This window comes from Porphyrobacter sp. THAI-01a (genome assembly GCF_056868655.1).
The window spans coordinates 3,042,432-3,152,983 of the sequence record NZ_CP180579.1 but is presented as its reverse complement, the minus strand read 5'-3'; the positions used below and the strand labels follow the sequence as shown (position 1 = coordinate 3,152,983).

Below are 110,552 nucleotides of genomic sequence, written 5' to 3'. Positions count from 1 at the left end.
CCAGGCGAAGTTCGGCAAGTACCGGGTCGAGGGCGTCAACTTCACCGCCCAGTCGAAGGAGGCGCTCGCCTACCCGGTGCGCGGCACGATGGAAGACCGGCGCCTGCGGATCCCCTACGATCCGAAGATCCGCGCGGATCTGCGCAGCGTGACCAAGCAGGTGACCGGCGCCGGCAACATCCGCTTCACCGCCGAGCGCACGCCCGACGGGCACGCCGACCGCTTCTGGGCGCTGGCGCTGGCGATCCACGCCGGCAGCGACGGCAAGACCGCGCCCTGGCGGCCGCTCGCCGGGATCACCCCCAAGAGCGACGTGCTCGACCTCGATGCGAACTGGATCCCGGCATGAAGATCGGCACCCATAACCTCGGGCACAACGCCTTTTCTCAGATGACGATGGTCAAGCTCGAGGCCGGCGCGATGATCATCCGGCAGGTCGTGCCGGGGATAAAGGGCGGTGCGGCTGCCACCAGAGAGATCACTCTTTCCGCCAACCAGATCGCGCTGCTGAAGGACGTCCTGGCATGAACCTCCCCGCAACCACCACCAGCAGCTCGGGCGGCAACTTCCTGACCAAGGCGCTCGCCCGCGTCACCACCTCGCTGACCCAGATGCGCCATGCCGCGCAGTCGCTGTTCTTCGGCGGGCTGCTGAAGCGGACCCGGTTCGACTATGCGCGCGAGGTCGGCGACATGCTCGACGCCTCCGTCGTCATGGCCCCGGTGATGTGGCTCCAGCGCGCGCTGCCGGAGGCGACCCTCGCCATGCGCGAGCGGCTCCAGGGCGGCAAGGTCCAGCCGGTGGAGGAGCATCCGCTGCTCGAGCTGATCCGCCACCCCAACCCGCATTATGGTGACATCGCGCTGTGGAACGGGGTGATCGCCGATTTCTGCCTATGGGGCGATGCCTACCTGCTCAAGGTCCGCGACCTTTCCGGCACCGTGCGCGAGCTGTGGTATGTCCCGCAGTTCATGATGGAGCCGAAGGCGGGCCTCGACGGCACCGAGTTCCTGTCGCACTACTGGTACACGCCCGGCACCGGCTATGGCCGCATCCCGATCGACCCGGCCGACGTCATCCACTTCCGCAACGGTCTCAACCCGCGCGATCTGCGCCGCGGCTATGCGTGGTTCGGGGTGGCCATGTCGAACTTCGTTGGCGGCCTGTCCTACTCGTCCGTCATCGACGTGCGGATCATGCGCGGTGTCACCGGCAGCTTCAACGACCAGAGGCTCAACGGTTATTGCATCGTTGGCTGCGACATTGCAGCCGGCCGGATCGAGTTCGCCTTCGCTGAGCGTGGCGCGCTCATTTACAGCAACACGCTGACGAACCCGCCCGGAGGAACCTTGGCGACGATTGGTGTCATTTGCTCGGCAAATGGCCTCAATTATGGCGGGGTTGCGGTCGTCCAGAACCTTGCCGTCAGGGTTAACACCGGCGGCGATCCCAACATCCGCGTAGCCGGTGACAGCGACCCGGGCAATCTCACGCACTTCGTCTGCCATCACAACACGACCCCCGGCGTGGCGGGCTTCGGGCGCTGGAATGTCGTTTACGATGAAACGGGGTCAACCGCACGCACGCACATCTTGGTGAGTTTCAAGGGCAACCTCGGCCCGCAGCTCAACACCAAGGGCGACGTGTTCATGACCAACGGGGCGCGGATCGGCAACTTCCCGTTTCATCATGGCGTCGGCTGCGCGGGGGTCTTCGCAGAAGGTCTGGACAGCGCGGGCGGTGGGCTGTCGTTCGGCCAAGCCTATGCGGGGGTTAACAGCGTCATCAATGGCGGCGCTGCGCTGTATGTCGATAACCGCGCAGTGACGGCGGGCCCTGTCGCGGGCACCACTGGCGGCAACTATCGCCTGCAATCCGGCTCACCCGCGAAGAACCTCTTTAGCGAGTATCTTCTCGGCTTTGACATCGCCGGCAACCCGCGCCCGACAAGCGGCATGGTTGATGCGGGGTGCTACGCATGATCAGTGTAGTGTCGCCGGCGACCTCACCACTGTCTGTCGTCGAAGCACCGGTCGCAAGGATAAGCCGGAGTGCAGCCGTCCTGCCCATGAGGGCAACGATGCGCGAACAGGCGGCGCAGCCAGCGCAGGATGGTGCGGAAGCGACCCACCCCGCCGAGGCTACTGGCGTTTCGGCTGAAAAGCAACCGGTTGGCTTGCCTGTGACCGCCTGCCTTGGCGCGCTGCTCGCCGTGCCAAGACCTATCAATCTCGCCTAATCGACTTGAAGGAGACCCCCTGATGTCCCGTCGCAAGGATAAAGCCGTCCCCGCGCCCACCAGCACGGCCGAGGCAACCCTGATGATCGGCGAGTTCGTCGCGATCGAGCGCGAGAAGGCGCTCGAGCGGCTCGCGGCCGAGGCGGCGATCGACCGCGTCAAGGCCCAGCGCGACCAACGGCTGCGCGAGCTCGAGGTGCAGGCCCAGCCGCTGTTCGCCGGGCTGAAGGCCTGGTGGGAAGCCGGCGGAAAGGACGAGCTGGCCAAGGGCAGGCGCTCGGCCGAGATCGCCGGCGCCAAGATCGGCATCCGCCTCACGCCGCCGGCGGTGAAGCTGAAGCGCGGGGTCAAACTTGGGGACGTGGTCGCGTGGCTGGGCGGTCTGCGCTGGGTTCGCGCCCGCGACTTCCTGCGCACCAAGGTCGAGCTGGACCGACAGGCTGTGATCAAGGCGGTGCAGGCAGAGCAGGACATCGCCGAGATCTTCGCCGAGCGCCTTACGGTGGAGCAGGCCGACGAGTTCTTCATCGACACCGGCCTCGACGAGGACGAGTTGAGGAAGGAACTGGTGGCATGAGCCGCGCAGTCTTCAGGGTCGGCGAGGACATCAGCGTCGGCATCATTGTCGATCCTGCCGCCGTCGCCTCGATCCAGTCCGTGCGCGCGTGGATGGTGCGCAGCGACAACCTCGCGCGGTTCGTGCCCTTCCCGGGTGCAACACCGATCGAGATGGTTGCCGCCCCGCGATCGGCCACCGGCGAGATCGGCCCTGGCTGGAACTTCACCCTGCCGGCGGCGCAATCCGGCGAGCTCGCACCCGGCACATACGGGATCGACGCCCAGGTGATCTTCACCGGCGGCGCCGAGGAGCTGAGCGAGGAGACGCTCCTGATCGACCTGACCCGGGCAGCAGTGCCGTGAGCCCCTTCCTGATCCGCTGGCTGGTGCCCGCGCGGCGTGCCAAGATCCGCTGGATCACCCCTGCCGGCGTGCTAGCGGCGTTAGTGCGTGAACCGATGACGCCGCTCGCGGGTTTCGTCGTGCCGGCCAGCCCGGCCGGTCCTGCCGGGGCGACCGGACCGCAGGGCCCCGCCGGACCGAAGGGAGACAAGGGCGATCCGGGTGACACGGGCCCGGCCGGGGCGACCGGCGCGCAGGGTCCCGCCGGGCCTGCCGGTCCGAAAGGCGACAAGGGCGACCCGGGCGACACCGGCCCCGAAGGCCCGCAAGGTCCTGCCGGCCCCGCCGGGGAGACCGGTCCTGCCGGTCCCAAGGGCGACACCGGCGACACCGGCCCCGCCGGGGCGACCGGGGCGCAGGGGCCCGCCGGTCCCAAGGGCGACAAGGGCGATCCGGGCGACACCGGCCCGGCCGGGGCAACCGGGGCAACCGGACCGCAGGGCCCTGCCGGTCCGACCGGCCCCCAGGGCCCGCAAGGCGAGCCGGGCGCCAGCCTGTCCCCGCTCGGCCTGTGGGATTACTGGGTCGAGTGGCGGCCGCTCAACCAGCAGACCACCGGCTTTGGCTGGCAGGGCACCGCCGTCGCCTCGGGCACCAGCAACTCCGGGATACCTTCGGGCAGTCTCCAGGGCTTCAACCGCTACGGCGCCTTCATCCGCTCGAGCACCTCGGCGAACGGGGGCTGGCGCTATTCGACCACCAGCCTCGTCGCCGACCAGTTCGGCACGATCAGCCACAAGTTCCGCGCGCAGTTCCTCTGGCGGACCGATTTCACCGGGCGCACCGTCCGCCTCGGCTACTTCGACACCACCGATCACACCGACGCGACCGACGGCGCCTATTTCGAGATCGTCGGCTCGACCATGAGCGCGAAGACCGCGAACAACTCGGCGCGCACGCCGCACCCGACGACGCTGACGCTCTCGCTCGACGTGGCCTACACCTTCGACATCGAGGTGAACGCCGCCGGCACCGAGGTGCGCTTCCGCGTCTTCGCGGGCACCAACACGATGCCGGTCTACGACCAGACCGTCACGGCCACCATCCCGACCGGCTCCGCCCGCACCTTCGGCTGCGGCCTCATCGCGACCGAATCGAGCACCAGCGCCAGCGACATCGGGATCGTCTACATGCTCGGCGAGGGGACCGTCGCCGGCTTCGAACGGGCGAGGGGCGCATAGTGGCGTGCTGCTTCGTGCTGACACGCTGAAGAACGAGTTGGCCGCCGCCTGAAACGGGGGTGGCCGGGGCGCTGCAACGCCCCGAGCCGCGAGGCTGAAGCTCGCACCTGGGGCCGTCATGACCGGCCCGTCTGGCTCCCCCGGCCGCAAGCGGCGGAGCCTGCTATAGGTGTAACCCATGAACGAAGAATTGATTGCCGTGCGCCCGGTCCAGCCGATCGCGCCCTGGCTGGGCGGCAAGCGCGCCCTCTCCCGGCGGATCGGGGAGCGCATCGCTGCGACCCCGCATACCCGCTATGTCGAGCCATTCGTCGGCATGGGCGGGGTGTTCTTCCGCCGCCCGGCCCGGCCGAAGCTCGAAGTGATCAACGACGTGAATCGCGATGTCGTGACGCTCTTCCGGATCCTGCAGCGCCACTACCAGCAGCTGCTCGATGTGCTGAAGTTCCAGCTTTACTCGCGGGCCGATTTCGAGCGGCTGCGCGCCACCCCGGCCGACCAGCTGACAGACCTCGAGCGGGCTGCCCGCTTCCTCTACCTGCAGAAGACCGGCTTCGGCGGAATGGGGCGGACGTTCGGGATCGACTATTCCCGGCCGCGCTGGAGCCTCAGCAAGCTGGAGCCGATGCTCGAGGCGGTCCATGAGCGGCTCGAGGACGTGCTGATCGAGTGCCTCGACTTCGGCACCTGCATCGAGCGGTATGACAGCCGGCCGGGAACGCTGTTCTACTGCGATCCGCCCTACTGGGGGCACACGGACGACTATGGGAAGGACATCTTCTCAGAGGCAGATTTCCAGCGTCTGAGGGACCTCTTAGGCGGGCTTCAGGGGCGCTTCATTCTGTCGCTGAATGACCGGCCCGAGGTGCGCGAGATGTTCGCCGGCTTCGAGATGGAGGAGGTCGAGCTCAACTACCGAGCCAGCGGGAAGGTCACACCAGCCCGCGAGCTGATCATAAGCTGCTGAATCGCGCAGGGCTCGGCTACGGGAGGGGCTGGAGTGCGCTGCGAAGTGCTCCAGCTTCTCTTGTCAGAGACTCCAGAAGCTTGTGTCCCGCTACAGGGCGAAAAGATTTGACCCGCCGCGCCGCAGGATTCATGATGTGTTCCGCTCAGGAGACACCCCATGGCCAGCCGCGCGGTCGCACCCGTCAAACCCGGTCGCCAGACCCCCGCTCGCCAGACCGACGCCGAATGGCGCGCCGGCCTGCGCCGGTCGCTGCGCCGCATCGCGCAGATGGCGGGCGCGGGGCTGCTGCTCGGCGCGGCGGTGTTCCTCGCGCTCGCGCTCGCAAGCTACACCCAGACCGACCCGAGCCCCTCGACCGCCGCCGATCCGACCGAGGTCGCCAACTGGATGGGCCGCCCCGGGGCCTGGGTGGCGGACCGCGTGCTGCTGGTTTTCGGCCTGCCCGGGATGCTTCTGCTGCCGCTGCTCTATGTTTCCGCGCGCAAGTTGTGGCGCGATGTCGAGAACGGCGAGGCGCCGGAGACCACCGCCTGGTGGACGCCGACCGCGCTGCTGCTGATCGCCATGACTCTCGTCGCCACGGTGCTGAGCCTCGTCTTCCAGGGCCCCGGCGGCACCCTGCCCGCGCAGGCGGGGGGGCTGGCCGGGCTGCTCGGCGCAGGCGCGATTCAAGCGGTGGCGGCCCGCTTTGGCGAGGGCGCGCAGGGCTGGGTGATCCTCGGCCTCGCGCTCGCCTGCCTTGCGACGGGGGTGGCGCTGCTCACCCGCATCTTCGCGATCGACTGGCGCGTGCTGATGAGCCTGCCCGAATTCCTCGGCGGCGGGTCGCTGGCGGGGCTCATGCGGCGCCTGCCCCTGCCGGGCCGCGCGCGGCAGGAGGCGCTGGCCTTCGCCGGCGATCTGGACGACGACGAGGACGAGGCACCCGCCCGCCCGCGCCCCCGGCCGAAGGGCGAGGCCCTGCCCGACCGTGACGACAAGCCGCGCCGTCCTCCGGAAATCTCCGATCCCTCCGCGCCGCCCAAGCGCGCGCCCTCGGGCAAGACCGCGCAGCGCGACATGTTCGCCCCCTACAACCTGCCGAGCCTCGACCTCCTGGCCGAGCCGCCGGCGGACAAGGGCCCCAAGCTCGACAAGCTGGCGCTGGAGCGCAACGCGCGCCTGCTCGAGAACGTGCTCGACGATTTCAACGTCAAGGGCGAGATCACCGCGGTGCGCACCGGCCCCGTGGTCACCATGTACGAACTCGAGCCCGCGCCCGGCATAAAGGCGAGCCGCGTGGTCGGCCTCGCCGAGGACATCGCCCGCAACATGAGCGCGATCTCCGCGCGCGTCTCGCCGATCCCCGGGCGCACGGTGATGGGCATCGAACTGCCGAACCAGGACCGCCAGACGGTGATGCTGAAAGAGCTCGCCGCCGCGGCCGCTTTCGCCGATGCCAAGGGCAACCTGCCGATCATCCTCGGCAAGGACATCGCGGGCGAGCCGGTGATCGCCGATCTTGCCGCCATGCCGCACCTGCTGGTCGCAGGGACCACCGGTTCGGGCAAGTCGGTCGGGCTCAACGTGATCCTGCTCTCGCTGCTCTACCGCTTCACGCCGGCCGAGCTGCGGATGATCCTGATCGATCCCAAGGTGCTCGAACTCAGCGTCTACGACGACATCCCGCACCTGCTCTCGCCGGTGGTGACCGAGGCGTCGAAGTCGGTGCGCGCGCTGAAGTGGGCGGTCGAGGAGATGGAGCGGCGCTACCGGATGATGAGCGCGATCTCCTCGCGCAACATCAACTCCTTCAACGAGAAGGTCTCCGCCGCGATCGCGAAGGGCAAGCCGCTCGGGCGGCGGGTGCAGACTGGCTTCGACCCGGAGACCGGCGAGCAGTTGTTCGAGGAGGAACAGCTCGATTACCAGCCGCTGCCGCAGATCGTGCTGATCGTCGACGAGCTTGCCGACCTGATGGTGACGGTCGGCAAGGAGATCGAGGTGCTGATCCAGCGCCTCTCCCAGAAGAGCCGCGCGGCGGGCATCCACCTCATCATGGCGACCCAGCGCCCCTCGGTCGATGTCATCACCGGGGTGATCAAGGCGAACCTCCCCACCCGCATCAGCTTCAAGGTGACGAGCCGGATCGACAGCCGCACGATTCTCGGCGAACAGGGCGCCGAGCAGCTGCTGGGCCGGGGCGACATGCTCTACAAGCCCAACACCGGCGCGATGGTGCGCGTGCACGGCCCCTTCGTCTCGGACGAGGAGGTCGAGGCGGTCGCCAAGCACTGGCGCGCGCAGGGCGCGCCCGAATATGTCGACGCGGTCACCGAGGAGCCGGAAGAGGGCTTCGGTTTCGGCTTCGACGACGACCTCACCGCCTCGGACAATCCCGAGGAGCGCAAGTATCGCCAGGCCTGCCAGATCGTCTTCGAGAATCAGAAGGCATCCGGCAGCTGGCTCCAGCGCCAGATGGGGGTGGGCTACAACACCGCCGCCAAGTGGATCGAGCGGATGGAGGAGGACGGCTTCGTCGGCCCCGCCAACCACGTCGGCCGCCGCGAGATCTTCCGCGACAAGGACGGGAATCCCTTGTGAAGTAGGCCGCCTTCGGCGGGGTGGGAGGTCTGCATCGCGCGCCAGCGCGATCTCATCGACGATGCATTTCGGCAACGTCCCGGAATTGTAAACACGCCGTAATCCGCGCTTCATCGCGCGGTCGCGCAGGCGTCACCATCGGGTGCCACGGGCAGGGCCTCTCTCACGCAACAGGGAAGCCATGACATGACCCGCACCCTCTCCCCCCGCGCGTCGCTGATCGCGCTCGCCACGCTTCTTGCCGCCGCGCCGCAGGCCGCCTTCGCGCAGGACAGCGAAACCGCCGCCGCCGAGGACCAGAAGAACTCGGGCAACGAGATCATCGTCACCACCCAGAAGATCGAGCAGCGCGCATTGGACGTGCCTATCACCATCTCGGCGCTGGGCGGCCAGCGCATCCGCGAACTGGGCGTCACCGATCTCGACGAGCTGTCCTACTACACCCCCGGCCTGCTCATCCAGGAGCAGAGCGCCAACAACCCCGGCGTGGTGATCCGCGGCATTACCTCCGACAGCGGCTCGGCGCAGGAAGGCCCGCGCGTCACGCTCTACTATAACGGCATCGACATCTCGCGCTCGCGCGGGTCGTACCAGGCCATCTACGATCTGGAACGCGTCGAGGTGATCAAGGGCCCGCAGGCGACCCTGTTCGGCACGGCCAGCGCGGTCGGCGCGATCAGCCTCGTCTCGGCCCGCCCGCGCGAGGGCTTCTCGGCGGAAGTCCGCGGCGGCTACGGCAATTTCAACCAGACCCTGCTCGGCGGCTTCGTGAATGTCGGCTCGGACACGCTCGCCTTCCGCCTCGCGGGCGAGTGGCGCACCCGTGACGGCTATGTCGAGAACCTCAGCCCGAACCAGGAGAAGGATCTCTACGCGCAGGACCAGCTCGGCCTGCGCGCCTCGCTGCGCTGGACCCCGACCACCGACCTGACCGTCGACCTCGTCGGCACCTACGACCAGCAGCGCAACGGCGGCACGCCCTTCATCTCGGCGCGCTTCCCCGGCTCGACCGCCTCGCCCGGCGGCGCGGCCAACGCCTTCGTCCCCGCCAATCTCGGCGGCAACCCGGCGGGGGCTGCGGTGCTGGGCGACGACCAGCTCGGCCTCAACCGCGAGGTATACGACCTCAACCTGACGCTCGACTACCAGTTCGAGGACGACTGGTCCTTCACCACCGTCAACGGCTACCGCGAGTTCGACAGCCGCGAGGTGTTCGACGCCGACGGTACCGCCGCGCCCTTCCTGGAATTCTCGGAAATCGCCGACGGCTGGCAGTTCAGCCACGAAGGCCGCTTCACCTATTCGGGCGACAGGCTGCGCGCCAGCTTCGGATGGAACGCCTTCATCGAAGACGGCCGCCAGAACGTGCCCTTCGCCAGCGAGGAAGGCCTGTTCCTCCAGTGCCTGACCACCCTGTTCGGCGTGCCCCCCGCAGGCCGCCCCTTCGGCACCACCCCCTGCGTCGCGGCCGATGGCAGCGTTCCCGCGCAGGGCATCACCAACTTCCAGTACAGCTCGGTGTTCGAGAACCAGGGCCGCAACGAGGCCTATTCGGTCTTCGCCGACGCCACCTGGATCCCCTTCGATGCGCTCGAGCTGACCGCGGGCGTGCGCTTCCTCGATGAATACCGCCGCTCGGGCTTCTTCGCGCGGGTGCCCAACGCGCGGCTGACCGGCGGTCCGCTGATCCCCGGGCAGATCGACACCCGCGGCCAGACCTTCGTCGCCGACGAGCGGTTCGGGGCGGTGCTGCCGCGCTTCAACGCGCTCTACCGCGTGAGCGACGACGTGAACGTCTTCGCCACCGTCTCCAAGGGCCGCCGCTCGCCGGTGGTGCAGGTGAACGCGCGGCGTCAGGGCAACGACGTGCTCGCCAACCGCACCGACGTGCTGGAAGAGATCGTGTGGAACTACGAGGGAGGGATTAAGCTCGCCACCGGCGGTGTCTCGGGCTCGCTCGGGGTCTATTACCAGATCTACGACAACTTCCAGGTCTCGGTCCCGGTGCTCGATGCCAACGGCAACCCGACCGGCGCCTTCCAGACCCGCAGCGCCGGCTCGGCGAGCAACCTCGGGGTCGAGGGCGAGCTGGCGGTCGACGTGACCAGCTGGCTCAACGTCTTCGGCAACTTCGGCTATATCGACGGCGGGATCGACGATGATCCGGCCAACGGCACCTTCGCCGGATCGCGCTTCCGCCTCCAGCCGGAATGGCAGGCCTCGGGCGGCTTCACGGTCGATTACGACTTCGGCGGTGCGCGGTTCTTCGCCACGCCCAGCATCACCCACCGCAGCACGATCTTCTTCCAGGTGCCCAACACCGCGCTGATCTCGCAAGGCCCGGTGACGCTGGTCAACGCCCGCGCGGGCCTGAGCTTCGCCGATGCGCGCTACGAGATCGCGGGGTTCATCAGGAACGCCTTCAACGAGGACTTCCTGCTCGATGCGGGCAACACCGGCGGGGCCTTCACGATCCCGACCTTCATCCCGGGCGAGCCGCGCTTCTACGGGGTGGAAGTCACCGCGCGGTTCTGATCGCGCATTACTGCGACATGATGGCGGGCGGGGGACGCGTGTCCTCCGCCCGTTCGCTTTGCGCGTCGCGCTCGGCGATCTCGGCGGGGGTGAGCGGGCGGAAACGGATCGCGACGGGCGTGAAGCTGCCGTTCTCGCGCTGGCGGATCGTCACGATCCCGCGCTGGTCGCGGTTGCGCAGTTCCTGCTCGAGCTGCGCGGCGCGGTCCTGCCCGATGTAGAGCCGGCCGCGCGCCAGGCTCTCCCAGCCGTAGACGCCGCTGCCGTCGGCCCGGACCCGCGCACCGCGGCAAGGTGCATCGGCAGAGATGGGCCTGACCCGCGCCAGCGAGGGTGCCGCGCCTTCGAGGCACAGGGCCTCGAGCGGCAGGTTGCTGAATTCGTCGATCCCCGGCCAATCGTAGCCGAACTCGACATAGTGCCCGCGCAGGTAATCGCGCGGATCGTATCCCTGGATCGGCACCTCCCACTCGGTGCCCTGATTGTAGGCCCTGTCGCTCATCGCCCAGAGACCCGCGAGACCCGCGACGGGGAGGATCGCGGCGAGGAGGCGCGCGCCTGCGTGCTTCGGGCGGCTCATGCGGCACTTCCCTTGCGGGGCGCGAAGCGCCTCGAGATGCGCACCGCGCCCCACGCAACCGCGAGGATCATCACCCCGGCGAGGATCAGTCCGAAGCCGCTCATCAGCAGGTCCGCGGCGAGCTCGAAGCTGAGGATGATCAGCCGCACCGCGATCAGCCCGACCGCGATCTGGAACAGCACCCGCCACGATGCTGCCAGCGCGGCAGCGGCAATCCCGGTCCACAGCGCGAAGAACGCGAGCGCGGCCGGGACGGTCTCTCCGCTCAGCAGGTAGGCAAGGGGCACCGTCGCTCCGGCAGCGATGATCACGATCCCCGTCATCCGTCCCGACATCCCGGAGCGCGCCGCGATCACCCCGATCCCGGCCAGCGCGCCCAGCGCGCCTGCCAGGAGCACGCTCGCCCATTCGCCGGCGACGTTCCGGTCACCGAACCCGTCCCACGCCGCGATGGCGGTCGCGAGGGAGGCAGAGCCGACGGCATAGGTGAAGGCGAGCTCCTCGAGGTCGCACCAGAAATCCTCGCGCGCGCTGCGGCTCTGCAGCCATGCGCCGAGCGGAGCGAAGAACACCGGCGCGGTCAGCACCGTGGCGAGCCATAGCTGGCGCGCTAGGTCGGGGTTGCCGTTCCGCGAGGTCGCATAGTCCCACGCGCACCACACGGCCCCGCCCATCAGCGCCGCAGCCGTCGGCCAGCCCCGCCCCGTCAGCAGCAGCAGCGGCGCGAAGAGGACAATCCATACGCCAAGCGGCTGCCACAGCGGCGAGGAGGTCTGGTAGACCTGCCCGAGATGCCCGAAGAAGGTGAGCCCGAGCGCAGCGGCAACGAACGCCAGAGTCTCCACGGCCCACGGCGATTGCGCCGCCAGCCGGTCCTCGCGCGCGAACAGCAGGCTCAGCAAGCCGGCGATCAGCGCGAGGTGCACCGACAGGCGCACAAGCCCCGGGATGTCCTCCCAGTTCGCCGCCACCACGGACACAAGGCCGAGCCCGATGGCGAGCGCGCCGATGCCCCACACCGCCCACAGCAGGAGCGGGCGGGCGTGGTCGGCCTCGTAAGCCGTGAGGCGATCGCGCGTCGCAGCGTCGATCAGGCCGGCATCATGCCACTGGGCGATCTTGCGCGCGCTCATGCGGGCAGCCTAGCGCCCCGCCATCAGCGGCGCAATCATGGCAAGGCGCCCTCAAGCAGCGTGGCGGTAGGGCAACAAAAACCCGCTTAGTCGGATTCGAGCTCCGCCTTGGTCAGCACGGTCATGCCCTGCACCTTGGCGGCGTTGGCCTGCATCGTCTCGGGCGGCATGGCGACCATCCCGATCCGCGCCAGCGGGCCTTCCCGGCCCCAGCTCTTGACCCATTCCTTCATGAAGTCCTCGAGCCCGGGGATCGCGCGCATGTGCGATTTCTTGACGTAGACGAACAGCGGCCGCGCGCCCGGATAGGCGAAGCTGGCGATGTTCTCGTAGGTCGGGGGCACGCTGTTCATCGGCAGGCCCTGCACCCGGTCGGCGTTCTCCTCCATGTAGGAGAAGCCGAAGACGCCCACTGCGCGCGGGTTGCCGACGATCTTCTGGACGATCAGGTTGTCCTGCTCGCCCTGGTCGACATAGCCGCCGTCGTCGCGCACTTCGGTGCAGATCTGGTTGAACTTGTCCTCGTCGCTCTCCTTGAGCGCCTTCATCTCGGGATTGGTCTTGCACCCGGCCAGCAGCACCAGCTCCTTGAGCGCGTCGCGCGTGCCCGAGGTGCTCGGCGGGCCGTAGACGAGGATCGGATCGGCGGGCAGCGCCGGGTCGACATCCTTCCAGGTCTTCGCCGTCTGCGGACGGCCATAGGGCTGCGCGGCGAGCGCCTCGTAGACCGTCTTGGGCGAGAGGTTGAGCATGATGCCGCCCTTGGCCGAGGCGAACACGATGCCGTCGAGCCCGACCTGCAGCTCGATCACCTCGTCGACCTTGTTCGACACGCAGCTATCGAATTCCGAAGGCTTCATCCGGCGCGAGGCGTTGACCATGTCGGGGGTGTTGGGGCCAAGGCCCGAACAGAACAGCTGGATGCCGTTGCCGGTGCCGGTGGATTCGATCAGCGGCGAGCGCATGTCGGGATAGGTGCGCGAGAAGTTCTCGGCCACGAGCTTGGCGAAGGGATAGACCGTCGAGGAGCCGACGGCGTGGACCGACTGCGCCCCCGACCCGCCGTCGTCGCAGGCGGCAAGGGTGGTCGCGGCAAGCGCCAGAGCGGCGCCGGTCTTGAGAAACGCAGGGGTTCGGTGTGTCATGAGTGATCCTGATGGGCGAGGGCAGAGGCCGTCGCGCGGCGCGCTCTACGACGCTTTCGTGACAACGCGGTTACGGTCGCACCGTCATGGCTGGCAACAATCCGGGCGGGCGGACGAGCGGCACTTGCATGGAACGCAATCAGTTGGAATCGGATGGGAAATTGCTCCGGTGCAGAGCGATCCCGTTTAACAGCATCGTAAGGGCTTGCATGCTACGCGGGCGGACATGGCTTTCGTCCGCCTCATTTTCCGGCTCGGCATGGTCGCTGCTCTGCTGGCGCTCTTCGCTGCGCGCCCGGCGGCGGCGGACGATCATGTGGTGCCGACCTTCGCTCCGGCCTGCCATGCGACGTCCGGGGCCGAGGCCGGCGTGGCGATGCTGCGCGCCCGCGAGGCGTGGATCTGCGACAACTCCCGCTGGCGTTCCGACGTGCCGGCGGCGTGGCTCAGGTTCGAGGCGGAAAGCTGGCAAGGCCAGAAGACCCCGCGCTATTTCTTCACCCGCATCGCGCGCTTCGAGGCGATCACCTTCCACGCCGTCGATGCCGACGGCACGGTGCGGTCGCGCCGCCTGACCGAGTCCGACGGCAGGCCCTTTGCCGCCGGTCCGGTGTTCCAGATGCCCCTGCCGGAGATCACCCCCGACACCGCGCTGCTGCTCGTCCGGATCGAGGGGCCGCATTCGATCCCGCTGCTCACCGAGGCGCGCATCACCCATGATCCGGGCAAGGCGGAATGGTCGCAGATCGACATGATGCTGCTCGCCTTCGTGACGGGGATGCTGGTGCTGCCGCTGCTGTTCGACATCAGCTTCTTCGTGGTGCTGCGCGAGCGTTTCGTGGTGCTGCACGCCGCGATGGTGAGCGCGATGATGGTCTACGTGCTGACCGCCGGCGGGCTGGCCTCGGCCTTCGTCACCCTGCCGGTGACGCTGATGGGGGTGCTGGCGCCGCTCTCATGGGCGGTCGGGGCGGGAATCTCGGCGCTGTTCCTCGCCGCCTTCCTCGAACGCGGGGCGCAGTCGCGCCTGATGCGCCGGGTCACGGTCGCGACCGGCTGGTTCACGATGATCGTGCCCGGCTTCTTCGCGCTCCAGCTCGATGCCACCCAGCCCTTCGACGATGTCGCCTATTTCGTCACCTTCCTGCCCGCCATCGCCGTCATCAGCGCGGCCGTGATCGAGGCGGTGCTGCGCGGCAGCCGCTCGGCGCGCTTCATCGCGCTGGCGTGGCTGCCGATCATCACCGCCTCCATCGAACGGCTGCTGCGCGGGCTCGGCTGGCACGTCGGCCCCTCCAGCCTCGACCAGATGCTCTATGTCGCGGTCGGGATCGAGGTGGTGGTGATCTCGCTCGCCATCGCCGACCGCTTCCTCGCGCTGCGCCGCGAGCGCGACGCCGCGCTGACCGAGGCGAAGATGCTGGAACAGATCTCGACCCGCGATTCGCTCACCGGCCTGATGAACCGCCGCGCGATCGAGGCGCGCTTCGACGAGCTGTTGGCGCAGGGCTTCGACACCTTCGCGCTGGTCGATCTCGACCGCTTCAAGGCGATCAACGACCTGCACGGCCACCAGGTCGGCGATGCCGCGCTGGTCGCCTGCGCCAGCGCGATCCGTTCCAGCGGAGACCGGGATGCGGTCGCGGTCAGGCTGGGCGGCGAGGAATTCGTGGTGCTGCTGCGCGGGCCCCGCCCGCTCGAACGCGCCGAGGCGCTGCGCCAGGCGATCCCGATGCGCATCGCCAAGGAGGTGCCCGGGCTCGACCTGCCGGTCACCGCCAGCATGGGCGTGGTGGTGATGGGCGATGCGGGCCGGCACAAGATGGCCTTCGCCGAGTTCTACGCCCGCGCCGACGCCCTGATGTACGAAGCCAAGGCGAGCGGCCGCAACCGGCTCGCCTACGAGCGCCTGACGGTGTTCAACGAGCCCCCCGCCGCGCGCGCCCGGCGCGAGGAAGCGGCTTGAGGAGTAAACTCCGTTCGCCCTCAGCTTGTCGAAGGGCAGCACTTCTCTTTCCATCCTGCGCTTGACGCGAAGAAGGACAGTGCTTCGACAAGCTCAGCACGAACGGAACTTCGGTTGGCCTTACAGGAAAGCCGCCAGCACCTCGGGCCGCACCCGCGCCAGCCTGCCGGTCGCGCGGTCGAGCATCGCCCAGGTCGTCGCCGCGCTGACGAGGCGCTTGCCGGCGGCGTCGGTGAACTCGACCCGCCGCAGCGACTTCGCGCCCTGCGCCGGGCCCTCGATCCATGTCGTCGCGGTGACCTCCGCGCCCTCGGACACGTTGCCGCGGTAGTCGATCTCGTGTCGCACCACGACCCAGAAGAAGGCCGCCCTGTCCTCGGGGCGCGCGACCGCGTCCCAGTGGGCGGTTGCCATGTCCTGGATCCACTGCACCCACACCGTGTTGTTGACGTGGCCGAGCTCGTCGATGTGTTCGGGTGCGGCCACGAAGGTGCGGGTGAAGGTCGAGGGCATGGCCGCAGGGCCTAGCCGCGCGGGGCTGACGGGGCAAGGAGGGGCGCCGAAGGCAAGGGCTTGTTAGCCTGCCCGTGCTAGGGTGCCCGTCATGAGCGAAGACCCGCCCGATCCCGCCCCCAAGCCCGACCGCGGCATTCGTCCGCCCGTCGATTTCAGCGGCAAGCGCGCGGGCGCGCGCAGCCTCTACATCGGCCCGGAAGGCATCTTCGCCCACCAGGATGGCAAGCTCGAGACGATCGCCGATGCGGTCGACATCTTCTGGGATCAGGTCGCGCGCGATCCGCGCGGGTGGAACCGGGCGCTGCGCGGCTACGACCATCTCGTCGCCCATGCCGACGATGCCACGCGCGAGGACGTGCGCCGCACGCTCGGCTGGCTCGAGGGCGCGCTGGGCCTGCGCGACCGCGCGGCGGCGGTGGCGGCGTGCCGCTACCTCGCGGCGATGCCCTCGATCCTGCTCGCGGCCGACTATGGCCGGCTGATGGCGATCTTCAACAGCCGCAAGGTCGGGATGGTGTGGCAGCTCACCCCCGATCTCGACAAGCGTCCGTTGCCCGCCGGCCCGATCCCGGTGTTCGGCAAGGAAGCGGGCTTCGGCCTGATCCGCGCCGTGCCCGAACTCTACGTGAAGCTCGCGCTGTTCGGCCCCGAGATGGAGAGCATCGTCATCCTGCTGGCGGAGGAAGCGCTCGACTACGGCGTGTCGCTTCCCCCGGAGCTGGTCAGTCTTGCGACGGGCTCGGGGCCATCCCCATCTGCCACAGGATGAAGGCGAATTCCTCCGCCGTCTCCCTGAGGCTGTTCCAGCGCCCCGATTGCCCGCCGTGGCCTGCCCCCATGTTGGTCTTCAGGAGCAGCAGGTTGTCGTCGGTTTTCAGCTCGCGCAGCCTGGCGACCCACTTGGCCGGCTCCCAATAGGTCACGCGCGGGTCGTTGAGGCCCGCGGTCACGAGCATCGGCGGATAGGCCTGGGCCGACACCTGATCGTAGGGCGAATAGGAACGGATATATTCGAAAGCCTCGCGGCTCTCGATCGGGTTGCCCCATTCCTGCCATTCGCCCGGGGTGAGCGGCAGCTTTTCGTTGAGCATCGTGTTGAGCACGTCGACGAAGGGCACATGGGCGACGATCGCGCCGTATTGCGCCGGGTCCTGGTTGACGATCGCCCCCATCAGCTCGCCGCCCGCCGAGCCGCCGCTGGCGGTGACCATCCCTTCCGCGGTGTAGCCCTTCGCGATCAACCCGCGCCCGGCGTCGACGAAATCGTTGAAGGTGTTGGTCCGCTCGAACAGCTTGCCCTGAAGATACCAGCGCCGCCCGAGGTCGTCCCCGCCACGGATATGCGCGATGGCATAGGCGAAGCCGCGATCGACGAGGCTGAAGCGCGTGGTCGAGAAGCCCGGCGGGATGGCATAGCCATAGGCGCCATAGGCATAGAGATGGAGCGGCCCCGGCCCCTCGATCCCGGCCTTCCTGAGGATCTCGGCGCGGTCGCGGCGCATCAGCACGCTCACCGGCACCTGCGTCCCGTCGCGCGCGGTGATGGTCAGGCGCTCGGAGACGTAGAGCGAGGGGTCGTAGCCGCTCGGGATTTCCTGCGTCTTGAGCGTCGTCAGCTTGGCCGTGGCCACGTCGTAGTCATAGACCGTCCCCGGCGTCACCATCGACTGGTAGGACAGCCGCAGCTTCGTCATGTCGTATTCGGGGTTGTTGCCGAGCCCGGCGGTGTAGCTCGGCTCGGGGAAGGTGATCGGGGTGATCTTTGCCGGATCGGCGTAGGATCGCAGCTGGATCTGGTCGAGCCCGTTCAGGCGTCCTTCCGTGACGAAGAAGTCCTTGAAGAGGTCGAAATCGGTCAGGTAGAAATCGTCCGACCCGGGGATGACGGTCTGCCACTCCCCCGGCGTCTCCAGCTTCGCCTTGGCGAGGCGGAAGTTGATGTGATCGTCGTTGGTCCACACCCACAATTCGCCGTCGCGCACATCGACGCTGTATTCCACGCCCTTCTTCCGCGGCTTCACGAGGATCGGGGCGGCGGTGGGATCGGCGGCGGGGACGAGGCGCACCTCGCTCGTCTCGTTGTCGCCGGTGGCGATGATCAGCCAGTCCTCCTGCGCGCTGAGGCCGGTGCCGACGCCGAAGGACTGGTCCTCCTCCTTGTAGAGCGTGACGTCGCTCTCCACCGGGGTGCCGATCACGTGGAGCTTGGCCTCCAGCGTGCGCCATTCCTCGGTCGAGGGGCCGTAGACCAGCGCGGTGTCGTTCTTCACCCAGGTGAGGCCGCCGCGCAGGTTCTCGAGCACGTCGGGCAGGTGCTCGCCGGTCGTGAGGTCCTTGATCCGCGCCGTATAGCGTTCCGAGCCGGTGGTGTCGGTCGAATAGGCCAGGAAGCGCCCGTTCTGGCTGACCGAGGCCGCGCCGAGGCTGAAATATTCGTGGCCTTCGGCAAGCGCGTTCTCGTCGATCAGCAGCTCGGCCTCGCCCCCGGCGACAGGCTTGCGATAGTGCTTGCGATACTGCGCGCCTTCCTCGAACTCGGACCAGTAGAGCCAGTCGCCGTCCTTCTGGGGCACGGTCGAATCGTCCTCCTTGATGCGCGCGCGCATCTCGGTGAACAGCGCCTCGGTGAGCGCCTTCTGGCCCTCCATCTTCGCCTCGAAATAGGCGTTCTCGGCCTTGACGTGGGCGAGCACCTCCTCGTCGTCCACCACCGGATAGGACTTGTCGTAGAGCCAGTCGTAGGGGTCCTCGACGGTGATCCCGTGATGCGTGAAGGTGTGCGGACGCTTGGCGGCGACGGGGGGCTTGATCTCGGCAGCGGCGGCGGGAGCGGTGGTCACGCGGGCGGAATCCTCGTTGTTGGCGGCCTCTGCGGCCGGGGCAAAGGTGGTGGCGGCTAGCGCGCAGGCAAGAGCGACAAGGCTGGTCCGGCGATGCATCGGGTTGCAGGCTCCCGTGTGTCGGTGCGGGTGGAAACACAAGCCCATCGGGCCTATGATGCGGTTGTAATGCGACAATGATGCGCGGCAAGTGCCCGCGCTTTCGCCAGAGGATCGACGACATGCTGATGCAGACCCATGAAGCGCGCCTTGCCGCCCTGCGCGAGGAATTGAAGCGGCGCGGGCTCGACGGTTTCGTCGTCCCCATCAGCGATGAACACATGAGCGAATATGTCGGCGACTATGCCCAGCGGCTGAAGTGGCTGACGGGCTTCGGCGGCTCGGCCGGCTTCGCCTGCGTCACGCTCACCCATGCCGCGATTTTCGTCGACGGGCGCTACACCGTGCAGGTGCGCGAGCAGGTCGACGGCAACCTGTTCGAATACCGCTCGGTCCCGAAGGACACCCTGGGCGGCTGGCTGGCCGAGGTGTGCGAGAGCGGGGCGAAGATCGCCTATGATCCCTGGCTCCACACCTGGGCCTGGGTCGAGGCGCTGGAGAAGCGCGTGGAGCCCAAGGGCATCACGATGGTCCCTGCGCAGGGCAACCCGGTCGATGCCGTCTGGACCGATCGTCCCGCCGCCTCGCCCGCCGTCGCCGTCCCCCACGACGAGGCCCGCGCGGGCCGTTCCTCGGCGGAGAAGCGTGCTGCCGTCGCCGACTGGCTGACCAAGGAGGGCCACGACGCGGTGGTCATCCCGGCGCTCGATTCGGTCGCGTGGCTGCTCAACATCCGCGGCGCCGACGTGCCGCACACCCCCGTCGCCCTGTCCTACGTGATCGCCCATAGGGACGGCAGCGCCGAGCTGTTCATCGCGCCCGAGAAGGTGACGCCCGAACTCGCCCGCCACCTCGGCAACGCGGTGACGATCCGCGAGCGCGCGGCGTTCGAGGGAGCGCTGGCGAGCGAATTCGCCGGGAAAAGCGTCGCGCTCGATCCCGATTTCGCGGTGGTCGGCATCGCGCAGGGCTTGCGGGCAGGCGGCGCGAGCTTCGCATTCAAGCAGGACCCGACGATCCTCGCGAAAGCGATCAAGAACCCTGCCGAACAGGACGGCCAGCGCGATGCGCAGGCGCGCGACGGGGCGGCTGTCTCGAAGTTCCTGCGCTGGCTGGAGATCGAGGCGCCCAAGGGCGGGGTCGACGAACTTTCGGCCGCCGCACGGCTCCAGGCCTTCCGCGAGGAGGACCCGGGCCTCTCCGATCTCAGCTTCGACACCATCTCGGCCGCCGCGGGCCATGCCGCCCTGCCGCACTACAAGGTCGACGAGGACAGCAATATCCCCATACCGCCCTCCTCGATCTACCTCGTCGATTCGGGCGGGCAGTATCCCGGCGGCACCACCGACATCACGCGCACCGTGTGGGTTGGTCCCGGAGAGCCGACGCAGGAAATGCGCGATCGCAACACCCGCGTGCTGAAGGGCCATATCCAGCTCGCCCGCGCGGTGTTTCCGCAGGGGACCAGCGGCGGGCAGCTCGACGTGCTGGCGCGGCAGTATCTCTGGGAAGCGGGCGTCGATTACGCCCACGGCACCGGCCACGGGGTGGGCAGCGTGCTCGCCGTGCACGAGGGCCCGCAGCGCATCGCCAAGCCCAATGGCGGACAGGCGGGCACCGGGCAGGAGCTGTTCGCAGGGATGATCCTCTCCAATGAGCCCGGCTACTACAAGCCCGGCGCCTTCGGCATCCGCATCGAGAACCTCGTGCTGGTCGAGGAGCGGGAGATTGCCGGGATGGAAGGGCGCTGGCTCGGCTTCGAGACCCTGACCTTCGTGCCGCTGGACCGCAGGCTGATCGACAAGGCCCTGCTGACGGCGGAGGAGATCGCCTGGGTGGATGAGTACCACGCCCGGGTGCGCGCGATTCTCTCCCCCCGCCTGTCCGGCGAGGACCTGGCTTGGGTGGAGCGGGAAACGGCGCCGCTCTGAAAATGCCCGTTCGTCCTGAGCTTGTCGAAGGACCGTACTTCTTCCTTTTGCGCTGTTTTCAAAGGGAAAGGACAGGGCTTCGACAAGCTCGGCCCGAACGGAGACGGGGTGGCCAGGCACCGCTTGTGACGCCCCCAATGTTCCTGTAATGTTCTTCCATCGATTCGCATGGGAGGAACACAGAATGATCGGCTACGTCACCCTCGGAACCAACGACCTGCCGCGCGCTGCGGCCTTCTATGACGCGCTTGCCGCCCATTTCGGCGTGGGGCGGATGATGGACACGGAAGCCTTCATCGCCTGGGGCGAATGGGGCGGCGCGCCCGGGATCGCGGCGACCTTGCCGTTCGACGGTCAGGCGGCCACGGTCGGCAACGGGGTGATGGTCGCGCTCGAGGTGAAATCGCCGGAGCAGGTCCACGCGGTCTACGACACGGCGATGGCCCACGGCGGGAGCGACGAGGGCGCACCCGGCCCGCGCGGGGAGGACGGTTTCTACGCCGCCTATTTCCGCGATCCCGATGGCAACAAGCTCAACGCCTTCTGCATGGTCGCCCCCGAAAAGACGGGGGAATGAGCGCGCCCCGGCTGGACGAGCGGTTCGTCCACCTCGGCCTCGGGGCAAGGGCGGTGGCAGAGCCGCCCTTCACCGGCATGGAATGGTACGAGGGCTACGTCGCCCGCCATGCCTCGGACGGGGCGGAAGGGCGGCTGGTCTCGCAATACGCCTTCTCGACCAGCTGGACATCGTGGGAAATGCACCCGGCGGGCGACGAGGTGGTGATCTGCATTTCCGGCGCGATGGTGCTGGTGCAGGAGCATCCCGACGGGCGGATCGAGGAAACCCCGCTCGCGGCGGGCGAATATGCGATCAACCCGGCCGGCGTGTGGCACACCGCCGATGTCGAGGGGAGCGCGGGCACGATCTTCATCACCGCCGGGGAGGGCACGCAGCACCGGCCGCGCTAGGCCTCGGACTGGTGCGGGCGTGGCGCAGTCGTTGCGCGGTCGTCGCGATGTCGTCCCCCTGTCGTCAGGGGGGTGTCAGCGCATCAGCCCGCCGATGATGTTGCGCACGAAGGCGGTCGCCCCGGTGCGCAGCGGATCGGCGCCCGATTTCTTGCCGAGCACCATCGCGACCGCCATCGAGGCGAGCGAACCGCTGGCGGCGGTCACGGCGCTCTTGCCCGCCTTCTCCCACACCGAGGGCGTCCTGCGCTCGCGCTTGGCGACTTCCTCGCGCCCCTTCTCGGCCACCTCCGCGGCGGTGGCGGCGGCATCGGCGGCCTTGGCTGCGAGCACCTCGGCCGCGCTCTCCCGGTCGACGCGGGTGTCGTACTTGCCCTCGAGCGGGCTAATCGATTGAATGATCGCGCGTTCCTTCGGCGTCACTGGCCCGAGTCGCGAGCGCGGCGGCTTGATCAGCGTGCGCTCGACGATGGTCGGCGCCCCGTCCGCATCGAGGGTCGAGACCAGCGCCTCGCCGACCTTGAGCTCGGTGATCGCGGCCTCGACATCGAGCTTGGGATTGACCCGGAAGGTCTCCGCCGCCGCCCTGATCGCGCGCTGGTCGCGCGGGGTGAAGGCGCGCAGGGCGTGCTGCACACGGTTGCCGAGCTGGCCTGCGACTTCCTCGGGGATATCAATGGGATTCTGGGTGACGAAGAACACGCCCACGCCCTTCGAGCGGATCAGGCGGACGACGTTCTCGATCGTGTCCTGCAGCGCCTTCGGGGCATCGTCGAACAGCAGGTGCGCCTCGTCGAAGAAGAACACCAGCTTGGGCTTTTCCGGATCGCCCACCTCGGGCAGCGATTCGAACAGTTCCGCCAGCAGCCACAGCAGGAAGGTGGCGTAGAGCTTGGGACTGCGCATCAGCTTGTCGGCGGCGAGCACGTTCACGTAACCGCGCCCCTGATCGTCCACCTTCAGGAAATCGTCGATTTCCAGCGCCGGCTCGCCGAAGAAATGATCCGCCCCCTGCGCCTCGAACGAGAGCAGCTGGCGCTGGATCGCGCCCACCGAGGGCTTGGAGACATTGCCGTACTTGCCTGACAATTCGGCGGAATTCTCGTTCGCCCAGGCCAGCAGCGCGGCCAGATCGGCAAAGTCGAGCAGCAGCAGCCCGTTCTCGTCGGCGTGGCGGAAGATGATCTGCAGCACGCCTTCCTGCGTCTCGTTGAGGTCGAGCAGCCGCGACAGCAGCAGCGGGCCCATCTCGCTCACCGTGGTGCGGATTGGGTGGCCCTGTTCACCGTAGAGGTCCCAGAAGATCACCGGGTTGTCGGCATAGGCATAGTCGGTGATGCCCAGTTCCTTCGCCCGGGATTCGAGCTTGTCGGCGTGCTTGAAGGTCGGCGAACCCGGCATGGCGATGCCCGACAGGTCGCCCTTCACGTCCGCGACGAAGACCGGCACCCCGGCGCGCGAGAAGCTTTCGGCGATGCCCTGCAGGGTCACGGTCTTGCCGGTCCCGGTCGCGCCGGCGATCAGCCCGTGGCGGTTGGACCGCTCCAGCAGCAGCGTCTGCCGCGACCCGTCCGCACCGAGGCCGAGAAAGATTTCGCCCGCCATTTCCGCCATCTCGCGTCCCCTCTAACCGCTCTCCCGCTGATGTGCAGGGGCATGGCGCGGCGGTCAAGTTCTCGACAGCGGCGCCGCTTTGGGCCAAGGCTGGCGCGTCATGGGTTCGCCAACACCATTTGTCCTGCTCGATGATGCCCGTGCGCAAGACGCCGCCGCCGACGCGCTGCTCTACGAGGCGCCGCGCCAGGTGTTCGCCGCGCGCCGGGCCGAGGAGGTCGAAGCCGTGCTCGCCGCGGCCGAGGCGGCGCGGCTGGCCGGAGGCGGATCGCTGGCGGGCTACCTCGCCTACGAGGCGGGCCTCGCGCTCGAGCCGAAGCTCGCGGGCCTTGCCGCCGCGCGCAGCGGCGGAGCGGGGCCGCTGGTGTGGCTCGGCCTGTTCGATGCCCCGCGCCGGATCGCCGCCGCCGATGTCCCGGCCTGGCTTGCCGAGCGGGCGCAGGGCCCGGGCACGCTTGGCCCGATGGAGCCGCAGCTCTCCCCCGGCGGCTATGCCGCGGCCTTCGCGCGGCTGGCCGAGGCGATCCGCGCTGGCGACATCTATCAGGCGAACCTCACTTATCCCCTCGCCGGGTCCTTTCGCGGCGATCCGACCGGGCTCTATGCCGCCCTGCGCGACGGCAGCCGCGCGGGCTATGGCGGGCTGGTGTTCGACGGCGCGCACTGGCTCCTCAGCTTCTCGCCCGAGCTGTTCGTGGCGCTCTCGGGCGGGGAGGCGAAGGTCAAGCCGATGAAGGGCACCCGCCCGCGCATGGCCGATCCGGTGGCCGACGCGGCGATGGCGGCGGACCTCGGGGCCTCGGTCAAGGACCGCGCCGAGAACCTGATGATCGTCGACCTGATGCGCAACGACCTGTCGCGCGTGGCCGAGGCTGGCAGCGTGCGGGTCGATGCGCCCTTCGCGGTCGAGAGCTATCCGACGGTGCACCAGATGGTCTCCACGGTGCGCGCAAGGCTCAGCCCCGGCAAGGGCGCGATGGACCTCGTGCGGGCGCTGTTCCCCTGCGGCTCGATCACCGGCGCGCCCAAGATCCGGGCGATGGAACTGCTGGGCGAGGTCGAGCGCGATGCGCGCGGGCCCTATTGCGGGGCGATCGGGCGGATCGATGCCGACGGGAACGCGGCTTTCAACGTCGCGATCCGCACCTTGCGGCTGACCCCCATCGAGAACGGGCAGGGCAGCGCGGTGCTCGGCATCGGCTCGGCGATCGTCGCCGACAGCGAGCCGATGGCCGAACGGCGCGAGTGCGAGGTCAAGGCCGGCTTCCTGCGCCGCGCCGCGCCGGGCCTCGCGGCGCCGCAGTGCGACCTGATCGAGACGATGCGCTTCGAGCCCGAGAGCGGCATCGCCCTGCTCGAGGACCATCTCGCGCGGATGAAGGCGAGTGCCGGGGCGCTCGGCTTCGCCTTCGACCGCCATGCCCTGCGGAACCAGATTCAGGCCCTCTGTTTCGAACTCGACGCCCCTGCAAGGGTGCGCCTCCTGGTCGCGCGCAGCGGGGCGAGCGCGCTCGAGACCGCGCCCCTGCCAGCGCCATTGGAAGAGCCGGTGAAGGTCGCCGCGCTCCCCCATCCGCTCGACCCGTCCGACTGGCGGCTTGCGCACAAGACCTCGGATCGCGGCTTCTATGAGGATGCCCTGGCCGCCGCGCGCAGGCTGGGCGCGAACGAGGCCCTGCTGGTGCGCCCCGACGGGCTAGTGACCGAGGGCAGCTGGACCAGCGTCTTCACTGAGGGCCCCGACGGCGTGCTGCTCACCCCGCCCGCCGCCCTCGGCCTGCTGCCCGGCGTGCTGCGCGGACACCTCATCGCCGAGGGCCGCGCGCGCGAGGCCGAAGTGACGCTCGACGATCTGGCCAAGGGCTTCTGGATCGGCAATGCCCTGCGCGGGTTGATGCGCGCGGTGCTGGTGTGACCATCTCCCGTTCGCCCTGAGCTTGTCGGACGCGAAGGTGACACGCAGGGTCAACGGCGGTTTTCCACTTCAGGCACGGGCCTTTCAAAGAGAAGGACAGTGCTTCGACAAGCTCAGCACGAACGGATAAGAAGATTCATGGCCGACATTCGCATCCTCTACGAAGACGGCGAGGCGCTCGTCATCGACAAGCCTTCGGGCATGGCGGTGGATCGCCCGCGCAAGGGCGGCATCTGCCTCGAGGATCATCTCGACCGCCTGAAACTGGGCTTCCAGCGCGCACCCGTGGCGGTGCACCGGCTCGATACCGACACCAGCGGCTGCCTGCTGCTCGCGCGCAATCCCAAGGCGCTGGCGCGGTTCAACCGGGCCTTCGAGGAGCGGCTGGTGGGCAAGACCTATCTTGCCGTTCTGGCTGGCCGTCCGCCGGGCACGCAGGGCACGATCGAGCTCGCGCTCGCCAAGATCAGCTCGGCCGAGAAGGGCTGGCGGATGATCCCGGCCAAGAAGGGCAAGCCGGCGGTCTCGCACTGGGAACTGGTCGGGGAACTCGGCCCCTACAGCCTGATCCGCTTCCGCCCGGAAACCGGCCGCACCCACCAGTTGCGCGTCCACGCGCTCAAGGGCCTCGGCGCGCCGCTGCTGGGCGATCCGGTCTATGGCGCGGGCAATGCGCCCGGGGCGAAGCGCACGATGCTCCATGCCGAGAGCCTGACCGTGACCCGTCCGGGCAAGACGCCGATCGAGGCCCGCGCGCCGCTTCCGGCGGACTTCCTCGCGCTCGGGGCGACAGATGGATGACGAGCCGCTGATCGACCGCGCCCTCAGGCTCGCCAGCGAGAGCTTTCTCGCCGGTTCCGGCCCCGGCGGGCAGAACGCCAACAAGGTCGCCACGGAAGTGGAGCTTCGCGTCAATATCTACGCGCTGCGCCTCAGCCCGCCGGTCTTCGCGCGGCTGAGGAAGCTTGCGGGGGCAAAGCTGGCGGGGAACGGCGATCTCATCGTCACCTCCAAGGCGCACCGCACCCAGGAGGCCAACCGCCAGGACGCCCGCGCCAAGCTCGCCGCGCTGCTTGAGGAAGCCCAGACCGAACCCAAGCGCCGCGCCAGGACGCGGCTCAACCGCGTCGGCAAGACCGAGCGATTGAAGGTCAAGAAGGCGCGGGGTGCGGTGAAGGCAGGGCGGGGGCGGCCCAGCGCATCGGACTGGTGAGGCTCAGGCGGCCGCGGCGTCGATCACCATGAAGGTCGGGTAGGCCATGCCGCGGGCGTATTTGACCGGATCAATCGCTTCCAGTTCGGGCGCGGGGCGGGTTTCGTGCACGCCCCGCAGCGCGAACCCGGCAGCCAGCAGCGGGTTCACCATCTCCTCGAAGGACCGGTAGTAATCGGGCACCACTACCGGATCGGCGGTGAAGCCCTTCCACGTCGCCTCGACATATTGGACGCCGAAGGGGCTCGGCGGGCGATACCAATCGTAGGCGCCCATTGGGTGCTGGACGCTGAACACCAGCCGCCCGCCGGGACGCAGCAGGCGCCGGAACTCGCCGAGCGGCACCGACCAGTCGCGCACGTAATCGATGGCGAGCGAGGAGACGACAAGGTCGAAGCCCGCATCGGGAAGCCCCGCCAGCGGCTGCGCCATGTCGGCGACGAACACCTCGGCGGCGGGCGCGTGGGCCTGCGCCAGCCGGACCATCGCCGGGCTGACATCGAAGGCGGTCACCCGTACCGCGCCCGCGGCCAGAAGGTCGCGCGTCAGGAACCCCGGCCCGCACCCCGCATCGAGCACCGCCAGCCCCTCGACCGCGCCAATCACCCGGCGGATCGCGGGGTGCTCGTTGTAGCCGTTCTCCGCCTTGGTCTCGGCCTTGGCGGCATAGGCGTCGGCCAGCCTCTCGTAGGCGGCGAGCGCGATCGGGCGGTCGGGGTCGGTCATGGCCTCGTCTCTATGCGGCAGGTGGGCGCAGGGCAATCGGCCAGCTGCCTTGACTTTTCCCCGTGAATCGGCGAATGGCGCGCCCGTGTGGCGGTGTGCCGGGCCTTCCGGGCGCGCCGCTATTTGCTTTTTCAAGCCCGGGTGAACGTCCGCCGGGCCGACCCAGTTGACAGGAACCCGCCATGGCGAAGCCCACCACCGTCAAGATCCGCCTCGTCTCGAGCGAGGGCACCGGCTTCTTCTACGTGACCAAGAAGAACCCGCGCAACATCACCGAGAAGATGAGCTTCCGGAAGTATGACCCGGTGGCGCGCAAGCATGTCGAGTTCAAGGAAGCCAAGATCAAGTAAGATCGGGCCTTCCGCCTCCGCCCCGACGGGCGGTTGCGATAATTCATCGACAGTTCAAGCCTGCGGCCCTAGTCGCGTCGGCATGACCAGACAGCTTCCCTTCGCCCGCACGCTGGCGCTCTCCCTGGGTGCCGGCGCGCTCGCATTGGGGCTTGCCCCCGGCCAGCCCACCCTCCTCGCCCCGCCCGCCGCCGCACAGGCCGCCAGCGATCTCGACCGCGTGGTCGGCGCGCTCCGGGCGATCTCGACCATGAAGGCCGATTTCGTCCAGACCGACCGCCAGGGCCAGACCCTGCGCGGGGTGATGACGCTGAAGCGTCCGGGCAAGATCCGCTTCGACTACGGCAAGGACGCCGATTTCCTCGTCGTCTCCAACGGCAAGTCGCTCTACGTGGTCGATTACGAGGTCGCCCAGGTCGAACGCTGGCCGATCGGCAATTCGCCGCTCGGCGCGCTGTTCGATCCCGACAAGGACGTGAAGCGTTACGGCAAGCTGGTGCCGACCGGCAATCCGGAGGTGCTGAGCGTCGAGGTGCGCGATCCGAAGAAGCCGGAATTCGGCATGATCACGCTGATCTTCGTGAAGAACGCCGCCGCGCCGGGCGGGCTGCAGCTGACCCACTGGGTCGCGCTCGATGCGCAGAACAACCGGACGCGGGTGAACCTGTCCAACCAGCGCTATGGCGTGGCGGTGGCCGACAGCGCCTTCACCTTCAAGGACCCGCGCCGAACCGCCCGCCGCCCGGGCTGAAGCGGGGGCCGCTCGACGAACGGTTGTAGGGAGGCGACAAAAATTCGGGCGCGTTCATGTGAGTGAAAGCCTCCAACGGCTAATCATTCTCAACAAGGCAGGCCGAAGGGAGGTTTCCCCCCTGTTGCCCACCCTTCACCAAGGGCCCGCCTTGCACAAGCGTGACGAACGCTCCATGGAACCCCCGACCCATCGCCCCCGGGTCGGGGGTTTTTGTTTGGGTTTTTGGTGTTCCGCACGCCATCCGGCGTGCGAAATCCTCGCTCATGCGACCTGAAGGTCACATCGCTGCGGGCGGCCGTTCGGCCTTGCGGCGGCTGCGCCGCCGGGCTCTATCTCCTACTCCCAGCCAAGTGCCCTGCGGATGATCGCGTAGATCACGTTCTGCTCGATCACCCCGCGCGCGCGTTCGGCGCCCGGGCCGGTGGCGAACAGCGCGACATCCTCGCCGCCGTGCGTTTCCGAGGGGAGCGGCACCAGCGCCTGCTGGCGGGCGGCAAGGCCGGTCTGCGGCACGGGGCGCGCGTGTTCGCCGTCGCCGTCCTCGTCCTTGTGGATCCCGCCCGGGCCATTGGCATAACCGAGCGTGGTATAGGGCTTGCCGTCGATCGCCGGGGCGGGCGAGGTGCCGTCGCCCCCGTCCTCGCCACGCCCGGCGGGCGGCACCACCAGCCCCAGGATGTCGTTGCCGCGCCGGGGATAGCCGGCGATGGTGAAGACGTGGCTGTGATCGGCCGTGACCATGATCAGCGTCTCGGCCGGATCGGTGTTCTCGACCGCATATTGCACCGCCCGCGCGAACTCGACCGCCTCCTCCAGCGCATAGCCCGCCTGCCCGGCGTGGTGCGCGTGATCGATCCGCCCGCCTTCGACCAGCAGGTAGAAGCCGTCCGGGTCTGCCTTCAGCCGCGCGATGGCGGCGGCGGTCATCTCGGTAAGGGTCGGCTCGGGCGAATCCGGCTTGCGGTCGGCCATGAAGGTCAGGTGGCTGGGGTTGAACAGGCCGAGCACCGGCTTGCCTTGCGGCGCGGCGGCAAGCGAGGCGGCGTCCCTGACCACCACGCCGCCGTTCTTCGCCGCCCATTGCGCGGGCAGATCGGCGGCCGCATCGGCGCGCCGGCCGCCCGCGTTCCTGCCGTAGAACATCCCCGACCCGCCGCCGAGCGCCACGTCGAACTGCGCCTCGGCGAGCTGGAGCGCGATGTCCTTGCACCCCTGCCCCTGCTGGTCGGCGGGAATGTCCCTGTCGCTCTCCCAGTCGCGGTCGGCGCTGCGCGAATAGACGCTCGCCGGTGTGGCGTGGGTGAGGCGGGTGGTGGTGACGATCCCGAGCGCAAGACCGCGCCGCTTCGCCTCCTCGCCGAGCAGCGGCAGCGGGTGGGCGAGCGCGTCGCGGCACACGCCCTTCTCCGCCTCCGGCCCGATCCCGAGCACGCCGATGCGGGTCTTCACCCCCGAATGCATCGCCGTGGCCGTGCCCGCGCTGTCGGGGACCTGGGCATTGGTGTTGTAGGTCTTGACCAGCGCCACGTTCGGGAATTTCTCGAAGCTGAGGCTGTTCTCCTCGCCCGTCTCCCCGCGCTTCTGGCCTTCGTAGATGCGCGCGGCGGTGATGGTGGAGATGCCCATGCCGTCGCCGATGAACAGGATGACGTTCTTCGCCTTGCGCGAGGTCGGGGCTGCGGCGCGGGCCTCGCTGTAGCCGGCCGCGCCATTGGTGTTGATGGTGGCGACGCAGCCGCCGAGCGGCAGGGCGGCGGCGAGCAGGGCGGCGAGGGCGCGGGTCTGGATCATGCGGGTCTCCGGGAATGCCGCCCCGCCCTATCGCGCCGCCATGCGACATGAAAGTGAAAGCTGGAAAACCGCGCCGCGCCCCCCTAAGTCCGCCCCCATGCTGTCTGTCGCCACCTGGAACATCAACTCCGCGCGCCTGCGCGTGGGCCTCATCGAGAAGCTGCTCACCGAGGCCGCGCCCGACATCCTGTGCCTGCAGGAGATCAAGTGCGAGAGCCACCTCTTCCCCTCCGAGGCGCTGGCGGCATTGGGCTACACCCATCAGGCGGTGAGCGGGCAGAAGGGCTATCACGGCGTCGCCACGGTCAGCCGCGTCCCGATCCGCGAGGTCACGCGCCACGACTGGCAGGACAATGGCGAGGCGCGGCACATCGGGGTCGAGGTGCTGGGCAAGGACCTGCTCCTCGAGAACGTCTATGTCCCCGCCGGCGGCGACGTGCCCGACCGTGAGGTGAACCCCAAGTTCGGGCAGAAGCTCGATTTCCTCGGGCGGATGACGCGGTGGGCCGACCGGCTCGAGCGGCCAACCCTGATCGTCGGCGATTTCAACATCGCCCCGCTCGAAAGCGACGTGTGGAGCCACAAGCAGCTCCTCAAGGTCGTCAGCCACACCCCCATCGAGGTCGAGACGCTGGGCCGTTTCCGGGATGCCCACGGCTGGGTCGATCTCGGCCGCAAGCACATCCCGGCGCCCGGGCGCTACTATTCGTGGTGGAGCTACCGCAATCCCGGCTGGCAGGAGAACGACAAGGGCCGCCGCCTCGACCACATGTGGGCCTCGCCCGCGGTGGCGCAGCAGGCGCGCGCGCACCGCGTGATCGAGGAGGCGCGGGCGTGGGAGCAGCCGTCCGACCACGTGCCGCTGGTGACGGAGTTCGACATCTGAGCGGGCCTTCGCCAGAGCGCCGCGCCGCGCAGGCGGTGGACGCCCTGCGCCACGGCTGGCCGCTGGCCTTCGCGGGCGGGCCCGTCCTGCTGCCGGTCGAGACCGCCATCGCCCAAGGCGCGCGCGCGCCGCGGATGCTGATCTCGGCCGCCCGCGCGGCCACGCTCAAGCTCGCCAACCAACGCGAAGCCGCGGTGCCGCACGCGCCGGTGCTGATCGCGGGGGGCGAGGACTTCACCCTGCGCGAGGCGCTGCCGATCGCCGACCCGGCGCTCGACCTCGGCAACCCGCTCAAGGGTCCGTTCAAGGCGGTGAGCCTCGACTGGGCCGAGACCGCCGCCGCCGCGCTCGAACTGGCGCGGATCGCCGGAATCCTGCCTGCCTTCCTCGTCGATCCGGCGGAGGCGGGCGAGGCGGTGCCGGTCGCCGTGTCGGACCTTGCCGCCTATGCCGACGCTGGTGCCCTCAGGATCGTCACGCGCGCGCGCCTGCCGGTCTCGGCCTGCGAGGAGGCGGAGATCGTCGCCTTCCGCTCGGCCGCCGACCTGCGCGAGCATGTCGCGCTGATCATCGGCACGCAGAGCGGCGACCGCCTGCCGCTGGTGCGGCTCCATTCGGAGTGCCTCACGGGCGACATCCTCGGCAGCCTCAAGTGCGACTGCGGCCCGCAGCTCGACGCCGCGCTCCATGCGATGGCGCAAGAGGCACGCGATTCGGGCGGGTGGGGCGTGCTGCTCTACATGCGGCAGGAGGGGCGCGGCATCGGCCTCGTCAACAAGCTGCGCGCCTACCGCCTGCAGGACCAGGGCTTCGACACGGTCGAGGCCAACCAGCGCCTCGGCCTGCCCGACGAGGCGCGCGATTTCCCCGTGGCCGCGCGGATGCTGGAGCTGATGGGGGCGACCACGATCCGGCTGCTGACGAACAATCCCGCGAAGGTCCGCGCGCTCGAGGCGGCGGGGATCACGGTCAACGAGCGGGTGCCCCACCAGCTCCCGGAAAATCCCCACAACGCGCGCTATCTGGCGACCAAGCGCGACCGGTCAGGGCATCTGCTGATCTGAGAACGGTCGCAATGTGACGGCACGCCTGCACCGGTTCGACGGTGGCATCGGGTTTTCAAATTATCAGCCCAAAGTCGGACTTTCCAGAGACGCGCCCGAAGCGGACAAAGCGGACACCCTGTCCGCCTCTCCGCTCAGTAATTTCATCAATAATATCAGACGATAAACTCCAATTCCCCAAAGCGGACGGACAGGGAATCCGGGCCTTGTTTCGCGCCGCGCTTATTCAACGGCCTCGCAGGCCGGACACAACAATGGGAAAGAGCAGGGGTGCATCGTAGCGGCTGGCGGGGATGTAGGAAAATCTCCCCTCGTCGCCCCGTGCATGACACGGGGCTTGGCTGACTTACCTTCGGGGGGGCGAGGAAGAAGAGCCTAACCCCGTGTCAAGCACGGGGCGACGACTGATGGGGTGGCGGCTTCAGCCTCGTCTCGGCCAAAAGCTGACATTCCGCTATCGACCCCAAAGTGGTCAGACAGCTTCAGGAAACCAGCACGGCCACATCGACATCGCCTACCCAGTCGGGATCGGCTTTTCGTTCGTTGCGGGCCTCGTCGACCCACGATGCAAAGTCGCTGACAAAGTCGCGAATATCGTCTGAAGGGGCGTTGATGACCACTCGATAAGGGGGCTGCACGCGATTGAGTTCAACGTGATAAATCATCGTTTCCAGAAAGGCGTCAGCGTTTCGTCCGTGCCATTCGACACTGCCCAAAGCATCAGCGAGAGCGTTGTAGAAGTCTTGCTTCGTGCGCCAGTTCTTCCCGCTTAGGTGGATCGTTTGCATCCCAGCATTCTAGGCTCCCTCGATCCAGGCGCAATGGCAAGAATCCACCCAGTTGCGGTCACTAAGGCAACAGCACCGGCTCCCTGAAAGCGGACTTTCGGCGCGCTGTCCTGCAAGCACAAAACCTAGCGGCGCTCGTACTGCTTGATCCCGCTCGCGAGGCGGTTGCCCTGCATCACCACGCGCTCGCCCGTCCAGTCGGCGAGGAAGGCGCTCTGGCGCTGGAGGCCGGGGACGAAGCGGGCCTCGTTGTTCTCGATCCTGAGCCCGTCCGAGGGGTGCAGCACCTCCTCCGCGCCGAGCGCGATGAAGGCGGAGTAGTTCTCCTTGTCGCGGCCCTGGATGAACCAGTTGTCGGTCACGCGCCCGCGCGCGCCGGCGGGCAGGTCGATCATGTAGTTGGTGGTGCGCCCGCCCGAATCGTCGAAGCTGTTGCCCTCGATCGCCACCTCGGCGGCGCGCGCCTTGAGGTAGTGGCCGCCGGTGCCGCGCTCGAACCGGCTCTCGCGCACGGTGAGCGAGCCGATGTCGCCGATATAGACCGAATGGGCGCAGCCCGCGTCGTTCTCGCAGGTGCCGAGGCCGGAGAAGGTCGAGCGGGTGATGAACACGCGGATCGACGGATCGGCGGCGCTGAGGATGCCCTGCTGGCTGTTCTGGAACCGCGCGAAGGCGACATTGAGCGCCCCCGCCTCGAGCCGGATGCCCGCCCCGTTGCCGTCGGCGACGTTGATGCCGCTGAAGGTGAGGCCGCGGATCTCGGCCCCGGTGCCGCGCAGCACCAGCGCGGCCTTGCCCTCGCAGGCGCGACCCTCGAGCGTGACGGCACCGGGGGTGGTGGCCTCGTAGACGATCACGCCAGCCTCCTGCACCGCGCACTGGCGATAGGTGCCGGGCTGGATGCGGATCGTCGCGCGGGTGTTGCCCACGGCGTTGATCGCCTCCTGCAGGCTGGCGAAGCTGCGCCCGGTCTCGGTGACGGTGAAGGGGCCGGACACGGGCTGGGCGACCAGCACCGCCGTCGGCAGCGCGAGGGCAGCGGCGAGCGCATGGAGCGCGAAGGAAGGCTTGCGGGTCATGCGCGCGATCCTAGCGGGCAATGGTTAAGGCACCATTTGCCGCTTGGCGCGGGGGGCAAGGCTTGGCTAAACCGTCCCGCGAACCGGGCCGGGGCCGATGATCCCGCCCGCACCATTCGAGAGGAGAGACCCGAACCATGCGCAAGCTCACCGCCCTTGCCGCCCTCGGCAGCGCCGCCCTGACCCTCGCCGCCTGCGGCAGCGCCGACGACGCCTCGACCGAGGCCAGCGCCGACACGGTCGAGATGCCCGCCGACAGCGCGCTCGCGCCGGTCACCGAGGAACCGGTCGCCGACCCCTCCGCCACCGCCACCGACGCGCCCGAGGCCGACCCGACCGCGGGGGCGACCGCGGCTGCCGATGCCGCCGCCGGTGTCGCCGCCGAGGCCGCCGCTGCCGCTGAAGCGCCGGCCGAATAGGCCGGGCCCCGTGCTGCGCCACCCGATCGCCCTCGCGCTCCTGCTCGCCCCCACGCTACTCGCCCTTTCCGCCTGCGGGGACGAGGGGGCGCGCGAGCCCGGCGGGGTCAGCCCGGGCGAGGCCGAGGCGCTCGAGGATGCCGCCTCGATGCTCGACGAGCGCCAGCTGCCGCCCGAGGCGATCCCCTCCGACACGCCCGCCGAAGCGCCTGCCGAAATGACAGGCGACGCCGCCCCGGCCGCACGCTAGCCGGGGCCGGCGCCGCCGCGCCTCCCTTCAAGGACGAATGCCATCATGAACGCCCCCGCCAACCTCGCCGCCCCGGCCAATCCCGGCATGGACGAGGAGACCTTCGAACAGTTCGCCGAACAGCTCGCCCGCTATGTGCGCGAACGCCTGATCCCGGCCGAACCGCAGGTGATCGCCGAGGACCGCATCCCCGACGCTATCCTGAACGAGATGCGCGAGATGGGGCTATTCGGCCTCTCGGTGCCCGAGGAATATGGCGGCGCGGGGCTCAACATGACGCAGTACGCCCGGGTCGTGAACATCATGGCCTATGCCGCGCCGGCCTATCGCTCGATCTTCTCGATCAATGTCGGGATGTTCGCGAGCGCGCTCAAGAACGGGGCGACCGAGGCCCAGAAGGCCGAGTGGTATCCGCAGATCGCGGCCGGCAAGATCGCCTGCTTCGGCCTGACCGAGCCGGGTTCGGGCAGCGATTCCGCCGCGATGGCGACCACCGCCACCCCCGATCCGGACGGCAACGGCTGGATCCTCAACGGCACCAAGCGCTACATCACCAACGCCCCCCATGCCGATGTCGCCCTCATCATGGCGCGCACCAGCAAGGAGGCGCTGCCGAAGAACGCGCATGTCTCCGCCTTCCTGGTGCCGATGACGACGCCGGGCGTCTCGACCGGATCGCCCGACCGCAAGATGGGCCAGTCGGGCTCGCACATCTCCGACATCATGCTCGACGATGTGCGCGTTCCCGGTGACGCGCTGCTCGGCGGAGAGACCGGCAAGGGCTTCGTCTTCGCGATGAAGAGCCTCGACAACGGGCGCATCAGCGTCGGCGCGGCGGCGACCGGCTATGCCCGCCGCGCGCTCGACAGCGCCCTGCGCTATGCCAACGAGCGCAAGGCCTTCGGCGAGCCGATCGCCAACTTCCAGCTGATCCAGCAGATGCTCGCCGACAGCGAGATCGAGATCTACGCCGCGGAAGCCATGATGAAGGACGTCACCGGCCGCGCCGACCGGGGCGAGAACATCCTCGTCAAGGCCGCCGCCTTCAAGGTCTTCGCCTCCGAGATGTGCGGCCGGGTGGTCGACCGCGTGGTGCAGATCTATGGCGGCGCCGGCTACCTCGCCGAATACGACGCCGAGCGCTTCTTCCGCGATGCGCGCATCTACCGCATCTACGAGGGCACGACGCAGATCCTCCAGCTCCAGATCGCCAAGCACATGCTGCGCGAGTGGGCGGCCAACGCCTGAGATGTACAACCTCCTCGATGACCTGAGCATCGTCGAAGTCTCGAGCTTCGTCGCCTCGCCCACCGCCGGGCTCTACTGCGCGCAGCTGGGGGCGGAGGTGATCCGCGTCGATCACAAGGCGGGCGGGCTGGACTACAACCGCTACATGCTCACCCGCGAGGGCCGCTCGCTCTCGTGGGAGAACCTCAACCGCGCCAAGAAGTCGGTCGCGCTCGACCTTCAATCCGCCGAGGGGAGGGAGCTGCTGGTGGAGCTGGCGAGCGCCGTCGGCCAGTGCATCACCAACCTGCCGGAGCAGAGCTTTCTCAGCCATGCCGCGATGGCGGCCCGCCGCGCGGACATGATCTCGCTCAGGGTCATGGGCTGGCACGACGGGCGGCAGGCGATGGACTTTACCGTGAACGCCGCCGCCGGATACCCGCTGATGTGCGGGCCGGAGGAATGGGACCCGGCGACCGCCCCGCCGGTCAACCAGGTGCTCCCGGCGTGGGACTTCATCACCGGGGCCTATGGCGCCTTCGCCATGCTCGCCGCGCTGCGCCACCGGGACCGGACAGGCGAGGGCAGCGAGGTGCGCCTGCCGCTTGGCGACGTCGCGATCGGGACGATGGCGAATGCGGGGCTGATGGCCGAAGTGCTCTACCGCGGCGGCGACCGCGAGCGGCTCGGCAATGCGATCTGGGGCGCCTTTGGACGGGATTTCCGGGCGCGGGACGGCGTCAGGTTCATGGTTGCCGCGCTCACGCCCAAGCAGTGGAGCGGCCTTGTGAAGGCGTTCGGGGTCGAGCAGGGCATCGCCGCGCTCGAGGCCGAACACGGCGTGCGCTTTGCCGACGGGGACACCCCGCGCTTCAACCACCGCCACGCGCTCTTCGACCTGTTCCAGAGGGCAGCGGACGGGATGGATTATGCGACCCTCGAAGCGCGCATGGCCGCCGAGGCCTGCACCTTCGAACGCTACCGCACCGCCTACGAGGCCGCGAACGACCCCATCCTGATCGCCGACAACCCCCTGTTCGGCCCCTCGCCCGCCAACCCCTCTGGCTTCGCCTACCCCGCCACCCGCAGCTTCGCGAACCTGCCGGGGCGCGCGGCGGGCGATCCGGCCCCCGCCCCCTACCTCGGCGAGCATTCGGAGGAGGTGCTGGCGGAGAAGCTGGGGCTGTCGTCCGGCGCGATCGGCAAGCTGGTCGATGCGGGCACGGTGGCCCTGAGCGACAAGTGACACACCACCCGTTCGTGTCGAGCGAAGTCGAGACACACCTGCGCGAACGGTTCTCGACTTCGCTCGACACGAACGGAGAGTAGTGAGAATGACCAGACGCGCCGCCATCTGCACCCCCCTGCGCACCCCCGTGGGCAAGTTCCTCGGGGGGCTTTCCAGCATGAACGCCGGACAGCTTGGCGCGGTGATCCTCAGGGCGCTGATCGAGCGCTCCGGCATCGACCCCGAGCGCGTCGACGATGTGGTCTTCAGCCAAGGCTACGGCAATGGCGAGGCGCCCGCCATCGGCCACTGGTCGTGGCTCGCGGCGGGCCTGCCCATCGAGGTGCCCGGCTTCCAGCTCGACCGCCGCTGCGGATCGGGCGTGCAGGCGGTGGCGACGGCGGCGATGATGGTCGAGACCGGCATGGCCGACGTCGTCGTCGCGGGCGGCGTGGAAAGCATGTCGAACGTCGAACACTACACCCTCGCCGCGCGCGGGGGCGTGCGGATGGGCGACATGGTGCTCCACGACCGCCTGTCGCGGGGGCGGGTGATGAGCCAGCCGGTCGAACGCTTCGGCGTCATCACCGGGATGATCGAGACCGCCGAGAACCTCGCCAAGGACTACGGCATCACTCGCGAGGAGGCCGACGCCTTCGCGGTCCGCTCGCACCAGAACGCGGCGCGGGCGTGGGCGGAAGGCAAGTTCGCCGAGCAGCTCGTGCCGGTCGCCATCCCGCAGCGGCGCGGCGACCCGGTGATCTTCGACCATGACGAGGGCTACCGCACCGACGCGTCGATGGAGACGCTGGGCAAGCTCGCCCCCATCGACCTGAAGCGCGACCCCGCAGCCATCGTGACCGCGGGCAATGCCAGCCAGCAGAATGACGCCGCCGCCGCGTGTCTCGTGGTCGCGGAGGACAAGCTCGAGGAACTCGGCCTCACGCCCATGCTGTGGTTCGGCGGCTGGGCGGCGGCGGGATGCGATCCCGCGCGCATGGGCATCGGCCCGGTGCCTGCGGTCGAGCGGCTGTTCGAGCGGCGCGGCTACTCGTGGGACGATATCGGCCTCGTGGAACTCAACGAAGCCTTCGCGCCGCAGGTGCTCGCCGTCCTCAAGGGCTGGGGCTGGAGCGCGGACGACTCGCGCCGCGAGATCCTCAACGTCAACGGCTCGGGCATCTCGCTGGGCCACCCCATCGGCGCGACCGGCGGGCGGATCCTAGCCGACATGGCGCACGAGATGCACCGGCGCGGCGTGCGCTACGGCCTCGAGACCATGTGCATCGGCGGCGGGCAGGGCATCGCGGCGGTGTTCGAGCGCGCCGCATGACCGACTTCGGCGCGTGGATCGGGCGCGAGACGCGCGCGAGGGACCGCCTCGACGATGCGCTGGCCGCGCGCTGGCTCGCCACCTTCGACCTGCCGCGCCCGCATCCGCCGATCATGCCGCAGGGCATCCACTTCGCGCTCTGCACCCCGGACGCACCTAGCGCCAAGCTGGGCGCGGACGGGCACCCGGCCCGCGACGACAGCCCCGAGAGCTTCCTCCCGCCGTTCCCCATGCCCCGCCGGATGTGGGCCTCCAGCAAGATCGCCTTCCACGCCCCCGTCGCCATCGGCGCCGAGATCGAGCGGGTGAGCCGCGTTGCCGCGATCAGCGAGAAGGAGGGCGGCTCCGGCCGTCTAGCCTTCGTCGATGTCGAGCACACCACGAAGGCGAACGGCTCCATCGCCGTGATCGAGACACAAACGCTGGTCTATCGGGACGCCGCCGCACCCGAAGCAGCCCTCTCGCCCCCGCCGCCGGGCGAGGGTCGGTTCGACCCCGCAGGCTGGGAGGCGCACCGGGAAATCACCCCCGATGCGCGGCTGCTGTTCCGCTACAGCGCGCTGACCTTCAACACCCACCGCATCCACTACGATGCGCCCTATGCCAGCGAGGTCGAGCGCTATCGCGGCCTTGTCGTCCACGGCCCGCTGACCGCCAGCCTGCTGCTGCAGCTGGCGGCGCAGGAACTGGGCGAGAACCGCCTGCGCAGTTTCAGCTTCCGCGGCCTGTCCCCCGCCATAGCGGGCGAGCCGCTGCATCTGGCGATGCGAAAGGGCGAGGCGGGATACGAGCTGGCGGCCTTCGCAGGTGACGGCCGGCAGGTGACGCAGGCGAGCGCGGCGGTCTAGCTCTCCTCCCAATCGGGAATCGGCTTCAGCACCTTGTATTTCTCCTTCGCCGGCTCCCGGCCCAGATCGGGAAATGCTATCGCCTCGGGCTCCTCATGGGTGTCCGGTATCCGCGAGAGCAGATCGCGCACCAGGGTCAGCCGCCCGCGCCGCTGGTCGTTGAAGTCGACGATGGTCCACGGCGCATGGGGCGTGTGGGTGGCCTTCAGCATCGCCTCGCGCGCCTTGGTGTAATCGTCGTATTTCTCCCGCGCGGCGAGTTCGATCGGGGAGAGCTTCCAGCGTTTCAGGGGATCCTCGAGCCGCTCGCGCAGGCGCTCCTCCTGCTTTTCCTGGTCGGCGGCGAGCCAGTATTTGAACAGCAGGATGCCGTCATCGACGAGCAGCTTCTCGAAGGCGGGCGCGGCCTTCAGGAAGGCGTCGACCTGCTCGGGCGACGCATAGCCCATGACCTTCTCGACCCCGGCACGGTTGTACCACGAGCGGTCGAACAGAACGATCTCGCCCGCGGTCGGCAGGTGGGCGACATAGCGCTGGAAATACCACTGGCCCATTTCCGCCTCGGTCGGCTTGGCCAGGGCCACGGTGCGGCATTGGCGCGGGTTGAGCTGCCCGCGCACCGCGGTGATCGCGCCGCCCTTGCCCGCCGTGTCGCGGCCCTCGAACAGCACCACCACCCGCGCGCCGGTCGCCTTGACCCAGCGCGCCATGCTGACCAGCTCGAGCGTGAGCGGTTCGAGCGCCGCCTCGTATTCCTTGCGCTTCATCGCCATCGCCTGCTCTCCCCGTTTGTCTGCGCGCCGGGAAGGTAGTATCATCTGCAACGATATGGCCACCCTTGCAGACCCCCAGCCCGATTTCGCCACCCTGCCAGAGATGGCGGCGGATGTCTTCACCGCCCCGCTGGCGCGCCCCGCGCATGTGGGCGAGGACTGGCTGGAGCCTGCGCAGACGGCCTACACGCCCGAGGATCACGCCGTCTGGGACGATCTCTTCGCGCGCCAGATGGAGGTACTCCCCGGCCGGGCGTGCAGCGCCTTCATGGCGGGACTCGAGAAGCTCGATCTGGGCAGGGGCGGCATCCCCGAATTCGGGCAGCTCTCCGAGGAACTGGGCGCGCTGACCGGGTGGAGCGTCGTGCCGGTGCCGATGCTGATCCCCGATCACGTGTTCTTCTGGCACCTCGCCAACCGCCGCTTCCCGGCGGGCAACTTCATCCGCACCCGCGAGACCTTCGACTATATCGAGGAGCCCGACGTCTTCCACGACGTGTTCGGCCACGTGCCGATGCTGACCGATCCCGTCTATGCCGACTACATGCAGGAATATGGCCGCGCCGGGTGGAAGGCGATGCGCTACAACCGGCTGAAGGCGCTGGGCGCGCTCTACTGGTACACGGTGGAATTCGGGCTGATCGAGGAACAGGGCAGCGTGCGGGCTTATGGCGCGGGGATCCTGTCAGGCCCGACCGAGGCGAAGTTCGCGGTGGAGGCCGAGAGCCCCAACCGCATCATGCTCAACGTCGACAGGGTGATGCGCACCGATTACGTGATAAGCGACCTGCAACCGACCTATTTCGTGATCGAGAGCTTCCAGGACCTCTACCGTCAGACGGTGGAGCGCGATTTCGACCGCCTCTATCGCAGCCTTCCCGCCGGGTTCACCTATGCGAACAGCGCGGTGATCGATGTCGACAACGTGCTGCACCGGGGCACGCAGGAATACCACCTGCGCGGTGGGCGCGGCAGCGGGGCAACCCCGGTCTAGGTTCTTCACGAAACCCCGATGCCGAAGGCGACGCAACGCCGAATGGCCGCCGCGGCCTATGCGGTGAAAGCCAAGGCGGACGCAGGTCCGCCGCCCCGCGCTTGAGGGCGCAACAAACTACGCGCGTGCCCTGCGACGGATCAGGGCGTGGTAGAGCACCAGCGCCACCCCCGTCGCGGCCAGCGCGACGCCGAGGCTGAGGAAGGACAGGCTGCCGATGATCGTGCCGTCGTTGGCGATCTCGCCCGCGACCACCGCGACCAGCGTGCCCAGCACCACTTGCCGCAGGATGTCGCCCGGCGCCTCGGTCCGCGCGAGGATCGAGGCCAGCCAGCCCAGAGTTGCCCCCAACACGATCAGCACCAGCAACGCCATTTTACCCGAAATCTCCGTCTTCGCCGCCCTGTCGCGGTCCGACTCCCTAACCAGCAGGCGCGCGGACGGTTCCAGAAAATTGCTTCAGACGAGCGTAAGCCAGACGAGGCCGGCTGAACCGATCACGATGCGGTACCAGGCGAACGGCGCGAAACCGATCTTGGTGACGATCGCGATGAACAGCTTGACCACCACCAGCGCGACCACGAAGCCCGCGAGCGAGCCGATCCCGATCAGCTCGATATCGCGCGCGGTGAGGTCCGATCCGTATTTCGCCAGCTGATAGACGGTCGCGCCCGACAGCGTCGGCACGGCGAGGAAGAAGCTGAATTCGGCCGCCGTCTTGCGGTCCACCCCGAAGGCCATCGCGCCGAGAATGGTCGCGCCCGAACGGCTGACACCGGGGATCATGGCGAGGCACTGGACCACGCCGATCAGGATCGAGGTGCGCAAGGGGACGCCCGCCACGCCCGGCCCTTCTGCGGGAGGGTTGGCCCAGCGTTCGATCGCGAGGATCGCCACCCCGCCGAGGATAAGCGTCCAGCACACCAGCACGGCATTGCCGAGGAAGCTCTCGATGATGTCGCCGAAGGCGAGGCCCAGCAGCACCGCCGGGAAGAAGGCGACGAGGAGGTTGCGCACGAAGGCGAGCGCGCCCTTCTCCAGCCCGAACAGCCCCTTGGCCACGTCCCAGAAGGTGCGCCAGTAGAGCACCACGATGGCAAGGATCGCGGCGGGCTGGATCGCGATGTTGAACACCTCCCACTCGCGCTGGTCGAAGCCCAGCAGCTCGGTGGCGAGGATCAGGTGCCCGGTCGAGGACACGGGGAGGAACTCGGTCAGCCCTTCGAGGATGCCGAGCAGGATGGCGGCCAGAGTGTCGGTCATGGGCGCACCGCTTCGACGAGCGGGAGCAGGGTGTCAACGTAAAGTGAAATCGCCTGCCAGCCAAAACCCGTCGCCCCGTGCCTGACACGGGGCTGGGCTTCTTGGGTCGGCGTGCAGCAGAAGAAAGCCGAACCCCGAGTCAGGCACGGGACGACGGAGATGGAATTCTGGAAACTGGAGGGCCCGCGCGGTTCACCCGGCGGGCCCTCGAAACCATTACCAGATCCGGACGCGCTGTTCGGGCGGCAGGTACATCGCATCGCCGGGCTTGACGCCGAAGGCCTCGTACCATTCGTCGAGCTGCCGCACCACGCCGTTGACCCGGTATTCCTCGGGGGAGTGGCTGTCGGTGCGCAGGCGGTTGCGGTAGTTCTCCTCGCGCTGCGTCGAGCGCCACACCTGCGCCCAGGCAAGGAAGAAGCGCTGGTCGCCGGTGAGGCCGTCGATCACCGGCACCTCCTTGCCCTTGGTCGCGATCTTGTAGGCGCGGTAGGCCATCGACAGGCCGCCGACATCGCCGATGTTCTCGCCCAGCGTCAGGCGCCCGTTGACGCAGGTCTTGCCCTCGTCGAGCGGGCAGAAGGCGTCATACTGGGCGACCAGACGGTTGCCGAGCGTGTCGAAGGCGGCGCGGTCGGCATCGGTCCACCAGTTGCGCAGCGCGCCGGTGGCGTCGGACTTCGAGCCCTGGTCGTCGAAGCCGTGGCCCATCTCGTGCCCGATCACCCCGCCGATCGCGCCGTAGTTCACCGCGATGTCGTTGGTGAGCGCGAAGAAGGGCTGCTGGAGGATGCCCGCCGGGAAAACGATCTCGTTCTTCACCGGGCTGTAATAGGCGTTCACCGTCTGCGGCAGCATCGACCATTCGGTGCGGTCGATGGGCTCGCCGAGCTTGGCGGTGTTGTCCGCCCGCCGCCACTTCGCCGCAGCCATGCGGTTGGCGACCGGGTTGCCCGCCGTGATTGCAAGGCCATCATAGGTCTCGAGATTGGGGCGGTAGCCGATCTTGGGATCGAAGCTCGCCAGCTTGGCGCGGGCCTCGGCCTTGGTCGCCTCGCCCATCCAGGTGATCTCGTTGATCGATTCCCCCAGCGCGAGGCGCAGGTTGGCGACCAGCTCGTCCATCGCCGCCTTGTTCTCGGGCGGGAAGTAGCGCGCGACATAGGCCTTGCCGACCAGCTCGCCGATCAGCCCCTCGGTCTCGCCGATGGCGCGCTTCCAGCGCGGGCGCTGTTCGGGCGTGCCGCGCAGGGTCTTGCCGAAGAACTCGAAATTCGCCGCATCGAAGCGCGCCGGCAGGACGGCGGCATGATCGGAGAGGAACTCCTTGATCATCCACGCCTTGAGCGTCTCGACCGGGGTGTCGCCGAGCATCGCGAACATCCCCGGCAGGCCCGATCCGATCTTGGCGCGGGTCGCCTCGTCGAGCTTGTATTGCGCGATCTCCTCGGCCGTCGGCGGCATCAGCGCGACCACGAAGCCGGGGCTCTGCGCGATCCCGATCTGCTCCAGCATCGCCGTGACCGGCACCTTGCCGCCGATCGCGCCGAGCTCGTCGGCGGTCAGGAGGTTGTAGGTGAGGTCGCGGTTGCGGCGCACCGCGCGGTCCCAGGCGACCTCGCGGGCGATGCGGTCCTCGAAGGCATAGACTGCCGCGGCCTGCGCCTCGGGGTCTTCATAGCCCGCCTCGCCGAGCAGGAAGGCGAGATAGGACTTGTACTTGTCCTGGATCGCGCGCCCCTTGTCCGAGGTGTCGAGATAGTAGTCGCGGTCGGGCAGGCCGAGCCCGCCGAAGCCGACCTGCGCGATGTGGCGGTCGGGCTGTTTGGCGTCGATCCCGACCGAGGCGCTGAGCGGACTGGCGAAGCCCGGTTCGGCCCACAGCTTCGCCAGATCATCGAGCGTGGTCGCGGCGGCGATGCGGTCGAGGAACGGCTTGGCCGGGGCGAGGCCCGCCGCCTCGATCGCCGCGGTGTCGAGATAGGTGCGATAGGCATCGAGGATGCGCTTCTCGTCGCCCGAAAGGCTGGCGGGATCGCGCGCGGCGAGATCGTCCATCAGCGCCTTGACGTCGGCGACGCTCTTTTCGCCCAAGAGGACGAAGGCCCCGATGCGGCTGAACTCGGGCGGGAGCGGATTGGCGTCGATCCACTTCTTGTTGGCATAGGCATTGAAATCGTCGCCCGGCTTGATGTCGGTGGCGATGTAGGCCGGATCGAAGCCCCAGGTGCCGAAGCTGATGGTCGGCAGGTCGGAACCGGTGTCGGCGCTCTGGAGCGTCTCGATCTCGCCCGCATGGTCATGCGTATCGGCCAGCGCGGGGGCGGCGAGTGCAAGCAGGCTCGCCCCGATGAGGGCGGCGGTCTTGTGGATCATGGTGTTCTCGAGTCCCTGAGAATTGCGACAGGATGTCGGCGTGACGTCACAGTAACGTCGCACAGGGCGAAGGGTTGCGCTTCGTCGAGACAGGGCGTGGTTCGTCGATTTGTCTGGGGGCCACCTCCGGTGGCGCAGACCGCCCGCCCCGCCTCCCCACCCGGCCACCACAACATAGTGGTACTATTGGTGGCCGGGTGGGGAGGCGGGGCGGGTGGTCTGCATCGCGCGTCAGCGCGACCGCAAACTAAGCCGCGTCGGCGGTGAACTGGAGCCTTGCGAGGCGCGCGTAGAGCCCGCCCGCCTTGGTCAGGGCCTCGTGGGTGCCCTGTTCGACGATCCGGCCCTCGTCGAGCACCACGATCCGGTCGGCTGCGCGCACCGTGGCAAGGCGGTGGGCGATCACCAGCGTGGTGCGGCCCTGCATCAGCCCTTCGAGCGCCTGCTGGACGAGCTGCTCGCTCTCGGCATCCAGTGCGCTGGTCGCCTCGTCGAGCAGCAGGATCGGCGCATCGCGCAAGAGCGCGCGGGCGATGGCGATGCGCTGCTGCTGCCCGCCCGAAAGCTGCGTCCCGCCCTCGCCCAGATGGGTGTCGAGCCCCTGCGGCAGGGCGCGCAGGAAGTTTTCGGCATTGGCGGCCCGGGCGGCCTGCCAGATCTGCTCGTCGGTGGCGTCCCACTTGCCGTAGCGCAGGTTGTCGCGCGCATTGGCGCTGAACAGCACGCCGACCTGCGGGACGAGCGCGATGCGCGAGCGGATGTCGGCCGGATCGGCGCTGGTCAGCGGCACCCCGTCGAGCCGGATGGTGCCGCCCTGCGGATCGTAGAACCGTTCGACCAGCTGGAAGATCGTCGACTTGCCCGCCCCCGAGGGGCCGACGATGGCGATGGTCTCGCCCGGCTCGATCTCGAGCGTGAAGTCCCTGAGCGCCGGACTGTCGGGGCGGGCGGGATAGCGGAAGGTCACGTTGCGGAAGGAAAGGCTGCCGCGCGCCGGCTCGGGCAGGCGCTCGGGCCGGGCGGGGGGCGCGATGTCGGGCTTCGCCTCGAGCAGTTCGGCCAGCCGGCTCGCCGCGCCCGCGCCGCGCAGCAGATCGCCGTAGACTTCCGTGAGCGCGCCGAAGGCCCCCGCGACCAGCCCGCCGACCAGCACGAAGGCGGCGATGGTGCCGCCCGTGATCTCGCCCGCCGCCACCGCCAGCGCGCCGCGCCACATCACCATCGTCACCGCGCCGAACACCAGCAGGATCACCAGCGACGTCATCGCCGCGCGCAGCAGGATGCGCCGCCGGGCGGTCTCGAAGGTGGTCTCGACCACCCTCGCGAACCGCTCGCCCTCGCGGCGCTCCTGCCCGAAGCTCTGGACGATCTTCATCGCCGAGAGCACCTCGGTGACATAGGCGCCGACATCGGCGATCCGATCCTGGCTGGTGCGCGAGACGGTGCGGATGCGGCGGCCGAAGAACACGATCGGCACCACGATCAGCGGGATCGCCAGCAAGAGGCCGAGCGTCAGCGTCGGCGCGAGATAGAACAGCATCACGATCCCGCCGATCGCGGTCAGCGTGTTCCTGAGCGCGATCGACACCGTGCCGCCCACCACGTTCTCGATGATCGTGGTGTCGCTGGTCATCCGGCTGGAGATTTCCTTGGGGCTGTTGACCTCGTAGAAGCCGGGCGAGAGGCGCAGCAGGTTCTGCTGCACCTTCAGGCGCAGGTCGGCCACCACCCGCTCGCCGATCCAGCTGACGAAATAGAAGCGGAAGGCGGTGCCGACGCCGAGGATCACCACGATCATCAGCAGGTACTGGAACGCCCGGGCGATGTCGTCGGTGCTGCTCGCGCCCGAGAAGCCCTCGTCGATGATCACCTTGAAGCGATAGGGGATCGCCAGCGTCGCCGCCGAGGTGATGACCAGTGCGGTGAGCGCGAAGGCGATCTGGCGCGGGTATTGCAGCGCCGCGCCGAAAACCATGCGGAGCGGCGCGAGCGTGCGCGATTTCGGCGGGGGTTCGTCCGTCCCGGGCAGCACGGCCTCGGCGCCTTCCGGCAGCTCGTCGGAGGCGGTCTCGGGGTCGCGCGTGGGGTGTTCGCCGTGCATGATCGCTGGCCTCTAGCCGCAGGGCTCGCGAATTTCACGTGCAAAAATCGGGGGCCCGCACGGCTGCCGGGTTTGCCACCTATGCAATTGTGCGTTGCACAATCGAATGCGAAAGCGCATTTGTGGTCGCAAGGCGCCACGGGGATAAGGCGCCAGACCGTTCGTCGCCGCGAGGAAACCGATGCTTTATCACGCCTACGAGCTCCAGCGCAGCTGGATGAACAGCGCCAGCGCGCTTGCTTCGATCAGCGCAGGGATGCTCTCCAACCCGGCCAATCCCTTCGGATACATGGGCATGGGCCCGCTGGTCGCCAACGCGCTCGATGTCTTCGCCCACGCCACCGCCCATTACGGCAAGCCCGAATTCGGGATCGCCTCGGTCACGATCGATGGCCGGCCGCATGCCGTGACGCAATCGACCGTGCTGAAGCGCCCCTTCGGCGATCTGCTGCGCTTCCGCGTCGAAGGCACCCCTTCGGACCGCCCGCGCCTGCTGATCGTCGCGCCGATGAGCGGCCACTATGCCACCCTGCTGCGCGGCACGGTGGAGCGGATGCTGGAATCGGCCGAGGTCTTCATCACCGACTGGGCCGACGCCAAGATGGTGCCGGCGAGCGCGGGCAAGTTCGATCTCGACGACTACATCGACTACCTGATGGAGTTCGCCGAGCACGTCCACGGCGAGGCGAGCGGAGCGCGCATCCACATGATGGCGGTGTGCCAGCCGTCGGTCCCTGCTTTCGCCGCGACCGCGCTGCTCAATCTCCACAAGTCCCCCGCGACCCCTGCCACCCTCACGATGATGGGCGGCCCGATCGACACGCGCGAGTGCCCCACGGTCGTCAACAACATGGCGATGCAGCGCCCGATCGAATGGTTCCGCCAGTCGGTGATCGCCACGGTGCCGATGAAGTACCCGGGCAGCGGGCGGCGGGTCTATCCGGGCTTCATGCAGCTTTCCGCCTTCATGAGCATGAACCTCTCGAGCCACATGATGAGCCATTACGAGATGTTCAAGCACCTCACCATCGGCGACGAGGAAAGCGCGCAGGCGACCAAGGACTTCTACGACGAATACCGTTCGGTCTGCGACATGACCGCGGAATTCTACCTCCAGACCGTCGAGGAGGTGTTCCAGAAGCACTCGATCCCCAAGGGCGAGTTCCGCCACAAGGGCGAGCTGGTGGACATCACCCGCATCACCGACACCGCGCTGCTCGCCATCGAGGGCGAGCGCGACGATATCTCCGGCCTCGGCCAGACCCGCGCCGCGCTGAAGCTCACCCCGGGCCTGCCCGAGACGATGAAGCGCTACTACATGGCCGAGGGCGCGGGGCATTACGGCATCTTCAACGGCTCGCGCTGGCGCACCAAGGTCGCGCCGGTGGTCGAGGAATGGATCGCCGCCCACGCAGGGTGAAGGGCACGGGAGCAGCCCAAGGCTGCCCCCGTGCGGCAAGTGTCGTCAGAAGCGGTAGGTCAGCACCGCCTTGACCGTCTGGATGTCGAAGGAATCGCCCGCGCGCCGGAAGTCGACGCCGTTCGCCAGCACGAAGGGATTGGTCGCGCCGGCGGTGCCCTGGCCGACGCGGATCAGCGTGTCGTCCGCGCCGTAGCCGGTGTAGAGATACTCGACCCCGAGCGAGACGTTCTTGCCAAGCTTCTGCTCGATCCCGGCGCCCAGCTGGTAGCCCCAGGTCTCGTCGTCCTCGAGCACGGTGAAGGAGTTGGCCGTGTTGCTGGTCTCGAAGGACTGGTCGAGCTTGGCATAGGCCACGCCGCCGGTCGCGTAGATCAGGGTCTTCGCGGCGGGGGTGAAGCCGGCGCGCAGACGCAGCGCGGCGGTGTAATCGATCTCGCGGGTCATGGTGTAGAACGCGGGCGTGGTGCTGAAGGCCGCCACCGAATCCCGCAGGTCGGCGGTGCCGATCTCGGCGACGGCGCCGATCACCAGCTTGCCCATCTGGCTGTCATAGCCGAACCGGCCCGCGAAGCCCACGCCGTCGGAGTCGCTGCGGCAGTTGCTGTTCTGCGTCGAGGTTGCCGCGCCGCCGCAGAAGCCCGGCGAGAAGGCGTTGGCGCCCGCAGCGGTGGTCACGCTTTCGCCGAAGGTGCCGTTGGAGCCGCGGTCGAAGCTGATCGTTTCGCCGCTGTCGCCCGCCTGGAAATCGTAGCCGATCGAGGCGCCGGCGTAGAAGCCGTCGAACTCGTCCTCGGCCTGGACGGGCACGGCAACGAGGACCGCCGAAAGGGCGGCGAGGGAAAGTGCTTTCATCAGGTTCTCCGGAATTGCGTTGCATATCCCAGCTTCGCTGGGGTGACGGAGCGGGGCGCCCGCCCGGGTCGAAAGCGTCGCGGCCCCCTCCGTCACCTCGAATATACGAGAACCTGCAGATACCGGATGCACCCGGGCCGGTCAGATTTTTTCGCGATCACAAGGGATCAGAGCGCGGAGCCCTGCGGGAGGCTCACTGATGCGCCTCAGGTCTGCCCTCGCCCGCGCTCCTGCACGGCGGCGCGTCGGGCCTCGACCTCCTCGGGGGCGACCGCTCTGTTGGCGGCGCTGGAACGCTCCGCCTCGATCGCCAGCCCCTCGCCGAAGCTGGCCGCATAACCGTCGTCGATGAGGCGCTTGTAGAGGCCGAGGAATGCGGGATCGATCCCCGCCATGTCGCCCGCCAGCTTGCGGGCCAGCGGCAGCAGGTCTTCCGGCGCGACCACGTGGTTGACGAGGCCCCAGGCGTGCGCCGTCGCGGCGTCGAGGAAGTTGCCGGTGAAGGCGAGCTCCTTCGCGCGCGAAATCCCGATCATGCGCGAAAGCTTCTGGGACAGCCCCCAGCCCGGCACGATCCCGACCCGCGCGTGGGTATCGGCGAAGCGGGCGTTGGTGCTGGCGACCAGCACGTCGCAGGCGAGCGCGACCTCGAAGCCGCCGGTGATCGCGACCCCGTTGATCGCGCCGATGACGGGCTTGCGGCACAGCTCGATCGCCTTGACCGGATTGTCCGCCGGGTCGGTGGCATTGGCGCTGCCGAGCGCGCCTTCCTCGCTGCCCAGTTCCTTGAGATCGAGCCCGGCGGTGAAGGCACGTGTCCCCGCGCCGGTGAGGATCACCACCCGCACCGCCCCGTCCGCGTCCACGGCGCGCATCACCTCGGCAAGGCGCTTCCTGAGCGCGCGGTTCAGCGCGTTCATCGCCTGGGGGCGGTTGAGGGTGACGGTGGCGATACCCTCGGCCACCTCGCACAGGATCACGTCGTCCATCACAAACTCCAGTCTATGCGCCCGCGCCCCGCGGCTTCCAGAAAGGCGTTGGCCTGGCTGAAGGGGCGCGAGCCGAAAAAGCCGTTGTGGGCGGAGAGCGGGCTGGGGTGGGCCGAAGTCAGCACCAGATGGTGGGAGGACCGGCCCAGCGCGGGAACCCGCGAAGCCTTCTTCCTCGCATGGCTGCCCCACAGGATGAAGACCGTCGGCCGCTCGCTTGCCGCCACGGCCGCGACGCAGGCATCAGTCACCGCGTCCCACCCCCGCCCCGCATGGCTCCCCGCGAGGCCCGCCTCGACCGTCAGCGTGTTGTTGAGCAGCAGCACGCCCTGCTCCGCCCAGCGCGTCAGGTCGCCGCCGGCGGGGCGGGGCAGGCCGAGATCGCTCTCGAGTTCCTTGTAGATGTTGACCAGCGAGGGCGGCGGTCGCACCCCGGCACGCACCGAAAAGGCGAGGCCGTGCGCCTGCCCGGGCCCGTGATAGGGATCCTGCCCCAGGATCACGCAGCGCACCTGGTCGAGCGGGGTCAGCGCCAGCGCCGCGAGGCGTTGCCCGCGCGGGGGATAGACCACCTTGCCCGCCGCCTCCTCGGCCTTCAGCCAGCCGCCGAGCTTGCGTGCTTCGGGGGCGGCGAGCACCGGCTCCAGCACCGGCCGCCAGCTTTCGGGGAGGGTTTCGGACAATTCTGAGCTCCGTTCGCCTCGAGCGCAGTCGAGAGGCCCGTCACAGGTGTCTCGACCGCGCTCGACACGAACGGGTTAGTGCAGGGGGTCGACCCGCGCCACTCGCCCCTTCCCCTCTTTCCCCAATGCGCGTAGGGCGAGGGGCATGGCAGTGCATTTTCACGAAGAGGATCTCCCCGCAGGCGTGCTGGCCGGAAGCGGGGCGCTCGCGGTCGACACCGAGACGATGGGCCTCGTCACCCACCGCGACAGGCTGTGCGTCGTCCAGATCTCCGACGGCAGCGGCGACGAGCATCTCGTGCGCTTCAATCCCGGCAGCCGCTACGACGCGCCCAACCTCAAGGCGCTGCTCGGCGACCCGTCGCGCGAGAAGATCTACCACTTCGCCCGCTTCGATCTCGCCGCGATCCATTACTACCTCGGCGTCATGGCGGGTCCGGTGTTCTGCACCAAGATCGCGAGCAAGCTGACCCGCACCTATACCGACCGCCACGGCCTCAAGAACCTCGTCGAGGAACTGCTGGGGGAGAGCATCTCGAAGCAGCAGCAGTCGAGCGACTGGGGCGGGCCGGTGATCACCGATCCGCAGCGCGATTATGCCGCCTCCGACGTGCGCTATCTCCACCGCCTGCGCGCCGAGCTGGCGACGCGGCTGGAGCGAGAGGGGCGCACGGGAATCGCCCAGGCCTGCTTCGATTTCCTGCCCACCCGCGCGCTGCTCGACATCGCCGGCTGGGCCGAGAACGACATCTTCAGCCACATGTAAGGATCGAGGCGGCAGAGGCGCGAGCATGGCCCCGGAGCAGAGCATCGAGACCAGCGAGGCCCGGCTGTTGCGCAGCCGGCGGCAGGCTTTCGCTGCGCCGGGCGGATCGCATGACCGGCTGGTGCGCATCCTCGCCCGGGCGCTGCCGATGGGCGTGGGGGTGATCGCCGCGCTGATGGTCATCACTCCGCTTTCCCCGCGCGGCGAGGTCAGCTTCCTGCTCGACCGCAACAAGGTCGCGCTGATCGACGAGCGCCTGTCGGTCGACAACGCCATGTATCGCGGGCGCGACAACCAGGGCCGGCCCTTCTCGCTGCTGGCGGGCGAGGCGGTGCAGCGGTCGAGCGTCGAGGGGCTGGTGCGGATGCAGGACCTCGTCGCCCAGCTGCTCCTGACCGAGGGCCCCGCGCGCCTCAGCGCCGACGGCGGCACCTACGACATCGACGCCGAGACCGTCGCGGTCGACGGGCCGGTGCGGCTCACCGCCTCGGACGGCTACGCCATGACCGCGAGGGGCGTTTCGGTCGATCTCAAGTCGCGCACCATGCGCGGCGATTCGGGCGTGTCGGGCGAGGTCCCGGCGGGCACCTTCTCCGCCGACACGCTCAGCGCCGATCTCGGCGCGCGCACCATCACGCTCGAGGGCAATGCCCGCTTCACCATGATTCCCGGCCAGTTGAGGATGCCGTGATGCCCGATCAGACCGCCGCCGTCCGCCGCACGCCCGTCAAGCGCCTCGCCCTCGTCTGGGGGATCGGCGGCTTCGCGCTGACCGCTGCGCTGGCAGGAGGCATGAACCTCGCCGCGCAAGGCATCGCCCGCCACGATTCCAACGCGCCTGTCACCTACGATGCGGGCAAGTTCGTGTTCGACGATCGCGGCAACCAGGCCATCGCCAGCGGCGGGGTGATCCTCACGCAGGCGGGCCTGCGCGTCCAGTCGGACCGGATGCTGGTGAACTTCACCGATGCCGCCGGCCAGCTCGAGATCCAGCGCATCACCGCCACCGGCGGGGTGGTCGTCACCCGCGGCGACGAGCGCGCCAGCGGCGACAATGCGATCTACGACTTCAACCGCCGGATCATCACCATGGCCGGCAATGTCCGTCTGCGCCGCGGGAGCGACACCCTGAACGGCGGGCGGCTGGTGATCGACCTCCAGAGCGGGCTGTCCACCGTCGACGGCTCCGCCGCGGGCACCAGCGCCGCGCCGGGGGCGCCTGCCGGCCGCGGCCGCGTGACCGGCACCTTCAACGTGCCGCAGGACCGCAAGCAGCCGAACTAGGAAGGCTAGTAGGCGTTCTCGTGCCGCAGCACGAGGACGGTGCGCAGCACGATGCCGATATCGTGCGGGAGCGACCAGCTGGCGATATATTCGAGATCGGACTGCAACCGGTCGGTCAGGTCCTTCTCGTGCTCGGTCGCGCCGCGATGGCCGCGCACCTGGGCAAGGCCGGTCAGCCCGGGCTTGAGGCAGTGGCGCTGCCAGTACTTGCGGTCGATATCCCAGAAATACTTGTTGTTCGCCTGCGACCCGAGCGCGTGCGGGCGCGGGCCGACGATCGACATGTCGCCCTTGAGCACGTTGAGCAGCTGCGGCAGCTCGTCGATGCTGGTGCGGCGGATGAAGGCGCCGATGCGGGTGATCCGGTCGTCATCGCGCGAGGCCGAACGGTTGCCGTCGTGGTCGAGCTTCTCCTGACGCATCGAACGGAACTTGAACATGTCGAAGAACTGGTTGCCGCGTCCGAGGCGGCGCTGGATGAACAGCACCGGCCCGCCGTCCTCGAGCTTGATCAGCACCGCCACCGCGATCAGCACGGGCGACAGCACCAGCAGCCCGGCTGCGGCCGCCGTGATGTCGAACAGGCGCTTGATGATCCGCGCGCGCAGGCCGAGCGGACCGGTCGAGACCACCAGCGTCGTGCGGTCGAGATCGTCGTAGCGATGCACCCCGACCGCGCCGAGGCTGTGCGCCGGCTCGCTGACGATCTCGCCATAGACGCCCGCGCACTTGAGCAGGAAGGCCCAGTCCTCGCGGCGCTCGCGCGGGCAGCTCACCACCACCTGGTCCTGGTTGCGCAGGAGCTTGCCGAGGCGGTCGAGCATGAAGGGATCGTGGCTCGTCGGATCGAGGTTGAAATCGGCCGCCGAGATGCGATCCGCCCCCTCGAAGGGGAAGCTCTCGCCGCCATCGTCGATCACCAGCCGGTTCACCACCCGCCCGTTCCACTGGCGCGCGATGAACAGCGCCACCGCCCGGCGCAGCGCCACCAGCAGGAGACCGGTGAAAACGAGGCCGATCGTCACCGAGGCGCGCGAGAAGTCGCTGTTCGACTTGGTGTAGAAGCCGACGAAGTTGATCAGCGCGGCCGAGATCATCAACGCCGTAACCGCCTTGCGCGACGCGAACATCCAGTCGACCAGCGCCTCGAGACCGTAGGTGCGGTTGTAGAGGCCGATGGTGAAGTAGGCGGGCAGCAGCACCTGCGCTGCCAGCATGGCGCGCGGGTCGGCCCAGGTGTTCTCCCAGAGCAGCGAGGCGAGCGCGAAACTGAAGTTGAAAAGGACCGCGTCCGCCGCCAGCATCAGCACATAGGAGCGCAGCCGCCGTCGCTCGAGCGACGGCGCCGCCTTGCTCTCCACGGACTGGAGGCGAACGGATTCCAGCAATTTCGGCGTGACGCGATTCATTTTTCCCCCGAGGCGCGACCCTCGACGCTTAGCTAGGCATTAATACAGAGAAAAGCGCAATTTGTGCGACTGCGAAAGTGAAACTTGTCACATTTTGCTACCGTCTGGCCGCATATCGCGCGATTTCAGTCAGTTCGTTAGCCAGCAGCAGCTCGGCCGCCTGGCTGTTGGCGAGCAGGGTGCGGTGCAAGGCGGTGAGCCGCGGAACGAGCCGGTCGAGTCGGCTCTCGCGGGCCCCGCGGGCAGCCGGCAGGGTCCAGCGCTCGAACTGCTGGGTGATCGCGCGCTCCTCGCGGAAGAAGATGCCGAGCTGCATCTTCTCCCCCTGATTGAGGCTCTGGATGCGGCCGTTGGCGCCGATGCGGGCGGCGATCTGCGCCAGCTGCGCGGCGCGCCGTTCCAGCGCCAGCGCCACGCCCACGGGGTTGAGCCCGAGCTCGCGCATCCGCCGGATCTCGCCCGCGATCCGCCCCAGCTCCCCGCCGAGAACGGCATTGACCAGCGGGGCGAAACCGTCCTCCTCGGTGGCCGCGCCGATCGCGGCGTGATCCTCGGTCGTGGCGGGGCGCGGGGCCTGCGGGTCGGCGCCGACATAGAGGGCAAGCTTGTCGACCTCGGACTGCGCCAGCCGCACGTCGAGGCCGGCGGCCCGCGCGATGCGTTCGGCAAGGTCGCCGCCGAGCCTGAGGCCCGCGGCGTCCGCCATGCCGCGCACCGCCTGCGCCACGTCCTTCAGCTCCGGCTGGTAGAACATGGCGACCAGCGCATCCTTGCGCTTCTCGAGCAGCTTGGCGGTGCGCGACTTGTCGGTGGCGGAAGTGGCGACGATGATCACCGGCGCCGCCTCGCCCGCGCCGGCCTCGGCGGTCTCGATCAGGTATTGCAGCGCGTCATGGGCATCGTCGCCGCTGGCGCGCACCCAGATGTGGCGGCTCCCCCCGAACAGCGAGGTCGAGCGGGCCTCGTCCCCGAGCCGGGCGGGATCGCCCTTGAGCTCGGCGCCGGTCATGTCGATCCGCTCGCCCGGGTCGGGCAGAGCGGCGGCGACACGATTGGCCGCGGCGCTGGCACCGGCTTCGTCCGGGCCGCAGAAGAAGAAGATTCGCGCCTCGCGCACGGCGGGGGGGAGCCCGCGCAGGAAATCGCTGTTCCGGGCCTTCACGGCTGGCCGGCGGGGCGCGCCCGGAGGGTGAGGGCGATCTGCGTCGCCATCCGGTCGGCCACCTCGAGCGCGAGGTTCTCGAGCGCCTTCTGTTCGGCGGCGATGGTGGCGTATTCGCTGGAGACCACGTCGATCCCCGCATCCGAACCCGCGGTCGCATCGAGCAGCACCGCGCCGGTGGCGAGATCGACCAGCTGGTAGCGGGCGCGCAGGATGCGGCGTTCGCGGCTGATGGTGTCGTCGTTGAGCACGCCGAGAGCCTCGAGCGAATCGTCGAGGCGCACGTCGAGCCGGTAGAGCGGCGCGGCCTCGCCCGCGACACCGAGGCGGGCCTCGAGCGCGTTCTTGACCAGCCAGCCGCCGCGTCCCTGGATCGCGGGGATCTCGATCGCGGCAAGCCCCTGCGCGGTCGCGGCGCCGGTCCCGCCGGCATACATCGGCGAAAGGCCGCAACCGGAAAGGGCCAGCGAGGCCGCCAGAGCGAGGAGAATCCGCATCAGGTGACGATATTCACCAATCGGTCCGGCACGACAATCACCTTGCGCACCGCAGCACCGTCGAGCGAGCGTTGCAGGTTGGGCGAGGCGAGCGCGAGCGCCTCGAGCGCCTCTTTCGACGCGCCTTTCGGCGCGGTCACGGTGTCGCGCAACTTGCCCATGTGCTGGATCGCGATGGTCACCTCGTCGTCGACCAGCAGGGCGGGGTCGACTGCGGGCCAAGGGGCGTCGGCTATCAGGGTGTCGTTGGCCATCGCCGCCCAGGCCTCCTCGGCGAGGTGCGGCATCATGGGGGCGGCGAGGTGGACGAGCGCCTTGATCGCCGCAGAGCGGCTGGCCGAGGGCGCGGCCTTCTCGACCGCGCCGGTCAGCTCGTAGATCCGCGCGACGGCCTTGTTGAAGCCCAGCGCCTCGATGTCGGCGGCGACGGCGGCGATGGTCTGGTGGGTCTTGCGGTCGAGCGCCTTGTCCTCGCCCTCGGCCGAAGCGTCATAGGCCGAGAACAGCCGCCACAGCCGCTGCACGAAGCGCGCGCAGCCCTCTATCCCGGCGTCGGACCATGGCAGATCGCGCTCGGGCGGCGAGTCCGAAAGCATGAACCAGCGCACGGCATCCGCGCCGTGGCGGGCGATGATCGCGTCGGGGTCGACGACGTTCTTCTTCGACTTCGACATCTTGATGACGCGACCGACCTCGACCGGCTGGCCGTCGGCCTTCAGGGTCGCCCCTTCCGAGGTGCGCTCGACCTCCTCCGGGCCGAAGTAGACCGGCACGCCGCGCGTCTCGTCGGTGCGGCTGTAGGTCTCGTGCGTCACCATCCCTTGCGTGAACAGGGCTGCAAACGGCTCCTTCACGTCGATCTTGCCGATGTGGGCGAGCGCGCGCGTCCAGAAGCGGGCATAGAGCAGGTGCAAAATCGCGTGCTCGATGCCGCCGATATAGTGCTGCACCGGCATCCACTTGGCGACCTCCTCGGGGTCGAAGGGCTTGTCGGCGGGCTGGCTGGCGAAGCGCAGGAAATACCACGAGCTGTCGACGAAGGTGTCGAGCGTGTCGGTCTCGCGCAGCGCGGGCTTGCCGCACTTCGGGCAATCGACGTGCTTCCACGTCGGGTGGCGCTCCAGGGGGTTGCCGGGGATGTCGAAGCTGACGTCCTCGGGCAGGGTGACGGGCAGCTGGTCCTTGGGCACCGGCATCACGCCGCAGGTGTCGCAGTGGATGAAGGGGATCGGCGTGCCCCAGTAACGCTGGCGGCTGACGCCCCAGTCGCGCAGGCGCCACACGGTGGTCCCCGTGCCCCAGCCCTCGGCCTCGGCGCGGGCGATGACGGCCTGCTTGGCGGCCTCGACGGTCATCCCGTCGAGGAAGCCGGAGTTGACGATCACCCCGTCCCCCGCCTCGGCCTCGCCCTTGAAGGGCTCGTCGGCCTTCGCCGGATCGGACGCGACGACGCGCGCGATCGGCAGTTCATACTTGGTGGCAAATTCGAAGTCGCGCTGGTCATGCCCCGGCACGCCCATGACGGCGCCGGTGCCGTATTCCATCAGCACGAAATTGGCGATGAAGACCGGCAGGGCCTCGCCCGTGAAGGGGTGCCGCGCGGTGATCGCGGTGCGGTAGCCGAGCTTCTCCGCGGTCTCGACCTCCGCGGCCTTGGTCCCGCCGCGCTTGCACTGCTCGATGAAGGCCGCGACCTCCGGGTCGTCCGCCAAGCCTTGCGCAATCGGGTGATCGGCGGCGATGGCGCAGAAGCTCGCGCCGAAGATCGTGTCGGGCCGCGTGGTGTAGACCGGCAGCTTGCCGCCGTCGGAGAGGTCGAAGGCGAACTCCAAGCCCTGCGACTTGCCGATCCAGTTCTCCTGCATCAGGCGGACCTTCTCGGGCCAGTCCTCGAGGCTGCCCAGCCCCTCCAGCAGATCGTCCGCGAAGTCGGTGATCTTGAGGAACCACTGGTTGAGCTTCCTCTTCTCGACCTCCGCGCCGCTGCGCCAGCCCTTGCCGTCGATCACCTGCTCGTTGGCGAGCACGGTCATGTCGACCGGGTCCCAGTTGACGGTCGATTCCTTGCGGTAGACCAGCCCCGCCTCGTAGAGGTCGAGGAACAGCGCCTGTTCGTGGCCGTAATATTCGGGATCGCAGGTGGCGAATTCGCGCGTCCAGTCGAGCGCGAAGCCGATGCGCTGGAGCTGCGCCTTCATCTGCGCGATGTTCGCCCTCGTCCAGCCGCCTGGGTGCACGCCCTTTTCCATCGCGGCGTTCTCGGCCGGCATCCCGAAGGCGTCCCAGCCCATCGGGTGCAGCACCTCGAACCCGCGCATCTTCTGGTAGCGCGCCAGCACGTCGCCCATCGTGTAGTTGCGCACGTGGCCCATGTGGATGCGCCCCGAGGGGTAGGGGAACATCTCTAGGATGTAGCTCTTGGGCTTCTCGCTCGCCGAATCGGCGGTGAAGGTCCCCGCCTCGGCCCATGCGCGCTGCCAGCGTCCGTCGGCGACGGACGGATCGAAACGTGTGTCGCTCATGCGGAAAGGTCCGGTGTGGCGTGTCTTACGAGGCGAGCGCCTGACGGCGCAGATCGCGGGCCTTGGTGAGGATGATGTCCTCGAGCTTCTGCACCGTCGCCGCCTGCACAGGCGCCTCGGTCCAGGTGCCGTTCTCGTTCACCTGCCGGCTCGCCGCGACGCGCAGCGCGTCGGCGCGCAGGTCCTGGTCGAGGATGGTCACGGTCAGCTTCACCCGCTCGCCCGGGTTGGAGGGATTGGCGTACCAGTCGGTCACGATCACCCCGCCGGCGCTGTCGGCCTGGAGCAGCGGGGCGAAGGCCACCGTGTCGAGCGCCGCGCGCCAGAGATAGGCGTTGACCCCGATGGTGTTGAGCTGCGCCGCGGCAAGCTCGGTGCGCGGACGGTCGCCGCCGCCGCACGCCGCGAGTGCCAGCGTGGCAACGCCGAGCAGCGCGGTCCCGCAAAGGCGGGCGGCACGGATAGGGGCGGAAGGGGCGCGTGTCACAGCCGGTTCATCCTCATCATCTGTCGCAGGAAGCCTGTCATGCCCCCTATAGCCGCCAGCAACCCGGCGGCAAGCTTCATCCGCGAGGTTTGCAGACGGGCACCCCCGGGCTTGAGCCTGCCGGGGCTTTACCGGGCCTGAACTGCCCGCGACTCGGGGCTTTATGTGTGCATGGTGCCACAGGTCCCCGGCGAATCCCGCATCCCTGCCGCAAGGCCGTTGCAAGCCCCGTGGGAGAACCTATCACAGACTTTCCACAGGCCCGCGACTCAGGCGCGGTTAAGCTTGTGCATGCTTTGGCAGACGGCCGATACGGCAGGACAGGACGAGAAGACGGCAATGGCACGCAAGACGGACAGGATGGCGAAGGGGCAGCACACGCTGTCGCGCTCTGCCCTGCCCGCGCTGGCCTTCGCCGGGCTGGCCCTTGCCGTGCCGAGCGCGGGTCTGGCGCTGGCGGGTGAAGTCGCCCCGGCGCGCACCGCCGCGCTGACGGACATGGGCCTCGATGCGCTGTCGATGTTCACCCCCGCCTCGGTCGATCCCGCGCTTGCGGCGCGCGTCGCCGGCAAGGCGCGGGCGCGCGGTGTGCCCTTCACCCCGGCGGCGGCCTCGCCCGTCACCGGCAAGCGCACCGTCACCGTCGCGGTGCGAGTCGATGACGACGCCGCGCGCGCGATCTCGGTGCGCAAGGCGATCGAGGCGGCACCCGGCCGCGGGCTCGGCCTTGCCGGGATCGAGGCGAGCAAGTTCCAGCTCGGCGCGGCGCGCGGCTACCAGAGCTTCGCGCGCACGGTCGACCTGTCGTCGAAGGTCAGCGCGATGGCGATGCCCGATCTGGCGCAGTTCAAGCCCTCGACGCCGCAGGACGCCGACAAGCCTTCGCGCCTCCAGCCGCGCATCGAGCTCGAGGATCGCGAGATCGCCGGCCGTTCGCCCAACACGCTGGACTCGGTCGCGCAGCAGACCGTGGGCGTCGGCGGCAGCTATCGCCTCTCGCCGAACCTCAACGTCATGGCCGGCGTGCGCTATTCGCAGGAGCGCGAGCGGCTCGATCCGCTGACCAATTCGGTCAAGGACAGCCAGGCCGTCTACGTCGGCACCCAGATCAAGTTCTGATCTGACGCATCCCTCCAGATCCGGCACTTGCCCTGATCCCGGGCCGCGCCTGCCCGCGCTCCGTGCGGCGCCCCGGCATGGGCCCAAAGCATAGCTATTCGCACCTTCCCCTTCCGCTACGTCACCGCTAGGTTGGCGGCATAAGCGTCACATAATGGGGAGAATTGCCATGGGCCGGGTAGCCATCGTCACCGGAGGAACGCGCGGGATCGGGGAGGCGATCTGCAGGCGCCTCCAGCGCCAGGGCCACACGGTCATCGCCAACTATGCCGGCAACGAGGAGAAGGCGAAGGCCTTCACCGAAGCGACCGGCATCCCCGCCTACAAGTGGGACGTGGGCGACCACGAGGCGACGCTGGCCGGCTGCGCGCAGGTCGAGGCAGATCACGGCCCGATCGACATCGTCGTCAACAATGCCGGCATCACCCGCGACGGCACGCTCCACAAGATGAGCTTCGACGACTGGAACGATGTCATGCGCATCAACCTCGGCGGGTGCTTCAACATGGCCAAGGCGACCTTCCCCGGCATGCGCGAGCGCGGCTGGGGGCGGATCGTCAACATCGGCTCGATCAACGGTCAGGCGGGGCAGTACGGCCAGGTCAACTACGCCGCCGCCAAGAGCGGCATCCACGGCTTCACCAAGGCCCTCGCGCAGGAAGGCGCGAAGTTCGGGGTGACGGTCAACGCGATCGCGCCGGGCTATATCGACACCGACATGGTCGCCGCCGTCCCCGCCCCCGTGCTGGAGAAGATCGTCGCCAAGATCCCCGTCGGCCGCCTCGGCATGGCCGAGGAGATCGCCCGCGGTGTGGCCTTCCTCACCAGCGAGAACGGCGGCTTCATGACCGGCTCGACCATGAGCATCAACGGCGGGCAGCATATGTACTGAGGCGCGCAGCGCCAGCCCGCCGCGCGGCCAGTGGGTCGGCGGCGACAGCCCGCCGAACCCGTCTGACGCCAGCCTGCGGCTTTGCCGCAGGCCCGCCGCCCTGCTATTTCAGGGCCATGCGCCTCGTCCTGACCCTCGTCGCAGCTTTCCTCGCCGTGCCCGCCGCCGCACAGGACTATGTCCTCCAGCTGGAGTACGAGACCGAGACCCGGGGCGACGACGAAGGCTCGCACAGCTCGTCCAGCGGACGCCAGGCGATTGCCGAGAAGGTGATCGCCGCAACCGCCGAGGGCGTGGAGCTCGAATACGCGCTTCCCTACGATCCCGAGGAAATCCGCGGCAACGAGCGGTGGATGTTCCCGGCGCGGGTCCGGGTCGCGCCCGATGGAGCGAAGACCATCCTCAACAGCGAGGAGCTGCTCGCCCGCAACGCGGCGTGGCTGGCCGAGGCGGAGTGGACCCGGGACGTCTGCTCGCGCTGGCTCTTCACCTGGACCGCGGTGCAGGTCCGCTGCGATCCCGAAGCCGCGATCGAGGCGGTCGAGACCTACGGGATGCAGCCCGGCCGGATTGGCGAGGGCCAGCCCTTCGCGCTCGAAGGCGCGCTCGGCCCGGTGGTGCTGGCCCGCGGCGGCGAGCACGACGGGCGGATCGTGCTGACCGGCACCGGCCCGGTCGATCCGGCCTTCGTCCGCGAGCGCGAGGCGCGCGGCGCGCTGGCTGTCGCCGAGATGATGCGCGAAACACTGACCCCGGAGGAGGCCGCCGCGCGGGCCGCCGCGATCACCGCAACCGGCACGCTTTCCGTCACGTTCGAGATCGATGCGGCGGGCCTGGTGTGGCGGCGCGAGGACCTTTCGGACATCACTGTCACCGGCAGCCGAAACAGCGACGGCACCCGCCACGCCCGCCAGACCGTCACCCGCCTCCCGCGCGCCGAGTGGGAGCGGCTGACGGACGTGGCGGACCCGGATCCCGAGGCCGTGGCAGCGGCGCTGCCCTGACCCGGCATCTGCCTCAGTCGAAGGTGATCCCCGCGACCTTCCATGCGCCGCCCTCCCGCGCGAGCGAGAGGCTCTCGGTCTGGCTCGTGCCATTGGCGTAGGTCGAGCGGAACTTGACCAGCCGGTAGCCCGAGGGCGGGGCGGGGACCCACTCGTTGCCGACAAGGTCGCGGGTCAGCACCTTGCCGAGCGGCGGGCGGGCGCGTTCGGAGATGGCGCTCCAGACCTCGAGCGTGTTGAGCCGGCGGAATTCCGCGCCCGTCGCGGCGTAGCTTTCGGCCCAGCGGCCCTCGTCGAGGAGCGCGAGGAAGGCCTCGGCGGCGCGGGCGGCGCCGGCGGCCTCGTCCTCGGCGGCGAGGGTGGCGGCGGTGGTGGTCACGGCAGGGGCAGGGGCCAGCACCGAAAGCGGGGAGGCGGGCAGGAACAGGGCGGCAAGGATCAGCGACATGGCGGTTACTCCGGCAAGTGTGAGAGCAGGGCCGCGCCCGAGGCGAAACCGTGCCCGCCGCCGGGGGGCGGCTGCCGTCGTGTCTGGGGCCGCGACCCCGCCCGGCGCATCCCCCAAAGCCTTGTCCCCGAGGATTTCGGGGGTCTGCTCGCCCTCCTGTGCCAGCAGCAGCCTTGCGGCCTCGCGGCTGCTGGTGGTGCCGAGCTTGCGCCGCGCCTCGCGCAGGCGTTCGTTGACCGTGTGGACCGACAGGCCGAGCGCGCGCGCCGAGGACTTGGCGTCGTGCCCGCCCAGAAGCAGGCGCAGGGTCTGCTTCTCCTTGTCGGTGAGGGCGTCGATGCCGGTGGTCATCGCGCGGGTCTAGGGCGGGGCGGCGGGGCGGGCCACCCCGAATTTTTCGGGGGCATAGGCGGCAGGCCGCGGCAGAATCGACAAGCCAATGTCATCCGCCCCCGCTAGGCTGGCGGGCGAAGGAGACCACCGATGGCCGACCGCATCCTCGTGTTCTACGGGTCCTACCGCAGCGACCGGCAGGGCATCCGGCTGGCCGACTGGTGCGTACGCCAGCTCAAGGCGCGCGGGGCCGATGTCGAGCTGAACGATGCGCAGGCGCTCGGCCTGCCGATGCTCGACCGGATGTACAAGGAATATCCCAAGGGCGAGGCCCCGGAGGCGCTGGAGACGCTCGCGGGCAAGATCCGCGCGGCGGACGCCTTTCTGTTCGTGGTGGGCGAATACAACTGGAGCGTGCAGCCGGGGCTGAAGAACCTCACCGATCACTTCCTCGAGGAATGGTTCTGGCGTCCCGCCGCGATCGCCTCCTATTCCGCCGGGCGCTTCGCCGGGGTGCGCGCGGCGCTGGCGTGGCGGGACATCCTGGGCGAGATGGGAATGGTGGTGGTCTCGAGCACCATCGCGGTCGGCCCGATGAGGGACACGCTGGACCATAACGGGGAGCCGGTGGGCGAGGGCGGCAAGGCACTCGAACGGCAGTTCCCGCGCTTTGCCGATGATCTCGCCTGGTGGACCGCGGCGGCCAAGGCGCAGCGGGAGCGGGCGAAGCCGCCCTACTGACGGTCGCGATCAGACCACCGCCGGTTGCATCATCCGCGCGCGCACCTGCGCGCGCAGCACCCAGATCAGCCCGGCGCAGGCCGTCACCATCGTCCCGATCCCGATCAGCCCGGCATCGAAGCTCCCGGTCGAATCCGCCAGCGCCCCCCAGGCGAAGGGCGAGACGAAGGCGCCGATCTGGGCCATGGTGTTGATCGCCGCGGCCCCCACCGCCAGCTCGCTCTGGGAGAGCGTCTCGGGCCAGGCCGAGGACAGCAGCATCGGCACGCTCGGCGCGGTGGCGGCGAAGGCGAGGAAGGCCAGCGCCACCACCGGCGGCGATCCCGACAGGGCGATCACGAAGAAGGCGGTGGCGATGATCGCCGCGCACCAGAAGGCGAAGAAGAAGCGGTCGCTCCGGCGGTCCGCCACCTGGCCGAGCGCGAGCATCAGGATCACCCCCAGCACCCCGCCCGCGCTCACCATCCACCCCGCCGTCGCCTGCCCCATCCCCGCCGCCTCGGCGAGGATCATCGGCACCGAGAGCGTGAAGGTGATGTTCGCCCCGATCACCAGAAAGCCGATGGTGCCGTTCATCAGCACCCGGGGATGGCGCAGGACGGCAAGGATGCTGTGCCGTGCGGGCGCGCCGATCAGCCGCTGTTCGCGGGCGAGCTCGTCCTCGATCCAGTCGCGTTCGTCCGGGGTCAGCCAGGTGACGCTGGCGGGGCGGTCGGGCAGCCAGACGAACACCGCGATCCCCACCAGCACCGTCGGCAGCCCCTGCGCGAGGAACAGCCATTGCCAGCCCGCCAGCCCCGCCATGCCGTCGAGCGACAGCAGCCAGCCCGACACCGCGCCCATCAGCAGCGAGGCGAGCGGCACGGCGATATAGAAGCGGCTCACCGCGCGGCTGCGGTGGCAGGGGGGAAACCAGCTCGAGAAATAGTAGATGACGCCGGGGTAGAACCCCGCCTCCGCCACCCCCAGCAGGAAGCGCAGGATGTAGAACTGCGAGGGGGTTTCGACGAACATCATGCCCGCCGACAGCAGCCCCCATGTCACCATGATCCGCGCGATCCACTGGCGCGCCCCGAAGCGCACCAGCAGGAGGTTCGAGGGGATCTCGAACAGCGCATAGCCGAGGAAGAACAGTCCGCCGCCGAGGCCGTAGACCGTCGCGCTGAAGCCGAGATCGGCGTTCATGTCGGTCGCCGCGAAGCTGACGTTGACCCGGTCGAGATAGGCGAAGAGGTAGGCGACGAGGATCAGCGGGATGATCCGCCACAAGGCCTTGCGCATCGCCGAAGCGCCGATGGCCGCCCGTTCCTCGTCCCCTGCCGCCATCGCTGTCCCCCGGGCGGGAGACTAACCCATGTTAACCCGGCGCGCAATGAAGGGGAGCGGGCCGGCTGCGGCGGCGGGAAGTGACGAAGGCTTAAGGGCTTGGCCTTAGCTTCGTCTTGTGTGAGCGACAGAGGCCGAGATGTGGAACGAAGACAACGCGATTTATGACGATGGAGATTGGATCACGTGGTCAGAAATCGATTCCCATCTTGCGCGACTGGAGTTTGAAGCTGCTTTTCCGCATCTCGATGTCGATCTCGTCCCAATCTTCCGCCAACTGTTGGAAGCTGCGCAAAATTACTTCCATCTGACGGGGCGTCATCTACAGGTCTATGGCGATTTAGGCGAACTCTATGGAGCGATCGTCCATGGAGTAAAGCTCCACCGCAACTATGCTCAAGGATCCGATGGCAAGATCGGCGATGAATTCGTAGAGATTAAAACGCTTACGCCATTCAAGAGCAACGATATCGTCACATTGAACATGGACCGGAATTTCAGTGCGGTCCTGATCGTAAAAATCGACGAGAATTTCGAAATTTCGAGCAAATTGATCAAACGGAAGGACTTGCCGAAGGGATCAAGAAAGCTCTTGCGCTTGAATTGGGGAGATTTCGCGAACACGCCGGAACCCTCTCACCGGCTTCATTGTCCCGGATGACTTCCGGAGTGACGAAGGGCGGCGCTTCTCAGCCCTTCCCTTTCGCCACAGCCGCGTCCCATTCGTCCCACGCGATGCTGCGGCCCGGCCAGGCGAGGCGCTTTCCTACACCGGCAGCGAAGCGGTAGACCGGGCGCGGTTCTTTCGCATCGTGATCCCCTGCTCTGCCATGCGCACACGGCCACGCGGCCAGAAAACGCCGCGCACAGTGTCAATTTCGCATTTTGCGATCAAAGCTATGAAATAGCAGAGGAAATCCTGTAGGATTGCGAAGTTTACAGTGCCAACTTTGTACACTTCGCTCCCCGTGCCTCACCCCCGATAGAGGCCGTCGATCCGTTCCTGATACCGCTCGCGGATCTTGTGGCGGCGAATCTTCATGCTCGGCGTCATTTCCTCGTTCTCGATGGTGAAGGCCTCGTCGGCGAAGGCGAACTGGCGGACCTTCTCGATCACCGAGAGATCGGCATTGGTCCGGTCGACCGCCGCGCGCACCGCGTTCCTGAAGGCGGGCAGGTCCTGCAGCGCCTTCATGTCGAACTTCTCGCCGTTGGCCCGCGCCCATTCGAGCGCCCATTCGGCATCGGGCACGATCAGCCCTACGACATAGGGCCGCTTGTCCCCGCTCACCATCGCCTGCGCGATCTCGGGCTGGAGCGTCAGCATCCCCTCGACCTTCTGGGGGGCGATGTTGTCGCCCTTGTCGTTGACGATCATGTCCTTCTTGCGGTCGGTGATGACGATTCGGCCCTTGGCGTCGAGGTGCCCGATGTCGCCCGTGTGGAGCCACGGCAGGCCCGTCGGGTCGGCCGGATCGGCCTTCAGCGTGCGCGCGGTCTCGGCCTCGTTGCGCCAGTAGCCGTGCATGACGAGCTCGCCGCGCACGAGGATCTCGCCGTCCTCGGCGATCTTCACCTCGACGCCCCGGAGCGGCGGCCCGACCGTGTCCATCTTGAGCCCGACCTTGGGGCGGTTGCAGCTGATCACCGGCCCGGCCTCGGTCTGGCCGTAGCCCTGGAGCATGGTCAGCCCCATCGCGTCGAAGAAGTTGCCGACCTCGGGATTGAGCGGCGCCCCGCCCGACACCATCGCCTTGATCCGCCCGCCGAACTTCTGCCGGATCTTGGGCCGCAGGGTCTTCTCGACGAGGAAATCGAGCGGCCGGTCGCGCAGGCGCTTTCTGCCCTCCTTGGAATGCTCGGCGATCTTCAGCGCGCTATCCATCATGAAATTGGCGACTTTGCCCTGCTTTTCGACCTGCTTCATGATCCGGGTGCGCAGCACCTCGAACAGGCGCGGGACGACGACCATGATGGTCGGGCGGGTCTCCTCGATATTGCTGGCGAGCTTTTCGAGGCCTTCGGAATAGAAGATCTCCGCCCCGACGCCGATGGGCAGGTATTGCCCGCCCGAATGTTCGTAGGCGTGGGACAGCGGCAGGAAGGAGAGGAAGCGTTCGTCCTTGATGCCGAAATCCTCGATCAGCACCTCGGCCGCACCCGAGACGTTGCACAGGATCGCGCCGTGGTGCTGCATCACGCCGCGCGGGGCGCCGCCGGTGCCGCTGGTGTAGATGAGGCAGGCGGTCTCCGAGCGTTCGATGCGGGCGATGCGCTCGTCCACCGCGGCGCGGGCGGCGGCGGCATCGCCGCTCACGAGCGCGTCCCAGCCGTGATATTCGAAGCTGCCCGATTGCTGGCGCTTGAGGTTCTCGATGCCGATGACGTGCTCGACGAGGCCGGTCTGGCTGATCGCGCCGACCAGCGGGGCGAGCAGCTTCTCGTTGGAGACGAACACCGCCCGCGCGCCAGAATTGTCGAGGATGTGGGCGTGATCGCGGCGGGTGTTGGTGGTGTAGGTCGGCACGGTGATGCAGCCGGCCGCCATGATTGCGAGGTCGGCGATGCACCATTCGGGCCGGTTCTCGCTGACGAGCGCCACGCGGTCGCCGTCCTCCAGCCCCATGCGGCGCAGGCTTTCTGCGAGCAGGCAGACCTGCTCTGCCGCCGAGCGCCAGGACTGGGTCACCCATTGCCCGCCCGCCTTGTGGCCGAGGAAGGGCGCATCGCCCTTTTCATCGGCGCGCTTGAGGAACAGCTCGACGAGGTTCTGGGCGTTGTCGATGTCCTGCAACATCGGGTGATCCGCGGGATTGGCAGTCCTGCGGGCGGCGTGGGGCACGGTGGGGGAATGCACTGGCAAAGGCTCCTGATCCCTTCGAACTTATCCTTCGCAGGTTCAGGTGCGACCCGCGTGTGGCGCGCAGATTAGAAGGTCAAATCCGTAGCGGCAAGCACCGGCGATGCGGCTGCCCACCGCGCCGGAGATCAGGGCGTGACGACGCTCACGAGGCGCGGCTCGGTCGCAACCTCCCAGGTGCCGTCGGCCCGCCGCCCGAGGGCGTTGGCCTTGATCGGTGCGGGGCCGAGGCGGATGCCCGTGTGGCCCAGTGCTTCGAGGTCGCCCTTCATCGCCTCAAGCGCGGTGCCTTCCTCGATCAGCAGCACGTCGCCGAAGGACATGGCGAAGGGCAGGGCCAGCGCCTCCTGCGCGCCCAGCCCGAAATCGAGCACCCCGATGATGCCGCGCGCGACGGTGACGGGGATCGTCGGCCCGCCCGCCGCGCCGATCACCAGCACGACCTGCCCTTGCGCATCGTAGACGATGGTCGGCGCCATCGAGGAGCGCGGGCGCTTGCCGCCCTCGACCCGGTTGGCGACCGGCTTGCCGTCCGCGACCGGCGTCAGGGTGAAGTCGGTCAGCTCGTTGTTGAGATAGAAGCCGCGCCAGTGCAGCCCCGACCCGAAGGCGCCTTCGATGGTCGAGGTGTAGCTGACCGCATTGCCCGCCGCGTCGACGACGGAGAAATGGGTGGTGCCGTTCTCCGGCTCCTCGGGCCCGTCGCCGCGGGCGAGCGGGGCGCCGGGGGGCACGCCGGCCTCGACCTTCGCGCGCCGCATCGCCGGATCGATCAGCGCCGAGCGGGTGGCGAGGTAGCCCTGATCGACCAGCCCGGCGACAGGCACCTCGACGAAATCGGCATCGCCCGAATAGAGCTCGCGGTCGGCATAGGCGAGGCGCTGGCTCTCGATGAAGAGGTGCCAGAACCGCGGGCTGTCGGGCCCCAGCGCGGCAAGGTCGAAGCGTTCGAGCTGGCCGAGCATCTGCGCGACCGCGATCCCGCCCGAGGAGGGCGGCCCCATCCCGCACACCCGGTAGACCCGGTAGCGGGCGCAGACCGGCGGGCGTTCCTTGGCGGTGTAGCCGGTGACGTCGGCAGCGGTCATCCGCCCGTCCTGCGGCGTGGCGGCGGCGACATGGGCGGCGAGCGCGGCGGCCGGCGCGGGGCCGTAGAGCGCCTCGGGGCCCTTGGCGGCGAGGGCGCGGAAGGTCTCGGCCAGCAGCGGCACCTTGACGGTCGCGCCCACCGGGAGCGGCTCCCCGTCGGGGCCGAAGAAAACGGCGCGCGCCTCGTCGGACTTGTCGGCGCGGCCCTTGTTTCCCTTGAGTGATTCGTAAAGCCGCGGGTTCATCACGAACCCCTTCTCGGCGAGCGCGATGGCGGGGGCGAACAGCTTCGCCCAGGGCAGCTTGCCGTGTGCGGCGTGGGCCTTCGCCGCAAGCGCGACATTGCCCGGCACCCCGACGCTGAGGCCCGAGAACACCCGCTGGTCGCGGCCGAGCACCTTTCCGGTCTCGTCGAGGAAGCGGGTGGGTGTAGCGGCGGCAGGGGCGGTCTCGCGCCCGTCATAGGTGACGAGCGCGCCCGTCGCAGCGTCGGCGCGCACGAGGAAGCCGCCGCCGCCGATGCCGGAACTCTGCGGTTCGACCACGGTCAGCGCCAGCATCACCGCGATCGCGGCATCGACCGCCGAGCCGCCCTCGGCAAGGATCGCCTCGCCCGCCGCGGTGGCGCGGGGGTCGGCGCTGCTGACGGCGCCGGTCCGGGCCGGAGCCGCGGCCGTCGCGGGCGTGGCGGTCTGGGTCGCGGCGCAGCCCGAAAGGGCGAGGGCCAGCGGGGCGATCAGTGCGGGGAAGAAGCGCATGGACGAGGGTGCTATTCGCTTCCCACCGCTTCGGCAATGCTGGCGAAGCCATCGCGCCGCATCAGGCCCTCCAGCCCTCGCGCGATCCGTGCGCCGAGGCCGGGGCCATCATAGACCATCGCGGAATAGAGCTGCACGAGGCTCGCCCCGGCGCGGATGCGCTCCCAGGCGTGCTCGGCGGTGGCGATGCCGCCGACGCCGACCAGCGGGATCGCGCCGCCCGTCGCCTTGCGGAAATCGCGCAGCCGCTGGGTGGCAAGCGCGCGCAGCGGCGCGCCCGAGAGGCCGCCGGTCTCCCCCGCATGGGCCGAACGCAGCGCGGGGCGGGAGATCGTGGTGTTCGACACGACCAGCGCGCCCAACCGCTTGTCGATGGCGATGCGGGCGATGGCATCGATATCCGCCGGTTCGAGATCGGGCGCGACCTTGAGGAAGATCGGCGGCGCGCCCCCCGCCTCGTCGCGCGCGGCGATCACGGCATCGAGCAGGCCGGTGAGCGCGCTCTCGTCCTGCAATGCGCGCAGGCCCGGGGTGTTGGGGCTGGAGATATTGACGCACAGATAGCTGGCGACGGGGGTCATGCGGCTGGCCATCACCGCGTAATCGGCGATGCGATCGGCCGAATCCTTGTTCGCGCCGATGTTGACCCCGACGATACCCGGCCGCCCGGCCCGCGCCCTCAGCCTTGCCAGAGCCGCCTCCGCTCCGCCGTTGTTGAACCCCATGCGGTTGATCACGGCCTCGTCCTCGACCAGCCGGAACAGGCGCGGCTTGGGGTTGCCCGCCTGCGGGAGCGGGGTGATCGAGCCGACCTCGGTGAAGCCGAAGCCCAGCCCCAGCAGCGCGTCGGGCACCTCGGCGTCCTTGTCGAACCCGGCCGCGACCCCCACCGGATTGGGGAAGGCGAGCCCCGCCACCTCCACCGCCAGCGGCCCCGCCGTGGCCGGCGCGCGCGGCGGCAGCGCGGCGAGCGCGCGGATCGCCAGCCTGTGTCCGGTTTCGGAATCGAGCGCGAAGATCGCGGGCCTGATCATGCGGAACAGCATCGGTCCTGCGCCTATGCGAGAGCGCCTTCCATGTCGAGCGCCCGTCCCGCATCGGCCCCCGGCGGAGTTGTCGCTTGCATACAATCCTCCCAGCGAATCAACGGCTATTGCCCCCCTGCGACCCGAAGGGCTCGGAGCAGCATTGCAAAGAGTTCCTCAACTTAATGGGCGGCGTCCCCGAGGGGCCGCCGCCCTTTTTTGCGTCTGTCCTGCATGCGGACGCGCAGCACACCCCCCTCGACAAAAGCAGACAGGTTGCGCATTGAGACCGAAACGGCGCGGCAGCGCGCCCTTGGGTCGCACCAAACCAGAACAGGGGGCCCCGGAGATCCGGGGAAAGGTTTGTTGCAATTCGAAACCAGGATGCTGCTACCCTCGGCCGACCGCGCCGGCCTTGTGCACACCTTCTACATCATCGAGACCGGCAGCGACCCGATCACCGAATCGATCCCGGCCTATTCCGCGCAGCTCATCATCATGGTGCGCGGGCGGCTGACCTTCACCTTTGCCGACGGGCACAGCGCGCCGGCCTCCAGCGTCTTCATCAAGGCGCCGCAGCTCAGCGCCGCGCAGTGCCTGCTGGAGGGGCCGGTGCTGGAGATCGGCGCCTCGCTCACCCATGCCGCGTGGCAGCGGCTGGCGAACCTCCCCGCCGACATGGTGCACGACCGGCTGATCCCCGCCGCCGCGATCCTCTCGCCGGACCAGCTCGCCCGCCTCGAGGACGCCGCCGAGGCGTGCCGGGCGGGGCGCGTCACCCCCGAGGATGTCTGCACCGCGATGGGCGACGTTATCGCCGCCGCCCCCTTTGCTCTCAGGGAGGATCACGCTGCCGTGGCCGACGCGATCCAGCGCTGGCTGGCGAGCGGTTTCGACCCCGCGCTCGCCGATCTCTATGCCAGCGTCGACGTCTCCGAGCGGCAGGTGCAGCGCATCTGCCGGCGCTTCTTCGGTGTTCCGCCCGCGCAGGTGCTCAAGCGGTTCCGCGCCTTGCGGGCGGCGATGGTCCTCTCGCAGCCGGGCCTCAGCCAGGAGCTGCACGACGAGCTGATGGCGACCTATTTCGACCAGGCGCACCTCATCCACGACATCCGCCGCTACACCGGCCGCACGCCCACCCAGCTGCGCCAGCGCAGCCTGATGACCGGCCTGCTCCAGCCGGCAGGCCACGGGGCTGCGGGTGCCGTGCTGACCCAGCCGACCGGCTAGGCCGCACGCCGCATCCGGTTTGACGGTTGTAATGCGAGCGGATTGCTCCTAATTGGCAATTCGGACTGATTCCGTCCGAATTGAGAACCGCTCGCAATGCGCCTGTCGAACCTTGCCGATTATGCCGTCATCACGATGTGCCAGGCCGCGCTTCACTGCGGCAACGGTCGGGTGAGCGCGGCGGAGCTTGCCACGGAGACCGGCCTGCCGGTGCCGACGGTGCAGAAGCTGGTGTCCAAGCTGACGGCCGCGGGCCTGCTGCGGAGCGTGCGGGGCGCCCACGGGGGCCTCCAGCTCGGGCGTCCGGCGGCGGCGATCACCGTGGCGGACATCGTCGAGGCGATCGAGGGGCGCATCGCGCTCACCGCCTGCATCGACCACGCGCCGTGCGATTTCGAGAGCGGGTGCAACATGAAGCCGCACTGGCCGATCATCAACAACGCGCTGCGCGGGGCGCTGGCGGGGATCACGCTCGCCCAGCTGCGCGGACCGGTGGCAGCGCCCGCAACCATTTCCGAGGACCTTCCGGCATGAGCGAAGACATCGACATTCAGGACAGGGAAGCCCGTGAGGCCGCCGCCAAGGTCGCCGATTACGAGCACGGCTGGTCGGCCGAGATCGACACCGAATTCGCGCCCAAGGGCCTGAACGAGGACACCGTCCGCTTCATCAGCGCCAAGAAGAACGAGCCCGAGTGGATGCTCGAATGGCGTTTGAAGGCCTTCCGCCTGTGGCAGACCATGGAGGAGCCCGACTGGGCCAAGATCGGCTATCCGCCGATCGACTACCAGGACGCCTATTACTATGCCGCGCCCAAGAAGAAGGCGACCATCGCCAGCCTCGACGAGCTCGATCCCGAGATCAAGGCGGTCTACGACAAGCTCGGCATCCCCGTGGCGGAGCAGGAAGTGCTCGCCGGGGTCGAGGGCGCGCGCAAGGTCGCGGTGGACGCGGTGTTCGATAGCGTCAGCGTCGCCACCACCTTCCGCGAGGAATTGAAGCGCGCGGGCGTGATCTTCCTCTCGATCTCCGAGGCGATCCGCGAATATCCCGACCTCGTGAAGCAGTGGCTCGGCCGGGTCGTGCCGGTGCGCGACAACTACTTCGCGGCGCTCAATTGCGCGGTCTTCTCCGACGGCACCTTCGTCTACGTGCCCGAGGGCGTGCGCTGCCCGATGGAGCTTTCGACCTATTTCCGCATCAATGCCGAGAACACCGGCCAGTTCGAACGCACGCTGATCATCGCCGACAAGGGCGCCTATGTCAGCTACCTCGAGGGCTGCACCGCCCCGATGCGTGACGAGAACCAGCTTCACGCCGCAGTGGTGGAACTGGTCGCGCTGGACGATGCCGAGATCAAGTATTCGACCGTGCAGAACTGGTATCCCGGCAACGCCGAGGGCAAGGGCGGGATCTACAATTTCGTCACCAAGCGCGCGCTGTGCCAGGGGGACCGTTCGAAGGTCAGCTGGACGCAGGTCGAAACCGGCAGCGCGGTGACGTGGAAATACCCCTCCTGCGTCCTCAACGGAGAGGATAGCGTGGGCGAGTTCTACTCGGTCGCGGTCACCAACAATTTCCAGCAGGCCGACACCGGCACCAAGATGATCCACAACGGCAAGAACAGCCGCTCGACGATCATCTCGAAGGGGATTTCGGCGGGCAAGTCGAACAACACCTATCGCGGCTTGGTGCGCGTCGGCCCGACCGCGAGCGGCGTTCGCAACTTCACCCAGTGCGACAGCCTGCTGCTCGGCGACCAATGCGGCGCGCACACCGTGCCCTATATCGAGGTGAAGAACCCCAGCGCGCAGATCGAGCACGAGGCGACCACCTCCAAGATCAGCGACGAGCAGTTGTTCTACGCGATGCAGCGCGGCCTCGGCGAAGAGGAAGCCGTGGCGCTGATCGTCAACGGCTTCGCCAAGGACGTGCTGAAAGAGCTTCCGATGGAGTTTGCGGTCGAGGCGCAGAAGCTGCTGGCGATTTCGCTTGAGGGGAGCGTGGGGTGATGAAGAACATTAACTTCATAGTTCTCGCGGCATTGGCGCTTTCGCAAGGCGCGCTGGCGCAGACGAAACTGGAAGGAAAAGCCAAGACTATCGACGATGAGTCTGGCTTTACAGCAAGGGCGGATTACCCCGACATCCTTTCCTCCGCATTGCGGCCCTATATGCAATGCGAGATTCGGAGAGCAGGCTCGAAAATCCTTGCCAATGGGCAGGTCGTTGACGGCCCAAGCAGCGAGGCCGAATGCCTGACAATTCGCGAAACTGCCTTGATCGATGTTAACAAGGTTCTGGATCGCGAAGGGATCACATCTGAAGAAGCGCGTGCGCGCATCATCAAGCGGGCGTTTGGGGCGATCGACGCCCTCGCAGCTTCGCAACGCGTGTGGCGGGCCGCAAATCAATGACCACCCGTAAAACCCTCGCCCTCAACCCCGAGGCTGCTGCCACCGCCGAAGCCCCCGCGCTCAAGAAGAAGGGGCGCGGGTGGGAGATTTCGGAGAAGCGGCTCGACGCGCTGCACGAACAGGCGCGCGAGCTGCGGCGCCATTCGTCCGAGGCGCACAAGGCGCTCGCCGCCAAGTTCGCCGCCGCCGACATGGGCCGTTACACCTTCAAGCGCCACGCCGTGGTCGGCTCGGCGATCGTCGATTTCAACTGCCACAACCTCGGCCTCGCGCTGGCGATCGACGAGGAGGGGCAGAACGACACCCTCGCCAGGCGCCGCGACAAGAGCCTCGAGGCGGTCGGCATCAAGGTGATGCGGATCGCGGCGAAGGACATCCTCGAGGATCTCGACGCGGTGCTCCAGCGCCTCACCATCGCCATGCGCGAGCGGATCGCCGAGAAGAAAGAGGCCGCCCGCGCGCACAAGGCGGCCAACCCCAAGCAGACCTATTCGCGCCCCAAGCCGCGCGGACCCGCCCGTGACGACACCCCCAGCAAACCCCGGAGCCGCAAGCCGTGATCGCCGCCAGCCTCCTTGCCCCGCTCCTCATGCTGCAAGCCACCGGCGAAAGCGCCGTGGCGGTCAAGAACGACAATCCGGAAACCTGGACGGTCGAATATCCCTTCCTGATCCGCCCCTATGTCGCCGATTACCGCCGCTGCCTCGCGCTCACCAACCGGCGGATCGCGGGCAAGGCCGATTTCGAGCAGCAGCACGCCGGCGACGTGACGCGCTGCGTCGAGGCGCGGGCCAAGGCCGTCGCGGATTCCAACGAAGTGCTGGCCGGGGCCAAGACCACCCTCAGCCCCGCCGAGGTCGCGCAATTGTTCGACAATATCGGCGCGATCCACATCGCCCGCGGCCGCGATCTCGACCAGCAGTTCATGATGCGCCTCGCCGGGGCCGAAGCGGCGGGCGCGGCCTATGAAGCGAACAAGCCCAAGGGTCTGGTGATCGAGCTGCGCGATGCGAGCGTCGTCAAGGCGCGCACCGATGCCACCGCCCCTGCGGCGCAGGAACAGGACAAGGACGGCAAGTAATGCTGATCATCGACAATCTTCACGCCAGCGTCGGCGATAAGCCGATCCTCAAGGGCCTCTCCCTCACCGTCCCCGCGGGCGAGATCCATGCGATCATGGGCCCCAACGGTGCGGGCAAATCGACCCTTGCGAACGTGCTCGGCGGCAAGCCCGGCTACGAGGTGACCGCGGGGAGCGTGACCTTCCGGGGCGAGGACCTGCTGGCGCTCGAACCGCACGAGCGCGCGGCCAAGGGGCTGTTCCTCGGCTTCCAGTATCCGGTCGAGATCCCGGGCGTCTCCAACGTCCAGTTCCTGCGCGAGGCGCTCAACGCCCAGCGAAAGGCGCGCGGGGAGGAGCCGCTGTCCGGCGGCGAGTTCCTGAAGCTCGCCAGGGAGAAGGCGGGCCTGCTCAAGATGGACATGGAAATGCTCAAGCGGCAGGTCAATGTCGGCTTCTCGGGCGGCGAGAAGAAGCGCGCCGAGATGGTGCAGATGGGCATCCTCGACCCGGCCTTCGCGGTGCTGGACGAGACCGACTCCGGCCTCGACATCGACGCGCTAAGGATCGTCGGTGCGGGCATCAACGCGATCATGCGCTCGCCGGACAAGGGCGTGCTGCTGATCACCCACTACCAGCGCCTGCTCGACGTGGTGAAGCCCGACAAGGTGAGCATCCTTGCGGGCGGCCGGATCGTCGAGACCGGCGGGCCGGAACTCGCGCTCAGGCTCGAGGCCGAGGGCTATGATGCGGTGACGGCGTGACGACAGCCACCCTCCCCACCCCCACCCTTCCGACAAGGCGCGACGAGGCGTGGCGCTATGCCGACATGGACGGCCTCGCGCGGCTCGGCGTCGCGGCGCTCGACGCTTGGCAGGCGATTGACGTCGCCGCTGGCGAGAGCCTGACGCGCTGCCTCGTGGTCGGCTCGGGCGAACCCGAACTGCACCGCTTCCGCGTGACGCTGGGTGAAGGCGCGCGGGTGGCCTTCTTCGTGACCAATGCGGGCGGCGACTACACCCGGGTCGAGGTGGAAGTGCACCTCGCCAGGGGTGCGGATTTCGAATTTGGCGGCGTCACCATCGGCGGGGCGGGCGTGACCCGCGAATTCGTGACGCAGGTCGTCCATGCCGAACCCGAGGCGACCAGCAACCAGACCATCCGCGCGGTCCACTGGGCCGGGGCGACGGGCAATTTCCTCGGCGAGATCAAGGTCGCACGCCACGCGCAGAAGACCGACGCGGCGCAGGACTTCAAGGGCCTGCTGCTCGAAGCGGGCGCAAGCGCCAATGCCGTGCCGCAGCTCGAAATCTTCGCCGATGACGTCAAATGCGCTCACGGCGCGACGGTCGGCGCGCTCGATGAGGCCGCGCGTTTCTACATGATGGCCCGCGGGGTCGATCCGGCCACGGCGCAGCGGCTGCTGGTGCAGGCCTTCATCGGCGATGCCTTCGTGGCGCTGGAGGACGAGGCCGAACGCGAGACGCTGCTCGATGCCGCGCTGGCGGCGCTGGAGGGGGCGAAGCTGTGAGCGACGCCGCCACCCTTGCCCCCCTCGCGGACCTGCGGGCCGACTTCCCCGGCATGGTCACCCATGACGGCACACCCTGGCACTACCTCGACACCGCCGCCACCGCGCAGAAACCGCGCGCCGTGATCGACGCCATGGCGCGCGCGCTGGGCGAGGATTACGCGACCGTCCACCGCGGGGTCTACACCCGCTCGGCCGAGATGACGCTCGCCTACGAGGCGGCGCGGCGCACGGTCGCCCGGTTCATCGGCGGGCACGAGGACGAGCTGGTCTTCACCCGCGGCGCGACCGAAGCGATCAATCTCGTCGCCCAGACCTGGGGCCGGGCGAACCTCAAGGCGGGCGACCGCATCCTGCTCTCGCAGGCCGAGCACCATTCGAACATCGTGCCGTGGCAGATGGTGGCCGGGGCGGTGGGCGCGCACATCGACGTCTGCCCGCTGACCGACGATCACCGGATCGATCTCGATGCGGCCGAGGCGATGCTGACCGAGCGCCACAAGCTGGTCGCGCTGGGCCATGTCTCGAACGTCACCGGCTCGCTGCTCGATGCCCCGCGCGCGGCGGCCCTGGCGCATTCGGTTGGCGCGAAGCTGCTGCTCGACGGCTGCCAGTCGGCACCGCATATGCAGGTCGATGTCACGTCGTTGGCATGTGATTTCTACGTCTTTTCCGCCCACAAGCTCTACGGCCCGACCGGGATCGGGGCGCTGTGGGCGAGAGGAGAGCTGCTCGCCGACATGCCCCCGTATCAGGGCGGCGGGGCGATGATCGACCGCGTGACCTTCGCGAGGACGACCTACGCCAGCGGCCCCCAGCGGTTCGAGGCGGGCACGCCTGCCATCACCGAGGCGATCGCCTTCGCGGCCGCCGCCGACTATGTCAGCGCCATCGGCCCGGACCGGATTCATGCGCATGAACAAGCACTTGTCGCCCGCCTGCGCCGTGAACTCGGGGCGATGAACGACGTCACGCTGTTCGGCCCCGCGGACAGCGCCGGGATCGTCAGCTTCGCCCTCGATGACATCCACCCCCACGATCTCGGGACGATCCTCGACGAGAGCAATGTCGCGATCCGCGCAGGCCACCACTGCGCCCAGCCGCTGATGGATTACCTCGGCGTCCCTGCCACGGCGCGCGCCAGCTTCGGGGTCTACTCGACCGAGGCCGACATCGACGCGCTGCTCGCCGGGATCGCCCGCACCCGCCGCATTTTTGGAAAAGGATGAGAGCGATGGACAGCTCGACCGAAAAGCCCCCCCGCGCCCGGGTTCAGGACGCGATCGACACGGATGACGCGGCCCCGCGCCAGCGCGACTATCTCGACGGCTTCCTCGCCGCCAGGCCGCCCGCCGATGCCGTCGGCGGGGAGGGGGGCGACCTGCAGGCCGCGGTGATCGAGGCGCTGCGCGAGATCTTCGACCCGGAAATCCCGGTCAACATCTACGATCTCGGGCTGATCTACGGCGTCGAGGTCGACGACAATGCCGACGCCACCGTCACCATGACGCTCACCACGCCGCACTGCCCGGTCGCCGAGTCCATGCCCGGCGAGGTCGAGCTGCGGGTGTCGAGCGTCCCGGGCATCCGCGATGCCGAGGTGAACCTCGTCTGGGACCCGCCGTGGGGCCCGCACAAGATGAGCGACGAGGCGCGTCTCGAGCTGGGGATGCTGTGACGCTGGCACCCGCCTTGACCATAACGCTCGCGGATTACCGCGACACCCGCGATGCGGCCGACGTCGTGGCGCTGCTCGATGCCTATGCGTGCGACCCGATGGGCGGCGGTGAACCCCTTCGCGAGGAGGTGAAGGCGCGCCTGACCGGCGATCTGGCCGCCAACCCGCAGGCCTTCTCGCTGATCGCCCGTCTGGACGACCGCGCGGTCGGCCTTGCCAACTGCTTCACGGGCTATTCGACCTTCGCCGCCGCGCCGCTGGTCAACATCCACGATCTCGCCGTCCTGCCGGACACGCGCGGCAAGGGCATCGGCAGGGCGCTGCTCGCCGCGGTCGAGGCCGAGGCCTTGAAGCGCGGCGCCTGCAAGATCACATTGGAAGTGCTGAGCGGCAATCCCGCGCGCCATCTCTACGCCGCCTGCGGGTTCGGCGACTACCAGCTCGATCCCGCTACCGGGCACGCGCTGTTCTGGCAGAAGAGGCTGACATGACCGACACCACCACCACCACGCGCGCCGCACCCAAGGCTGCCGTCACCCTGACGCCCTCTGCCGAGGCGCGCATCGCCGAGCTGATGGCCAAGGCCCCCGAAGGCGCGATCGGCGTCAAGCTCTCGACCCCGCGCCGGGGCTGCTCGGGCCTCGCCTATTCGGTCGACTACGTCACCACCGAGGCGAAGTTCGACGAGAAGATCGTCACGCCCGGCGGGGTGTTCTACATCGACGGCGCCTCGGTGCTCTACCTCGTGGGCTCGATCATGGACTGGCGCGAGGACGATTTCACCGCCGGCTTCGTGTTCGAGAACCCCAACGCCAAGGGCGCTTGCGGCTGCGGCGAGAGCTTCATGGTGTGACCGGTGGTCGTCACCGTCACCCTGTCGACGACACTCGCCTGCACGGCTGACGAAGCCTGGGAGCGGGTCCACACCTCGGCGCTGCTGATGCATGTCGCCGCACCGCTGATCCGCTTCACGCCCAAGGGCCGCGCGGCCTTCCCCGCGATCTGGCAGCCGGGCGAATACCGCGCCCGGATGTGGCTGTTCGGCCTGATCCCCATCGGCTGGCAGGCGATAGTGATCAGCGAGCCGCCGCCCGAAGGCGCGACCCGCTTCGTCCGCGACAACGGCTACGGACCGATGATCAGGCGCTGGGACCACTGGATCGCGATCACGCCGCTCGATGACGGCACGACGCATTACGTCGACCGCGTGGACATCGATGCGGGGCTGCTCACCCCGCTGATCGCCGCCTTCGCGCGGGTGTTCTACGCCCACCGCCAGCGGCGCTGGCGCGAGCTGGCGCAGACCGGCTTTGCCGCGTTGAAGGGCTGAGCTGTCAGTCGCCCTGCGCGAGGCGCGCGATCAGGCGGCTTTCGAGTTCGTCGACCTCGCCATCGGCATCGACCATGCTCTCGAGCCATTCGCTCTCGAAGTCGGTGACCTTCTCGCCCTCGGCGGCGATGGCGGCATAGTCGGGGCCGGACGGCTGCTTCTTGCCGAACACCAGGCCGAAGTGGTTCCCGACATGGGGCACCTCGCGGATGACCCGGCCGATGAAGCGCCCGACATTGGCCTTGTGCCCAGAGGCGATGAAGGCTTCGAGCTCGCGCTTGCGCTCGTGGCTGAGCTGGGCGTTCTGGTGCGTGAAGCCCTTGAGGAAGTTCGCCACGCCGTCGATGAACAGCTCGTCCCACTCGGCCGCGTTCTCCTCGGCGAGGGTCGCGTCCTTGAGACGGAACAGCATCTCGGCCTCGAAACGCGAAACCGCCGCCGGGGCGCAGCCGCCGCTGGCGAAGATCACCCGGCGGATGATGCGGCACTCGGCGGCGGTGATGCGGGTCGCGGCAAGCTCGCCGCCGCAGCGGGTCGGGCCGGTGCCGGTCAGCACCTCGCGCTCGATCTGGTCGAGGACGTAGTTCTTGAGCCGGTCGGGCACGTTCTCGGCGCGTTCGATGATCCGCACCATCGTCTCGAGCTCGACGACGCTCTCGACCACGCCGTCATGGTCGATCTGGCCGATCAGCCACTCGGCCTCCTCAGCCGAGCATTGCAGACGCGGCGGAGTGCCGTTCAGCACGAACTCGCCGATCGCCTCGACGAAGAAGTCGCACCATTCGGGGCTGCGCTCTTCGAGCGCGTTGTTGACCGCGAAGAGCGCCTCGGCCTCGGCGCGGGTGATGATGCCGTCGCCCCAGCCCTCGCGGCGCAGGGCGAGCAGGCCCTCGGCGGTGATCTGGCCGTCGGCCGCCGCGCGCCGGGCGATGTCGATGAATTGCGTGGTCATGCCGGTCTTCCCCTGGGGTCTCGGGCCGGGTGATGGCACGATCAGGCTTAAGACCGCGTTACCGCGCCTCTTTCCCGCGCTCGACCTCGCGGATGCAGGCTCCCGGATCGGCCGGTGCCCCGCCCTGGCGGAGGCGCGCCGCGACATGGGTCGCGGTCGGCTCGGCCCCTGCGGCGAGGGGGTAGAGGTAGATGTCGAGCACGCAGGACGCCCCGCCGAACTGGAGCTTGCGGGCGTCGCCCTCGGCAAGGTCGATGCGCGGGGTGCCGAAGCGCCGGGTGAGCGCCGCGGCGGGCGAGCCGATCACGCCTTCGAGGCCGGCGGGCGCCATCACCTGCGGCACCACCACGATGCTGCTGCGGGGCACGCCCGGCGCGGGCGCTGCGCGGCGGGGCGATCCGCCGCCGCCGCCCGCGCAGCCCGCGAGCACGCTCGCCGCAAGCCCGGCAAGGATGGCGCCCCGTCCGATCATCGCCGCGCGCCCCCGTCCAGCCGCCGCAGCACGAGATGCGTCCCGGCCGCCGCCCCCACCACCGGGGCGAGGAGATTGGCGAGCGGCACCAGCATCAGCCCCGCCACCGCCGCGCCGAGCAGGAACCGCTCGCCCGCGCCCACGGGGTTGCCGCGCTCGTCTCCCGCGCAGTGCCGCAGCCACGCCATGTCGGTGCACTCGCGCCCCAGCAGCAGGGCGTTGACCGTCAGGAACACCGCCGCCGGGCCGATCGCGGTGACGGCCAGCACCGCCGCGATCGGCAGGGCCAGCAGGTTGTAGCCGATCACCCGCAGCAGCCCCCGCGCCGCCACCGCCACCTCGCGGGCGAGCGGCAGCGGCCGCGCCTGCCCCGCCAGCGCCGGAAAGTGCCGCGCCTCGACCGCGGCCACGACATCGTCGGCGAAGAACTGGAGCACCGCCAGCGCGACCACGCGGAACAGGAACCAGAAGGCGGCGAGCCCGATCACCAGCGCGGCCAGCGCCTGCGCGGCCGGGGCGAAGCCCTCGGGCAGGAGCGCGGCGATCCGTTCCTCGCGCAGCACCACCGCGAGGCCCTCGTAGAGCCCCCAGCCCGCCAGCGCGAAGACCGCCAGCGTCACGGCCACGCTCTTGACCAGCACCGCCATCACGGCGCGGTCACCAAGCTGGCCGAGGGCCTTCACAAGCGCGGCAGGGACGGCGGTCATCACGCCGGGTCGATGCGGTGGCCGCCGCGCGAAGTCAACGCGCTCGTGCTGCGCCGCACACAGATCGCTTGGCGCAGGCGCCGAACCCCGCTAGGCGGCGCGCGCAAGCTCAGACAAGGAAACCGACCGTGCCCGCAACCACCCCGCCCCGCTACGACGTGATCGCCATCGGCAACGCCGTGGTCGACGTGATCGCCTCCTGCGAGGAGGAGCTGATCGAGGAGCTCCAGCTGAACCGCGGCGGCATGACCCTGATCGACGAGGCGCGCGCCGAGGAACTCTACGAGGCCATGCCCCCGGCCCGCGAGGTCTCGGGCGGCTCGGCGGCGAACACCCTGGCGGGGCTCGCCACGCTCGGCCTCCAGTGCGCCTTCATCGGGCAGGTCGCCGAGGACCAGCTCGGCAAGGTCTTCCGCCACGACATGCGCGCGACCGGCATCGATTTCGACACCCCCGCGCGGGAAGGCGAGCCGGCCACGGGCCGCGTGCTGATCTTCGTCACCCCCGATGGCGAGCGGACGATGAACACCTTCCTCGGCGCAGGCCAGTTCCTCCCTGCCGCCGCGCTCGACGAGGACCTGATCGCGAGCGGCGCGATCCTCTATCTCGAAGGCTATCTGTGGGACCCCGAGGAGCCCCGCCGCGCCATGCGCCGCGCGATCGAGGTCGCGCGCGACGCCGGCCGCAAGATCGCCTTCACGGCCTCCGAAAGCTTCGTGATCGACCGCCACGGCGACGATTTCCGCAGCATGATCGACGAAGGCGTCATCGACATCCTGTTCGTCAACGAGACCGAGCTGGCGACCCTGACCGGCGAGGACGATTTTGAAGCAGGCCTCGCGGCGGTGGCGGGCAAGGTGCCGGTGCTGGTAGCCACCCGCAGCGAGAAGGGCGCCGTCGCCATCGCCCACGGCGAGCGGGCGGAGGTGGCCGCGGTGCCGGTGATCAAGGTCGTCGACACCACCGGCGCGGGCGACCAGTTCGCCGCTGGGTTCCTGTCGGGCTACGTCAAGGGCGAGCCCCTGACCCGCTGCCTCAAGCGCGGGGCGATCTGCGCCTCGGAAGTGATCTCGCACTACGGCCCGCGGCCCGAGGCGGACATGCAGGCGCTGATGGCCGAGCGGCTCTGACGTTTTGCGTGCCCGCCTCCGCGGGCAGGTGTGCCGCCTTCGGCGACACAGCTTCGCTTCCCTCGGCGCCGTTTCAGTCCCTGCGGGCCTGAGCGCCTGCGGGGCGGCCGCGTGGCCTTGCGGGCCGCTGGCCCGGGATCACCCTTGCGGCCTTCCGCTCACTCGTCGGGCACGTAGCCCGCGTGGCGCAGCGTCACCATGTAGGCGGCGATCTGGCGGGTCTGGGCGGGGGTCAGGGTGAAATCCATGTCCTCGGGGTAATTGTGCGCCTCGCCCAGCCACTTGGCGAGCGACGATTCCGACAGCCCCCGCCGGTTGGCGATCGCCGCGAAGCTGGGAGAGGCGGGGTTGGGCGAAAGGAACGGCGGCTCGACCGCGTGGCACCCCCCGCAGGCCGCCTCGACAAAGGCCGGCGCCCGCGTGTCGCGCGAGGGCGAGGTGGACTTGCCCACCATCGGCGGCGGGTTGTCGGTGCCGGCAGTCTGACAGGCGGCAAGCGCGAGCAGCAGGGCCGGGGCGATCAGGGTGAGGCGATGTGTCATGCCGGTCTTGTCCTCCCTATCGGCCCTGCATTCCTTGACCGGGATCAAATTTCCCGCAAGCCTTCGCCTGCGGTTCGACGGCTTTTCTCGAGAAATGGCGGCAGGCTGGTGCCCTGAAGGCACGGCGCGATCATCCCCCGATCCGGACACGCCGCTGTGGCGGGCGTCGTAGCCGCCGGGGAACCTGCGAGCGATTGATGCTGTAATGGCTCGCGAAGGGAGAGTGGCAGCGTGAGCGGACAGGAGACGGACCGCGAGCGGGGGCGCGAAGCAGGGCTCGGCAGTGCGAACCTGCGGCTCCAGGCGGTGCTCGACAACGCGTCCTTTGCCGTCTTCCTGATGGATGACCGGCAGCGATGCATCTACATGAACGCGGCCGCCGAGGAGCTCACCGGCTACACGCTCGACGAGGTCCTCGCGCTCGACCGGCCGCTTCACGACATCATCCACCACACCCACCCCGACGGGCGGCCCTTCCCGCTGCACGAATGCGCGATCGACCGGGCCTTTCCCGAACATGCCCAGACGCGCGGGGAGGAGACATTCGTGCACCGCGACGGTCATTTCTACCCCGTGGCATTCTGCGCCAGCCCGATCCGCGACGAGGCGTCCCAGACCATCGGGACGATCATCGAGGTGCGCGACATCTCGCAGGACAGGCGCGCGCAGGCCAATCAGCGGGTGCTGATCAACGAGCTCGACCACCGGGTGAAGAACACCCTCGCAACGGTCCAGGCGATCGCGGGCCAGACCTTCGAGGGCAGCGACGCGGCGGCGCTGGCCAGCTTCAAGAACCGGCTGACCGCCCTGTCCAAGGCGCATGAAGTGCTGACCCGCAACGCGTGGGAGCCGACCGCGCTCGACCACATCGCCGGCAGCGTGGCCACGACCTTCGGGCCTGACCGTTTCACGCTGGCCGGCCCCGAGCTCATCGTCTCCCCGAAGGTGGCGGTCGCGCTGATGATGGCGCTGCACGAGCTTGCCACGAATGCGGTGAAGTACGGATCGCTCAGCATCCCCGGCGGCCGGGTGCGGATCAGCTGGCGCCACGTGCCCCCGGACGACAGCGTGCTGGAAGCGGTGTGGGAGGAAAGCGGCGGCCCGCCCGTGAGCCCGCCGACCCGCACCGGCCTCGGCATGCGGCTGATCGAGGAGCAGCTCGCCTACGAATTCGGCGGACGCACCCGGATTCGGTTCGATCCCGGCGGCCTCGTCTGCACCATCGATCTGCCACTCGCCTAGCGCAGGACCGGATCGGGGCGGCCCGGGGCGCAACAATCATGCGTCCGTCCGTGCAAAAGATTCACGGGTGGATTCGAATGATTCAATCACCATATTTTTCTTCACAGATTCAATTTGGGGCTTGCGGGCCCCGCGACTCAAGCTTGCTCCACGCGTCGCGGGTCTGACACCGCTCTGAAACGGGGCTGTCATGGTAACCGGGTGCTTAATCGCCCGTTGACGGGATTCAGCGGCTGATTCATCATCTAGTGGTTCGGCGCAAATCGGACCCCCAAGCCGTGGTGAATCCCTGCCGCTCCCGAGCGGAGCGAAGAGGGGAGGAGTCGCTCCCGCAGACAGGGTCCGCCGCGCGCCACGAACGGGATCGACCGACCTGCCCGAGCGACCGCCACCGTGGTGTCCTGTTGGCAAGTCTGTGGACCCGGCGGTATGGAACAGAATCGGAACATGGCCTCTTGTGCCATAGTCCCGATTCGGGGGAGAAGTGGGGCTGACAATGGATTTCAAGGCGAGCGACAACGTGCCCGATGACGCGGTGAACACCGAAGTGACGAATGAAAGCGAAACCGGCGCGGGTGCGGGGGATGAAAAGGCTGTGACGATGAAAACGATGGATACCGGCTCCGATGCCCTGATCGCCGCCAAGGCCGGAGAGGCGCTGGCGGGCGCCATGGCCACGGCCATGAAGGACGCGGGCAAGACCGACAGCAAGAAGGTCAACGACCGCCGCTTCGCGATCGTCACCGACGCGAGCCGCGACGCGCGCCTGACCGATTTCGGCAAGGAAACCCTGACCGACCGCTACCTGCTGCCCGGCGAGACCTATCAGGACCTCTTCGCCCGCGTGGCCGATGCCTATGCGGATGACGAAGCGCACGCCCAGCGCCTCTACGACTACATCTCGAACCTGTGGTTCATGCCCGCGACCCCGGTTCTCTCGAACGGCGGCACCAACCGCGGCCTGCCGATCTCGTGCTACCTGAACTCGGTCGAGGACAGCCTCGAAGGGATCGTCGGCACCTGGAACGAGAACGTCTGGCTCGCCTCCAAGGGCGGCGGGATCGGCACCTATTGGGGCAATGTCCGCGGCATCGGCGAGCCGGTCGGCCTCAATGGCAAGACCAGCGGCATCATTCCCTTCGTGCGGGTGATGGATTCGCTGACGCTGGCGATCTCGCAGGGCTCGCTGCGGCGCGGCTCGGCCGCCTGCTATCTCGACATCTCGCACCCCGAGATCGAGGAGTTCCTCGAAATCCGCAAGCCTTCGGGCGACTTCAACCGCAAGGCGCTGAACCTGCACCACGGCGTGCTCGTCACCGACGAGTTCATGCAGGCCGTGCGCGAGGGCGCCGAGTTCACCCTGCGCAGCCCCCGCGACGGGTCGGAGCGCGGCAAGGTCGACGCGCGTTCGCTGTTCCAGAAGCTGGTCGAGACCCGGCTGGCGACCGGCGAGCCCTACATCGTCTTCTCCGACACCGTGAACCGCATGATGCCCAAGCATCACCGCGACCTCGGGCTCAAGGTCTCGACCTCGAACCTGTGCTCGGAAATCACCCTGCCGACCGGCATCGACCACCTCGGCAATGACCGCACGGCGGTGTGCTGCCTCAGCTCGCTCAACCTCGAGACCTGGGAAGAGTGGAAGGGCGACAAGAAGTTCATCGAGGACGTGATGCGCTTCCTCGACAACGTGCTGCAGGACTATATCGACCGCGCGCCGGACGAGATGGCCCGCGCCAAGTATTCCGCCTCGCGCGAACGCTCGGTCGGCCTCGGGGTGATGGGCTTCCACTCCTATCTCCAGCAGAAGGGCGTCGCCTTCGAGAGCGCGATGGCCAAGGCCTTGAACCTCCAGATGTTCAAGCACATCCACGCCAAGGCCTCGGAGGCCTCGATGCTGCTGGCGCAGGAGCGCGGGCCCTGCCCCGATGCGGCCGACATGGGCGCGATGGAGCGGTTCAGCTGCAAGATGGCGATCGCGCCGACCGCGTCGATCTCGATCATCTGCGGCGGCACGAGCGCCTGCATCGAGCCGATCCCGGCCAACATCTACACCCACAAGACCCTCTCGGGCAGCTTCATCGTGCGCAATCCGTATCTGGAAAAGCTGCTCGAGAAGAAGGCCAAGAACTCGACCAATGTCTGGAACTCGATCCTCGAGCGGGGCGGCTCGGTGCAGCACCTCGACTTCCTGACGCCGGAGGAGAAGGCGGTCTACAAGACCAGCTTCGAGATCGACCAGCGCTGGCTGCTCGAATTCGCCGCCGACCGCACGCCCTATATCGACCAGGCCCAGTCGCTGAACCTGTTCATCCCGGCCGACGTCGACAAGTGGGACCTGATGATGCTGCACTACCAGGCGTGGGAACGCGGCATCAAGTCGCTCTACTACCTGCGCTCGAAGTCGGTGCAGCGCGCCGGGTTCGCGGGCGGGGTCGAGGCCGACAACACCTCCGAGGCGCCCCGGATCGAGCTGGCCGCCAATGGCGAGCAGACCGATTACGAGGAATGCCTGAGCTGCCAGTAATCGCAGCCGCAGCGCGCGGGCGGGGGCCCGGCCGGCCACCCGCCTGCCCTGCGATCAAGGGGGAGGAAGCGATATGAACCTGCCATTCGTCGTCGCACTGATCGGCCTTGCGGTCAGCGCGTGGTTCGCGGTCCAGTCGGTGCGCGAGTTGAAGCGCAACCAGCCCGGCCACCTGCGCAACGCCGCGATGATCCACATCGCGATGGTCTCGATGCTCGTGCCCTTCTGCCTGATCGTCATGGTCTATTACTGGCCCGCCTGAATCCGCGCGGGGGTCACCCCCGTATATGCTATACTGATCGCCTGACCGGAGACTAAGCCCATGTCGCTTCTCGAAGCCCGCCCGACCTACAAGCCCTTCCAGTATCCCTGGGCCTACGACTTCTGGAAGCGCCAGCAGCAGATCCACTGGATGCCCGAGGAAGTGCCGCTGGGCGAGGATTGCCGCGACTGGGCGCAGAAGATCACCGATCACGAGCGCAACCTGCTCACCCAGATCTTCCGCTTCTTCACCCAGGCCGACGTCGAGGTGCAGAACTGCTACCACGAGAACTACGGCCGCGTCTTCAAGCCGACCGAGGTCAAGATGATGCTCGCCGCCTTCTCCAACATGGAGACGGTGCACATCGCCGCCTATTCGCACCTGCTCGACACCATCGGGATGCCGGAAGCCGAATACTCTGCCTTCCTCGAATACGAGGAGATGAAGGACAAGCACGACTTCCTCGGCCAGTTCGGCGTCGACACGGATGAGGACATCGCCCGCACCCTCGCGGCCTTCGGCGGCTTCACCGAGGGGCTCCAGCTCTTCGCCTCCTTCGCCATGCTGATGAACTTCCCGCGCCACAACAAGATGAAGGGCATGGGCCAGATTGTCAGCTGGTCGGTCCGCGACGAGAGCCTCCACTGCGAGGGCATCATCAAGCTGTTCCACACCTTCTGCGAGGAACGCCAGTGCCTCACCAAGTCGGTGAAGGAGGACCTCATCGACATCTGCCAGAAGACCGTCCGCCTCGAGGACGCCTTCATCGACCTCGCCTTCGAGATGGGCCCGGTCGACGGCATGAGCGCCAAGGAGATCAAGCGCTACATCCGCTACATCGCCGACTGGCGCCTGAAGCAACTGGGCCTCCAGGAGATCTACATGATCGAGGAACACCCCCTGCCGTGGCTCGCGCCGCTGCTGAACGGGGTGGAACACGCCAACTTCTTCGAGACCCGCGCCACCGAATACTCGAAGGGCGCGACCCGCGGCAACTGGAACGACGTGTGGTCGAGCTTCGACAAGCGCCAGAAGGCGAAGGCCGCGAACGAGGGCACTGCGGAAGAGGCCGAGGCCGGGCTGTTTGGGGCTGAGGCTGCGGAGTAGGGAATAGGTGAGTGAAAGATCGCTCCTGACCAATCATTCGATTAACCGAGCGATTGCGAACCTCCTGAAGCTTGCCGAAGATCCGGCGTTTCAGATCAGGGTTCGCGATCTCGGGCCTGAACACAAATCAGTCATTCGCTCTGCCGAATTGTTTGCTCGCCAATTGGCAGAGCAAGTGGAGAATTCGTCAGATGCTGAAATTAGTCTAAACGGCCTCAATCAGATTGCGACTAATCTAACAAACGCCTTTAACGAAATTAACGCATTTAGATCGAACGGCAACACAGGGCATATAGACGCTGCAGGTGGCAATTTAGACGGCGCGATGTCGAGTGCGGCGTGGACATTCTTCAGTAGGCCACTAAAGCGGTCGCGGATATATGGGGAAACAATAAATTCAGTCAGAAACGCCGCTGAAGAAGCGATAAAACACTCCGAGGACCGCCTGATTGAACTCACCTTAAAGGTTGAAGAGTTACAAGAGGAGGTTGTTCGACAAATAAATAATATTCATGAGACGACTAACCTTCTGGAATCAGTCAGATCTTCATCAAACGCTCGGCTTGACGAGATATCTTCAGAATTCTCGAGAATTAAGGGTGAGATCGAGACCGAGCGAAGTCAGGATCGCATAAGGCGAGACGACGAATTCCGAGCGTTTATGTCGGAAGAAGACCAGCTTGCTTCTGAGCTGACCAAAAAGATCGCCGATTATGAACAACAAGCCAAGACGATCCTTCAGATCGTAGGAAATATTGGAATTACCGGCAACTTCCAGAAACGTTCTGCCGACGAAGCTAGTGCAGCAAATTTTTGGCGCTGGGTTACCGTTGGCCTCTTTGGAGTGGGCGTATTCCTCATCACAATGAGTTTATGGAAAAACTTGCAGACTGGCGGATCGGTCAACGTCCTTCTGGTGAGAATTGCAGTAGGCGTCGCGATTGCCCTGCCGGCCATTTATACGGCCCGCGAGTCAGCTCGTCACCGGACCAACTCCGATCAAGCTAAACAGATTCAATTAGAATTGGCCTCTCTGGCGCCCTTCATCGAGAACCTGCCCGAGCAAGAGCGCTGGAAAATACTTGCGGGGCTTACGCCAAAGTATTTTGGAACCGGTGGTCCTAGTCCGCACGAGCCACAGATCGGAATGCCAACTGACCAGCTATTTCAGACTGTTGATAAGCTAGTTGACCGGCTGCCAAAACTCTAATCTCTCTATGTCCGACAACAGCCGCTACCCCGTCCCCAAAAGTCTCGGCATCGAGCACCCCACCTATCTCCGCTGGCTGCGGCGCAAGGCGGCGGCGCATTTGAAGCGGGATCGCAAGCGGTTCCCCGAACTCAACCTCACCGGCGAGAAGTATCGCACCGACATCCACAAGGCCGTCTGCGATCACGGCACGCATGATTTCTACACCGGCGAGGCCCTCGACTGGTCGCTGGTCAGCACCTACGACAATGACCAGTCCAAGGCCGGCAAGACCGCCTACAAGCTCGGCTTCGCGCTCCTGCCCACCGTCGATCACGTATTCGAGCCGGACGGCACATGGCGCTTCGTCATCTGCGCGTGGCGCACCAACGACGCCAAGAACGACATGAGCCACGCCGAGTTCGTCGCCCTCTGCCAGCGGGTCGTGGCGCATCATCAGACCCAAGCGCCTCCCCGGGCTTGACCTGGGACCCCGCTTCTCACTTCAGGTCGGTAAAAGGCAGCCGGGCCCCGGCTCGAGGCCGGGGCGGCGGGTGGGGTGCGCGGTCGGCCGCTTCCAGCCCCCCTCTTTGACCCGCCTCCCCCCGCCATGTTAACCTCGATCCCATCCCGTCCGGACCAAGGAGAACCTTCCGTGACCCACCGCGCCCGTCTCGCCGCTCTGCCTGCCGCCGCCCTGCTGCTGGCGCTGGCCGCCTGCGCTCCCGAAGCCGAGGAGAAGACCTACGAGGTCGATGCCGAGGATGTCGGTGGCGGGGAATTGCAGGTCGCCGAGCCCGATCCCGAGGCGGTGCCGGTCGAACTGCCCGAAACCCCGATGACCAACGTCCCCGCCGAGGCCGCCACGCCCGCCGAATAGGCAGCCGGCCGCCGGGGGAAGCGATCCGCTTTCCTACACCGCCCCCGCGCGCCTATGGTCCGCGCGGGGCTTCCCGGCCCGGCTCTTTCGGCATCGTCACGCAGGCGGCAGTCGCCGCATGATCGGGTGAACAAAGCCCCCTTTCCCTGTCCGTCCGGTGCGGCGGAACCGCGCTATCCTACGGAAAAAGCGGAAGATAATGGCGCGTCGCCAAGCGGACAGGGTGTCCGCTTTGTCCGCCTCTACGCCCCGCACCAGCTCCGGCGCGGGCCGCCCCAGCGGGTGGCGAGGCCCTCGCGGACCAGCACCGCGCCGATGCTCTGGCCGCCGCGGGTGACGATCCTGAGCTCGCGGCCATAGCGGTCGCGGGTGCGGCCGCCGGGGGGCGTCTCGAGCGCGAAGCCGCCGGCGTTGAGCAGCTGGCGCAGCCGCTCGGTCGCGCGTTCGCCGAGGGCACGCTCCTGCGGGCAGCCGGGGCGGGCGATCTCGGGGGTGTCGATGTCGGCGATGCGGATCTTGGTGCCGCGGTACCAGATCGTGTCCCCGTCGACGACGCAGGTGACGCGCACCGGCCCGGAGCACACCGGGAAGAGCGCGCGGTGCGGCTCGCCCCGGCCCTCGCTGTCCTGAGCCTCGCCGGCCTCCGGCCAGAGCGCCAGCGCGCCGAGGGCGGCAAGAGTTGCGGCGGCAAGCCCCAGCCAGCGGCGGCGGAAGGGGGCCGGTCGTGTCATGCTGCTATCCCGCCGGCAAGAATAGCGGCGCGGCGGTTTCGATCCAGTGAATTTGACCCCGGTCAAACGCCTGGGGGATCGAAGCGGCTAGGCGGGGGGCACCACTAGGGGAGACACGACATGTCCGCACATACGCCCAACGAACTGGCCGACACCTTTCCCGAGGATGCCGCCACGCTCCACCGCCTGAAGCTCACCGATGCCCATTTCGCGCGCCTCGCCGAGCGCCACCACCAGGTGAACCGCACGATCCACCGCATCGAATGCGAGGCCGAGGCGGCGAGCGACGAGCGTCTGGAAGAACTGAAGCGCGAACGCCTGCGCCTGCTCGACGAGATCGCCGCGATGCTGGAGCAGGCTCCGGCGGAATAGCGATCCGGGAGGGATCACCGGTCCTGTGCGGGCGGGGGCATGAGGCGATGCTCCCCCCGCAACCCGCCTGAGGGACCGCGGATGGGCTAGTCCAGCGCCTCGCCGCGCGCCGAACTGCGCCGGTCGGTGCCCGAGCGCCGCTCGCCCTTGCGGCGGTCCTCGCCCGCGAAGGGGGTCTGCGCCTTGCGCCGGTCACCCTGCCTGCGGCCCCCGCCCTCGGGGTCGGCAGGCAATGCGCCCGCCGGTGGTGTCGCACTGTCCTTGTCGGCCATGATCACCTCTCTCGGGGGGCAATGATAGCATCAAGCGGCTGAAATGCCTAATCAGGGGTTACCGAAGCCACCAAGCCGCTTGGCCCCGCCCCCGCGAGCCGCTAGGGCGCGGCCCGAAAGCGCGAGGTGCGCGCGGGGAATGAACGCCGGTGACCGACAAACTCAACCACACGCCGCCGCGCTCGGGCGCGGACACGCCCGAACTTTTCAAGGCCGAAGTGCTGATCGAGGCGCTGCCCTATTTCCAGCGCTATGCCGGGCGCACCTTCGTGGTGAAATACGGCGGCCACGCGATGGGCGACCCTGAGGCCGCGCGCGATTTCGCCGAGGATATCGTGCTCCTGAAGGCGGTCGGCATCAATCCGGTGGTGGTCCACGGCGGCGGCCCGCAGATCGGCCAGATGCTGAAGCGGCTGGGGGTGGAGAGCACCTTCGTCGACGGGCTGCGCGTCACCGATGCGGCGACGGCGCAGGTCGCCGAGATGGTCCTCTCGGGCGCGATCAACAAGGAACTGGTCGGCTGGATCGCCGGAGCGGGCGGCAAGGCGATCGGCATCTCGGGCAAGGACGGCGGGCTGGTGACCGCGCGCAAGGTCAGCCGCATCACCCGCGATCCCGACAGCAACATCGAACAGGCGGTCGACCTCGGCTTCGTGGGCGAGCCGGCGAGCGTCGACACCTCCGTGATCGACACGATGGTGGCCGCCGGCATGATCCCGGTGATCGCCCCGATCGCTCCGGGAGAGGACGGGGCGACCTACAACATCAACGCCGACACCATGGCCGGCGCGATCGCCGCGGCGCTGGGCGCGGCGCGGCTGTTCCTGCTCACGGACGTGCCGGGCGTGCTCGATGGCGAGGGCCGGCTGCTCACCGATCTCACCCCCGCCGACATCGCGCAGCTGCGCGAGGACGGGGTGATCCGTGGCGGCATGGTGCCCAAGCTCGAAACCTGCGTGGCCGCGGTGCAATCGGGCTGCGAGGCGGCGGTGGTGCTCGACGGGCGGGTGGGCCACGCCATGCTGCTCGAATTCTTCACCGCCCGCGGCGCCGGCACGCTGGTGCGGGCCTGAGCCCGAACAGGCCTATGGCGCGAGGCGTATTAAGCGGCTAATACGCCCTCACGGGACTTGACCGCGCGCGGCGGCTCGCCAGATGCGAGCCGAGCGCCCCACGCAACGGAACACGGATCGCCATGACTGACGCACTTCTCCAGATCTTCATTATGGTGGTGAACACCGCCAACATGCTGCTGATCGTCTGGTTCATCATCGGCCTGCTTTTCGCCTTCAACGTGGTCAGCCCGAGCAACCAGTTCGCCTATGCGGTGCACGATGCCCTGTCCCGCCTGTTCGAGCCGGCGCTGCGTCCGATCCGCAAGGTGATGCCCGATACCGGCGCGATCGACTTTTCCCCGATGGTGTTCCTGATGCTGCTCAACGCGGTCGGCTATATCCTCCAGGGCGCGCTCGCCTGATGCCGGAGGCGGTGCGGATCGACGGCAAGGCGTTTGCGGAAAGCCTGCGCGCACGGATCAGCGCGGCGGCGGAGGCCTTCGCCCTGCACGCAGGCCGGCGCCCGGGGCTTGCGGTGGTGCTGGTGGGCGAAGATCCTGCGAGCCAGGTCTATGTCGGCGCCAAGGGACGCGCCTGCATCGAGGCCGGGATCGCCAGCTTCGAGCACCGCCTTCCCGCCACCACCGGCGCGGCCGAGCTGCTGGTGCTGATCGAGCGGCTGAACCGCGACCCGGAAGTCGACGGCATCCTCGTCCAGCTGCCGCTTCCCGAGGGGCTCGACGAACAGGCGGTGATCGCCGCGATTGATCCCGACAAGGACGTGGACGGGTTCCATGTCATCAATGCCGGGCGGCTGAGCGTCGGGCAGGAGGGCTTCGTGCCCTGCACGCCGCTGGGGTGCCTGATGCTGCTGCGCGATCACCTCGGCGACCTCAGCGGGCTTGAGGCCGTCGTGATCGGCCGGTCGAACATCGTCGGCAAGCCGATGGCCCAGCTGCTGACCGACGCCAACGCCACCGTCACCATCGCGCACAGCCGCACGAAGAACCTTCCCGAGGTGGTGCGCCGCGCGGACATCGTGGTCGCCGCGGTCGGGCGGCCGGAAATGGTGCGCGGGGACTGGATCAAGCCGGGCGCGACCGTGATCGATGTCGGCATCAACCGCCTGCCGCCGACCGAGGACAGGCCGAAGGGTCGCCTCGTCGGCGATGTCGCCTACGCCGAGGCGCTGGGCGTGGCGGGCGCGATCACGCCGGTGCCGGGCGGGGTCGGGCCGATGACCATCGCGGTGCTGCTCAGGAACACGCTCGTCGCGGCGCATCGCCATGCGGGGATGGAGCCGCCGGAGGGGCTTTGAACCTTAGGGAGACCAATATGCGCCTGTTCGCCTGCGCCGTGTGCCTCGCCCTCCCCATCGTCCTCGCCGCCTGTGCTGGGGGTGGCGGGCCGCCCAAGCCGAACAAGCGCCAGATGGCGATGATCGACCGCGCGCTCGCGGTCGCGCCTGGCGCGGCCCAGCCGAGCAACATCGTCGCCGCCGAACTCGCCTTCTCGCGCGCGGCGAGGGAGCGCGGGCAGTGGACCGCCTTCCGCCTTTTCGCGGCCCCCGGCGCGCTGCTCCACGGCGGGAACGGCCCCTTCCTCATCGAACCCTGGCTCGCCACCCAGACCGATCCTCCGCAGGCCGTGCAGTGGCAGCCGCGCATCGTGGTGATGAGCTGCGACGGGGCGCTCGCGGTCAGCCAGGGCCGCTACCGCGATCCCGACGGCAAGGTCGGCAATTTCGTCACGGTCTGGGAACGCCAGCCGACGGGCGACTACCGCTATGTCTTCGACGCCGGCGGCGACGACGTGCCCCAGCCCCCGCCACGCAAGCAGACCGAGGCGCGGCCGGGCGACATCGTCGTGACCGAGATCGATGCGGTGCAGGGCCTTGTCGCCTCCTGCCCGCGCGGGGGCGCCGGAACTCCGCCGCCGCCCGCGATCCCCGTGGGCGAGGAAGGCAAGGCCGACGCCCGCCTCTCGCGCGACGGCACCTTGCGCTGGCGCTGGGAGCACCGCGCCGACGGCACCCGCTACGCCGCCGCCGACTATTTCCACCAGGGCCGCTGGGTGACCGCCATCGAACAAAGCCTTGTGCCGACCGCCGATTGATGTGAGGGGGCGGGCGAGCCTGCGCAGATGGTCCTGACCGAACTCTTCCTTTCCGCCTTCGTCACCCTGTTCGTGGTGATCGACCCGCCGGGGTGCGCGCCGATCTATGCCGGGCTGACCAAGGGCGCGACCCCTCAGCAGGCGCGCAGCATGGCGCTGCGGGCGACGTGGATCGCGGCGATCATCCTGCTGGTCTTCGCGCTGTTCGGCCAGCAATTGCTCGGCGCGCTGCACATCGAATTGAACTCCTTCCGCATCGCGGGCGGGCTGATGCTGTTCTTCATCGCCTTCGACATGGTGTTCGAGAAGCGCACCCAGCGCCGCGAAAGCCGCGCCGAGAAGATCGCCGCCACCCCCGAGATCGAGGACGTCTCGGTCTTCCCGATGGCTATGCCGATGCTCGCCGGCCCGGGCGCGATCGCGGCGGTGATGCTGCTGATGAACGAGGCCGAGGGCTGGCCCGAGATGATCGAGGTGCTCGCCGCGCTCGGCGCGGTGCTCGCCATCACCGCCGCCGCGCTCGTCGCCGCCGGGCCGCTGATCCGGCTGCTCGGCGACAAGGTCGAGGCGGTGATCACCCGCCTGCTCGGCGTTCTGCTCGCCGCGCTTGCGGCACAATATGTCATCGACGGGCTGAAGGGCAGCTTCGGCATCTAGATCGCTCCCGCAGCGCGCACTAAGAGCGCGTGGGCACTCTGACAGGAAATTCGATGTTCAAGCATTTCGGTGGTTCGCTGCTGTTCACTCTTGCCGGCCTCGTGCTGGGCGGCTGGTATGGCTGGGAGCTGACCGGCACGATCGACGGGATGCTCGGCATCGTGTGGATCTGCGCCGTGCTGGCGGTGCTCGAAGTCTCGCTGTCCTTCGACAATGCCGCGGTCAACGCCTCGATCCTCAAGGACATGGACCCGGTCTGGCAGCGGCGCTTCCTGACCTGGGGCATCGCCATCGCCGTGTTCGGGATGCGGATCGTCTTCCCGCTGGTGATCGTGATGGTCGCCGCCAGCCTCGGCCCAGTGGAGGCCATGCGGCTCGCCCTCAACGAACCGGCCGAATACCAGCGCATCGTCTCCGATGCGCATGTCGGGCTGATGGGCTTCGGCGGGGCGTTCCTCGGGATGGTCGGGCTCAAGTATTTCTTCGATTCCGACAAGGACGTGAACTGGATCGAGGCGATTGAGCGTCCGCTCGCCAGGGTCGCCAATATCGAGGCGATCGCCATCGGCGTGGTGCTCGCCGGCACCTGGGCGGTGGCGAGCGTGCTGCCGGAGGAAGAAGCACTCACTTTCCTCATCGCCGCCATCGCGGGCCTGCTGACCTATCTCGCGGTCGAGATCGTCAACCATGTGCTCGAACCGCCCACGCCCACCACCGGCGATGTCGCCAAGGCGGGCTTCGGGGCGTTCCTCTATCTCGAAGTGCTCGATGCGAGCTTCAGCTTCGACGGGGTGATCGGCGCCTTCGCGCTCACCAACAACCTCATCATCATCGCCATCGGCCTCGGCATCGGCGCGATGTTCGTTCGCTCGATGACGATCTTCCTCGTCAACAAGGGGACGATGAGCGAATACCGCTATCTCGAGCACGGCGCCTTCTATGCGATCATCGCGCTGGCGGTGATCATGTATCTCAACACCTTCGTGCACATCCCCGAGGTCATCACCGGGGTGATCGGCGCGGTGCTGATCGGCCTCGCATTCTGGTCCTCGGTCCGGTGGAACCGCGCCAACGGCGGGTCCCAGCCCGAGGATGCGCTGGCCTGAGGACCTAGGCCCAGTCGCCCAGCAGGGGCGAGAACTCGTCGACCCGGATCAGCTGCCACACCCCGCCGGTGAGGTAGGGATCGTCGGCAAGGATCGCGCGGGCTGCCGCCTCGTCCTCGGCCTTCACGATCAGCAGCGAGCCGATGATCAGGCCGTCGGCGCGCTTCAGCGGGCCGACGATCACGAAATGATCGGCATTGGCGTGGATGAACTCGAGATGCGCGGGCCGGTGGATCGCGCGCAGCCGGCCGCCGTCTTCGCCGTCGCGGCAGTGGAAGCAGAACATCCGCATGATTGTGTGGGGCCCCTGTTGATCGCCCGGCGAAGCTAAACGGGCCCGGCGCGGGGGGCAAGCGGGCCGTTGCAAAACCGGCGCTTGCAGCGCAGCCTCATGGCGTCCAGAGGCCGGGCATTGCCCGCGAATCGTTTCAGGTGAAACCAGATGGCCGACTACTCGCCCGCCCCAGCAATCGACCGCACCGACCTGCGCCGCGCCTATCGCCAGGACGAGGAGGCCTGCATCGCCGAGCGGCTCGAACAGGCCGCCCCCGCGGCGCGGGTGCACGCGGGCGCGGCCCGGCTGGCGATCGACCTGATCGAGGGCGCGCGGGCCAAGAAGGCCTCCGGGATCGACGCCTTCCTCCAGCAATACGGCCTCGATACCGAGGAAGGCATCGCTCTCATGTGCCTTGCCGAGGCGCTGCTGCGCGTTCCCGATGCGGCGACGGCGGATGCGCTGATCAAGGACAAGATCGGCCAGATCGACTGGGGCGAGCATCTCGGCGAAAGCTCCTCGACCTTCGTCAACGCCGCGACCTTCTCGCTGATGCTGACGGGCGAGGTGCTCGATCCGCCCGATGCACGCCAGAAGGGGCTGGGGAGCGCCTTCAAGCGGGCGATGAACCGGCTGGGCGAGCCGGTGATCCGCACCGCCACCGCGCAGGCGATGAAGATCCTCGGCGGCCAGTTCGTCTTCGGCCGCACCATCGACGAGGCGCTGAAGCGCGCCGCGCCCGAACGCGCAAGGGGGATCACGCACTCCTTCGACATGCTCGGCGAGGCGGCCATGACCTTCGAGGATGCCGAGAAATACCGGCTGGCCTACGAAGCCGCCCTGACGCGGCTGGCGCGCGAGGCGGGGGCCGGGGTCGCGGGATCGCCGGGGATTTCGGTCAAGCTCTCGGCGCTGCACCCGAAATACAATTTCTTCCATGCCGACGAGGCCAAGGCGGCGATGGTGCCGATGGTGCGGGCGCTCGCGCTGCGCGCTCGCGACGCGGATATCCATTTCACGATCGACGCCGAGGAAGCCGAAAGGCTGGAGCTCAGCCTCGACATCATCGAGGAGCTGGTCGCCGACGACGATCTGTTCCGCCGCCCCGACGGCAGCCGGTGGGAGGGCTTCGGCCTTGCCATCCAAGCCTACCAGAAGCGCGGCGTGGCGGTGTGCGACTGGGCGGGCAAGCTCGCCCGGCGGCACGGGCGCAGGCTGTTCGTGCGGCTGGTCAAGGGCGCCTACTGGGACAGCGAGGTGAAGCTCTCGCAGGTCGGCGGCTATGCCGACTATCCGGTGTTCACCCGCAAGGTCGCGACCGATGTGAGCTACCTCGCCTGCGCGGCGCGGCTGTTCGAGCATTCGGACGTGATCCGCCCCGCCTTCGCCACGCACAACGCCTACACCATCGGCGCGATCAAGCATCTCAGCGAGGGCAAGCCGTTCGAGTTCCAGCGCCTGCACGGCATGGGCGAGGAAGTGTATGATGCGCTCCACGCGCTCGAGGGCAACCAGCGCACGCCTGTCAGGATCTATGCGCCGGTCGGCGGGCACAAGGAGCTGCTCGCCTATCTGGTGCGCCGCCTGCTCGAGAACGGGGCCAACACCAGCTTCGTCAACCGCATGGGCGATGCCGACATTCCGGCGGAGGAGCTGGTCGGCGATCCGGTGGCGGAACTCGCGGCGATGCGCCCGCGCCGCAACCCGGCGATCCCGCTGCCCGCCGACATCTTCGGCGCGCGCCGGAACAGCGCCGGGATCGACCTCTCCGACCCGCTGGTGCGCGCTCCCCTGCTGGAGCGCCTGAAGCTGCTCGAAGGCGTCCACTGGCGCGCCGAGCCGACCTTCCCCGCCGCAAGCCCCGGCGAGATCGCGCCGATCACCAGCCCGCACGACATGGCGCAGGTGGTCGGCACCCGCCGCGACGCCACTCCGCAAGAGGTCGATGCCGCCTTCACCCGCGCCGCCGCGATCCAGCCCGGCTGGGACGCACTCGGCGGCGAGGCGCGCGCGCTGCTGCTGGAGGAGGCCGCCAACCTGTTCGAGGCGCACACCGCCGAGTTCCTCAGCCTGTGCCAGCGCGAGGCGGGCAAGACCCTGCTCGATTCGGTGCTGGAGCTGCGCGAGGCGGTCGATTTCCTGCGCTACTACGCCGCCGAGGCGCGCCGCCAGTTCGCCGCGCCGGTGATCCTCCCCGGGCCGACCGGCGAGGAGAATAGCCTCTCGCTCCACGGTCGCGGGGTGTTCGCGACGATCAGCCCGTGGAACTTCCCGCTGGCGATCTTCATCGGCATGGCAAGCGCCGCGCTTGCGGCGGGCAACGCCGTGATCGCCAAGCCCGCCGAGCAGACCCCGCTGATCGCCGCGCTCGCGGTGAAGCTGTGCCACGAGGCGGGCATCCCGCCCGAGGCCTTCCAGCTGCTCCCGGGCGCCGGCCCCGTCGGGCAGATGATCACCGCCGACCCGCGCCTCGCGGGGGTTGCCTTCACCGGATCGACCGAGACGGCAAGGGCGATCAACCGCGCCCTCGCCAACCGCGACGGGCCGATCGCCACGCTGATCGCCGAGACCGGCGGGCAGAACGCGATGATCGTCGACAGCTCGGCGCTCCCCGAGCAGGTGGTGCGCGACGTGCTGGCGAGCAGCTTCCAGAGCGCCGGCCAGCGGTGCTCGGCGCTGCGGGTGCTCTACCTCCAGGAGGACATCGCGGACGGCGTGCTGGCGATGATCCGCGGCGGCTTCGCGGCGCTCACCGTGGGCGACCCGGCGGACCTCGCCACCGATGTCGGCCCGGTGATCGACGAGGACGCACGCGCCGCACTTGAACGCCACGTCGCCCGCAGCGAGGCGAGCGGGCGCAAGGTCGAGCGCCTGCCCCTGCTACCGGCCACGGGCAAGGGCTGCTTCGTCGCGCCGACGATCATCGAACTGGGCGGCATCGGCGAATTGAACCGCGAGCATTTCGGCCCGGTGCTGCACGTCGTGCGCTTCCGCGCGGGGGAACTCGGCCGCGTGATCGAGGACATCAACGCCACCGGCTTCGGCCTCACGCTCGGCCTCCACAGCCGCATCGCCGAGACCCGGCGCTTCGTGCAGGCGCGTGCCAAGGTGGGGAATTTCTACGTCAACCGTAACCAGATCGGTGCGGTGGTCGAGAGCCAGCCCTTCGGCGGCGAGGGCCTTTCCGGCACCGGCCCCAAGGCCGGCGGCCCGCACTACCTCGCCCGCTTCGCCACCGAGCGCGTGACCTGTATCGACACCACCGCGGCCGGCGGCAACGCGAGCCTGCTGGCGGCGGGTTAGGGGAGAGGATGGCCCGCACCTTCACGGTCGCCAGCTACAACATCCACAAGGGTGTCGGCACCGACCGCAGGCGCGATCCGGGGCGCATCCTCAATGTGCTGAACGAGGTGGGCGCCGACGTTGTGTGCCTGCAAGAAGCCGACCTCAGGTTCGGCACCCGCGCCAGCGTGCTGCCGCGCTTCCTGATCGAGAGCCACACCGATTACGTCCCCGTGCCGCTCGACGTGCAGCACGATTCGATGGGCTGGCACGGCAACGCGATCCTCGTGCGGCAGGGCATCGCGGTGGAGCACCACGACATCATCCACATCCCCTGCCTCGAACCGCGCGGGGTGGTGACGGCGACGCTCGGCCTCGGCGATGCCGGCCTGACGGTGTTCGGGATGCATCTCGACCTGTCGGGCCTGTGGCGCGTGCGCCAGGCCCGCGCCATCGCGACCCTCGCCGATGCGGCCCGCAGCGCGCGGCCCACGGTGCTGATGGGCGATCTCAACGAATGGCGCGCGGCCGCCGGGTGCTTTCGCGAGTTCGGGCGGCATTTCGCACTGCTCGATCCCGGGCCGAGCTTCCCGAGTCGCCGACCGCTCGGCAGGCTCGACCGGATCCTGCATTGCGCGCGCCTCAGGGTGGAGGACTGCGGGGTGCACCGCAGCGCGCTCGCGGCGGCCGCCTCGGACCACCTGCCCGTCTGGGCGCGCTTCGCCCCGGCCTGAGCGGCGCTCCCCCAAAAAGGCCCCCGCCGGTCAGGGCGGGGGCTTGAAGTCAGGGGCCGGAGGGCCCCTCGGGTCGCAAGGCCTTGATAGCATGTCCTTGCGGACAGGCTCGTGACAAATGCTGTTAGGTCGGGCGGCGCGCGCATTTTCGGGAAAGGGGATATGTCGGACCGCCACCCTTGCCCCTGCGCCCGCCATCGGGAATCCCTTCCTCCATGGCGATTCTCTCCGACAAATGGATCCGCGCCCAGGCGCTCGAACACGGCATGATCGAGCCCTTCGTGGAGGCCCAGCGGCGCGACGGGGTGATCTCCTACGGCCTCTCGTCCTACGGCTACGACGCGCGGGTCGCGCCCGAGTTCAAGATCTTCACCAATGTCGACAGCTCGGTGGTCGATCCCAAGCAGTTCGACCCCAAGAGCTTCGTCGACCGCGAAACCGACGTCTGCATCATCCCGCCCAATTCCTTCGCGCTCGCCCGCACGGTCGAATATTTCCGCGTGCCGGAGGACGTGCTGGTGATCTGCCTCGGCAAGAGCACCTATGCGCGCTGCGGGATCATCGTGAACGTCACCCCGCTGGAGCCAGGCTGGGAAGGGCACGTGACGCTGGAGTTCAGCAACACCACGCCGCTGCCCGCGAAGATCTACGCCAACGAGGGCGCGTGCCAGTTTCTTTTCCTCAAGGGCAACGAGCGCTGCGAGACGAGCTACAAGGACCGCGCGGGCAAATACATGGGCCAGCGCGGGGTGACGCTGCCGAGGCTTTAGGGCACCCTTTCCTACAGACAGGCAGACCGGTTAGCCTCGTGCGTTTTGCGTCCGAAAGGCCCTTGCTGCTGTGATAAAGGCCCCGCTTCCCTGTCCGTCCGCCTCGACGAACGACGCGCAAGACATTGGTATTGCATTACAACACCGCATTGCAGCAAGCGGACACGGTGTCCGCTTTGTCCGCTTTTCCACGTCTGGGCTTGCCGATTTGGTCTGGTCCCGTGCGGCGGTGCGTGGCAACACGCCAGCCAAAGGAGATCATCCATGAGCACCCGCGAATTCGACATCATCGTCTATGGCGCCACCGGCTACACCGGGCGGCTGGTGGCGGAATATCTCGCCGGCCACTACGGCAGCCGCGAGGATGGGCCGAAGTGGGCGATGGCCGGGCGCAGCCTCGCCAAGCTCGAGGAGGTCCGCGACCTGATCGGCGCGCCGGCCTCGACGCCGCTCGTCGTCGCCAATGCCGATGACGATGCCGACCTCGAGGCGATGTGCCGGCGCACCAAGGTCGTCCTCACCACCGTCGGCCCCTACCAGCTCTATGGCGACAAGCTCGTCGCGGCCTGCGTCAAGACCGGCACCGACTATGCCGACCTGTGCGGCGAGCCGGCGTGGATGGCGGCCAAGATCGCCGAGCATCAGGCTGCCGCCGAGGCGAGCGGCGCGCGCATCTGCTTTTCGAGCGGGTTCGATTCGATCCCTTTCGATCTCGGCGTGATGATGACCCAGAAGGCCTGCGTCGAACGCTTCGGCAAGCCCGCCTCGCGCATCCGCGGCCGGGTGCGGGCGATGCAGGGCACCTTCTCGGGCGGCACCGCGGCGAGCCTCGGCGCGACCATGAAGGCCGCTGCCAAGGACATGTCGGTGATCGCGACCCTGCGGAACCCGTTCGCGCTCACCCCGGGTTTCGAGGGGCCCGACCAGCCCTCGGGCATGATCCCCTCGTATGAGGACGATCTCGGCAAGTGGTCCGCGCCCTTCGTGATGGCGCCGATCAACACCAAGAACGTGCACCGCACCAACTTCCTGCTCGGTCACCCCTACGGCACCGATTTCCAGTATGACGAGATGATGCTGACCAGCCCCGGCGAGGCGGGCAAGGCGGCGGCCAATGCGGCGCTCGAATTCATGAAGAACCCCTTCGGTGCCAAGCCCCCCAAGCCGGGCGAGGGCCCGAGCAAGGAGGAGCGCGAGAACGGCTTCTATGACGTGGTGTTCGTGGCCGACATGCCCGATGGTCAGCGGCTCCAGTATGGCGTGAAAGGCCGCTACGATCCGGGCTACGGCTCGACCAGCCGGATGCTGTCCGAGACGGGGATCGCGCTCCTCTCCTGCACCAAGCCGGGCGGCATCGGCACGCCGGGGGCCTTCCTCGGCGAGGATCTGGTCAGGCGGCTCGAGGAGCACGCCGAGCTGACCTTTGCCGTGGAAGCGTAGGACTGCGTAGCCGCGCCCGGTGCGGAACATCCGGCGGGCTCCCGACGTTAGGGCAGGTGGAGGGGCGTCGCTGCGACGAAAGGCCTGCCCCCGTGACCCTGCTCCAGATGCAAGTGCTGATCGCGCTGCTCTCCGCCGCCTCGCTGCTTTCGGCCGCGTGGCTGGTGCTCCACGCCCGCGACGTGGCGCTGCTGCTGCGCCCGGTCTTCCCGCTGGTGCCGGGCGAGGGCCGGCGGCTGGCCAGCTTTCGCGCGGTGAGCGCCGCGATCACAGTCTTCGGTTTCAGCCTCGTCGGCGAGGTGTGGATCGTGCTGCGCGCCGCGGGGTTCTAGCGCCCATGCAAAAGGGGCAGCCGGCGAACCCGACTGCCCCCTTGCGACCCTCACGCGGGCGCGATCTGAGGTGCCTTAGAAGCTCAGACGCACGCTCGCGCGGAAGTTGCGACCGATCAGCGGGACGAAGTCCTTGGTGAAGCTCGCATGGCGGCGGCCGTTGACATCGAAGATGTTGTCGGCGGCGACCAGCACGGTGACGTTGCGGTTCTGCGTGAAGGGCCGCCAGGCGACGAGCGCGTTGACCAGCGTGAAGCTGTCGGTCGGCGTCTCGAAGGCGGTCACGCGGTCCTGTTCGCCGAACCACTGCACCTCGCCCCGCACGTCGAAGGCATCGGTCTGCGCCTCCAGCGCGCCTAGCAGGGCGAGCGGCGGGATGCGCGGCACGGCGGTGCCGTCGGCGAGCTCGGCCTCGGTGTAGGAGGCGCGCAGGTCGGTCATGAGGCGGAAGCTCCCGGTGTCGACAATCGGGTAGTTGAGCTCCGCCTCGAAGCCCCAGAAGTCGGCATCCTGCTGGAGATACTGGAACACCGGCAGGTCGTCCTCCTCAGCGCCGGTATCCTCGAGGAAGATGTAGTTGTCGAACCACTGGCGGTAGGCGGTGAGGTTGAAGGTTCCCGCACCGATGCTGCCGCGGGCGAAGGCTTCGAGGCCCCACGCGCGTTCGGTGCGAAGGTCGACGTCGCCGACCTCGAAGGCCTGCGTCGCGATATGCGGACCGTCCGAGAACAGCTCCTCGGCGCTCGGCGCGCGTTCGGCGCGCGAGCCGTTGATGCCGATGCGCACACCCTCGATGCCTTCGTAGACGATGCCGAGCGCGCCCGAGAAGGTCTCGTAGTCGCGGGCGATGCCGAGGGTCTGGGCCTCGACGTCGGTGAACTCGGCGCGCGCCGCGGCCTCGATCTGGACCGGGCCGGTGCCCCACTCCTGCAGGGTGAAGACCGCGAGCTGATCGGTGAGGTTCGGCGGGACATAGGCTTCAGCCCCGACCGCGCTGAAATCGCGGTGCAGGAACTGGACGCCGGTCGCGCCGCGCAGCACGCCGGCGGCGTTCTGCACCAGTTCCGCGCGGGCTTCGATGCTGGTGCTGTCGAACACGGTGCCGACCTCGCCCGGACCCTCGAACTCGGTGTGGGTGTAGTCGGAATAGCCGAACCGCACCTTCAGCCGCTCGATCGCCCCATCGCCGAGGTAGATGTCGCCCCTAAAGTCGGCGCGGAACTGCTGGAGGTCGATGCGGACGTTTTCCTCCTCCTTCTCCTCCTCGCCGCCGTGGTCCTCGCCTTCCTCGCCGCCGTGCTCGTGCTTGAGGCCGGGGCGCTTGATGACGCCGTAATTGGTATCGTACCAGCCGATCGCGGCGCCGAAGGTGCTCTCGCCGAGGATCAGGCCGAGGCCGGCGTTGAGCGTCCAGCTCCGCATGTCGCTGTTGGGCACGAAGCCGCGCTGGTCGGCGGCCTCGCGGAACTCGGCGGCCTCCTCCGGTTCGCCGTCGGCGATCTTCTCGGCGGCCTCCTCGAGCAGCTCTTCACGCAGTTGGCGCGAGAGCTGGAAACCGCCGATGTCCATGTTGCCGGTATCGCGCCACGAGCCGTCGAGGTGGAACACCAGGTTCGACCCGATCCCGACATCGAGGCTTGCCGCGCCGGTGCGCAGGTTGGTCGCACTGTCGACCCCGGCGAAGGCATCGAGGTGGAAGGCCTCGTCCGGCATCCGGGTCGGGATGCGCTTGTCGATCACGTTGACCGCACCGCCGATCGCCTGGCTGCCGTAGAGCAGCACGGCAGGCCCGCGCAGCACCTCGATCCGCTCGATGGTGATCGGCTCGATGGTGGTGGCGTGGTCGACCGAGGTGTTCGAGACGTCCGCCGTCCCGACGCCGTCGACGAGCACGCGCACGCGCTCGCCCTGCTGGCCGCGCAGCACCGGGCGCGAGGAGCCGGGGGCGAAGCTGGTCGATGAGACGCCGGGCAGCTTGGCGAGAAGGTCGCCGATCTGGCCGTTCACCGCGTCGCGCTGCACGTCGGCGATCTCGACCACGCTGGTGCCGGCGAGCACGTCGAGCTCCTTGAGGCCGGCGGCACTCACGATGATCTCGCCCGTGGTGGCGGTCTGGCGGTTGTGGAGATCGTCCTCGGGCGGCGTGCCTCCGGTCTGCGCCGGCTGTGCCGCGGCTTGTGCGTCCGCCGCTGCGGTGTCCGCGAGCGCGGGGGTCGCGGAGACGGCAAGGCCGAGCACGGTGGCGAGGGCGAGGCGGGAGGTTGCAAGGCGGATCTTGCGGTCGGTCATGGTGTTTCCGTTGCTTTCCAGGGGTTACGTTGATGTAATAACGTATCACGCGCCTAGCGCGGCGCGCGCCGGATGCAAAGGAAAAATGGGCGGACCGCCGACGGGCGCCGACGGGCTGCGACAGGAATGCAACAATCTGCCCCGCCGCGAAAGCGAAAAGGCCCGGCCGCCATCGGGCGACCGGGCCTTTCGACGGGAGGGCCGGCGGTCAGAAGGTGATGCGCACCCCGCCCGTGTAGCGGCGGCCGAACTGTTCGAACTCGATCGTCAGGTTGTCGGTGAACGGGGTCGGCGTGCCGGTCGCGGTGAGCAGGTTGCCCGGCTCCGAGTAGCGACGGCCCGGCTGGTCGAGCAGGTTCGAGGCGTCGAAATAGATCTCGAAATTGCGGTTGAAGGCATAGCGCATCGAGAAGTCCATCTCGTCGTCCGCCGCCCAGTAGGTGTCGCCCGCGTCGGTCAGGTCGTTGGCGATGCCGTCGAGCCAGGTGCTGCGGCGCTGGTACTGGAGGCGGGCGGAGAAGCCGTATTTCTCGTAATAGCCGCCGATGTTGTAGACCACGTCCGACGTGCCCGGCAGGCGCACGGTGCGTGCGGGGATGTTGCCGAAGGCCGGCTTGGTCGCCTCGCTGTCGTTGAGCGTCAGGTTGGCGGTGATCCCGAAGCCGCCCATCCAGCCGGGCAGGCCGAGATCCTCGGTGAAGGGTTCGAGCTGGAGCTGGGCGGCCATTTCCACGCCGATGATGCGGCCCTCGCCGGCATTGGCGATGCCGCTGAAGACATAGCCCGAACGGTCGACCCCGCCGAAGTTCAGCGCATCGGAATTGAAGGTGCGCCGGTCGGTGTAGAGCACGTCGCGCACGTCGCGGTAGAACACGCCGATCGACATGAAGCCCTGCGGCATGATGTACCATTCGAGATAGCTGTCGAGGCCCCACGAACGCTCCGGCCGGATCGCCGGGTTGCCGCCCGAGATGGTCTCGTTGGCATCGTTGATCTGCACGTTGGGGCGCAGCAGGTCATAGTCGGCCCGTGCCGCGCCGGTGGTGTAGCCAATGCGGAATTTGCCGTTCTCCGAGACGTTGTAGTTCACATGGAGGCTGGGGAAGAGCAGCGTGTCGGCGCTCTCGGCGGTGATGCCGGTGGCAATGCCGCGGTTCTCGACCCGCTCGACGCGCACGCCGCCGACGATGCTGCCCCAGTCGTAGCGCAGGGTGCCCATCAGGAAACCTGCGTAGATGGTCTCGCGCACCTCGTAGTCCTCGTCGACGAGGCGGGTGAAGGGGAAGTTCGCACGCGCGGCCTCCGCCAGCGTCTCCACCCGATTGATGTCGAAGTAGCGGAAGGTGTAGCCCATCGGGATCTTGCCCTGGAACGGCAGGTCGATCGAGAAGGCGTTGTAATCGGTCGGGGCGCCAATCGTGCTGAACTGCGCCGCGGTGGTGAGCTGGATCTGCTCGTTGACCGATTGCTTGGTGCGCTGGTCGTACTGGAAACCGGCCTTGATGGTCGCGTTGCCGCCGAGGAATTCGGTGTCGTAGGCGAGGATCGCGCGCCCGGTGTAGGCGTCGGTGTCGTCGACAAGATCGGCGACGCGGAATTCGGACAGCGGCTTGGTGAAGGTGTCGATAGCGGTCACCGCCGCGCCGCGCTGGAAGCGGGTCGGCCCGGAAAGCTGGAGCGTATTGAACAGCTGGGGCGTGTTGCGCACCGGGTTGGTGAAGTCATAGGCGATGGCCGTGCGCAGGGTGCGGGTCGATGGGCTGTTGAAGCGTCCCTCGCCCACCACGGAGCGATCATCGCGCGAACGGGTGTAGTTGCCGAGCCATTCGAAGCGCAGGCCGCTGTCGCCGAAGGTGTGCTTGCCTTCGATGGTGTTGGTGAAGATCGACTGCGCGAAGTCGCGCAGGGTGGCGCGCTGGTTGATGTCGATGCCGTAGACCGTGCCGATCAGCGGGGTGTTGCCGATGCAGATATCGGCATAGCCGGTGGTGGTCGGCGTCGGATTCACGGCGACATCGCAGGGCGCATTGTTGGCGACCAGATCGCCCTGGCGGTCGTCCATGTCGAAGATGTAGTTGTCGCGCGCCTCGAAGTCGGTGAAGATCGTGTAGACCGAACGCAGCGAGATCTCGTTGTCGTCGTCCGGGCGCCAGTCGAGACGGCCCGAGACCGACCAGTTCTTGCGGGTCAGGCGGTAGAGCTTGTTCTCGGTCTCGCGCGCCCAGAAGCGGCTGCCCGCGCCCTGGCGCTGGTCCTGAGACACGCGCTCCCAGTCGATCTCGAAATTGTCGGTGATCATGTTGCGCTGGTAGTAGCTGCCCGAGACGAGCAGGCCGATCTCGCCGAGACCGCCGACATTCCAGCGGTCGGAGAGCACGAGGTTGGCTTCATATTCCTCGCGGTCGCCGAGTTCGGCGATCCCGCCGCCCGCCTTCCCGAAAGCGCGCATGCCCGGATAGTCGAAGGCCGACCGGGTGATGATGTTGACGTTACCGGCGACGGTCTCGCCCGGTATGTCCGGGGTGATCGCCTTGGAGACGATGATCTGCGAGGCGATTGCAGAGGGGATCGAATCGAAGCGCGCGTCGCGGCCCTCGGGGCTGACGACATTGATCCCGTCGAAGCTCAGCGTGGTCCAGTAGTTGGGCGCACCGCGGATCGAGATGTAGCGCGCCTGGCCCTGGTCGCGCTCGACCGCGAGGCCGGGCAGGCGGCCGGTGGCCTGGGCGATGTTCTGGTCGGGCAGGCGGCCCACCGAGTCGGCCGAGAGCACCGAGACCAGATTGTCCGAGAGGCGCTGGATGCGCAGCGCCGCGGCCTCGGATTCGGCGATCGGCCGGGTGCCGTCGACGATGATCTCGCCTTCCTCGTCGACCAGAGCGGAATTGTCCTGCGGTGCCTGCTGCTCCTGCGCGAAGGCCGCGTGAGGGATCGCGGCGACGGCGGCGAGCATGATCGCCTTGCGCGAAAGGCGAAGGTTGAGCGAGTCGGTCTTGAGCATGGGTAAGCCCCCTGTTGGCTTGTCGGATCGGGGGCGCCGCTATGGATATCGCGTGACACTTTGCTGACAGATCGACGCCAATACTTATGTCACCGATCTGCAACAATTGAAGGAACGGTCCATCTGTTCAATAAACACGCAGAATTTCGTCACTTCGTCTGTAGTGTGACAAAATGACGGCAAATGTTACACTTAATCTGGATTAAGAATCCCTCCCGAATGTTGCCATTTTGCATCGGCAGGAGGATGACGCGCGGATCGCGCGCAGGCGGCCGCGCAACGATGCGACGGTGGCCTGACCTGACAGCTATGTCGGATGATCGATGGAGCGGGCGAAGGGATTCGAACCCTCGACCCCAACCTTGGCAAGGTTGTGCTCTACCCCTGAGCTACGCCCGCTCACTGGCGCTGACAGGAACCGCCTGAGCGATCGTTCCTGCCGGAGAGGCGGCGCGATTAGCAGCGCCTTTCTGTGCCTGCAAGCGCAAAATTGTCGCCGTCGGGGGTTGATCGCGCGAGGGGGACGGGCCAGCACAGGCGGGCGCTTCACATCCGCGCAAGGCGCCCCACATTGGGGCACGGGCGCGCAGCGGCGCGCGACACAGCAGGAGCAGACAACTTGGCCAGCATGGGACTGAGCATCGAGGAACAGAAGGCGGTCGAGCGTTTCCGCAAGACGGTGGTCGATCCGTCGCAAACGAAACTCGTGATCCTCGATTTCTGGGCCGAGTGGTGCGGCCCGTGCAAGGCGCTGACCCCGGTGCTCGAGAAGGTCGCCGCCGAGTATGCCGACAAGGGCGTGGTGCTCGCCAAGATCAATGTCGACGAGGAACAGTTCATCGCCGCGCAGTTCCAGGTGCGCTCGATCCCGACGGTCTATGCGATGTTCCAGGGCCAACCGGTCGCCGACCTCACCAATGCGCGCAGCGAATCGCAGCTTAAGGGCGTGCTCGACCAGCTGCTCGCCCAGCTTCCGGTGCAGGGTGGGGCGGCCGACGGTGCCGCGCCGCAGGGCCCTTCGGCGGAAGAGCTCGCGCAGTTCGTGAAGATGGGCGAGGAGGCGCTCTCCGCGGGCGATGCCCAGCGCGCCGCGTCGATCTTCGCCCAGATCACTGAATTCGCGCCCGACAACGCGCCGGCCCATGTGGGTCTCGTGCGCGCACTGGTGCAGATGGGCGAGGTTGATCAGGCGCGGCAGGTGATGGAAGTGATCGACAGCGATCCGCGTCTTGCCGCCGATGCCGCGATTGCGCCGGCCCGCAGCGCTCTGGAGCTGGCGGGCACCCGCGTCGACGACGGCGAGCTCGCCGCGCTTCGCACCGCCGCACAGGCCGACCCGGCCGACATGGACGCGCAGTTCGCCTTTGCCGAGGCCGCCTTCGCTGCCGGCAGTCGCGACGAGGCCGCCGATACCCTCCTCGCCATGATCGCCGCCGACCGCGAATGGAACGAGGGCGCGGCGCGCGCCAAGCTGCTCAAGATCTTCGAGGCCACCGGGCTCGAAGACGAATGGGTGGTCGGCGTCCGCCGGCGCCTTTCGCGCGTATTGTTCGGATGAC

109 protein-coding genes and 1 tRNA gene (2 of these 110 cut by a window edge) are annotated in these 110,552 nt (G+C 68.3%); 72 read left to right on the top strand and 38 right to left on the bottom strand.

The features are described from left to right. From ACMX37_RS15195 to ACMX37_RS15155, 9 genes are all read left to right on the top strand, one after another. Nucleotides 1–349, top strand: the 3' portion of a protein-coding gene (locus ACMX37_RS15195; RefSeq protein ID WP_483146732.1) for a phage terminase large subunit family protein. The gene continues 1,064 nt to the left of window position 1, outside the view; 349 of the gene's 1,413 nt are visible here — the last part of the coding sequence; its start codon lies beyond the left edge, outside the window; the stop codon is at nt 347–349. Next, nucleotides 346–528, top strand: coding sequence for a hypothetical protein (locus ACMX37_RS15190; protein WP_483146731.1), 183 nt, complete (start codon nt 346–348; stop codon nt 526–528). The genes ACMX37_RS15195 and ACMX37_RS15190 overlap by 4 nt, the downstream gene beginning before the upstream one ends. Then, the gene (locus ACMX37_RS15185) at nt 525–1,982 is read left to right on the top strand and encodes a phage portal protein (protein ID WP_483146730.1); all 1,458 of its coding nucleotides are present in this window, start codon (nt 525–527) and stop codon (nt 1,980–1,982) included. Before ACMX37_RS15190 ends, ACMX37_RS15185 begins: the two co-directional genes overlap by 4 nt. Nucleotides 1,983–2,261: 279 nt before the next feature. Further along, the gene (locus tag ACMX37_RS15180) at nt 2,262–2,816 is read left to right on the top strand and encodes a host-nuclease inhibitor Gam family protein (RefSeq protein WP_483146729.1); all 555 of its coding nucleotides are present in this window, start codon (nt 2,262–2,264) and stop codon (nt 2,814–2,816) included. Further along, on the top strand, nt 2,813–3,160 hold the full coding sequence (locus tag ACMX37_RS15175) for a hypothetical protein (protein WP_483146728.1): 348 nt from the start codon (nt 2,813–2,815) through the stop codon (nt 3,158–3,160). The genes ACMX37_RS15180 and ACMX37_RS15175 overlap by 4 nt, the downstream gene beginning before the upstream one ends. Beyond that, nucleotides 3,157–4,380: a hypothetical protein gene (locus tag ACMX37_RS15170; protein ID WP_483146727.1), complete on the top strand. Its 1,224-nt coding sequence runs from the start codon at nt 3,157–3,159 to the stop codon at nt 4,378–4,380. The genes ACMX37_RS15175 and ACMX37_RS15170 overlap by 4 nt, the downstream gene beginning before the upstream one ends. A 178-nt stretch (nt 4,381–4,558) precedes the next feature. After that, nucleotides 4,559–5,347: a DNA adenine methylase gene (locus ACMX37_RS15165; RefSeq protein WP_483146726.1), complete on the top strand. Its 789-nt coding sequence runs from the start codon at nt 4,559–4,561 to the stop codon at nt 5,345–5,347. A gap of 159 nt (nt 5,348–5,506) precedes the next feature. After that, entirely contained in the window at nt 5,507–7,933 is a 2,427-nt protein-coding gene (locus ACMX37_RS15160) for a DNA translocase FtsK (RefSeq protein WP_483146725.1), read from the top strand. Nucleotides 7,934–8,119: 186 nt separating this feature from the next. Further along, on the top strand, nt 8,120–10,468 hold the full coding sequence (locus tag ACMX37_RS15155) for a TonB-dependent receptor (RefSeq protein ID WP_483146724.1): 2,349 nt from the start codon (nt 8,120–8,122) through the stop codon (nt 10,466–10,468). A gap of 7 nt (nt 10,469–10,475) precedes the next feature. Here ACMX37_RS15155 and ACMX37_RS15150 read toward each other — a convergent pair whose 3' ends face one another. The 3 genes from ACMX37_RS15150 to ACMX37_RS15140 form a co-directional block, all read right to left on the bottom strand. Then, on the bottom strand, nt 10,476–11,048 hold the full coding sequence (locus ACMX37_RS15150) for a GDYXXLXY domain-containing protein (RefSeq protein WP_483146723.1): 573 nt from the start codon (nt 11,046–11,048) through the stop codon (nt 10,476–10,478). Next, complete coding sequence (locus tag ACMX37_RS15145; RefSeq protein ID WP_483146722.1) at nt 11,045–12,181, bottom strand: DUF2157 domain-containing protein; 1,137 nt, start codon at nt 12,179–12,181, stop codon at nt 11,045–11,047. Before ACMX37_RS15145 ends, ACMX37_RS15150 begins: the two co-directional genes overlap by 4 nt. A gap of 86 nt (nt 12,182–12,267) precedes the next feature. Further along, nucleotides 12,268–13,326 (bottom strand): substrate-binding domain-containing protein, encoded by a 1,059-nt coding sequence (locus ACMX37_RS15140; RefSeq protein WP_483146721.1) that lies wholly within the window; start codon nt 13,324–13,326, stop codon nt 12,268–12,270. Between the two features lie 226 nt (nt 13,327–13,552). Here ACMX37_RS15140 and ACMX37_RS15135 point away from each other — a divergent pair, with 226 nt between their 5' ends. Further along, nucleotides 13,553–15,292, top strand: coding sequence for a sensor domain-containing diguanylate cyclase (locus ACMX37_RS15135; protein ID WP_483146720.1), 1,740 nt, complete (start codon nt 13,553–13,555; stop codon nt 15,290–15,292). 120 nt (nt 15,293–15,412) lie between these two features. Here ACMX37_RS15135 and ACMX37_RS15130 read toward each other — a convergent pair whose 3' ends face one another. Beyond that, nucleotides 15,413–15,805 carry an acyl-CoA thioesterase gene (locus tag ACMX37_RS15130; RefSeq protein ID WP_483146719.1) on the bottom strand — a complete coding sequence of 131 codons (393 nt, stop codon included), beginning with the start codon at nt 15,803–15,805 and terminating at the stop codon, nt 15,413–15,415. 91 nt (nt 15,806–15,896) lie between these two features. Here ACMX37_RS15130 and ACMX37_RS15125 point away from each other — a divergent pair, with 91 nt between their 5' ends. After that, a complete protein-coding gene (locus ACMX37_RS15125) occupies nt 15,897–16,577 on the top strand; it encodes a hypothetical protein (RefSeq protein WP_483146718.1) in 681 nt (226 codons plus the stop codon). Here ACMX37_RS15125 and ACMX37_RS15120 read toward each other — a convergent pair. Then, nucleotides 16,531–18,747, bottom strand: coding sequence for a S9 family peptidase (locus tag ACMX37_RS15120; protein ID WP_483146717.1), 2,217 nt, complete (start codon nt 18,745–18,747; stop codon nt 16,531–16,533). The two genes, ACMX37_RS15125 and ACMX37_RS15120, sit on opposite strands and share 47 nt — an antisense overlap. Before the next feature lie 122 nt (nt 18,748–18,869). Between ACMX37_RS15120 and ACMX37_RS15115 the strand changes: the two genes are divergently transcribed. From ACMX37_RS15115 to ACMX37_RS15105, 3 genes are all read left to right on the top strand, one after another. Continuing rightward, nucleotides 18,870–20,678, top strand: coding sequence for an aminopeptidase P family protein (locus tag ACMX37_RS15115; protein ID WP_483146716.1), 1,809 nt, complete (start codon nt 18,870–18,872; stop codon nt 20,676–20,678). Between the two features lie 184 nt (nt 20,679–20,862). Then, complete coding sequence (locus ACMX37_RS15110) at nt 20,863–21,255, top strand: VOC family protein (protein ID WP_483146715.1); 393 nt, start codon at nt 20,863–20,865, stop codon at nt 21,253–21,255. Further along, a complete protein-coding gene (locus ACMX37_RS15105) occupies nt 21,252–21,647 on the top strand; it encodes a cupin domain-containing protein (protein ID WP_483146714.1) in 396 nt (131 codons plus the stop codon). Before ACMX37_RS15110 ends, ACMX37_RS15105 begins: the two co-directional genes overlap by 4 nt. Before the next feature lie 75 nt (nt 21,648–21,722). Here ACMX37_RS15105 and ACMX37_RS15100 read toward each other — a convergent pair whose 3' ends face one another. Further along, the gene (locus ACMX37_RS15100) at nt 21,723–23,261 is read right to left on the bottom strand and encodes a helicase HerA-like domain-containing protein (protein ID WP_483146713.1); all 1,539 of its coding nucleotides are present in this window, start codon (nt 23,259–23,261) and stop codon (nt 21,723–21,725) included. Nucleotides 23,262–23,361: 100 nt separating this feature from the next. Between ACMX37_RS15100 and pabB the strand changes: the two genes are divergently transcribed. The 3 genes from pabB to arfB all read left to right on the top strand — a co-directional run bounded on the left by pabB (nt 23,362) and on the right by arfB (nt 26,389). After that, the gene (gene pabB, locus ACMX37_RS15095; protein ID WP_483146712.1) at nt 23,362–25,176 is read left to right on the top strand and encodes an aminodeoxychorismate synthase component I; all 1,815 of its coding nucleotides are present in this window, start codon (nt 23,362–23,364) and stop codon (nt 25,174–25,176) included. 138 nt (nt 25,177–25,314) lie between these two features. Then, entirely contained in the window at nt 25,315–25,977 is a 663-nt protein-coding gene (locus ACMX37_RS15090; protein ID WP_483146711.1) for an RluA family pseudouridine synthase, read from the top strand. After that, nucleotides 25,970–26,389, top strand: coding sequence for an alternative ribosome rescue aminoacyl-tRNA hydrolase ArfB (arfB, locus tag ACMX37_RS15085; protein WP_483146710.1), 420 nt, complete (start codon nt 25,970–25,972; stop codon nt 26,387–26,389). Before ACMX37_RS15090 ends, arfB begins: the two co-directional genes overlap by 8 nt. A 3-nt stretch (nt 26,390–26,392) precedes the next feature. Here arfB and ACMX37_RS15080 read toward each other — a convergent pair whose 3' ends face one another. Continuing rightward, on the bottom strand, nt 26,393–27,115 hold the full coding sequence (locus ACMX37_RS15080) for a class I SAM-dependent methyltransferase (RefSeq protein ID WP_483146709.1): 723 nt from the start codon (nt 27,113–27,115) through the stop codon (nt 26,393–26,395). Nucleotides 27,116–27,297: 182 nt separating this feature from the next. Between ACMX37_RS15080 and rpmG the strand changes: the two genes are divergently transcribed. Both rpmG and ACMX37_RS15070 read left to right on the top strand, forming a co-directional pair. Further along, nucleotides 27,298–27,465, top strand: a complete 168-nt coding sequence (rpmG, locus tag ACMX37_RS15075; protein ID WP_017664380.1) for a 50S ribosomal protein L33 — start codon at nt 27,298–27,300, stop codon at nt 27,463–27,465. A gap of 82 nt (nt 27,466–27,547) precedes the next feature. Continuing rightward, nucleotides 27,548–28,216, top strand: coding sequence for a LolA family protein (locus ACMX37_RS15070; protein WP_483146708.1), 669 nt, complete (start codon nt 27,548–27,550; stop codon nt 28,214–28,216). A 339-nt stretch (nt 28,217–28,555) separates the two neighbouring features. Here ACMX37_RS15070 and ACMX37_RS15065 read toward each other — a convergent pair whose 3' ends face one another. Next, the gene (locus ACMX37_RS15065; RefSeq protein WP_483146707.1) at nt 28,556–30,010 is read right to left on the bottom strand and encodes an alkaline phosphatase; all 1,455 of its coding nucleotides are present in this window, start codon (nt 30,008–30,010) and stop codon (nt 28,556–28,558) included. Between the two features lie 97 nt (nt 30,011–30,107). Here ACMX37_RS15065 and ACMX37_RS15060 point away from each other — a divergent pair, with 97 nt between their 5' ends. Together ACMX37_RS15060 and ribA are read left to right on the top strand one after the other, a co-directional pair. After that, nucleotides 30,108–30,896, top strand: a complete 789-nt coding sequence (locus ACMX37_RS15060) for an exodeoxyribonuclease III (RefSeq protein ID WP_483146706.1) — start codon at nt 30,108–30,110, stop codon at nt 30,894–30,896. A gap of 35 nt (nt 30,897–30,931) precedes the next feature. Continuing rightward, on the top strand, nt 30,932–31,960 hold the full coding sequence (gene ribA, locus ACMX37_RS15055) for a GTP cyclohydrolase II (protein WP_483146705.1): 1,029 nt from the start codon (nt 30,932–30,934) through the stop codon (nt 31,958–31,960). Between the two features lie 482 nt (nt 31,961–32,442). On the opposite strand, the gene ACMX37_RS15050 is transcribed toward ribA, so the two are convergent. Together ACMX37_RS15050 and ACMX37_RS15045 are read right to left on the bottom strand one after the other, a co-directional pair. Then, entirely contained in the window at nt 32,443–32,748 is a 306-nt protein-coding gene (locus ACMX37_RS15050; protein ID WP_483146704.1) for a barstar family protein, read from the bottom strand. A 125-nt stretch (nt 32,749–32,873) separates the two neighbouring features. Continuing rightward, nucleotides 32,874–33,827 (bottom strand): right-handed parallel beta-helix repeat-containing protein, encoded by a 954-nt coding sequence (locus ACMX37_RS15045; RefSeq protein WP_483146703.1) that lies wholly within the window; start codon nt 33,825–33,827, stop codon nt 32,874–32,876. 137 nt (nt 33,828–33,964) lie between these two features. On the opposite strand from ACMX37_RS15045, the gene ACMX37_RS15040 reads away from it, so the two are divergent. The 6 genes from ACMX37_RS15040 (at nt 33,965) to ACMX37_RS15015 (ending at nt 39,132) form a co-directional block, all read left to right on the top strand. Further along, nucleotides 33,965–34,246, top strand: coding sequence for a hypothetical protein (locus ACMX37_RS15040; RefSeq protein ID WP_483146702.1), 282 nt, complete (start codon nt 33,965–33,967; stop codon nt 34,244–34,246). 10 nt (nt 34,247–34,256) lie between these two features. Beyond that, nucleotides 34,257–34,496 carry a hypothetical protein gene (locus ACMX37_RS15035; protein ID WP_483146701.1) on the top strand — a complete coding sequence of 80 codons (240 nt, stop codon included), beginning with the start codon at nt 34,257–34,259 and terminating at the stop codon, nt 34,494–34,496. A 45-nt stretch (nt 34,497–34,541) separates the two neighbouring features. Beyond that, nucleotides 34,542–35,744 (top strand): acyl-CoA dehydrogenase family protein, encoded by a 1,203-nt coding sequence (locus tag ACMX37_RS15030; protein WP_483146700.1) that lies wholly within the window; start codon nt 34,542–34,544, stop codon nt 35,742–35,744. 1 nt (nt 35,745) lies between these two features. Further along, complete coding sequence (locus ACMX37_RS15025; protein ID WP_483146699.1) at nt 35,746–36,969, top strand: CoA transferase; 1,224 nt, start codon at nt 35,746–35,748, stop codon at nt 36,967–36,969. Nucleotides 36,970–37,057: 88 nt separating this feature from the next. Next, entirely contained in the window at nt 37,058–38,284 is a 1,227-nt protein-coding gene (locus ACMX37_RS15020; RefSeq protein WP_483146698.1) for an acetyl-CoA C-acetyltransferase, read from the top strand. Then, nucleotides 38,281–39,132, top strand: coding sequence for an HTD2 family dehydratase (locus tag ACMX37_RS15015; RefSeq protein WP_483146697.1), 852 nt, complete (start codon nt 38,281–38,283; stop codon nt 39,130–39,132). The genes ACMX37_RS15020 and ACMX37_RS15015 overlap by 4 nt, the downstream gene beginning before the upstream one ends. Here ACMX37_RS15015 and ppk2 read toward each other — a convergent pair. Next, nucleotides 39,129–39,905 (bottom strand): polyphosphate kinase 2, encoded by a 777-nt coding sequence (gene ppk2, locus ACMX37_RS15010; RefSeq protein ID WP_483146696.1) that lies wholly within the window; start codon nt 39,903–39,905, stop codon nt 39,129–39,131. The genes ACMX37_RS15015 and ppk2 overlap by 4 nt on opposite strands. Nucleotides 39,906–40,008: 103 nt before the next feature. On the opposite strand from ppk2, the gene phhA reads away from it, so the two are divergent. Next, nucleotides 40,009–40,899, top strand: coding sequence for a phenylalanine 4-monooxygenase (gene phhA, locus ACMX37_RS15005; RefSeq protein WP_483148426.1), 891 nt, complete (start codon nt 40,009–40,011; stop codon nt 40,897–40,899). 117 nt (nt 40,900–41,016) lie between these two features. Here the strand turns inward: phhA and ACMX37_RS15000 are convergent, their stop codons facing one another. The 4 genes from ACMX37_RS15000 to ACMX37_RS14985 form a co-directional block, all read right to left on the bottom strand. Beyond that, on the bottom strand, nt 41,017–41,274 hold the full coding sequence (locus ACMX37_RS15000) for a GlsB/YeaQ/YmgE family stress response membrane protein (protein ID WP_483146695.1): 258 nt from the start codon (nt 41,272–41,274) through the stop codon (nt 41,017–41,019). A gap of 84 nt (nt 41,275–41,358) precedes the next feature. Continuing rightward, entirely contained in the window at nt 41,359–42,162 is an 804-nt protein-coding gene (locus ACMX37_RS14995; RefSeq protein ID WP_483146694.1) for an undecaprenyl-diphosphate phosphatase, read from the bottom strand. Nucleotides 42,163–42,378: 216 nt separating this feature from the next. After that, the gene (locus tag ACMX37_RS14990) at nt 42,379–44,538 is read right to left on the bottom strand and encodes a M13 family metallopeptidase (protein ID WP_483146693.1); all 2,160 of its coding nucleotides are present in this window, start codon (nt 44,536–44,538) and stop codon (nt 42,379–42,381) included. Between the two features lie 247 nt (nt 44,539–44,785). Continuing rightward, nucleotides 44,786–46,639, bottom strand: a complete 1,854-nt coding sequence (locus ACMX37_RS14985) for an ABC transporter transmembrane domain-containing protein (RefSeq protein WP_483146692.1) — start codon at nt 46,637–46,639, stop codon at nt 44,786–44,788. A gap of 181 nt (nt 46,640–46,820) precedes the next feature. Here ACMX37_RS14985 and ACMX37_RS14980 point away from each other — a divergent pair, with 181 nt between their 5' ends. Beyond that, nucleotides 46,821–48,059 (top strand): polyhydroxyalkanoate depolymerase, encoded by a 1,239-nt coding sequence (locus ACMX37_RS14980; protein WP_483146691.1) that lies wholly within the window; start codon nt 46,821–46,823, stop codon nt 48,057–48,059. Between the two features lie 45 nt (nt 48,060–48,104). Here ACMX37_RS14980 and ACMX37_RS14975 read toward each other — a convergent pair whose 3' ends face one another. The 3 genes from ACMX37_RS14975 to ung form a co-directional block, all read right to left on the bottom strand. Next, nucleotides 48,105–48,914 (bottom strand): outer membrane protein, encoded by an 810-nt coding sequence (locus tag ACMX37_RS14975; RefSeq protein ID WP_483146690.1) that lies wholly within the window; start codon nt 48,912–48,914, stop codon nt 48,105–48,107. Nucleotides 48,915–49,120: 206 nt separating this feature from the next. Beyond that, entirely contained in the window at nt 49,121–49,903 is a 783-nt protein-coding gene (locus tag ACMX37_RS14970) for an enoyl-CoA hydratase (RefSeq protein ID WP_483146689.1), read from the bottom strand. Continuing rightward, complete coding sequence (gene ung / locus ACMX37_RS14965; RefSeq protein ID WP_483146688.1) at nt 49,903–50,586, bottom strand: uracil-DNA glycosylase; 684 nt, start codon at nt 50,584–50,586, stop codon at nt 49,903–49,905. The genes ACMX37_RS14970 and ung overlap by 1 nt, the downstream gene beginning before the upstream one ends. A 145-nt stretch (nt 50,587–50,731) precedes the next feature. Between ung and ACMX37_RS14960 the strand changes: the two genes are divergently transcribed. Genes ACMX37_RS14960 through ACMX37_RS14950 form a run of 3 tightly spaced genes read left to right on the top strand, consistent with a single transcriptional unit; the run spans nt 50,732 to nt 52,636 of the window. Further along, nucleotides 50,732–51,352 (top strand): ribonuclease D, encoded by a 621-nt coding sequence (locus ACMX37_RS14960; protein WP_483146687.1) that lies wholly within the window; start codon nt 50,732–50,734, stop codon nt 51,350–51,352. Between the two features lie 25 nt (nt 51,353–51,377). Beyond that, nucleotides 51,378–52,043 (top strand): LPS export ABC transporter periplasmic protein LptC, encoded by a 666-nt coding sequence (gene lptC / locus ACMX37_RS14955; protein WP_483146686.1) that lies wholly within the window; start codon nt 51,378–51,380, stop codon nt 52,041–52,043. Continuing rightward, on the top strand, nt 52,043–52,636 hold the full coding sequence (locus ACMX37_RS14950; protein WP_483146685.1) for an LptA/OstA family protein: 594 nt from the start codon (nt 52,043–52,045) through the stop codon (nt 52,634–52,636). The genes lptC and ACMX37_RS14950 overlap by 1 nt, the downstream gene beginning before the upstream one ends. A gap of 5 nt (nt 52,637–52,641) precedes the next feature. Here the strand turns inward: ACMX37_RS14950 and ACMX37_RS14945 are convergent, their stop codons facing one another. The 5 genes from ACMX37_RS14945 to ACMX37_RS14925 all read right to left on the bottom strand — a co-directional run bounded on the left by ACMX37_RS14945 (nt 52,642) and on the right by ACMX37_RS14925 (nt 58,713). After that, on the bottom strand, nt 52,642–53,997 hold the full coding sequence (locus tag ACMX37_RS14945) for a sugar transferase (RefSeq protein ID WP_483146684.1): 1,356 nt from the start codon (nt 53,995–53,997) through the stop codon (nt 52,642–52,644). A 145-nt stretch (nt 53,998–54,142) separates the two neighbouring features. Next, a complete protein-coding gene (gene holA / locus ACMX37_RS14940) occupies nt 54,143–55,207 on the bottom strand; it encodes a DNA polymerase III subunit delta (protein WP_483146683.1) in 1,065 nt (354 codons plus the stop codon). Further along, nucleotides 55,204–55,704 carry an LPS assembly lipoprotein LptE gene (lptE, locus tag ACMX37_RS14935; protein ID WP_483146682.1) on the bottom strand — a complete coding sequence of 167 codons (501 nt, stop codon included), beginning with the start codon at nt 55,702–55,704 and terminating at the stop codon, nt 55,204–55,206. Before lptE ends, holA begins: the two co-directional genes overlap by 4 nt. After that, entirely contained in the window at nt 55,704–58,226 is a 2,523-nt protein-coding gene (leuS, locus tag ACMX37_RS14930) for a leucine--tRNA ligase (protein WP_483146681.1), read from the bottom strand. The genes lptE and leuS overlap by 1 nt, the downstream gene beginning before the upstream one ends. A 25-nt stretch (nt 58,227–58,251) precedes the next feature. After that, on the bottom strand, nt 58,252–58,713 hold the full coding sequence (locus ACMX37_RS14925; protein WP_420705679.1) for a DUF3576 domain-containing protein: 462 nt from the start codon (nt 58,711–58,713) through the stop codon (nt 58,252–58,254). A 339-nt stretch (nt 58,714–59,052) separates the two neighbouring features. On the opposite strand from ACMX37_RS14925, the gene ACMX37_RS14920 reads away from it, so the two are divergent. The 3 genes from ACMX37_RS14920 to ACMX37_RS14910 all read left to right on the top strand — a co-directional run bounded on the left by ACMX37_RS14920 (nt 59,053) and on the right by ACMX37_RS14910 (nt 61,728). Next, entirely contained in the window at nt 59,053–59,832 is a 780-nt protein-coding gene (locus tag ACMX37_RS14920; RefSeq protein WP_483146680.1) for a hypothetical protein, read from the top strand. A 169-nt stretch (nt 59,833–60,001) separates the two neighbouring features. After that, on the top strand, nt 60,002–60,724 hold the full coding sequence (gene phbB, locus ACMX37_RS14915) for an acetoacetyl-CoA reductase (protein ID WP_483146679.1): 723 nt from the start codon (nt 60,002–60,004) through the stop codon (nt 60,722–60,724). Between the two features lie 116 nt (nt 60,725–60,840). Beyond that, nucleotides 60,841–61,728: a hypothetical protein gene (locus ACMX37_RS14910; protein WP_483146678.1), complete on the top strand. Its 888-nt coding sequence runs from the start codon at nt 60,841–60,843 to the stop codon at nt 61,726–61,728. Between the two features lie 13 nt (nt 61,729–61,741). Here ACMX37_RS14910 and ACMX37_RS14905 read toward each other — a convergent pair whose 3' ends face one another. Continuing rightward, nucleotides 61,742–62,527, bottom strand: a complete 786-nt coding sequence (locus ACMX37_RS14905; RefSeq protein ID WP_483146677.1) for a helix-turn-helix domain-containing protein — start codon at nt 62,525–62,527, stop codon at nt 61,742–61,744. Nucleotides 62,528–62,659: 132 nt separating this feature from the next. Between ACMX37_RS14905 and ACMX37_RS14900 the strand changes: the two genes are divergently transcribed. Continuing rightward, entirely contained in the window at nt 62,660–63,250 is a 591-nt protein-coding gene (locus ACMX37_RS14900; protein ID WP_483146676.1) for an NADPH-dependent FMN reductase, read from the top strand. A gap of 9 nt (nt 63,251–63,259) precedes the next feature. On the opposite strand, the gene ACMX37_RS14895 is transcribed toward ACMX37_RS14900, so the two are convergent. Further along, on the bottom strand, nt 63,260–64,576 hold the full coding sequence (locus tag ACMX37_RS14895; protein ID WP_483146675.1) for an MFS transporter: 1,317 nt from the start codon (nt 64,574–64,576) through the stop codon (nt 63,260–63,262). 139 nt (nt 64,577–64,715) lie between these two features. On the opposite strand from ACMX37_RS14895, the gene ACMX37_RS14890 reads away from it, so the two are divergent. Beyond that, nucleotides 64,716–65,237 (top strand): hypothetical protein, encoded by a 522-nt coding sequence (locus tag ACMX37_RS14890; RefSeq protein ID WP_483146674.1) that lies wholly within the window; start codon nt 64,716–64,718, stop codon nt 65,235–65,237. Between the two features lie 312 nt (nt 65,238–65,549). On the opposite strand, the gene ACMX37_RS14885 is transcribed toward ACMX37_RS14890, so the two are convergent. From ACMX37_RS14885 to ACMX37_RS14875, 3 genes are all read right to left on the bottom strand, one after another. After that, entirely contained in the window at nt 65,550–67,373 is a 1,824-nt protein-coding gene (locus ACMX37_RS14885) for an AMP-dependent synthetase/ligase (protein WP_483148425.1), read from the bottom strand. 191 nt (nt 67,374–67,564) lie between these two features. Further along, nucleotides 67,565–69,283: a gamma-glutamyltransferase gene (gene ggt / locus ACMX37_RS14880; RefSeq protein ID WP_483146673.1), complete on the bottom strand. Its 1,719-nt coding sequence runs from the start codon at nt 69,281–69,283 to the stop codon at nt 67,565–67,567. An 11-nt stretch (nt 69,284–69,294) separates the two neighbouring features. After that, nucleotides 69,295–70,329: a quinone-dependent dihydroorotate dehydrogenase gene (locus ACMX37_RS14875; RefSeq protein WP_483146672.1), complete on the bottom strand. Its 1,035-nt coding sequence runs from the start codon at nt 70,327–70,329 to the stop codon at nt 69,295–69,297. A gap of 345 nt (nt 70,330–70,674) precedes the next feature. On the opposite strand from ACMX37_RS14875, the gene ACMX37_RS14870 reads away from it, so the two are divergent. The 13 genes from ACMX37_RS14870 (at nt 70,675) to ACMX37_RS14810 (ending at nt 79,553) form a co-directional block, all read left to right on the top strand. Continuing rightward, nucleotides 70,675–71,538 (top strand): AraC family transcriptional regulator, encoded by an 864-nt coding sequence (locus tag ACMX37_RS14870; RefSeq protein ID WP_483146671.1) that lies wholly within the window; start codon nt 70,675–70,677, stop codon nt 71,536–71,538. Between the two features lie 96 nt (nt 71,539–71,634). After that, nucleotides 71,635–72,072, top strand: a complete 438-nt coding sequence (locus ACMX37_RS14865; protein WP_483146670.1) for an SUF system Fe-S cluster assembly regulator — start codon at nt 71,635–71,637, stop codon at nt 72,070–72,072. Next, nucleotides 72,069–73,550: a Fe-S cluster assembly protein SufB gene (gene sufB / locus ACMX37_RS14860; RefSeq protein ID WP_483146669.1), complete on the top strand. Its 1,482-nt coding sequence runs from the start codon at nt 72,069–72,071 to the stop codon at nt 73,548–73,550. Before ACMX37_RS14865 ends, sufB begins: the two co-directional genes overlap by 4 nt. Further along, on the top strand, nt 73,550–73,954 hold the full coding sequence (locus ACMX37_RS14855) for a hypothetical protein (protein WP_483146668.1): 405 nt from the start codon (nt 73,550–73,552) through the stop codon (nt 73,952–73,954). The genes sufB and ACMX37_RS14855 overlap by 1 nt, the downstream gene beginning before the upstream one ends. Next, nucleotides 73,951–74,514: a DUF559 domain-containing protein gene (locus tag ACMX37_RS14850; protein WP_483146667.1), complete on the top strand. Its 564-nt coding sequence runs from the start codon at nt 73,951–73,953 to the stop codon at nt 74,512–74,514. The genes ACMX37_RS14855 and ACMX37_RS14850 overlap by 4 nt, the downstream gene beginning before the upstream one ends. Nucleotides 74,515–74,543: 29 nt before the next feature. Continuing rightward, nucleotides 74,544–75,035 carry a hypothetical protein gene (locus ACMX37_RS14845; protein ID WP_483146666.1) on the top strand — a complete coding sequence of 164 codons (492 nt, stop codon included), beginning with the start codon at nt 74,544–74,546 and terminating at the stop codon, nt 75,033–75,035. Further along, on the top strand, nt 75,035–75,778 hold the full coding sequence (sufC, locus tag ACMX37_RS14840) for a Fe-S cluster assembly ATPase SufC (protein WP_483146665.1): 744 nt from the start codon (nt 75,035–75,037) through the stop codon (nt 75,776–75,778). The genes ACMX37_RS14845 and sufC overlap by 1 nt, the downstream gene beginning before the upstream one ends. Nucleotides 75,779–75,843: 65 nt before the next feature. Then, on the top strand, nt 75,844–76,545 hold the full coding sequence (locus ACMX37_RS14835) for a SufD family Fe-S cluster assembly protein (protein WP_483148424.1): 702 nt from the start codon (nt 75,844–75,846) through the stop codon (nt 76,543–76,545). Next, on the top strand, nt 76,542–77,774 hold the full coding sequence (locus tag ACMX37_RS14830) for an aminotransferase class V-fold PLP-dependent enzyme (RefSeq protein WP_483146664.1): 1,233 nt from the start codon (nt 76,542–76,544) through the stop codon (nt 77,772–77,774). The genes ACMX37_RS14835 and ACMX37_RS14830 overlap by 4 nt, the downstream gene beginning before the upstream one ends. Nucleotides 77,775–77,779: 5 nt before the next feature. After that, a complete protein-coding gene (locus ACMX37_RS14825) occupies nt 77,780–78,223 on the top strand; it encodes an SUF system Fe-S cluster assembly protein (protein WP_483146663.1) in 444 nt (147 codons plus the stop codon). A gap of 14 nt (nt 78,224–78,237) precedes the next feature. Next, nucleotides 78,238–78,714: a GNAT family N-acetyltransferase gene (locus ACMX37_RS14820; RefSeq protein WP_483146662.1), complete on the top strand. Its 477-nt coding sequence runs from the start codon at nt 78,238–78,240 to the stop codon at nt 78,712–78,714. Beyond that, nucleotides 78,711–79,076: a HesB/IscA family protein gene (locus tag ACMX37_RS14815; protein WP_088913104.1), complete on the top strand. Its 366-nt coding sequence runs from the start codon at nt 78,711–78,713 to the stop codon at nt 79,074–79,076. Before ACMX37_RS14820 ends, ACMX37_RS14815 begins: the two co-directional genes overlap by 4 nt. A gap of 3 nt (nt 79,077–79,079) precedes the next feature. Then, a complete protein-coding gene (locus ACMX37_RS14810; RefSeq protein WP_483146661.1) occupies nt 79,080–79,553 on the top strand; it encodes a hypothetical protein in 474 nt (157 codons plus the stop codon). A 4-nt stretch (nt 79,554–79,557) separates the two neighbouring features. On the opposite strand, the gene ACMX37_RS14805 is transcribed toward ACMX37_RS14810, so the two are convergent. From ACMX37_RS14805 to ACMX37_RS14795, 3 genes are read right to left on the bottom strand one after another with little or no spacing between them, the layout of a single operon-like run. Further along, entirely contained in the window at nt 79,558–80,505 is a 948-nt protein-coding gene (locus tag ACMX37_RS14805) for an SH2 domain-containing protein (RefSeq protein ID WP_483146660.1), read from the bottom strand. A gap of 58 nt (nt 80,506–80,563) precedes the next feature. After that, complete coding sequence (locus tag ACMX37_RS14800; protein ID WP_483146659.1) at nt 80,564–80,977, bottom strand: hypothetical protein; 414 nt, start codon at nt 80,975–80,977, stop codon at nt 80,564–80,566. Continuing rightward, nucleotides 80,974–81,684 (bottom strand): EI24 domain-containing protein, encoded by a 711-nt coding sequence (locus tag ACMX37_RS14795; protein WP_483146658.1) that lies wholly within the window; start codon nt 81,682–81,684, stop codon nt 80,974–80,976. The genes ACMX37_RS14800 and ACMX37_RS14795 overlap by 4 nt, the downstream gene beginning before the upstream one ends. Nucleotides 81,685–81,812: 128 nt before the next feature. Between ACMX37_RS14795 and ACMX37_RS14790 the strand changes: the two genes are divergently transcribed. Next, nucleotides 81,813–82,814: an adenosine kinase gene (locus tag ACMX37_RS14790; RefSeq protein WP_483146657.1), complete on the top strand. Its 1,002-nt coding sequence runs from the start codon at nt 81,813–81,815 to the stop codon at nt 82,812–82,814. Between the two features lie 158 nt (nt 82,815–82,972). Here ACMX37_RS14790 and ACMX37_RS14785 read toward each other — a convergent pair whose 3' ends face one another. Next, nucleotides 82,973–83,356, bottom strand: a complete 384-nt coding sequence (locus ACMX37_RS14785) for a hypothetical protein (protein WP_483146656.1) — start codon at nt 83,354–83,356, stop codon at nt 82,973–82,975. A gap of 231 nt (nt 83,357–83,587) precedes the next feature. Here ACMX37_RS14785 and ACMX37_RS14780 point away from each other — a divergent pair, with 231 nt between their 5' ends. The 7 genes from ACMX37_RS14780 (at nt 83,588) to ACMX37_RS14750 (ending at nt 90,563) form a co-directional block, all read left to right on the top strand. After that, on the top strand, nt 83,588–84,598 hold the full coding sequence (locus ACMX37_RS14780; protein ID WP_483146655.1) for a sensor histidine kinase: 1,011 nt from the start codon (nt 83,588–83,590) through the stop codon (nt 84,596–84,598). A gap of 496 nt (nt 84,599–85,094) precedes the next feature. Further along, nucleotides 85,095–87,125, top strand: coding sequence for a ribonucleoside-diphosphate reductase subunit alpha (locus tag ACMX37_RS14775; protein ID WP_483146654.1), 2,031 nt, complete (start codon nt 85,095–85,097; stop codon nt 87,123–87,125). A 73-nt stretch (nt 87,126–87,198) separates the two neighbouring features. Next, nucleotides 87,199–87,387, top strand: coding sequence for a hypothetical protein (locus ACMX37_RS14770; RefSeq protein WP_483146653.1), 189 nt, complete (start codon nt 87,199–87,201; stop codon nt 87,385–87,387). A 60-nt stretch (nt 87,388–87,447) separates the two neighbouring features. Continuing rightward, the gene (locus ACMX37_RS14765; RefSeq protein WP_483146652.1) at nt 87,448–88,494 is read left to right on the top strand and encodes a ribonucleotide-diphosphate reductase subunit beta; all 1,047 of its coding nucleotides are present in this window, start codon (nt 87,448–87,450) and stop codon (nt 88,492–88,494) included. Nucleotides 88,495–88,501: 7 nt separating this feature from the next. Continuing rightward, nucleotides 88,502–89,704: a hypothetical protein gene (locus ACMX37_RS14760; RefSeq protein WP_483146651.1), complete on the top strand. Its 1,203-nt coding sequence runs from the start codon at nt 88,502–88,504 to the stop codon at nt 89,702–89,704. A 7-nt stretch (nt 89,705–89,711) separates the two neighbouring features. After that, entirely contained in the window at nt 89,712–90,167 is a 456-nt protein-coding gene (locus ACMX37_RS14755; RefSeq protein WP_483146650.1) for a hypothetical protein, read from the top strand. Nucleotides 90,168–90,338: 171 nt separating this feature from the next. After that, nucleotides 90,339–90,563 (top strand): hypothetical protein, encoded by a 225-nt coding sequence (locus ACMX37_RS14750; RefSeq protein WP_483146649.1) that lies wholly within the window; start codon nt 90,339–90,341, stop codon nt 90,561–90,563. Between the two features lie 242 nt (nt 90,564–90,805). On the opposite strand, the gene ACMX37_RS14745 is transcribed toward ACMX37_RS14750, so the two are convergent. Then, nucleotides 90,806–91,294, bottom strand: coding sequence for a thermonuclease family protein (locus ACMX37_RS14745; protein ID WP_483146648.1), 489 nt, complete (start codon nt 91,292–91,294; stop codon nt 90,806–90,808). A gap of 120 nt (nt 91,295–91,414) precedes the next feature. Here ACMX37_RS14745 and ACMX37_RS14740 point away from each other — a divergent pair, with 120 nt between their 5' ends. Next, on the top strand, nt 91,415–91,666 hold the full coding sequence (locus tag ACMX37_RS14740) for an HP1242/YdcH family protein (RefSeq protein ID WP_483146647.1): 252 nt from the start codon (nt 91,415–91,417) through the stop codon (nt 91,664–91,666). Nucleotides 91,667–91,752: 86 nt separating this feature from the next. Here the strand turns inward: ACMX37_RS14740 and ACMX37_RS14735 are convergent, their stop codons facing one another. Continuing rightward, entirely contained in the window at nt 91,753–91,938 is a 186-nt protein-coding gene (locus ACMX37_RS14735; protein ID WP_483146646.1) for a hypothetical protein, read from the bottom strand. A 149-nt stretch (nt 91,939–92,087) separates the two neighbouring features. Between ACMX37_RS14735 and argB the strand changes: the two genes are divergently transcribed. The 6 genes from argB to ACMX37_RS14705 all read left to right on the top strand — a co-directional run bounded on the left by argB (nt 92,088) and on the right by ACMX37_RS14705 (nt 96,871). Continuing rightward, nucleotides 92,088–93,011 (top strand): acetylglutamate kinase, encoded by a 924-nt coding sequence (argB, locus tag ACMX37_RS14730; RefSeq protein ID WP_483146645.1) that lies wholly within the window; start codon nt 92,088–92,090, stop codon nt 93,009–93,011. A gap of 122 nt (nt 93,012–93,133) precedes the next feature. After that, on the top strand, nt 93,134–93,415 hold the full coding sequence (locus ACMX37_RS14725) for a YggT family protein (RefSeq protein WP_483146644.1): 282 nt from the start codon (nt 93,134–93,136) through the stop codon (nt 93,413–93,415). Next, nucleotides 93,415–94,311 (top strand): bifunctional methylenetetrahydrofolate dehydrogenase/methenyltetrahydrofolate cyclohydrolase FolD, encoded by an 897-nt coding sequence (folD, locus tag ACMX37_RS14720; protein WP_483146643.1) that lies wholly within the window; start codon nt 93,415–93,417, stop codon nt 94,309–94,311. Before ACMX37_RS14725 ends, folD begins: the two co-directional genes overlap by 1 nt. A 17-nt stretch (nt 94,312–94,328) precedes the next feature. Next, the gene (locus ACMX37_RS14715; protein WP_483146642.1) at nt 94,329–95,108 is read left to right on the top strand and encodes a hypothetical protein; all 780 of its coding nucleotides are present in this window, start codon (nt 94,329–94,331) and stop codon (nt 95,106–95,108) included. Between the two features lie 33 nt (nt 95,109–95,141). After that, nucleotides 95,142–95,765 (top strand): MarC family protein, encoded by a 624-nt coding sequence (locus ACMX37_RS14710; protein WP_483148423.1) that lies wholly within the window; start codon nt 95,142–95,144, stop codon nt 95,763–95,765. Nucleotides 95,766–95,818: 53 nt separating this feature from the next. After that, nucleotides 95,819–96,871: a DUF475 domain-containing protein gene (locus ACMX37_RS14705; protein WP_483146641.1), complete on the top strand. Its 1,053-nt coding sequence runs from the start codon at nt 95,819–95,821 to the stop codon at nt 96,869–96,871. A gap of 4 nt (nt 96,872–96,875) precedes the next feature. On the opposite strand, the gene ACMX37_RS14700 is transcribed toward ACMX37_RS14705, so the two are convergent. Next, nucleotides 96,876–97,163 carry a YciI family protein gene (locus tag ACMX37_RS14700; protein ID WP_233996833.1) on the bottom strand — a complete coding sequence of 96 codons (288 nt, stop codon included), beginning with the start codon at nt 97,161–97,163 and terminating at the stop codon, nt 96,876–96,878. 150 nt (nt 97,164–97,313) lie between these two features. Here ACMX37_RS14700 and putA point away from each other — a divergent pair, with 150 nt between their 5' ends. From putA to ACMX37_RS14675, 5 genes are all read left to right on the top strand, one after another. Next, the gene (gene putA, locus ACMX37_RS14695) at nt 97,314–100,448 is read left to right on the top strand and encodes a bifunctional proline dehydrogenase/L-glutamate gamma-semialdehyde dehydrogenase PutA (RefSeq protein WP_483146640.1); all 3,135 of its coding nucleotides are present in this window, start codon (nt 97,314–97,316) and stop codon (nt 100,446–100,448) included. An 8-nt stretch (nt 100,449–100,456) separates the two neighbouring features. Next, a complete protein-coding gene (locus tag ACMX37_RS14690; RefSeq protein WP_483146639.1) occupies nt 100,457–101,161 on the top strand; it encodes an endonuclease/exonuclease/phosphatase family protein in 705 nt (234 codons plus the stop codon). A gap of 215 nt (nt 101,162–101,376) precedes the next feature. Continuing rightward, nucleotides 101,377–101,931 (top strand): dCTP deaminase, encoded by a 555-nt coding sequence (gene dcd, locus ACMX37_RS14685; protein ID WP_067407156.1) that lies wholly within the window; start codon nt 101,377–101,379, stop codon nt 101,929–101,931. Nucleotides 101,932–102,195: 264 nt separating this feature from the next. Then, nucleotides 102,196–103,371 (top strand): saccharopine dehydrogenase family protein, encoded by a 1,176-nt coding sequence (locus ACMX37_RS14680; RefSeq protein WP_483146638.1) that lies wholly within the window; start codon nt 102,196–102,198, stop codon nt 103,369–103,371. Between the two features lie 92 nt (nt 103,372–103,463). Further along, nucleotides 103,464–103,703 carry a hypothetical protein gene (locus ACMX37_RS14675; RefSeq protein ID WP_157696482.1) on the top strand — a complete coding sequence of 80 codons (240 nt, stop codon included), beginning with the start codon at nt 103,464–103,466 and terminating at the stop codon, nt 103,701–103,703. Nucleotides 103,704–103,778: 75 nt separating this feature from the next. On the opposite strand, the gene ACMX37_RS14670 is transcribed toward ACMX37_RS14675, so the two are convergent. From ACMX37_RS14670 to ACMX37_RS14660, 3 genes are all read right to left on the bottom strand, one after another. Continuing rightward, nucleotides 103,779–105,992 carry a TonB-dependent receptor gene (locus ACMX37_RS14670; RefSeq protein WP_483146637.1) on the bottom strand — a complete coding sequence of 738 codons (2,214 nt, stop codon included), beginning with the start codon at nt 105,990–105,992 and terminating at the stop codon, nt 103,779–103,781. Between the two features lie 208 nt (nt 105,993–106,200). Continuing rightward, nucleotides 106,201–108,993 (bottom strand): TonB-dependent receptor, encoded by a 2,793-nt coding sequence (locus ACMX37_RS14665; protein ID WP_483146636.1) that lies wholly within the window; start codon nt 108,991–108,993, stop codon nt 106,201–106,203. Between the two features lie 324 nt (nt 108,994–109,317). Then, nucleotides 109,318–109,392: transfer RNA gene (locus tag ACMX37_RS14660), tRNA-Gly, on the bottom strand. Between the two features lie 229 nt (nt 109,393–109,621). Between ACMX37_RS14660 and ACMX37_RS14655 the strand changes: the two genes are divergently transcribed. Together ACMX37_RS14655 and ACMX37_RS14650 are read left to right on the top strand one after the other, a co-directional pair. Continuing rightward, the gene (locus tag ACMX37_RS14655) at nt 109,622–110,551 is read left to right on the top strand and encodes a tetratricopeptide repeat protein (protein WP_483148422.1); all 930 of its coding nucleotides are present in this window, start codon (nt 109,622–109,624) and stop codon (nt 110,549–110,551) included. Then, nucleotides 110,548–110,552, top strand: the beginning of a protein-coding gene (locus ACMX37_RS14650) for an LON peptidase substrate-binding domain-containing protein (RefSeq protein WP_483146635.1). Its footprint extends 607 nt past the window's final position; only the first 5 of its 612 coding nucleotides appear in the window; it begins with the start codon at nt 110,548–110,550; its stop codon lies off the right edge, out of view. The genes ACMX37_RS14655 and ACMX37_RS14650 overlap by 4 nt, the downstream gene beginning before the upstream one ends.

Coding starts and splice junctions, on each gene's coding strand:
- ACMX37_RS14825 (WP_483146663.1), top strand. CDS start 77,780: ATGGACAGCTCGACCGAAAAGCCCCCCCGCGCCCGGGTTCAGGACGCG.
- ACMX37_RS15090 (WP_483146711.1), top strand. CDS start 25,315: ATGGCCGACATTCGCATCCTCTACGAAGACGGCGAGGCGCTCGTCATC.
- ACMX37_RS14920 (WP_483146680.1), top strand. CDS start 59,053: ATGGCACGCAAGACGGACAGGATGGCGAAGGGGCAGCACACGCTGTCG.
- ACMX37_RS14740 (WP_483146647.1), top strand. CDS start 91,415: ATGTCCGCACATACGCCCAACGAACTGGCCGACACCTTTCCCGAGGAT.
- ACMX37_RS14755 (WP_483146650.1), top strand. CDS start 89,712: ATGTCCGACAACAGCCGCTACCCCGTCCCCAAAAGTCTCGGCATCGAG.
- phbB (WP_483146679.1), top strand. CDS start 60,002: ATGGGCCGGGTAGCCATCGTCACCGGAGGAACGCGCGGGATCGGGGAG.
- ACMX37_RS15040 (WP_483146702.1), top strand. CDS start 33,965: ATGCGCAAGCTCACCGCCCTTGCCGCCCTCGGCAGCGCCGCCCTGACC.
- sufB (WP_483146669.1), top strand. CDS start 72,069: ATGAGCGAAGACATCGACATTCAGGACAGGGAAGCCCGTGAGGCCGCC.
- ACMX37_RS15190 (WP_483146731.1), top strand. CDS start 346: ATGAAGATCGGCACCCATAACCTCGGGCACAACGCCTTTTCTCAGATG.
- ACMX37_RS14735 (WP_483146646.1), bottom strand. CDS start 91,938: ATGGCCGACAAGGACAGTGCGACACCACCGGCGGGCGCATTGCCTGCC.
- ACMX37_RS14910 (WP_483146678.1), top strand. CDS start 60,841: ATGCGCCTCGTCCTGACCCTCGTCGCAGCTTTCCTCGCCGTGCCCGCC.
- ACMX37_RS14700 (WP_233996833.1), bottom strand. CDS start 97,163: ATGCGGATGTTCTGCTTCCACTGCCGCGACGGCGAAGACGGCGGCCGG.
- ACMX37_RS15140 (WP_483146721.1), bottom strand. CDS start 13,326: ATGACACACCGAACCCCTGCGTTTCTCAAGACCGGCGCCGCTCTGGCG.
- ACMX37_RS14835 (WP_483148424.1), top strand. CDS start 75,844: ATGGACGGCCTCGCGCGGCTCGGCGTCGCGGCGCTCGACGCTTGGCAG.
- lptC (WP_483146686.1), top strand. CDS start 51,378: ATGGCCCCGGAGCAGAGCATCGAGACCAGCGAGGCCCGGCTGTTGCGC.
- ACMX37_RS15015 (WP_483146697.1), top strand. CDS start 38,281: ATGACCGACTTCGGCGCGTGGATCGGGCGCGAGACGCGCGCGAGGGAC.
- ACMX37_RS15125 (WP_483146718.1), top strand. CDS start 15,897: ATGAGCGAAGACCCGCCCGATCCCGCCCCCAAGCCCGACCGCGGCATT.
- phhA (WP_483148426.1), top strand. CDS start 40,009: ATGGCGGCGGATGTCTTCACCGCCCCGCTGGCGCGCCCCGCGCATGTG.
- ACMX37_RS15180 (WP_483146729.1), top strand. CDS start 2,262: ATGTCCCGTCGCAAGGATAAAGCCGTCCCCGCGCCCACCAGCACGGCC.
- ACMX37_RS14805 (WP_483146660.1), bottom strand. CDS start 80,505: ATGACCACGCAATTCATCGACATCGCCCGGCGCGCGGCGGCCGACGGC.
- ACMX37_RS15065 (WP_483146707.1), bottom strand. CDS start 30,010: ATGATCCAGACCCGCGCCCTCGCCGCCCTGCTCGCCGCCGCCCTGCCG.
- ACMX37_RS15045 (WP_483146703.1), bottom strand. CDS start 33,827: ATGACCCGCAAGCCTTCCTTCGCGCTCCATGCGCTCGCCGCTGCCCTC.
- ACMX37_RS15115 (WP_483146716.1), top strand. CDS start 18,870: ATGCTGATGCAGACCCATGAAGCGCGCCTTGCCGCCCTGCGCGAGGAA.
- ACMX37_RS15110 (WP_483146715.1), top strand. CDS start 20,863: ATGATCGGCTACGTCACCCTCGGAACCAACGACCTGCCGCGCGCTGCG.
- folD (WP_483146643.1), top strand. CDS start 93,415: ATGCCGGAGGCGGTGCGGATCGACGGCAAGGCGTTTGCGGAAAGCCTG.
- rpmG (WP_017664380.1), top strand. CDS start 27,298: ATGGCGAAGCCCACCACCGTCAAGATCCGCCTCGTCTCGAGCGAGGGC.
- arfB (WP_483146710.1), top strand. CDS start 25,970: ATGGATGACGAGCCGCTGATCGACCGCGCCCTCAGGCTCGCCAGCGAG.
- ppk2 (WP_483146696.1), bottom strand. CDS start 39,905: ATGGCGATGAAGCGCAAGGAATACGAGGCGGCGCTCGAACCGCTCACG.
- ACMX37_RS15000 (WP_483146695.1), bottom strand. CDS start 41,274: ATGGCGTTGCTGGTGCTGATCGTGTTGGGGGCAACTCTGGGCTGGCTG.
- ACMX37_RS14665 (WP_483146636.1), bottom strand. CDS start 108,993: ATGCTCAAGACCGACTCGCTCAACCTTCGCCTTTCGCGCAAGGCGATC.
- ACMX37_RS14865 (WP_483146670.1), top strand. CDS start 71,635: ATGCGCCTGTCGAACCTTGCCGATTATGCCGTCATCACGATGTGCCAG.
- ACMX37_RS14795 (WP_483146658.1), bottom strand. CDS start 81,684: ATGACCGCCGTCCCTGCCGCGCTTGTGAAGGCCCTCGGCCAGCTTGGT.
- ACMX37_RS15155 (WP_483146724.1), top strand. CDS start 8,120: ATGACCCGCACCCTCTCCCCCCGCGCGTCGCTGATCGCGCTCGCCACG.
- ACMX37_RS14765 (WP_483146652.1), top strand. CDS start 87,448: ATGTCGCTTCTCGAAGCCCGCCCGACCTACAAGCCCTTCCAGTATCCC.
- ACMX37_RS15030 (WP_483146700.1), top strand. CDS start 34,542: ATGAACGCCCCCGCCAACCTCGCCGCCCCGGCCAATCCCGGCATGGAC.
- ACMX37_RS15175 (WP_483146728.1), top strand. CDS start 2,813: ATGAGCCGCGCAGTCTTCAGGGTCGGCGAGGACATCAGCGTCGGCATC.
- ACMX37_RS14800 (WP_483146659.1), bottom strand. CDS start 80,977: ATGATCGGACGGGGCGCCATCCTTGCCGGGCTTGCGGCGAGCGTGCTC.
- ACMX37_RS14680 (WP_483146638.1), top strand. CDS start 102,196: ATGAGCACCCGCGAATTCGACATCATCGTCTATGGCGCCACCGGCTAC.
- ACMX37_RS15050 (WP_483146704.1), bottom strand. CDS start 32,748: ATGCAAACGATCCACCTAAGCGGGAAGAACTGGCGCACGAAGCAAGAC.
- ACMX37_RS14775 (WP_483146654.1), top strand. CDS start 85,095: ATGGATTTCAAGGCGAGCGACAACGTGCCCGATGACGCGGTGAACACC.
- ACMX37_RS14950 (WP_483146685.1), top strand. CDS start 52,043: ATGCCCGATCAGACCGCCGCCGTCCGCCGCACGCCCGTCAAGCGCCTC.
- ACMX37_RS15060 (WP_483146706.1), top strand. CDS start 30,108: ATGCTGTCTGTCGCCACCTGGAACATCAACTCCGCGCGCCTGCGCGTG.
- ACMX37_RS15100 (WP_483146713.1), bottom strand. CDS start 23,261: ATGGCGGAAATGGCGGGCGAAATCTTTCTCGGCCTCGGTGCGGACGGG.
- ACMX37_RS14875 (WP_483146672.1), bottom strand. CDS start 70,329: ATGCTGTTCCGCATGATCAGGCCCGCGATCTTCGCGCTCGATTCCGAA.
- ACMX37_RS14905 (WP_483146677.1), bottom strand. CDS start 62,527: ATGACCACCGGCATCGACGCCCTCACCGACAAGGAGAAGCAGACCCTG.
- ACMX37_RS15105 (WP_483146714.1), top strand. CDS start 21,252: ATGAGCGCGCCCCGGCTGGACGAGCGGTTCGTCCACCTCGGCCTCGGG.
- ggt (WP_483146673.1), bottom strand. CDS start 69,283: ATGCGCTTCTTCCCCGCACTGATCGCCCCGCTGGCCCTCGCCCTTTCG.
- ACMX37_RS15150 (WP_483146723.1), bottom strand. CDS start 11,048: ATGAGCCGCCCGAAGCACGCAGGCGCGCGCCTCCTCGCCGCGATCCTC.
- ACMX37_RS14985 (WP_483146692.1), bottom strand. CDS start 46,639: ATGCACGGCGAACACCCCACGCGCGACCCCGAGACCGCCTCCGACGAG.
- dcd (WP_067407156.1), top strand. CDS start 101,377: ATGGCGATTCTCTCCGACAAATGGATCCGCGCCCAGGCGCTCGAACAC.
- ACMX37_RS15160 (WP_483146725.1), top strand. CDS start 5,507: ATGGCCAGCCGCGCGGTCGCACCCGTCAAACCCGGTCGCCAGACCCCC.
- ACMX37_RS14725 (WP_483146644.1), top strand. CDS start 93,134: ATGACTGACGCACTTCTCCAGATCTTCATTATGGTGGTGAACACCGCC.
- pabB (WP_483146712.1), top strand. CDS start 23,362: ATGGGTTCGCCAACACCATTTGTCCTGCTCGATGATGCCCGTGCGCAA.
- ACMX37_RS14705 (WP_483146641.1), top strand. CDS start 95,819: ATGTTCAAGCATTTCGGTGGTTCGCTGCTGTTCACTCTTGCCGGCCTC.
- ACMX37_RS14995 (WP_483146694.1), bottom strand. CDS start 42,162: ATGACCGACACTCTGGCCGCCATCCTGCTCGGCATCCTCGAAGGGCTG.
- ACMX37_RS14690 (WP_483146639.1), top strand. CDS start 100,457: ATGGCCCGCACCTTCACGGTCGCCAGCTACAACATCCACAAGGGTGTC.
- ACMX37_RS15130 (WP_483146719.1), bottom strand. CDS start 15,805: ATGCCCTCGACCTTCACCCGCACCTTCGTGGCCGCACCCGAACACATC.
- ACMX37_RS14845 (WP_483146666.1), top strand. CDS start 74,544: ATGCTGCAAGCCACCGGCGAAAGCGCCGTGGCGGTCAAGAACGACAAT.
- ACMX37_RS14655 (WP_483148422.1), top strand. CDS start 109,622: ATGGGACTGAGCATCGAGGAACAGAAGGCGGTCGAGCGTTTCCGCAAG.
- ACMX37_RS15070 (WP_483146708.1), top strand. CDS start 27,548: ATGACCAGACAGCTTCCCTTCGCCCGCACGCTGGCGCTCTCCCTGGGT.
- ACMX37_RS15120 (WP_483146717.1), bottom strand. CDS start 18,747: ATGCATCGCCGGACCAGCCTTGTCGCTCTTGCCTGCGCGCTAGCCGCC.
- ACMX37_RS14715 (WP_483146642.1), top strand. CDS start 94,329: ATGCGCCTGTTCGCCTGCGCCGTGTGCCTCGCCCTCCCCATCGTCCTC.
- ACMX37_RS15025 (WP_483146699.1), top strand. CDS start 35,746: ATGTACAACCTCCTCGATGACCTGAGCATCGTCGAAGTCTCGAGCTTC.
- ACMX37_RS14885 (WP_483148425.1), bottom strand. CDS start 67,373: ATGTTGCAGGACATCGACAACGCCCAGAACCTCGTCGAGCTGTTCCTC.
- ACMX37_RS15080 (WP_483146709.1), bottom strand. CDS start 27,115: ATGACCGACCCCGACCGCCCGATCGCGCTCGCCGCCTACGAGAGGCTG.
- ACMX37_RS14855 (WP_483146668.1), top strand. CDS start 73,550: ATGAAGAACATTAACTTCATAGTTCTCGCGGCATTGGCGCTTTCGCAA.
- leuS (WP_483146681.1), bottom strand. CDS start 58,226: ATGAGCGACACACGTTTCGATCCGTCCGTCGCCGACGGACGCTGGCAG.
- ACMX37_RS14970 (WP_483146689.1), bottom strand. CDS start 49,903: ATGGACGACGTGATCCTGTGCGAGGTGGCCGAGGGTATCGCCACCGTC.
- ACMX37_RS14890 (WP_483146674.1), top strand. CDS start 64,716: ATGTGGAACGAAGACAACGCGATTTATGACGATGGAGATTGGATCACG.
- ACMX37_RS14975 (WP_483146690.1), bottom strand. CDS start 48,914: ATGAAAGCACTTTCCCTCGCCGCCCTTTCGGCGGTCCTCGTTGCCGTG.
- ACMX37_RS14815 (WP_088913104.1), top strand. CDS start 78,711: ATGACCGACACCACCACCACCACGCGCGCCGCACCCAAGGCTGCCGTC.
- ACMX37_RS15185 (WP_483146730.1), top strand. CDS start 525: ATGAACCTCCCCGCAACCACCACCAGCAGCTCGGGCGGCAACTTCCTG.
- ACMX37_RS14990 (WP_483146693.1), bottom strand. CDS start 44,538: ATGATCCACAAGACCGCCGCCCTCATCGGGGCGAGCCTGCTTGCACTC.
- ACMX37_RS15135 (WP_483146720.1), top strand. CDS start 13,553: ATGGCTTTCGTCCGCCTCATTTTCCGGCTCGGCATGGTCGCTGCTCTG.
- ACMX37_RS14785 (WP_483146656.1), bottom strand. CDS start 83,356: ATGACACATCGCCTCACCCTGATCGCCCCGGCCCTGCTGCTCGCGCTT.
- putA (WP_483146640.1), top strand. CDS start 97,314: ATGGCCGACTACTCGCCCGCCCCAGCAATCGACCGCACCGACCTGCGC.
- ACMX37_RS14745 (WP_483146648.1), bottom strand. CDS start 91,294: ATGACACGACCGGCCCCCTTCCGCCGCCGCTGGCTGGGGCTTGCCGCC.
- ACMX37_RS14850 (WP_483146667.1), top strand. CDS start 73,951: ATGACCACCCGTAAAACCCTCGCCCTCAACCCCGAGGCTGCTGCCACC.
- sufC (WP_483146665.1), top strand. CDS start 75,035: ATGCTGATCATCGACAATCTTCACGCCAGCGTCGGCGATAAGCCGATC.
- ACMX37_RS15020 (WP_483146698.1), top strand. CDS start 37,058: ATGACCAGACGCGCCGCCATCTGCACCCCCCTGCGCACCCCCGTGGGC.
- ACMX37_RS14770 (WP_483146653.1), top strand. CDS start 87,199: ATGAACCTGCCATTCGTCGTCGCACTGATCGGCCTTGCGGTCAGCGCG.
- lptE (WP_483146682.1), bottom strand. CDS start 55,704: ATGCGGATTCTCCTCGCTCTGGCGGCCTCGCTGGCCCTTTCCGGTTGC.
- ACMX37_RS14895 (WP_483146675.1), bottom strand. CDS start 64,576: ATGGCGGCAGGGGACGAGGAACGGGCGGCCATCGGCGCTTCGGCGATG.
- ACMX37_RS14960 (WP_483146687.1), top strand. CDS start 50,732: ATGGCAGTGCATTTTCACGAAGAGGATCTCCCCGCAGGCGTGCTGGCC.
- ACMX37_RS15165 (WP_483146726.1), top strand. CDS start 4,559: ATGAACGAAGAATTGATTGCCGTGCGCCCGGTCCAGCCGATCGCGCCC.
- ACMX37_RS14900 (WP_483146676.1), top strand. CDS start 62,660: ATGGCCGACCGCATCCTCGTGTTCTACGGGTCCTACCGCAGCGACCGG.
- ACMX37_RS14980 (WP_483146691.1), top strand. CDS start 46,821: ATGCTTTATCACGCCTACGAGCTCCAGCGCAGCTGGATGAACAGCGCC.
- ACMX37_RS14670 (WP_483146637.1), bottom strand. CDS start 105,992: ATGACCGACCGCAAGATCCGCCTTGCAACCTCCCGCCTCGCCCTCGCC.
- ACMX37_RS15145 (WP_483146722.1), bottom strand. CDS start 12,181: ATGAGCGCGCGCAAGATCGCCCAGTGGCATGATGCCGGCCTGATCGAC.